The sequence below is a fragment of the Arthrobacter roseus genome, assembly GCF_016907875.1.
Lineage (GTDB): Bacteria > Actinomycetota > Actinomycetes > Actinomycetales > Micrococcaceae > Arthrobacter_J > Arthrobacter_J roseus.
On the sequence record NZ_JAFBCU010000001.1, the window covers coordinates 1 to 114763 of the forward strand.

Annotated in this window: 112 protein-coding genes and 2 pseudogenes (1 of these 114 cut by a window edge); 62 read left to right on the plus strand and 52 right to left on the minus strand. The window is 61.3% G+C overall.

Annotated features, from left to right (window positions below; all coding sequences use genetic code 11):
- The first annotated feature begins 3 nt into the window (after positions 1 to 3).
- Positions 4 to 123 (plus strand): excisionase family DNA-binding protein, encoded by a 120-nt coding sequence (locus tag JOE65_RS00005; protein ID WP_420827513.1) that lies wholly within the window; start codon positions 4 to 6, stop codon positions 121 to 123.
- 137 nt (positions 124 to 260) lie between these two features.
- Positions 261 to 1988, plus strand: a complete 1728-nt coding sequence (locus JOE65_RS00010; RefSeq protein WP_338021507.1) for an MFS transporter — start codon at positions 261 to 263, stop codon at positions 1986 to 1988.
- Here JOE65_RS00010 and JOE65_RS00015 read toward each other — a convergent pair.
- From JOE65_RS00015 to JOE65_RS00050, 8 genes are all read right to left on the minus strand, one after another.
- A complete protein-coding gene (locus JOE65_RS00015) occupies positions 1985 to 2482 on the minus strand; it encodes a hypothetical protein (RefSeq protein WP_205161318.1) in 498 nt (165 codons plus the stop codon). The genes JOE65_RS00010 and JOE65_RS00015 overlap by 4 nt on opposite strands.
- A 27-nt stretch (positions 2483 to 2509) precedes the next feature.
- Complete coding sequence (locus JOE65_RS00020; RefSeq protein WP_205161319.1) at positions 2510 to 3292, minus strand: DUF427 domain-containing protein; 783 nt, start codon at positions 3290 to 3292, stop codon at positions 2510 to 2512.
- A gap of 550 nt (positions 3293 to 3842) precedes the next feature.
- On the minus strand, positions 3843 to 4829 hold the full coding sequence (gene egtD / locus JOE65_RS00025; RefSeq protein ID WP_205161320.1) for an L-histidine N(alpha)-methyltransferase: 987 nt from the start codon (positions 4827 to 4829) through the stop codon (positions 3843 to 3845).
- Positions 4826 to 5605, minus strand: a complete 780-nt coding sequence (gene egtC, locus JOE65_RS00030; protein ID WP_205161321.1) for an ergothioneine biosynthesis protein EgtC — start codon at positions 5603 to 5605, stop codon at positions 4826 to 4828. Before egtC ends, egtD begins: the two co-directional genes overlap by 4 nt.
- A 3-nt stretch (positions 5606 to 5608) precedes the next feature.
- Complete coding sequence (gene egtB, locus JOE65_RS00035) at positions 5609 to 6964, minus strand: ergothioneine biosynthesis protein EgtB (RefSeq protein ID WP_205161322.1); 1356 nt, start codon at positions 6962 to 6964, stop codon at positions 5609 to 5611.
- Positions 6961 to 8244 (minus strand): glutamate-cysteine ligase family protein, encoded by a 1284-nt coding sequence (locus tag JOE65_RS00040; RefSeq protein WP_205161323.1) that lies wholly within the window; start codon positions 8242 to 8244, stop codon positions 6961 to 6963. Before JOE65_RS00040 ends, egtB begins: the two co-directional genes overlap by 4 nt.
- A gap of 249 nt (positions 8245 to 8493) precedes the next feature.
- On the minus strand, positions 8494 to 8670 hold the full coding sequence (locus JOE65_RS00045) for a YegP family protein (RefSeq protein ID WP_205161324.1): 177 nt from the start codon (positions 8668 to 8670) through the stop codon (positions 8494 to 8496).
- A gap of 228 nt (positions 8671 to 8898) precedes the next feature.
- Complete coding sequence (locus tag JOE65_RS00050; protein ID WP_205161325.1) at positions 8899 to 9498, minus strand: TetR/AcrR family transcriptional regulator; 600 nt, start codon at positions 9496 to 9498, stop codon at positions 8899 to 8901.
- A 142-nt stretch (positions 9499 to 9640) separates the two neighbouring features.
- Between JOE65_RS00050 and JOE65_RS00055 the strand changes: the two genes are divergently transcribed.
- From JOE65_RS00055 to JOE65_RS00070, 4 genes are all read left to right on the plus strand, one after another.
- Positions 9641 to 10441: an SDR family NAD(P)-dependent oxidoreductase gene (locus tag JOE65_RS00055; protein WP_205161326.1), complete on the plus strand. Its 801-nt coding sequence runs from the start codon at positions 9641 to 9643 to the stop codon at positions 10439 to 10441.
- A 79-nt stretch (positions 10442 to 10520) separates the two neighbouring features.
- Positions 10521 to 11084: a carboxymuconolactone decarboxylase family protein gene (locus tag JOE65_RS00060; RefSeq protein ID WP_205161327.1), complete on the plus strand. Its 564-nt coding sequence runs from the start codon at positions 10521 to 10523 to the stop codon at positions 11082 to 11084.
- A gap of 138 nt (positions 11085 to 11222) precedes the next feature.
- Positions 11223 to 11567, plus strand: a complete 345-nt coding sequence (locus tag JOE65_RS00065) for a hypothetical protein (RefSeq protein WP_205161328.1) — start codon at positions 11223 to 11225, stop codon at positions 11565 to 11567.
- Positions 11568 to 11631: 64 nt separating this feature from the next.
- Positions 11632 to 11802 carry an integrase core domain-containing protein gene (locus JOE65_RS00070; protein ID WP_205161329.1) on the plus strand — a complete coding sequence of 57 codons (171 nt, stop codon included), beginning with the start codon at positions 11632 to 11634 and terminating at the stop codon, positions 11800 to 11802.
- 251 nt (positions 11803 to 12053) lie between these two features.
- Here the strand turns inward: JOE65_RS00070 and JOE65_RS00075 are convergent, their stop codons facing one another.
- A complete protein-coding gene (locus JOE65_RS00075) occupies positions 12054 to 12788 on the minus strand; it encodes a GIY-YIG nuclease family protein (protein WP_239536558.1) in 735 nt (244 codons plus the stop codon).
- Between the two features lie 56 nt (positions 12789 to 12844).
- Here JOE65_RS00075 and JOE65_RS00080 point away from each other — a divergent pair, with 56 nt between their 5' ends.
- A complete protein-coding gene (locus tag JOE65_RS00080) occupies positions 12845 to 13291 on the plus strand; it encodes a recombinase family protein (RefSeq protein ID WP_476693094.1) in 447 nt (148 codons plus the stop codon).
- Between the two features lie 31 nt (positions 13292 to 13322).
- Here the strand turns inward: JOE65_RS00080 and JOE65_RS00085 are convergent, their stop codons facing one another.
- Positions 13323 to 14534, minus strand: coding sequence for an MFS transporter (locus tag JOE65_RS00085; RefSeq protein ID WP_205161330.1), 1212 nt, complete (start codon positions 14532 to 14534; stop codon positions 13323 to 13325).
- Positions 14535 to 14555: 21 nt separating this feature from the next.
- Positions 14556 to 15944, minus strand: coding sequence for a mercury(II) reductase (merA, locus tag JOE65_RS00090; protein WP_205161331.1), 1389 nt, complete (start codon positions 15942 to 15944; stop codon positions 14556 to 14558).
- A 102-nt stretch (positions 15945 to 16046) separates the two neighbouring features.
- On the opposite strand from merA, the gene JOE65_RS00095 reads away from it, so the two are divergent.
- The gene (locus JOE65_RS00095; protein WP_205161332.1) at positions 16047 to 16436 is read left to right on the plus strand and encodes a heavy metal-responsive transcriptional regulator; all 390 of its coding nucleotides are present in this window, start codon (positions 16047 to 16049) and stop codon (positions 16434 to 16436) included.
- 591 nt (positions 16437 to 17027) lie between these two features.
- On the opposite strand, the gene JOE65_RS00100 is transcribed toward JOE65_RS00095, so the two are convergent.
- Positions 17028 to 18026, minus strand: coding sequence for an alpha/beta fold hydrolase (locus JOE65_RS00100; RefSeq protein ID WP_205161334.1), 999 nt, complete (start codon positions 18024 to 18026; stop codon positions 17028 to 17030).
- 110 nt (positions 18027 to 18136) lie between these two features.
- Between JOE65_RS00100 and JOE65_RS00105 the strand changes: the two genes are divergently transcribed.
- The 5 genes from JOE65_RS00105 to JOE65_RS00125 all read left to right on the plus strand — a co-directional run bounded on the left by JOE65_RS00105 (position 18137) and on the right by JOE65_RS00125 (position 22007).
- Positions 18137 to 18475: a hypothetical protein gene (locus tag JOE65_RS00105; RefSeq protein ID WP_205161335.1), complete on the plus strand. Its 339-nt coding sequence runs from the start codon at positions 18137 to 18139 to the stop codon at positions 18473 to 18475.
- Entirely contained in the window at positions 18472 to 18708 is a 237-nt protein-coding gene (locus tag JOE65_RS00110; RefSeq protein ID WP_205161336.1) for a hypothetical protein, read from the plus strand. Before JOE65_RS00105 ends, JOE65_RS00110 begins: the two co-directional genes overlap by 4 nt.
- The gene (locus JOE65_RS00115) at positions 18705 to 18926 is read left to right on the plus strand and encodes a hypothetical protein (RefSeq protein WP_205161338.1); all 222 of its coding nucleotides are present in this window, start codon (positions 18705 to 18707) and stop codon (positions 18924 to 18926) included. Before JOE65_RS00110 ends, JOE65_RS00115 begins: the two co-directional genes overlap by 4 nt.
- A gap of 194 nt (positions 18927 to 19120) precedes the next feature.
- Positions 19121 to 20062 (plus strand): WD40/YVTN/BNR-like repeat-containing protein, encoded by a 942-nt coding sequence (locus tag JOE65_RS00120; protein ID WP_205161340.1) that lies wholly within the window; start codon positions 19121 to 19123, stop codon positions 20060 to 20062.
- 64 nt (positions 20063 to 20126) lie between these two features.
- Positions 20127 to 22007: a bifunctional copper resistance protein CopD/cytochrome c oxidase assembly protein gene (locus JOE65_RS00125; RefSeq protein ID WP_205161341.1), complete on the plus strand. Its 1881-nt coding sequence runs from the start codon at positions 20127 to 20129 to the stop codon at positions 22005 to 22007.
- Here JOE65_RS00125 and JOE65_RS00130 read toward each other — a convergent pair.
- From JOE65_RS00130 to JOE65_RS00140, 3 genes and pseudogenes are all read right to left on the minus strand, one after another.
- A complete protein-coding gene (locus JOE65_RS00130; protein WP_205161346.1) occupies positions 21991 to 23022 on the minus strand; it encodes a M56 family metallopeptidase in 1032 nt (343 codons plus the stop codon). The genes JOE65_RS00125 and JOE65_RS00130 overlap by 17 nt on opposite strands.
- Positions 23019 to 23396, minus strand: a complete 378-nt coding sequence (locus tag JOE65_RS00135; RefSeq protein WP_205161347.1) for a BlaI/MecI/CopY family transcriptional regulator — start codon at positions 23394 to 23396, stop codon at positions 23019 to 23021. The genes JOE65_RS00130 and JOE65_RS00135 overlap by 4 nt, the downstream gene beginning before the upstream one ends.
- A 187-nt stretch (positions 23397 to 23583) precedes the next feature.
- Positions 23584 to 23968, minus strand: a pseudogene (locus tag JOE65_RS00140) (heavy metal translocating P-type ATPase); the annotation flags it as partial.
- A 91-nt stretch (positions 23969 to 24059) separates the two neighbouring features.
- Here JOE65_RS00140 and JOE65_RS00145 point away from each other — a divergent pair.
- From JOE65_RS00145 to JOE65_RS00155, 3 genes are read left to right on the plus strand one after another with little or no spacing between them, the layout of a single operon-like run.
- Complete coding sequence (locus JOE65_RS00145) at positions 24060 to 24950, plus strand: F510_1955 family glycosylhydrolase (protein ID WP_239536559.1); 891 nt, start codon at positions 24060 to 24062, stop codon at positions 24948 to 24950.
- Entirely contained in the window at positions 24947 to 25855 is a 909-nt protein-coding gene (gene lgt / locus JOE65_RS00150; protein WP_205161348.1) for a prolipoprotein diacylglyceryl transferase, read from the plus strand. The genes JOE65_RS00145 and lgt overlap by 4 nt, the downstream gene beginning before the upstream one ends.
- Positions 25856 to 25895: 40 nt before the next feature.
- On the plus strand, positions 25896 to 26534 hold the full coding sequence (locus tag JOE65_RS00155) for a DUF3105 domain-containing protein (protein ID WP_338021508.1): 639 nt from the start codon (positions 25896 to 25898) through the stop codon (positions 26532 to 26534).
- Between the two features lie 28 nt (positions 26535 to 26562).
- Here the strand turns inward: JOE65_RS00155 and JOE65_RS00160 are convergent, their stop codons facing one another.
- Positions 26563 to 26805, minus strand: a complete 243-nt coding sequence (locus JOE65_RS00160) for an SHOCT domain-containing protein (RefSeq protein WP_239536754.1) — start codon at positions 26803 to 26805, stop codon at positions 26563 to 26565.
- Positions 26806 to 27163: 358 nt separating this feature from the next.
- Between JOE65_RS00160 and JOE65_RS00165 the strand changes: the two genes are divergently transcribed.
- From JOE65_RS00165 to ccsB, 4 genes are read left to right on the plus strand one after another with little or no spacing between them, the layout of a single operon-like run.
- Positions 27164 to 27751, plus strand: a complete 588-nt coding sequence (locus JOE65_RS00165; RefSeq protein ID WP_420827514.1) for a TlpA family protein disulfide reductase — start codon at positions 27164 to 27166, stop codon at positions 27749 to 27751.
- A gap of 2 nt (positions 27752 to 27753) precedes the next feature.
- Positions 27754 to 28560, plus strand: a complete 807-nt coding sequence (locus tag JOE65_RS00170) for a cytochrome c biogenesis CcdA family protein (protein ID WP_239536560.1) — start codon at positions 27754 to 27756, stop codon at positions 28558 to 28560.
- Complete coding sequence (gene resB / locus JOE65_RS00175; RefSeq protein WP_205161351.1) at positions 28560 to 30206, plus strand: cytochrome c biogenesis protein ResB; 1647 nt, start codon at positions 28560 to 28562, stop codon at positions 30204 to 30206. Before JOE65_RS00170 ends, resB begins: the two co-directional genes overlap by 1 nt.
- Positions 30206 to 31336 (plus strand): c-type cytochrome biogenesis protein CcsB, encoded by a 1131-nt coding sequence (gene ccsB, locus JOE65_RS00180; RefSeq protein ID WP_205161352.1) that lies wholly within the window; start codon positions 30206 to 30208, stop codon positions 31334 to 31336. Before resB ends, ccsB begins: the two co-directional genes overlap by 1 nt.
- Positions 31337 to 31579: 243 nt before the next feature.
- Here the strand turns inward: ccsB and JOE65_RS00185 are convergent, their stop codons facing one another.
- The 11 genes from JOE65_RS00185 to JOE65_RS00235 form a co-directional block, all read right to left on the minus strand.
- Positions 31580 to 31855, minus strand: coding sequence for a hypothetical protein (locus tag JOE65_RS00185; protein ID WP_205161353.1), 276 nt, complete (start codon positions 31853 to 31855; stop codon positions 31580 to 31582).
- Positions 31856 to 31914: 59 nt separating this feature from the next.
- Complete coding sequence (locus tag JOE65_RS00190; RefSeq protein WP_205161354.1) at positions 31915 to 32481, minus strand: helix-turn-helix domain-containing protein; 567 nt, start codon at positions 32479 to 32481, stop codon at positions 31915 to 31917.
- 184 nt (positions 32482 to 32665) lie between these two features.
- Positions 32666 to 32923 carry a DUF6318 family protein gene (locus tag JOE65_RS00195; RefSeq protein ID WP_205161355.1) on the minus strand — a complete coding sequence of 86 codons (258 nt, stop codon included), beginning with the start codon at positions 32921 to 32923 and terminating at the stop codon, positions 32666 to 32668.
- 114 nt (positions 32924 to 33037) lie between these two features.
- Entirely contained in the window at positions 33038 to 34288 is a 1251-nt protein-coding gene (locus JOE65_RS00200; protein WP_205161356.1) for a Zn-dependent hydrolase, read from the minus strand.
- A gap of 46 nt (positions 34289 to 34334) precedes the next feature.
- The gene (locus JOE65_RS00205) at positions 34335 to 35813 is read right to left on the minus strand and encodes an aldehyde dehydrogenase family protein (protein ID WP_205161357.1); all 1479 of its coding nucleotides are present in this window, start codon (positions 35811 to 35813) and stop codon (positions 34335 to 34337) included.
- Positions 35810 to 36679 (minus strand): NAD(P)-dependent oxidoreductase, encoded by an 870-nt coding sequence (locus tag JOE65_RS00210; protein WP_205161358.1) that lies wholly within the window; start codon positions 36677 to 36679, stop codon positions 35810 to 35812. Before JOE65_RS00210 ends, JOE65_RS00205 begins: the two co-directional genes overlap by 4 nt.
- Complete coding sequence (locus JOE65_RS00215) at positions 36679 to 37176, minus strand: hypothetical protein (protein WP_205161359.1); 498 nt, start codon at positions 37174 to 37176, stop codon at positions 36679 to 36681. The genes JOE65_RS00210 and JOE65_RS00215 overlap by 1 nt, the downstream gene beginning before the upstream one ends.
- Positions 37173 to 38015: a DUF3100 domain-containing protein gene (locus JOE65_RS00220; RefSeq protein ID WP_205161360.1), complete on the minus strand. Its 843-nt coding sequence runs from the start codon at positions 38013 to 38015 to the stop codon at positions 37173 to 37175. The genes JOE65_RS00215 and JOE65_RS00220 overlap by 4 nt, the downstream gene beginning before the upstream one ends.
- 98 nt (positions 38016 to 38113) lie before the next feature.
- Complete coding sequence (locus JOE65_RS00225) at positions 38114 to 39007, minus strand: LysR substrate-binding domain-containing protein (protein ID WP_205161361.1); 894 nt, start codon at positions 39005 to 39007, stop codon at positions 38114 to 38116.
- Positions 39008 to 39136: 129 nt separating this feature from the next.
- Positions 39137 to 40363, minus strand: coding sequence for an amidohydrolase (locus JOE65_RS00230; RefSeq protein WP_205161362.1), 1227 nt, complete (start codon positions 40361 to 40363; stop codon positions 39137 to 39139).
- Between the two features lie 110 nt (positions 40364 to 40473).
- Complete coding sequence (locus tag JOE65_RS00235; RefSeq protein WP_205161363.1) at positions 40474 to 41121, minus strand: class I SAM-dependent methyltransferase; 648 nt, start codon at positions 41119 to 41121, stop codon at positions 40474 to 40476.
- Between the two features lie 118 nt (positions 41122 to 41239).
- Between JOE65_RS00235 and JOE65_RS00240 the strand changes: the two genes are divergently transcribed.
- The gene (locus JOE65_RS00240; protein ID WP_205161364.1) at positions 41240 to 42691 is read left to right on the plus strand and encodes a dihydrolipoyl dehydrogenase family protein; all 1452 of its coding nucleotides are present in this window, start codon (positions 41240 to 41242) and stop codon (positions 42689 to 42691) included.
- On the opposite strand, the gene JOE65_RS00245 is transcribed toward JOE65_RS00240, so the two are convergent.
- Entirely contained in the window at positions 42663 to 43304 is a 642-nt protein-coding gene (locus JOE65_RS00245) for a CDP-alcohol phosphatidyltransferase family protein (RefSeq protein ID WP_205161365.1), read from the minus strand. The two genes, JOE65_RS00240 and JOE65_RS00245, sit on opposite strands and share 29 nt — an antisense overlap.
- Complete coding sequence (locus JOE65_RS00250) at positions 43297 to 43962, minus strand: TVP38/TMEM64 family protein (protein WP_205161366.1); 666 nt, start codon at positions 43960 to 43962, stop codon at positions 43297 to 43299. Before JOE65_RS00250 ends, JOE65_RS00245 begins: the two co-directional genes overlap by 8 nt.
- A 146-nt stretch (positions 43963 to 44108) precedes the next feature.
- Here JOE65_RS00250 and JOE65_RS00255 point away from each other — a divergent pair, with 146 nt between their 5' ends.
- Genes JOE65_RS00255 through JOE65_RS00275 form a run of 5 tightly spaced genes read left to right on the plus strand, consistent with a single transcriptional unit; the run spans position 44109 to position 48736 of the window.
- Positions 44109 to 45314, plus strand: coding sequence for an ABC transporter substrate-binding protein (locus JOE65_RS00255; RefSeq protein WP_205161367.1), 1206 nt, complete (start codon positions 44109 to 44111; stop codon positions 45312 to 45314).
- On the plus strand, positions 45311 to 46159 hold the full coding sequence (locus JOE65_RS00260) for an ABC transporter permease subunit (protein WP_205161368.1): 849 nt from the start codon (positions 45311 to 45313) through the stop codon (positions 46157 to 46159). The genes JOE65_RS00255 and JOE65_RS00260 overlap by 4 nt, the downstream gene beginning before the upstream one ends.
- An 11-nt stretch (positions 46160 to 46170) precedes the next feature.
- The gene (locus tag JOE65_RS00265) at positions 46171 to 46977 is read left to right on the plus strand and encodes an ABC transporter permease subunit (protein ID WP_205161369.1); all 807 of its coding nucleotides are present in this window, start codon (positions 46171 to 46173) and stop codon (positions 46975 to 46977) included.
- A complete protein-coding gene (locus tag JOE65_RS00270; protein ID WP_205161370.1) occupies positions 46974 to 48023 on the plus strand; it encodes an ABC transporter ATP-binding protein in 1050 nt (349 codons plus the stop codon). The genes JOE65_RS00265 and JOE65_RS00270 overlap by 4 nt, the downstream gene beginning before the upstream one ends.
- A 20-nt stretch (positions 48024 to 48043) precedes the next feature.
- The gene (locus JOE65_RS00275; protein WP_205161371.1) at positions 48044 to 48736 is read left to right on the plus strand and encodes a haloacid dehalogenase type II; all 693 of its coding nucleotides are present in this window, start codon (positions 48044 to 48046) and stop codon (positions 48734 to 48736) included.
- Here the strand turns inward: JOE65_RS00275 and JOE65_RS00280 are convergent.
- Positions 48733 to 49569 (minus strand): formate/nitrite transporter family protein, encoded by an 837-nt coding sequence (locus JOE65_RS00280; protein WP_205161372.1) that lies wholly within the window; start codon positions 49567 to 49569, stop codon positions 48733 to 48735. The genes JOE65_RS00275 and JOE65_RS00280 overlap by 4 nt on opposite strands.
- 79 nt (positions 49570 to 49648) lie before the next feature.
- Entirely contained in the window at positions 49649 to 51730 is a 2082-nt protein-coding gene (gene malQ / locus JOE65_RS00285; protein WP_205161373.1) for a 4-alpha-glucanotransferase, read from the minus strand.
- A gap of 30 nt (positions 51731 to 51760) precedes the next feature.
- Between malQ and JOE65_RS00290 the strand changes: the two genes are divergently transcribed.
- On the plus strand, positions 51761 to 52540 hold the full coding sequence (locus tag JOE65_RS00290; protein ID WP_205161374.1) for a phosphatase PAP2 family protein: 780 nt from the start codon (positions 51761 to 51763) through the stop codon (positions 52538 to 52540).
- 72 nt (positions 52541 to 52612) lie between these two features.
- On the opposite strand, the gene JOE65_RS00295 is transcribed toward JOE65_RS00290, so the two are convergent.
- Positions 52613 to 53311 carry a PIN domain-containing protein gene (locus JOE65_RS00295; protein WP_205161375.1) on the minus strand — a complete coding sequence of 233 codons (699 nt, stop codon included), beginning with the start codon at positions 53309 to 53311 and terminating at the stop codon, positions 52613 to 52615.
- A gap of 301 nt (positions 53312 to 53612) precedes the next feature.
- Between JOE65_RS00295 and JOE65_RS00300 the strand changes: the two genes are divergently transcribed.
- Complete coding sequence (locus JOE65_RS00300; RefSeq protein ID WP_205161376.1) at positions 53613 to 54236, plus strand: hypothetical protein; 624 nt, start codon at positions 53613 to 53615, stop codon at positions 54234 to 54236.
- Between the two features lie 41 nt (positions 54237 to 54277).
- Here the strand turns inward: JOE65_RS00300 and JOE65_RS00305 are convergent, their stop codons facing one another.
- From JOE65_RS00305 to JOE65_RS00315, 3 genes are all read right to left on the minus strand, one after another.
- A complete protein-coding gene (locus JOE65_RS00305; RefSeq protein ID WP_205161377.1) occupies positions 54278 to 54910 on the minus strand; it encodes a hypothetical protein in 633 nt (210 codons plus the stop codon).
- Between the two features lie 18 nt (positions 54911 to 54928).
- On the minus strand, positions 54929 to 55459 hold the full coding sequence (locus JOE65_RS00310; RefSeq protein ID WP_205161378.1) for a hypothetical protein: 531 nt from the start codon (positions 55457 to 55459) through the stop codon (positions 54929 to 54931).
- A 72-nt stretch (positions 55460 to 55531) separates the two neighbouring features.
- Positions 55532 to 56134 carry a hypothetical protein gene (locus JOE65_RS00315; RefSeq protein ID WP_205161379.1) on the minus strand — a complete coding sequence of 201 codons (603 nt, stop codon included), beginning with the start codon at positions 56132 to 56134 and terminating at the stop codon, positions 55532 to 55534.
- A gap of 223 nt (positions 56135 to 56357) precedes the next feature.
- On the opposite strand from JOE65_RS00315, the gene JOE65_RS00320 reads away from it, so the two are divergent.
- From JOE65_RS00320 to JOE65_RS00355, 8 genes are all read left to right on the plus strand, one after another.
- On the plus strand, positions 56358 to 58415 hold the full coding sequence (locus JOE65_RS00320; RefSeq protein WP_205161380.1) for a hypothetical protein: 2058 nt from the start codon (positions 56358 to 56360) through the stop codon (positions 58413 to 58415).
- Positions 58416 to 58453: 38 nt separating this feature from the next.
- Complete coding sequence (locus JOE65_RS00325) at positions 58454 to 60031, plus strand: class I SAM-dependent DNA methyltransferase (RefSeq protein WP_205163937.1); 1578 nt, start codon at positions 58454 to 58456, stop codon at positions 60029 to 60031.
- On the plus strand, positions 60028 to 61200 hold the full coding sequence (locus tag JOE65_RS00330; RefSeq protein WP_205161381.1) for a restriction endonuclease subunit S: 1173 nt from the start codon (positions 60028 to 60030) through the stop codon (positions 61198 to 61200). Before JOE65_RS00325 ends, JOE65_RS00330 begins: the two co-directional genes overlap by 4 nt.
- 114 nt (positions 61201 to 61314) lie before the next feature.
- Positions 61315 to 62043, plus strand: a complete 729-nt coding sequence (locus JOE65_RS00335) for an EcsC family protein (RefSeq protein WP_338021509.1) — start codon at positions 61315 to 61317, stop codon at positions 62041 to 62043.
- A gap of 357 nt (positions 62044 to 62400) precedes the next feature.
- Positions 62401 to 63801 carry an SNIPE associated domain-containing protein gene (locus tag JOE65_RS00340; protein WP_205163939.1) on the plus strand — a complete coding sequence of 467 codons (1401 nt, stop codon included), beginning with the start codon at positions 62401 to 62403 and terminating at the stop codon, positions 63799 to 63801.
- Positions 63802 to 63931: 130 nt separating this feature from the next.
- Positions 63932 to 65158, plus strand: coding sequence for an ATP-binding protein (locus JOE65_RS00345; RefSeq protein WP_205161382.1), 1227 nt, complete (start codon positions 63932 to 63934; stop codon positions 65156 to 65158).
- Between the two features lie 300 nt (positions 65159 to 65458).
- A complete protein-coding gene (locus tag JOE65_RS00350) occupies positions 65459 to 68653 on the plus strand; it encodes a type I restriction endonuclease subunit R (protein ID WP_205161383.1) in 3195 nt (1064 codons plus the stop codon).
- Between the two features lie 104 nt (positions 68654 to 68757).
- The gene (locus JOE65_RS00355) at positions 68758 to 69804 is read left to right on the plus strand and encodes an NAD(P)-dependent alcohol dehydrogenase (protein ID WP_205161384.1); all 1047 of its coding nucleotides are present in this window, start codon (positions 68758 to 68760) and stop codon (positions 69802 to 69804) included.
- Positions 69805 to 69817: 13 nt separating this feature from the next.
- On the opposite strand, the gene JOE65_RS00360 is transcribed toward JOE65_RS00355, so the two are convergent.
- On the minus strand, positions 69818 to 70951 hold the full coding sequence (locus JOE65_RS00360; RefSeq protein ID WP_205161385.1) for an FUSC family protein: 1134 nt from the start codon (positions 70949 to 70951) through the stop codon (positions 69818 to 69820).
- 76 nt (positions 70952 to 71027) lie between these two features.
- On the opposite strand from JOE65_RS00360, the gene JOE65_RS00365 reads away from it, so the two are divergent.
- Together JOE65_RS00365 and JOE65_RS00370 are read left to right on the plus strand one after the other, a co-directional pair.
- The gene (locus JOE65_RS00365) at positions 71028 to 72269 is read left to right on the plus strand and encodes an alpha-hydroxy acid oxidase (protein WP_205161386.1); all 1242 of its coding nucleotides are present in this window, start codon (positions 71028 to 71030) and stop codon (positions 72267 to 72269) included.
- A gap of 121 nt (positions 72270 to 72390) precedes the next feature.
- A complete protein-coding gene (locus JOE65_RS00370) occupies positions 72391 to 72639 on the plus strand; it encodes a hypothetical protein (RefSeq protein ID WP_205161387.1) in 249 nt (82 codons plus the stop codon).
- Between the two features lie 6 nt (positions 72640 to 72645).
- Here the strand turns inward: JOE65_RS00370 and JOE65_RS00375 are convergent, their stop codons facing one another.
- From JOE65_RS00375 to JOE65_RS00385, 3 genes are read right to left on the minus strand one after another with little or no spacing between them, the layout of a single operon-like run.
- The gene (locus JOE65_RS00375; protein ID WP_205161388.1) at positions 72646 to 73239 is read right to left on the minus strand and encodes a cysteine hydrolase family protein; all 594 of its coding nucleotides are present in this window, start codon (positions 73237 to 73239) and stop codon (positions 72646 to 72648) included.
- A gap of 17 nt (positions 73240 to 73256) precedes the next feature.
- Complete coding sequence (locus JOE65_RS00380) at positions 73257 to 74405, minus strand: aminotransferase class V-fold PLP-dependent enzyme (protein WP_205161389.1); 1149 nt, start codon at positions 74403 to 74405, stop codon at positions 73257 to 73259.
- Positions 74406 to 74438: 33 nt separating this feature from the next.
- Complete coding sequence (locus tag JOE65_RS00385; RefSeq protein WP_205161390.1) at positions 74439 to 75308, minus strand: endonuclease/exonuclease/phosphatase family protein; 870 nt, start codon at positions 75306 to 75308, stop codon at positions 74439 to 74441.
- A gap of 48 nt (positions 75309 to 75356) precedes the next feature.
- Between JOE65_RS00385 and JOE65_RS00390 the strand changes: the two genes are divergently transcribed.
- A complete protein-coding gene (locus tag JOE65_RS00390) occupies positions 75357 to 76430 on the plus strand; it encodes a DUF2891 family protein (protein WP_205161391.1) in 1074 nt (357 codons plus the stop codon).
- Here JOE65_RS00390 and JOE65_RS00395 read toward each other — a convergent pair.
- Positions 76427 to 76978, minus strand: coding sequence for a flavin reductase family protein (locus JOE65_RS00395; protein WP_205161392.1), 552 nt, complete (start codon positions 76976 to 76978; stop codon positions 76427 to 76429). The genes JOE65_RS00390 and JOE65_RS00395 overlap by 4 nt on opposite strands.
- 36 nt (positions 76979 to 77014) lie before the next feature.
- Positions 77015 to 77968, minus strand: coding sequence for an ATP-grasp domain-containing protein (locus tag JOE65_RS00400; RefSeq protein WP_338021510.1), 954 nt, complete (start codon positions 77966 to 77968; stop codon positions 77015 to 77017).
- A 314-nt stretch (positions 77969 to 78282) separates the two neighbouring features.
- On the opposite strand from JOE65_RS00400, the gene JOE65_RS00405 reads away from it, so the two are divergent.
- From JOE65_RS00405 to JOE65_RS00425, 5 genes are all read left to right on the plus strand, one after another.
- Complete coding sequence (locus JOE65_RS00405; RefSeq protein ID WP_205161394.1) at positions 78283 to 79035, plus strand: GntR family transcriptional regulator; 753 nt, start codon at positions 78283 to 78285, stop codon at positions 79033 to 79035.
- 161 nt (positions 79036 to 79196) lie between these two features.
- Positions 79197 to 80393 carry an NAD(P)/FAD-dependent oxidoreductase gene (locus tag JOE65_RS00410; RefSeq protein ID WP_205161395.1) on the plus strand — a complete coding sequence of 399 codons (1197 nt, stop codon included), beginning with the start codon at positions 79197 to 79199 and terminating at the stop codon, positions 80391 to 80393.
- 23 nt (positions 80394 to 80416) lie between these two features.
- Entirely contained in the window at positions 80417 to 81805 is a 1389-nt protein-coding gene (locus tag JOE65_RS00415) for an MBL fold metallo-hydrolase (protein WP_205161396.1), read from the plus strand.
- A gap of 6 nt (positions 81806 to 81811) precedes the next feature.
- Positions 81812 to 82579, plus strand: a complete 768-nt coding sequence (locus tag JOE65_RS00420) for a TSUP family transporter (RefSeq protein WP_205161397.1) — start codon at positions 81812 to 81814, stop codon at positions 82577 to 82579.
- A gap of 74 nt (positions 82580 to 82653) precedes the next feature.
- The gene (locus JOE65_RS00425) at positions 82654 to 83097 is read left to right on the plus strand and encodes a flavin-dependent monooxygenase (RefSeq protein WP_205161398.1); all 444 of its coding nucleotides are present in this window, start codon (positions 82654 to 82656) and stop codon (positions 83095 to 83097) included.
- A gap of 439 nt (positions 83098 to 83536) precedes the next feature.
- Here JOE65_RS00425 and JOE65_RS00430 read toward each other — a convergent pair whose 3' ends face one another.
- Genes JOE65_RS00430 through JOE65_RS00440 form a run of 3 tightly spaced genes read right to left on the minus strand, consistent with a single transcriptional unit; the run spans position 83537 to position 84314 of the window.
- Positions 83537 to 83953, minus strand: a complete 417-nt coding sequence (locus JOE65_RS00430) for a YkvA family protein (RefSeq protein ID WP_205161399.1) — start codon at positions 83951 to 83953, stop codon at positions 83537 to 83539.
- 2 nt (positions 83954 to 83955) lie between these two features.
- Positions 83956 to 84111 carry a hypothetical protein gene (locus JOE65_RS00435; protein WP_205161400.1) on the minus strand — a complete coding sequence of 52 codons (156 nt, stop codon included), beginning with the start codon at positions 84109 to 84111 and terminating at the stop codon, positions 83956 to 83958.
- The gene (locus JOE65_RS00440) at positions 84108 to 84314 is read right to left on the minus strand and encodes a ribbon-helix-helix domain-containing protein (protein ID WP_239536563.1); all 207 of its coding nucleotides are present in this window, start codon (positions 84312 to 84314) and stop codon (positions 84108 to 84110) included. Before JOE65_RS00440 ends, JOE65_RS00435 begins: the two co-directional genes overlap by 4 nt.
- Before the next feature lie 269 nt (positions 84315 to 84583).
- Here JOE65_RS00440 and JOE65_RS00445 point away from each other — a divergent pair, with 269 nt between their 5' ends.
- Complete coding sequence (locus tag JOE65_RS00445; protein ID WP_205161401.1) at positions 84584 to 86317, plus strand: ABC transporter ATP-binding protein; 1734 nt, start codon at positions 84584 to 84586, stop codon at positions 86315 to 86317.
- On the plus strand, positions 86318 to 88417 hold the full coding sequence (locus JOE65_RS00450; RefSeq protein WP_420827477.1) for an ABC transporter ATP-binding protein: 2100 nt from the start codon (positions 86318 to 86320) through the stop codon (positions 88415 to 88417).
- Between the two features lie 119 nt (positions 88418 to 88536).
- Here JOE65_RS00450 and betT read toward each other — a convergent pair whose 3' ends face one another.
- Positions 88537 to 90564, minus strand: a complete 2028-nt coding sequence (betT, locus tag JOE65_RS00455; RefSeq protein WP_205161402.1) for a choline BCCT transporter BetT — start codon at positions 90562 to 90564, stop codon at positions 88537 to 88539.
- Positions 90565 to 90746: 182 nt separating this feature from the next.
- Here betT and JOE65_RS00460 point away from each other — a divergent pair, with 182 nt between their 5' ends.
- Complete coding sequence (locus tag JOE65_RS00460; RefSeq protein ID WP_205161403.1) at positions 90747 to 92222, plus strand: aldehyde dehydrogenase family protein; 1476 nt, start codon at positions 90747 to 90749, stop codon at positions 92220 to 92222.
- A 60-nt stretch (positions 92223 to 92282) separates the two neighbouring features.
- A complete protein-coding gene (locus tag JOE65_RS00465; RefSeq protein WP_205161404.1) occupies positions 92283 to 93836 on the plus strand; it encodes a GMC family oxidoreductase in 1554 nt (517 codons plus the stop codon).
- Here JOE65_RS00465 and JOE65_RS00470 read toward each other — a convergent pair.
- Genes JOE65_RS00470 through JOE65_RS00480 form a run of 3 tightly spaced genes read right to left on the minus strand, consistent with a single transcriptional unit; the run spans position 93817 to position 95992 of the window.
- Complete coding sequence (locus JOE65_RS00470; protein WP_205161405.1) at positions 93817 to 94521, minus strand: HAD family hydrolase; 705 nt, start codon at positions 94519 to 94521, stop codon at positions 93817 to 93819. The two genes, JOE65_RS00465 and JOE65_RS00470, sit on opposite strands and share 20 nt — an antisense overlap.
- A gap of 35 nt (positions 94522 to 94556) precedes the next feature.
- Positions 94557 to 95288 carry a response regulator gene (locus JOE65_RS00475; protein ID WP_338021511.1) on the minus strand — a complete coding sequence of 244 codons (732 nt, stop codon included), beginning with the start codon at positions 95286 to 95288 and terminating at the stop codon, positions 94557 to 94559.
- A complete protein-coding gene (locus tag JOE65_RS00480) occupies positions 95285 to 95992 on the minus strand; it encodes a sensor histidine kinase (RefSeq protein ID WP_205161406.1) in 708 nt (235 codons plus the stop codon). The genes JOE65_RS00475 and JOE65_RS00480 overlap by 4 nt, the downstream gene beginning before the upstream one ends.
- 130 nt (positions 95993 to 96122) lie before the next feature.
- Here JOE65_RS00480 and JOE65_RS00485 point away from each other — a divergent pair.
- The 9 genes and pseudogenes from JOE65_RS00485 to JOE65_RS00525 form a co-directional block, all read left to right on the plus strand.
- Positions 96123 to 96377, plus strand: a pseudogene (locus tag JOE65_RS00485) (metal-sensitive transcriptional regulator); the annotation flags it as partial.
- A gap of 168 nt (positions 96378 to 96545) precedes the next feature.
- On the plus strand, positions 96546 to 96842 hold the full coding sequence (locus JOE65_RS00490; RefSeq protein ID WP_239536564.1) for an SHOCT domain-containing protein: 297 nt from the start codon (positions 96546 to 96548) through the stop codon (positions 96840 to 96842).
- The gene (locus tag JOE65_RS00495; protein WP_205161408.1) at positions 96842 to 98338 is read left to right on the plus strand and encodes a multicopper oxidase family protein; all 1497 of its coding nucleotides are present in this window, start codon (positions 96842 to 96844) and stop codon (positions 98336 to 98338) included. The genes JOE65_RS00490 and JOE65_RS00495 overlap by 1 nt, the downstream gene beginning before the upstream one ends.
- A 40-nt stretch (positions 98339 to 98378) precedes the next feature.
- Positions 98379 to 98624, plus strand: a complete 246-nt coding sequence (locus JOE65_RS15380) for a hypothetical protein (protein ID WP_205161409.1) — start codon at positions 98379 to 98381, stop codon at positions 98622 to 98624.
- A 319-nt stretch (positions 98625 to 98943) separates the two neighbouring features.
- Complete coding sequence (locus JOE65_RS00505; protein WP_205161410.1) at positions 98944 to 99906, plus strand: matrixin family metalloprotease; 963 nt, start codon at positions 98944 to 98946, stop codon at positions 99904 to 99906.
- A gap of 287 nt (positions 99907 to 100193) precedes the next feature.
- Complete coding sequence (locus JOE65_RS00510) at positions 100194 to 100703, plus strand: hypothetical protein (protein WP_205161411.1); 510 nt, start codon at positions 100194 to 100196, stop codon at positions 100701 to 100703.
- Positions 100704 to 100784: 81 nt separating this feature from the next.
- On the plus strand, positions 100785 to 101363 hold the full coding sequence (locus JOE65_RS00515) for a DUF2238 domain-containing protein (RefSeq protein WP_205161412.1): 579 nt from the start codon (positions 100785 to 100787) through the stop codon (positions 101361 to 101363).
- A 178-nt stretch (positions 101364 to 101541) separates the two neighbouring features.
- Positions 101542 to 101892 (plus strand): hypothetical protein, encoded by a 351-nt coding sequence (locus tag JOE65_RS00520; protein ID WP_205161413.1) that lies wholly within the window; start codon positions 101542 to 101544, stop codon positions 101890 to 101892.
- Positions 101893 to 101901: 9 nt separating this feature from the next.
- Positions 101902 to 102534: a hypothetical protein gene (locus tag JOE65_RS00525; RefSeq protein WP_205161414.1), complete on the plus strand. Its 633-nt coding sequence runs from the start codon at positions 101902 to 101904 to the stop codon at positions 102532 to 102534.
- Positions 102535 to 102600: 66 nt separating this feature from the next.
- Here JOE65_RS00525 and JOE65_RS00530 read toward each other — a convergent pair whose 3' ends face one another.
- The 4 genes from JOE65_RS00530 to JOE65_RS00545 form a co-directional block, all read right to left on the minus strand.
- Positions 102601 to 103314 carry an ABC transporter ATP-binding protein gene (locus JOE65_RS00530; RefSeq protein ID WP_205161415.1) on the minus strand — a complete coding sequence of 238 codons (714 nt, stop codon included), beginning with the start codon at positions 103312 to 103314 and terminating at the stop codon, positions 102601 to 102603.
- Positions 103311 to 105098: a branched-chain amino acid ABC transporter ATP-binding protein/permease gene (locus JOE65_RS00535; RefSeq protein WP_205161416.1), complete on the minus strand. Its 1788-nt coding sequence runs from the start codon at positions 105096 to 105098 to the stop codon at positions 103311 to 103313. The genes JOE65_RS00530 and JOE65_RS00535 overlap by 4 nt, the downstream gene beginning before the upstream one ends.
- A gap of 4 nt (positions 105099 to 105102) precedes the next feature.
- Positions 105103 to 105978, minus strand: a complete 876-nt coding sequence (locus tag JOE65_RS00540; RefSeq protein ID WP_205161417.1) for a branched-chain amino acid ABC transporter permease — start codon at positions 105976 to 105978, stop codon at positions 105103 to 105105.
- 87 nt (positions 105979 to 106065) lie between these two features.
- Positions 106066 to 107241, minus strand: a complete 1176-nt coding sequence (locus JOE65_RS00545; protein ID WP_239536565.1) for an ABC transporter substrate-binding protein — start codon at positions 107239 to 107241, stop codon at positions 106066 to 106068.
- 247 nt (positions 107242 to 107488) lie between these two features.
- Between JOE65_RS00545 and JOE65_RS00550 the strand changes: the two genes are divergently transcribed.
- The 5 genes from JOE65_RS00550 to JOE65_RS00570 form a co-directional block, all read left to right on the plus strand.
- On the plus strand, positions 107489 to 109891 hold the full coding sequence (locus JOE65_RS00550; protein ID WP_205161419.1) for an McrB family protein: 2403 nt from the start codon (positions 107489 to 107491) through the stop codon (positions 109889 to 109891).
- Positions 109875 to 111062 carry an McrC family protein gene (locus tag JOE65_RS00555; protein ID WP_205161420.1) on the plus strand — a complete coding sequence of 396 codons (1188 nt, stop codon included), beginning with the start codon at positions 109875 to 109877 and terminating at the stop codon, positions 111060 to 111062. Before JOE65_RS00550 ends, JOE65_RS00555 begins: the two co-directional genes overlap by 17 nt.
- A 152-nt stretch (positions 111063 to 111214) precedes the next feature.
- Positions 111215 to 112657 carry a DUF3375 domain-containing protein gene (locus JOE65_RS00560; protein WP_205161421.1) on the plus strand — a complete coding sequence of 481 codons (1443 nt, stop codon included), beginning with the start codon at positions 111215 to 111217 and terminating at the stop codon, positions 112655 to 112657.
- Positions 112654 to 113313: a DUF4194 domain-containing protein gene (locus JOE65_RS00565; RefSeq protein WP_205161422.1), complete on the plus strand. Its 660-nt coding sequence runs from the start codon at positions 112654 to 112656 to the stop codon at positions 113311 to 113313. The genes JOE65_RS00560 and JOE65_RS00565 overlap by 4 nt, the downstream gene beginning before the upstream one ends.
- Positions 113310 to 114763: the start of an ATP-binding protein gene (locus JOE65_RS00570; RefSeq protein ID WP_205161423.1), read on the plus strand. 1939 nt of this gene lie beyond the right edge of the window; only the first 1454 of its 3393 coding nucleotides appear in the window; it begins with the start codon at positions 113310 to 113312; the stop codon falls past the right edge of the window. The genes JOE65_RS00565 and JOE65_RS00570 overlap by 4 nt, the downstream gene beginning before the upstream one ends.

Sequence of the window (114763 nt, forward strand, 5' to 3'; positions counted from 1 at the left end):
AAGATGACGGTATATCGTCTGGTGCAGTCGGGAGTGCTGCAGGGTATTCGGTTTGGCCGCTCCTACCGAGTGCCCAAGGCGGCCGTAGACCACTACCTCAAGTCCATCAATCCCGACTACTGACCTGCCGACGTGACACGTAGGCGGCCCAACGGATTAGGCGGTACGCCACTGACGGAGTTCCGGACGTAAACTGTGTATGAGCCCACGGCCCGGAAGGACTTGCAGACAGCCTCCACGTGTGAAAGGGCACCACACTAGTGACTAACTCAATGGCCAGAGCCCAATCCGCTGCTCCCACTGTTCCCACATCGGCATGGAAAGCGCTCGTCGTCCTCCTGATCGGGATGTCCATCGCGCTTCTGGACACCACCATCGTCAACGTTGCCCTGCCGACCATCCGCACCTCCATCGACGCGAGTGAGGCCACGCTCTCCTGGATCATCTCCGGTTACGCCCTGGCTTTCGGACTCTCGCTGATTCCCGCCGGCCGTATCGGCGACCGGGTGGGCCACAAGTGGGTTTTCTTCACTGGTATCGCCCTCTTCACAGTGGCGTCCTTCGCCTGCGGAGTGGCGCAGTCCGACATGGAGCTCGTCATTTTTCGCGTCATTCAGGGTCTCGCGGGCGGCATTTTTGTGCCCGCCGTGACCGCCTACATCCAGCTGCTCTTCCCTCCGCGGCAGCGAGGCAAGGCCTTCGCGATCATGGGCAGCGTCATTGGTGTCTCGTCAGCGCTCGGCCCGATCATCGGCGGCCTCCTGATCCAAGCTTTCGGTGAAACCAACGGCTGGCGCTTCGTCTTCTTTGTGAACCTGCCCATCGGCCTAGCTGCACTCGTTCTCGCGTTCTTCTGGCTTCCGAAGCGCGACCCGGACGCGCCGCGTCCTCCCGCCGGTCTGGATTGGTTCGGCGTCTTCCTCGTATCCGCTGCCCTGGTCTGCTTGCTCGTCCCCCTCATCCAGGGCCAGGATGAGGGCTGGCCGCTCTGGACCTACCTCACAATCGCGGGCGGCGTCGTCCTGCTGGCACTGTTCGCTCTCTGGGAGGTCTTTTACACTCGCCGAGGCCGAAGCGCCCTTGTGCCGCCACCTCTGTTCAAGCACCCCCAGTTCACCGGCGGCGTGATCCTCGCCCTCGTCTATTTCGCCGCGTTCACGAGCATCTTCTTCACGATCGCGCTGCTGTGGCAAGCCGGTCTCGCCCACAGCGCTCTCGCATCAGGCGTGGTGACCATTCCGTTCGCTGTGGGCAGCATCGTCGGCTCGTCGCAGAGCAATCGACTATCTATGCGACTTGGTCGAAACGTTCTGGTGCTCGGAACCGCATGTGTAGCCATCGGCCTGATCTGGCTGTGGCTACTCTTCGAGAACGTCAAAGGCACCGACCTCACCAACTGGACTCTGCTTGCGCCGCTCCTCATCGCCGGTGTTGGCAACGGATTGTTCATTGCACCGAATGCCCAATTCATTGTGGCGACCGTTGATCATCGGGATGCAGGATCTGGCTCTTCCGTCATCGCTGCCATCCAGCGTGTTGGTGCTGCCATCGGCATCGCCGTGATCGGTTCGGTCCTCTTCGGCACCCTGTCGATAAACAAACAGCCAGGGCCGACGTCGAATACGGCCGCTGCCATTGCGGAAGTCAAGAGACAGGCCGCAGCGGAAGTTGCCGCTGGCTTCACCAACGCCTCCGCCCACGCCATGCTCGTCAGTGCGATCTTCGCCGTGGCCGCCTTCGTCTTGGTGTTCGCGCTGCCGAAGCAGGTTAACCAGTACGGCGGTGGTGGTGCTCCGGACGATGGCAGTGGCTCGGCCAGGACCGGGGCTGCCGGGACTGCTGCTACCGGCGCCTCCGCCGGGTCCCGCCAATCGGCCACGAGCCAACGCTTGCCGAAGCCAGCAGGCAAGCCGTGCCATCAGCACTTGCTGAAGAGAGGTGGGGCCGCGATGCGCGGACGACGCCTGCTACTTTGCGCCGGGCGCTAGCGCGGGACCTTGACCTCGAGAGTCGCACCGCCGAACCCGTTCTCGGTATCCCTGCCCTGGACAGTAATGACATCGACGCCCTCGGGGATCTCAAGATCGCTCTGGGTGCGTGTCACGGGCTGCTCATCGGCGTGGTCGTGGCCCAGCGTGTGCTCACCGAGCACATTCCCATCCGCATCCAGCACCCGCCAGCCGTCGGCGTACCGCTTAGGGCTGTCGTACTCCGAGCTGAGCGTCACCTCCAGCGACCAGCCTGCGTTGCTGTCGCCCTCAAGCACGGCGCCGAGGACGTCGGGGTGCTCAGCATCCTTCGTGTCCGGCTCGATGTCCGCAGACACACTGGCGTAGGCACCGGATGGCACCGCATCCTCGGACTCGGACTCGGACGAACCCGCACCACAGCCGCCCAGTACCAAAGCCAACCCCAGAACAGGACCCACAGCTAACGCGGCTCGATACGGATTCTTCCGGCGGGCGTTCGCTGCGTGAGTCATGTCTTTATTGTGCCAGCTGATCGGTGACTAGACCCGTAGCCGGGACCGTGCTGGCCACCGTTTGGGCACAGGGCGTGTTTGCGGTAAGCCGTCGATGGAAATGTCCAGTTCCTCTTGCAGGAAGGCGACTGCCCCGGCGATGTTGCGGTACGGGAAGAACGGTTCGGGGTAGGACCATGCAATGTCAGTGAGAGAAGATTTGCTGGTAACGCTCCAGTAGTCGGTGGCGAAGCCCTTGTAGGGACAGATACTCTTCGTGGTCGTCGGCGTGAGAAGGTCAAAGTCGATGTCTCGCCTCGGCAGGTAGTAGCGCGGTGGCAGCCCTGTTTCCCAAAGGAAGATCGCCTCTCGCGACTCGCCGATCACGACGTTGTCGTGGCGCACCGTCACTAATCGAGAGCTAGGCAGGGCATCAATATGGACGAAGGGGTCGTGGGGATGCTCGAACACTTCCTGATTTTCTTCATACCAGTGGTCAAACTCACCGCGTTCCCACGTCACTCCCGTATAACCGGCAAGACCCTTTATCCGCCACGCCCCGTGGCGAATGATGTGGTTATCAACAACTACATCGAACCAGGACGTGACTTCGGTATTCGGGTGGTGGTAGTGCAAGTCGTCCGGAGGTCCGGTAGGTATCAGATGCTCTGAGCGGACATCTTCGTCCCGGAACACGTACCGCGGTACAGGGATTTCTTCTTCCCATACAAGGAGCTGATCGCGGCTGTCGACCACAAGAGCGTCACCCACGATTCCGCGCACCCACCGCGTACTGGGCAGTGGTTCTCTCGGGTTCTGTTTCATTGACATGACCTCCACAGTAACGGTCATAATAGTTGCGGCTACTGCTCGGGGAGACAACAATTGGCAGTATGTTTGCTCAAGAGAAGCCTTCCATCATTGGGTCGATTGTCCGGGGCATGGCTGCAGGTGTTGCTGGGACCGTGGTGATGACGGCGTTCCAGACGTTCGTTGAGATGCCCTTGACCCGGCGTGAGGCCAGTTACGGTCCCGCGGATTTGGCCGAACGGATCCTGCCCATCCATCCGACGACCGATCGGGGCCGCAAACAGTTGAACTGGGTCACGCACTTTGCATTGGGAACCATGTGGGGTTCGGCCTATGGCCTCACAGCCCACACTGGCCTGCGTGGGGCGAAAGCAATCGCGGTCGTGTTTCCCACACCGTCTATTCGGGCGATGTCCTACTCACCACCGCTCTTGGACTGTATAAGCCCACCACCTGGACCGCCGAGGATTGGACCGTGGATCTGGTCAACAAATTCGTCCAGGCCGTATCGACCGGCGTGCTCTACGACCACGTTTTCAAACCAACTCACGCACCCTAGACCAGCTGCGGTTCAGAACGGTTCGGCCAGGGTCATCGCATAGCGTTTATCGGGATCCGTCCACTGCCCTGCGATGGTTAGCTGCGCCGCCGCCAGCTCAGCTTCAATCCGCTCCGGGCGGAACTTTGCGGACACCTCGGTCCTGAGGTCCTCACTCTGGTCAAAGTGGATTTCAAGACCGGCGCCGGGCAGTTGCACGTACATGGCCCGCGTGGCGCGGAGCCTCATCTCGATCCACTCCTCAGCCTCGTTCCACACCGCGACATGCTCGAATGCCTCGACGTCGAAATCCGCCCCCAACTCGGCGTTGAGGACACGCAGCACATTCCGGTTGAAGTCGGCTGTCACACCGCTGGGGTCGTCGTAGGCGGGAATCAGTATCTCCGGCGGCTGCACCAAGCCCGTGCCCAGTAGCAATGATCCACCCGCCTGCCCCAACAGTTCCCGCACCTGGATCAGGAACTGTGCACGGGCATCCGGCTCGAGGTTCCCGATCGTACCGCCCAGGAACGCCACCATCCTTCGTCCGTCCTTCGGAAGCAGCTGCAGCTGTGATTCGAAATCAGCGGCCACCGCCTGCAGGGTGAGATCGGAATAGTTCCGAGACAATTCGCTGTTGGCCCCCGTCAGCGCGCTGTCACTGACGTCCACGGCAACATAGCTCCGGAGATCTCCGGCGTCCATCAATGCATCGAGCAGCAGGGGTGTTTTCCTCGATGAGCCGGAGCCAAGTTCAATGAGCGTCTCTGCCGGGCTTGTCCCCGCCATCTCCCGCGCATGGTCCTCGAGGATGCGCCGTTCGGCGCGTGTGGGGAAATATTCTGGCAGCTGGGTGATCTGCTCGAACAGTTCGCTGCCCCGCTGATCGTAGAACCACTTGGGTGGCAGCGTTTTTGCCGGTTTTCCCAGCCCTGCGCGCACGTCCTCGCGCAGGGTGCGCTCGAGGTAGTGCGGCGGTAGGTGATGGACTATCTCAAGTGCTGTTTTTGAGGGGTTCATCTGAGCGCGGGCTCCATCTCTACGTGGGATATCGGGCTTATATCGACGCCGTGCGAGGTGGCGACCAACAGGGACTGATCCGGGACCTCATGCCATCCGGCATCGTCGTCGGAGGGCTCACTGGCAACGACGGTGCCTCTGTTGTCTGAGCGCCAAAAAAGGGTATCGCCGGCCGCCGTGGCCGCGATGGTCGTTCCGTCGGTCAAAAGGAAGTTGTACCTGCCCGGGCTCGCGGCGGCGGCGTCGATCGCAACGCGTGCCAGCACGTCGGCGGCGGAGTGCTGGACACCGTAGTCAGGCGATTGGAGCCGCTCAAGGACGAGCGCCCACAGCAGGGCTGAATCCACCCGGGCCTCCAGGGCAAGAAGCCGGGCCGGAGGCAGCGTCGCCGCAAGTGTCTCCGCGGACCTGGGCCAGTTGTCGATCCGCCCGTTGTGGCTGAACATCCATTTCCCCGAGGTGTAGGGAGCAGCAGCAGCCTCGTCCGGCGTCGTACCGGGTGTCGCTGAACGGACGGCGGCAAGCACCGCTGTGCTGGTGGTGACCCGCGCCAGGTCAGCGAAGGACTGGTCCGTCCACATGGGCACAGCGCGCCGGTAGCGGGCCGGGACGGGATCTTCGGCGGCATACCAGCCGACGCCGAACCCGTCCGCGTTCATCGTACCGTTGCGTTGGCGCCGCGGTGCCCAGGACTGCCGGAGCAGGCCGTGCTCGGGCGCCGAAATCAGTGTGGCCAGCGGCGTCGGCGGGCCAAGGAACGCCAGATGACGACACACCCTCTACATCCCGCCAGCTGGAGCGGCGTCCCGGGCGGTCCGGAAGCCGGTGAAGATCTGGCGCCGGATAGGGTAATCCCAGTTCCGGAACGTTCCTCGGCTCGCTGCTTTGTCGGCAGCCCAGGAACCACCGCGCAGCACCTTGTAACCTCCGCCGAAGAAGGCTTTGCTGTACTCGGCGTAGGGAAACACCTGGAACCCGGGATATGGACCGAAGTCGCTGGACGTCCATTCCCAGACATCGCCGATCAGTTGATGGACGCCCAGCGCGGACGCGCCCTCGGGGTAGGACCCGACAGGGGAAGGCCGCAGCGCTGCTCCGCCCAGGTTCGCGTGCAGGGCCGTCGGGTCCTCGTCGCCCCACGGGTAGCGCCGGGACCGGCCGCTGACCGGGTCGTGGCGAGCAGCCTTCTCCCACTCTGCCTCGGTGGGCAGGCGCCTCCCCGCCCAGCGGGCATATGCCTCGGCCTCAAAGAAGGACACATGCTGTACGGGTTCATCCACGGGAACCGGCTCAAGAACGCCGAAACGGGTCCTCCACCACTGGTAACCGTCCCGCCTCCAGTACTTGGGTGCCCTTAGGTCATCATCGTTGCGGTGGCTCCAGCCCTCGGCGGTCCACCAAACCGGGTTCGAGTATCCGCCGTCGTTCACGAAATCAGTGAACGCACCGTTGCTAACCGGAACCGTGTCGATCCAGTAGCCGGGAACGTGCACCTCATGGGCAGGCCGTTCGTTATCCAGTGCCCAGGGTTCCACGGAGGTGCCCATCGTGAAGGAGCCGGCTGGCACATGCACTTCCCGCGGAAGCCTGGTGACACCGCGGGCCAGCACGCCGGGATCCGGATTCACCGGGTGCAGCACGGGGTCGCCGACCCGAAGCTGATGGGTCGCGAGCATGGTCTCGGCGTGCTGTTGTTCATGCTGGATCATCATGCCGAAGGCAAACCCACCCTCCAGCAGCGGCGAACCCTCAAGGGGAACCCGTTCTAGGATGCCCAGCGTCTTGGAACGCACATCGGCGAGGTAGCCCCGCGATTCCGACGGTGCCAGCAGCGGCAGCGAGGGGCGGCTGCTGCGCGAATGTTCAAAGGCGTCGTAGAGTTTGTCGATTTCCGGGCGGAGCGGCTCCATCCTACCGACGTCGCGGACCAGCCATAGTTCTTCCTGGCTGCCGACATGCGCAAGGTCCCATACCAGTGGCGACATCAGGGGTGAATGCTGTTTGAGCAGTTCCTCCTCGTCACACGCGGTGAGAGCATGGGTACGACGACGCGCGCACTCCAGGCCCTCCGCGATGGAGGCGCGAAGTTTCTCGGGGGCACCGCTGGTGTCCGGTGAGATTTGCGGATTCGTCATTGGCCTTTTTCCTTTCGCTGTGCGGAATCTGAGAACCGACCCGTGCGGCGCCAATCGTCGATCCGCTGGTCTGCGGGAGAGCGCCCACGCGCTGCGTATTGCTCAACAAACGATTCCACCCGGAACCGTGTGGCCGCATCGGCGCCCAGCCGTTCCATCGCGCCCAGTGCTGCCTCAGCGCAAACCTGCCCCGCTGTAGCAAGGACAGGGTCGGCCAACCCATCCCGGGCCGCAGTAGTCATTGGGTCGGGCAGCGCAGTCACTGGTGAACAGGCTTCCGCAGCGCTGTCCGCTGCCCACTCATCATCCACCAATGCGGTCGTTATGGCTGCGACCGCTTCCCAGTCGGAGCCAGCCTGGGCATCGATCACCCGGATCTCAAGGAATCCCCGGGGGCGGATGAAGGGAAAGAGAGTGCTGAGATGGTAGTCGAGGTCCGCACCGGTGACTGGCCGGGGCCCCTGTCCGCGGAGCCATTCCCGCATGGTCAGTGCTCGCGGTGCTTCCCACGAACCCTGCGACGTTGGGATGCACAGTATCGACGCATCGAGGGCATAGTGGGCCCACGCGGCCGGAGGATCCTCGGAATCCGGAACGGGGGCTGTACGGGACGGGTCGGTTTTCAGCCACACGGCCTCGCGTGTGCTCTGCCAGCCGCTGGGCGCGCCGCTGCGGAAGGGGGAATTGCCAAAAAGTGCGACGAGCACCGGGGCGAGACGGTGGAGTCGCTGCCAGCGCTGCACGGCGCTGCCGGTGCCGTTTCCGGGCAGACCGGCGTCCAGACATACCTGCAGGGATGAAGTGGAGCACATCATGGTCCGTCCGGCGGGCCCAGAACGATCAAAATGGGTTTCCATGGCTGCGTACCGGGGATGATCCAGCGTCCGCACAGGCGGACGGACTGGATCCAGGGCGACGCTACTGAAGGAAAGACCCGTGTCCCCGAAAGCATCATCAATGCCGGCGAGGTCTCTTCTTGTAGCTTGGATGACTGCGGGAAGGTCAGCACCGCACGCCGAGCTCAGTTCAAGCTGCCCACCCGGCTCATAGGTAATGACACCACCACCGGGAAGATCTATTTCCGCCTCCGCAACAACAGACCGGACTTCAGCTACCGGCACCGGCCGCCGCGGGTTGAACGCATCGTGCACAATCCGTTCGATTTCCACGCCCACGGCCCCCGGAGGACCGGTCTTGAAACACACCGACGCGACATAGACTTCCGCTTCGGACTCTGAGAGCGGCCTTGAATCCCGATCCAACCCTGACGTCAACGCCATAAACCATCCCTTGATCGCGATGCAATCACATCAACAGCTAAACAGTCCTTAAACCAGCAACGAAGCCCGTGTAGTTCTTATTCCTATCCGTCGGCAACAACACGTTCTTTCCAGTGCGGTTGGTCATTTCTTTGAGGGCAACTGTACCGATTGTTCCCGGCGCCTCCCCAGCCCGCGTTCACTCATGGAAATCCAAGGCCACCGTTTTTACCGTCGACCTACGGAATCGTCCTTCTCTCGCCGTTCGCGTCAACTGACGTCAGCGATGAGCGCCGTCGACGCGCAGTCCCGGATTCCCTTGATTCCTACAATGGTTGCTTCCTTTTCACTGTAAGTTTCACTCGTCACTAGGGTCGCTCCGTCGTCTCCGGTCAATCGGAACCTGAACTGCTCCTCGTCCCGGTAGATCTCAAACCGTCCTGCCATATCGAGCCTCTTTCACCTTTTATACCTGGATATCAACGCTCGTGGATACGACCCCCGAACCTGGCCGCTCACCCTTCCCTGTGAGTAGCGGATGGCGGAAGCTCTACCCGCGGTGGTGCTGTCATTGCAGCCCGTAACGCCACTGACGTATCGGCGGTCCTGGTACCTGACGGCACCGACACCCGATGGAACACTTCGAGGCCAGGTCCGCGCTGTACGCCGCAAACTTCACCAGGAGTCGGCAGCGAGGTGCACGGCATGAAGGTATCGGTGGATCTCCTCAGCACCGGCACCGGAACGCATGATCACCTGTAGCCCCAGCAGGGAGGTTGTCAGCAAATCAGAGCGGGCCTGGATGAGAGCAGACCCGTCGTCGGGTAGCGCCTGGGCGACGAGGGTTTCGATCTGCCCGCCCATTTGCCGCCGGTAGTCAGCCGAGAAGTCGTAGCCCGGCAGGGTGCCGCGTAGTTCGTTCGAGGCCATCACCATCAGGCAACCGTCCCGACCGCGTTCAGAGACCGCGTCAGCCTCAAACAGGTTCAGGAAGGTATGGACACCCTCGATGCCAGGTCCGGCCTGCTCGACCATACCGGCGAACATCCCAATCCGCTCTGCGAGGTATCGGCGCAGCACCCTCGCGAACAGTTCTTCCTTGGTGCCAAAGGTCCTGTACAGGCTGGGCTTGTGAACGCCGCTGGCTTTCACGATGTCCCCCACCGACGTCTGGCTGTATCCCTGCCGCCAGAAGAGGGCCGTCAAACGGGAGAGCACCGCCTCCTCATCGAAGAGCCGGGGGCGACCGATCGTGGCATTTACACTAGCGCTCATATCCTGATACTACGTCTCCCGAAGAGGTTTGTAACCTTTCGGTACCAAAGCCTGTGACCCTTATGGTACCGTTCGGTACAGAACAACACGTTCTGCGGGCCGCCACTGCGGGCCGCTACCTCAACTCGGAAGGATCTTCATCGTGGATCTCAGAAACCGCCGAGGCATCATCACCGGTGCAGGCCAGGGAATCGGCCAGGCACTGGCCCTCGAGTTCGGCGCTAAGGGTGGCCACCTGCTGCTCGTGGGCCGCAAAGAAGGAACACTGAAGGAAACTGCGCTTTTGGTGCAGACCGCCGGGGGCAGCGCAGAAATCCTAGTGCAGGACTTGAGCAAGCCGGATTCGGTGGACCGGGTGGCCTCATCCGTGCAGTCCTGGGACACTGTGGATCTGCTCGTCAATAACGCCGGTAATGTCCGTGCTGGCCGGCTGGAGCAGTCCAGTGAAGCCGATATCCGGTCGATGATCGATGTGAACCTCACGGCACCGCTGTTGCTGACCCGGGCCCTCCTGCCGCAGCTGCGTAACAGCGCAGCCGGCACCGGAAGTCTTGTGCTGAACATTTCCAGCGAGATCGCACTGGTAGGCATGCCGTTCTACGCCATCTATGCAGCCACAAAATCCGGCCTGGCCAGCTTCGGTGAATCTTTGCGGCGCGAACTGCACGGCACGGGCGTGCACATCGCCACCGTCTACCCGGGCGCCACTGACACCGCAATGATGGGCACTCAGAACGCCGACTGGGAGCGCCGATCAGTCGCCGACGTCGTAGCCGATGTGATGTCCGGACTCGCCGCAGGCGAGCACGAGATCAACGCCACCGCCCAGGACGGCCGTGAGATGCAGCAGCTCAACGCTACCGACCCGCTGGCAGTCGACGCCGCCATCGCCCCGGGACTTGAAGAGTTGGAAGCCGCGGTCCGGGACCACCGCAGCATCTGACCGGCACAAAGCCAAGAATCGTCCCACGTTTTGCTATCCCCGGCGGGCAACTGCCGCCACAACTGAACGGGAGCCACCAATGATCGAATTTCAGCTGCACAACGAAGAAACGGCGCCCGAAGACAGCAAAGCGCTACTCGCGCAGTCAAAAAAACAGCACGGCATGATCCCCGGCCTGCACGCCGTCATGGCCGAAGCGCCCGGACTGCTCGAGGGCTACCGGCTGACACACGAGCTTTTTATGAATTCCAGCTTTGACAAAGATGAACTCACGGTCGTCTGGCAGACGGCCAACGTTGAACACGCCTGCCACTACTGCGTGCCCGCTCACACCGGTATTGCCAAAGCCATGAAGGTGGACGACGCCATCACCAAGGCGCTGCGCAATGAAACGCCACTACCGAATGCCCGGCTGGAAGCCCTTCGCACCTTCACGTTGGCCATGTTGCGTGAACGAGGCAACGTCGACGAGAGCGCGGTGCAGACCTTCCTGGACGCCGGCTTCACCAAGCGCCAGGTTCTCGAGGTTGTCTTGGGCATCTCGCAGAAGGTGATGTCGAACTACACAAACCACCTGGCACAAACGCCGGTGGACGCGCCGTCACGCAAGTTTGAATGGCACGAAGCAGATACAACGATCTGAGGCAGGGGCGACGCGACTGCGCCTAACAGTCATCACCGCAGCCGAACTCCCGTCGGTTTGCCTGAGTCGAAACCCGGCACAGGGAAGATTCAAACTCCGCTTCGGCTCGATAATGACGGGAGCGCGCCGCTCTGTGCGATGATCCTCAACGACAAACTCATCAAGCCCATCATGGTCGAACACGAAATCGCCGGAGTTCGGCGGGCCAGCGCGTTCCGTAACCCGCTGGCAGACAAACGCACTGATACCGATCTAGTCAATCGGATCTTCACCGCTGACGGACCAAACAGGCTTTGGCTGACTGACGTTACTGAACACCCCACGAAGGAAAGTGAGGTCTACTACTGCTGTGTGGTGCTGGATTGCTTCGTTCGCACCGCGGTCAGCCGGACTCCCCCCGGCCCAACGAAACCGGAAGCGCGAAGGGCCGACAATCATGCATTCGGATCACGGCGCGAACTTCACTTCCTAAGGGTTCAGTGAGAACCTTCATACTTGGGACCTCCCCCCTCGCCGGGCAGCGTCGGGATTGCGCGATAACGCTGCCATGGAGTCCTTCTGGGGCCGCATGCAGACCGAACCCCTGAACAGCCGAAAGACCTGGCAGACCGTGATTGAACTCATCACAGCAATGAACGCCTGGCTGGCCTTCTACAACAGCAAACGCCAGCACAGCAACACTGGCTATATGAGCCCCGACCAATACGAAGTACTCTGAAACGATCTCAATAACCCGCTCCTACTCACATAAGACCGGCGGAAAAGCGGGGCCTCTATCAGTTGTGCAGCCGGCTCTGAACACGTGGCTGTTCGAACCCGCGTGCACTAGCTAGCGTTTTGCATCGGAGTCGTCTGCACCGAACGGTTGCGGCTACTGCGTTGACGCCTTCGCTCTATCCGCTTCGGGGATCCACCGGGTAGAGCGTGGGGTGCAGACGTCGAGGCTGCTGGGGACTTCCCGGGGTGGTGTTAGTTGCGGTTCAGTCCGAACTGCCTACTGAGGAGCGCACGCTTGTAGTGGGCCTCGGCTCCGTCGATTTCCACTGTTGAAGCGCCAGTGCTGAAGACGCGCAGGATGCTGAACTGGAAATGGTTTCGGTGGGACATGTCCAGATCGTCGAGGTTGCGGAGTGCGACGTTGCCGCCATGGCCGGTCTTCGCGTAAGCATTCCAGCGCCCCAGGATCCGTTCGCTGCCGTCAGCCTTCCCCACGTACAGCTGTCCGCTTTTCGTGTCGGCGATCAAGTAGATTCCCTGGACCACTTTGAGCACTTCGCGCCAGCTTTCATAGCGGGAGTCCTCCATGACCGATTGCAGCTCGCTAAACGAGAGGATCAAGTTATCGAATCCCGGGAAGGCCCGGGCCTGGGCATCGGCGATCTCATTGACCCGGAAGCCGGCACCCAATTCGCCTCGCTTCGCCCAATTGACTGTGTCACTGGACCAATCGATGACCAGCAGATTTTGGAAGGTGGAGAGGCATGAGGATGGCAACAGGTCGTAGAAGCGCAGCGTCTCCGTCCGTTCGGCCAGAGCTTCGCCTTGGTTCTCGTAAGCGTTTAGGAACCTGCAGCGGTTACCTCCGACGGCGATGAAGTTCAGCCAGATGAGAGGTGGAGTCCTGGGGAACTTATAGGCCGCGACCCCCTGTTTGCGAACGGATCCCATGATCTTCGCCGGTGTGAGATCGTCGGGCCCGGTCAAACCGGTCTTCGTATAGGTGTGGCGAAGCAGCAGAAAACGAAGACCGCCCCGAACTTATGTCCTGCCTGAAATCTCTGCGCGACGGCGACACCCTCATGGTCTGGAAACTGGACCGGCTCGGCCGAGACCTGCGGCACCTGGTCAACATCGTCCACGACCTCACCGAACGCGGCATCGGGCTCAAAGTCCTCACCGGGCAGGGCGCAGCCATCGACACCACCACTGCCTCCGGGAAACTGGTCTTCGGGATCTTCGCCGCCCTGGCCGAGTTCGAACGCGAGCTGATTTCCGAGCGCACCCTCGCCGGCCTGGCCTCCGCACGTGCGCGCGGGGGGACAGGTGGGCGACCCTACAAAATGACCCCGGCGAAAGTCCGCCTGGCCAGAGCTTCCATGGGACAGCCCGACACCAAAGTCGGCGACCTCTGCAAGGAGCTCGGCATCACCAGACGAGCCCTGTACCGGCATGTACCCCAACTGGTGAGCTGCGGTCCGACGGGGTAAAGCTGCTGAGCAGGACTTAGAAGTTCCAGTCTCAGAAAGGATTGGCGGAGGTGTCGGTTTTCAGTCCGCGCCAGCCGGTCCAGGCGGCGGTCAGTAGGAGGGTGCCGCCCAGGTAGAAGACCGCTCTGATGCCGAAGAGGTCAGCGGTGATGCCGCCGAGTAGTAGTGAGATGAGTCGGCCGGATTGCCAGAGCATGTCGAAGGTGGCGAAGATGCGCCCGCGTAGTTTCTCCGGTATCTCTGCCTGCAGGAGTGAGTTGAAGGTGACGGCTCCGGTGGAGGTTCCCAGCCCGTAGACGACCAGGGCGGCCATGGCGGAGAACAGTCCAGTGATCGTCGCGAGGACGGCGTCGACCAGTCCGCGGAGGACAAACGGTCCCAGCACAAACCCTGGCCGGCGCGGGTTGTCAGTAATCCGAGCGAGGATGAGAGGCCCAATTGCGGCGCCGGCGCCGATGGCTCCAATGAGCAGTCCGAAGCTGGCCTCGTCGAGGCGGAGGTGGTCTTCTGCCAAAACGACGAGCAGCGCGCCGGTTGCTCCGGCTGAGAGGGCGGCCAAAAACTGTGTGGCCGCTAGCGCGCGCAAGAGCCGGTGCCGTGCGAGTTCTGTGAGTCCTTCGCGGGCGTCCCGGTACCAGGAGGACCGGTGGGTGCGGGCGGGCTGGGTAGGTACTGTCAGGCGCAGCAGGGCGGCGGCTGAGGCGAGGTAGCTTGCGGCGTTGATCCAGAACGCCCAGTCATAGCCGAAGACTGCAACCACCACGCCGGCCAGGGGTGCCAGGACGACCTGGGAGATGACGGCGGCGGTCCAGAGCCCACTGTTCGCGGCGACCAGGTCCCGCTCCCTGATGATGGAGGGCAGGACCGATTGCGCCGCCGGGTTGAAGAACACGGCTGCGGCGGAGAGACCGACGGCGATCAGGTAGACGTTGATAACGTTGCCGTCCACGAAGGGCAGGGCAAAGGCGAGCCCGGCCCGGATCAGGTCCGCGGCGATCATGACCTTCACCCGCGGCAGCCGGTCCACGAGCGACCCCGCCAAGGGAGCCAAGAGCAGAACCGGGATGATTTCGGCGATGACCACCCCGGACACTCCGAGTCCGGAACCGGTCAGGGAGTAGACCAGTAGAACCAGGGCGACCGTGTTGAAGGCGTCCCCCCATTGGGAAATGGTCCGGGCGGTCCACAGACGCTGGTACTGCTGCTGCCGCATCAAAGTGGTGAAGGAAGTCCGCTTACCCATCAGAGCAGCCCGTATGCTTCGTCACGCGCAGCAAGAGGTGGGCATTTCGTTGTGGAACAGGCCGGCGACGAGACGGAAACTTTCCGACATGGTCAGATACGGCGCCCAAGTGTCGATGATGTGCCGGGTCGTCATCCCAGCCCGGATCGCGTAAGTAGCGGCCAGCATTATTTCTCCTACGCCGTCGCCGACCGCGCTGAGTCCGAGGATTTGGCCGGTGTGGGCATCAGCGACCATCTTGATCGCCCCGTTGGTGTCGTGGTTGACCAGTGCCCGGGGTAGATCCTCAAAGCCCAGCACGCGGCACTCACACTGGTATCCGCCGGCGACGGCTTCGGCTTCGGTGAGGCCCGCTATGGCCAGCTGGGGGCGGGTGAAGATGACCGCGGGCAGGCCGGTGTAATCCAATCGCGCCGATGCATCTGCTGGAGAGTTTTGGAGTGCGTTGTGTGCTGCAGCTTTGCCCGAAGCGGCGGCAACGTAGACGTATTGGGGTCCGCCGGTCACGTCGCCCGCGGCGAAAACGCGTGGGTTGCTGGTCCGCTGCCGGTCATCGACCGTGATGAAGCCCTGTTCATCAATGGCCACCCCCGCAGCGTCGAGGTTCAGTCCATCCGTTCGGGCAGTCCGCCCCGTGGCGATCAGCAATTTCTCCGCGTGCAACACCACGCGGGAACCAGTGCTGACGGTGACGCCTCCGCTCACAGCCGAGACGGACACCGCATGTTCCTCAACGACAATGATCCCCGCATCGATCAACGCTGTACGGAGGATGGACGCCAGCTCGGGCTCGGCGGCCGGGGCGATCCGCCCGATGATGGTCACCGTTGATCCCAGGTGCGCGAACAGCTGGGCCTGTTCCAAGCCCACATAACCGCCGCCGATGACAATCAGTGATTCGGGAAGGCTGGTTTGTTCCATAGCGCTGGTGGACGTGAGGTATTCCATCTCATCGAGGCCGGTCATCTCTGGTAGGGCAGGTCCGGCTCCGGTTGCGACGATGAACGATCGCGCGGACAGAGGCACACCATCAACCGCCAATGTCTCATTGTCGAGGAAGGAAGCCTCACCGGCGCGGATTTCGAATCCGTAGGAAGCAGCCACATCGGCGTATTTCGCACCACGTAAGTGCTCAATCAGCGCATCTTTCTGCGTTAGCAGGGATTGCAGATCAATGGTGCCCGCGGAGGTCGGCGCGCCAGGAAAGGGGTTGTTCAGAGCGGCATGGCGGTTACCGGCCGCAGCCAGCAAGGTTTTGGAAGGAACGCACCCCACATTCACGCATGTTCCTCCCAGCACCGCGCGCTCAATAAGCACCACTGTCTTACCGGACTGCCGCGCTGTGATGGCCGCAGCCATGGCCGCACCACCGGAACCCACCACAGCCAGATCGAATTCATACTCAGCCATCACCACTTACCTCCTCCTTCGCACACGGACATATCGAAACTCCATCATCAACGTTCCAGTAAAGTGGAAGGTCAAGTTACGGAAGACAGCGAAGGAACGATCATGCGGATAGGTGAACTGGCAAACGCCACGGGGACCACCACCAAAACCCTGCGGTTCTACGAGTCGGAGGGCCTGATGCCGCTACCGCCGCGAACCTCAAGCGGCTACCGCGATTATCCGAGTAATACCGTTCACCGGATTGCCTTCATCCGGCGAGGCCAAAGCGCTGGACTGAAGCTGGCCCAGATCGGCGAAATCCTCCACATCCGGGACGGAGGCAACGCGCCATGCGCCCACGTACAGTCACTGCTGTCCGGCCGGCTGAAGGAACTCGATGACCAGATAGCGGACCTGCTGGTTCTACGCGAAACAGTGGGAAGCCTGCATTCGGCCAGCCTCACAGTCGAGCCCGCCGCCTGCGCACCGAACCAAGTCTGCCAATACATCTGAACCGGCACTCATCCATCAGGATCCTTCTCTAACGAACAGACCACAGCGTCCAGCAGTCAGTGCAGGCGACTTCAAACATTCGGTGCAGAAGTCTTCGAAAAATGACACCGACCTCCCGCCGCAGCGGCTCCTTCCATGTCTTGCTACCCCGTCTCCTAAGCAGGAGCACTAATTCGTGATGGCAACACCGGTTGCGAGACACTGTCATTTTTCGAAGTTGTCTGCTTGGGCATCATCAAGAGGACTAGGGTCAGCACATCTGTCTTAGGGATAAACGGCGGTTATTTTGCAGCTTCGATTGGCGGTTCCTGCCATCCCGCAAGCAATGCCTTCATCTTCCGCGCAGAGCGGACCCGGCCGTCTTGGACAGCGGTTTACAACCCTCAGGTTGGGAGTGCAGACGACTTCAATACGGAACGCATGTTGTGCAGCCGGGTTCAAACACCCGACTGTTCACACCCGTCCCCACAAACTCCTGTACTTCCGCGGATGCCCGTGCAGACGACTTCGAAAAATGACAGTTATCGTTTTAGAGGACTACATCGGCCTGCCGGGAACAGGCCGCCATTCAGCTCTCAATTGCTGAACCGCTCAGATGGGCAGCTTCCGGGCTGACAAGTCGGTCTCCAGTACCCGCCGGTAGATGTACTCGGTGCACCAGCCAGGAGATGTCAGAGGCAGATCATGGCCACCTGGATGTGTACGCGCTGTGACGTTGTCATAGCGGTCGGCGAGCATGTCTGCACGTCCCGGCATGGGCACAGGATCGGATGCGCCATCCACGAGGTCTACGGACACTTGCCGCATCAAGAGGCTCGAGAGCGCCGGAACCCAGGTATCGCCGCTGACCAGTGCACGGAAACTGCCGATGTAGGAAAACCAGGTGTGCTTCACCCCGTCTCGTACAATCGCGATCGGGATGGCCGGATTTATCAATACAGCGATTGCGGATGCCGTGGTGCGGTGGCGACACATCCACCAACACACCTCACGAGCGAGGGGCCCGCTCGCAAGGAGCGCCTCGAACCACCCTATCTGGCGCACCCGATCCGTCGCTTCCTCAGGTGAGTAGTAGAGCGGTGCGTTGAAGGCGATGACCGCCCGCACGTCGCTGTCAACGGCCGCCGCCCACTGGAGCGCGAGCGAGGCACCCATCGAGTGGCCCACCACAATCAGCGGGCGTTGACTAAGACCGAGTTCTCGTAGGGCGATAGAGAGCGCCTCGGTGTGTTGGCTGAGCGCAAACCCTTCAGGATTCGTCCCGGGGTCCATAGATGAGCCGAACCCCAAAGGGTCCATGACGAGCACAGTCGCGATGTCGCCCAACCGGTCATACGCGGCCCCATAGAAAGCCTGACTTGCTCCGATCCCGGGCAGCAGCACGAGAACCGGCTCACCCCGCCCAAAAACCCGCACACCGAGTGCACCACTGCGTTGCACCGTGCCGCCCCCCGGCTGCCACCGCTGCACTCTTTTAGACGTCCGGTGTCGCAAAACCCAGGCCGAGACCAGAGACAAGGCGATACCGGCAGCGGCCGAAGCGAAACCGGCTCTACTACCCGAAACGCTCGCTCGATGTTCAATGTCCACGAACCTCAGCCTATTACGCTCCTCTCGCTGTCGGCGCCCACCCTGCCCGCGTTGCACTCCAATCCATTCCTGTACTACTATGGAGAATAGTAGATAAAGAGGAGGCGCTCATGCGCATACGTACATGGATATCAGCCGTCGCCGCCACCGGGCTCCTTGCCGCCGGTGCGGCCGTACCCGCCAGTGCCGCCGCTGGGCATCCCGCACCTGGCAATAGCTCGTCCTCTCCGGCCGAGCAGCATCGGATGGATGGCCAGGACGGTATGCGCAATATGGCCGGGATGCACGAGCAGATGATGCAGCAGATGTCGGAGATGGCCAGCATGCACGAGGACATGATGCAAAGAGCCCCGGGCATGGCCCGGATGCACGAGCAGATGATGGGCGGCCACCCACAGGATGGCATGCCATCAGCGCCCACTGGCGAAGAGCAGGGGGAAACCCGATGAGCGAAGCCCTACTCGCCCTTGCCGTACTGGCATGCCCGGTCGGTATGGGAGTCATGATGTGGCTCATGATGCGCGGCAGTAAGAACAGTTCGCCGTCGGCTCCGGATCCCTCCCCTGCCACTGAAACGGAGTTAACGAAGTTGCGCGCCGAGGTGGACCAGCTCCGCGCAAGTGAGCGGGACTCCGGGCAGAACCCGCCGACCCTGCCTTCGAAGAGTACTGGCTCGCGATGAGCGAGCTCGGCTTCGCCGCAGTGGTTCTTCTGTTGTCGCTGGCAGTGACTTACTTCTTCTGCTTACGTCCGATGCGTCAGGACCGGTGTGCGATGGCGGGCAAAGCCAGTACCGGTGAACAGTCCCACTCCACACGCAATGACGAGGCGGAAATCTCGCGTTTGCGCGAAGAAGTCGCAGCGCTGCGCGGTGAGTCACTCACTCATAAATCTGATTGATCACCGTAATCCGCCCGGATTATGGTTCGCGAGAAAACAGTTGCTAACTTTAACGGACTCCCTGGCCACGGCGCGCCCATGCCCATGGCCGTGCAGATCTAAGATCCCTGACATATCAGCTGACGCTGCCACCTAGGACACCGCTGACCGGGTCCGCCTCCCAGCCGCACTAACTCAATACCAAGGATTTCACCGTGAACGACATATCCCGAGTGCCACCAGCGTCAAAACCCGCGACACTGGCTAAACCTTCGAAATCGCGCCGCACCGTTGTCGGCCGCCGCCGATGGGTTGGCGCAGCGGTGGCAGCTGTCATTGCCGTCGGCGGTGGGATCGGTGTTCTTGCTGCCACTGGCGGTAACGACGCCGACGCCGAAGCGTCCGGGGCCACGGCCGGTCCGTATGTAGGCGGTGACCTGCACGTGTTGACCGCCCTCCAGGGCAAGCTCTATGTGGGCGGGCACGATGGCGGGGCTGTTTCGACCGACGGCGGCAACACTTGGGCCCAGCTCCCCTCGCTGAAAGGAACCGACCCGATGGGTGTGGCCGCAACGGAGGAAACGACGCTCATTGGCGGCCACCCGGGCCTTTACCAGTCTGACGACGGTTCATCCTTCACTAAGGTCACCGGCGAAGGGGCCCTCGATGATGTCCATGCCCTCGGCGGTTCAGACGAAATTCTCTACGCCGGCACGACGCAGGGCGGGCTGCAGGTGAGCGAGGACGGCGGGAAGAGTTGGACGACCCGAAACGGTGAGGTGGGCCGATCCTTTATGGGGGTCATTTTGGTTGACCCTGCCGACCCTAAGCGGCTAATCGTACCGGATATGGCTAATGGTCTGGTATCCAGTAACGATGGTGGCCGCACCTGGACCGCTCTGGGTGGCCCCGGCGCGGCGATGGCCGCCGCCTGGGACCCAACCAATACCGAACGGGTCGTGGCGGTGGGCATGGCCGAAAGTGCTATCAGCAGTGACGGCGGTGAAACCTGGACCGCTTTGACGGTACCTGAAGGCACGACCGCCGCGGCCTTCTCGCCCGACGGGCAAACGCTTTACGCCGCAGCCCTCAGCGGCACCAACGCCACCGTTTACGCCAGCTCTGACGAGGGCCAGTCATGGACAAACCTGACTTAGGACTCATGCGCGGGCTCTCGGCGACGATAATTCGGGCATTGGTAGAGGTGGGTGAAGGCCGCACTTGTCGTTAGCTTCCACGGTTCTCTTGAATCCCACCATCAGCTCCTTTGCGATAATGCCGCTGCATGGCGGCTCGGCCCCACTGGTTGATTTCGGTCAGTTCCTCTTGTGGGCGCTGCCGGTTGCCAAGTTCCTATTCAACGTCTCAGCAGCTGCGACTATCGGTGCCCTCGTCCTGGCATGCATTGCTTTGACCCCTAACCATCGGGAGTATGCCAGAGCACTAAACTCCGCCGGTATCTCCGCTGCGGTGTGGACGGTGATCTCAGCCGTAACCATGATGTTGGCCTACCTGGATGCGGCAGACGGAGTCGCCTCCGATGATTTGTTCGGAGCGGAGTTCGCCCTGTTTGTGACCAGCGTGGGGCTGGGACAAACTTGGCTGGTGACCACCGTGATCGCTGCCATCGTCACGATGCTGTGCTTTGCGGTCAGGAACGCGGTGCCCGTCGGCGCCGTGACTCTCCTGGCGATCGGTGGGTTGGTGCCCCTGACGCTTAACGGGCACCCAAACTATGGTGAGGGCCACGAGGCCGGGATGGCCGCCTTCGGGCTTCACATTATCGCCGCAGCCCTCTGGTTAGGCGGTCTCATCACTCTCGTCGTGCTGCGTCCCGTACTCACTCCCGGCAGACTGACGGTCATTGTTAGACGCTATTCGGCTTTGGCCCTGTTCTCTTTCATCGTGCTCGCCGCCTCCGGTTACCTCAGAGCGCAGGTGACGATCGGAACGCTGGAAAACCTGTCCTCCGCCTTCGGGCTCCTTGTCCTGGTGAAGGCTTTTGCCTTGGTTGTCCTCGGCGTGCTTGGCTTCGCGCAGCGCCGCTGGATCATCTCCAGAATGGAACGGGACCCGGCAGACAGCATGAAACCCTTCTGGACATTCGTCACCGCCGAACTGCTCTTTATGGGCCTGGCCTCAGGCATAGCACCGATCTTGGCGCAGATCGAGTCGCCCATCCCTGATGTTCCCGTCGCCTACAGCACTCTCGCCGAGCGGATGGTCGACGCACCACTTCCCCCAGCTCCCGGACCTTGGAACTACTTCACCGAGTTCGGTTTCGATCCGATCTGGTTCCTGCTCTTCAGCTCCGGAGTCCTCTTTTACCTGGCCGGCGTCCGCCGTCTACACAGAGCGGGCGGCCGGTGGCCTGCCCGGCGGAGCGTTTACTGGCTGACCGGTCTGATGATGCTGCTCTACATCACCAATGGCGGTCTCAATGTCTACCGGGAGTTCCTCCTCAGTGCGCAGGTGCTCGCACAGGTGATCCTCACCACAATAATTCCGGTCCTGCTCGCCGCCGGGCACCCCGTTATCCTCGCATCACGGACGATAAGTGTCCGCGATGACGGGAGCTGGGGTCCCCGGGAATGGATCAAGGCCGCGAGCCGGTCACCGCTGGCAGGTGCACTTGCGCACCCCTATGCGGGCGCGGCTGTCCTGAGCGCATCACTTGTCATTTTCTATTACTCGCCGCTGCTGCAGTGGGCCGCTCGGGATCCCCTGGGCCATCAATGGATGATGGCGCACTTCCTGGCCGTCGGCGTCCTGTTCGTCAATTCGCTGAGGCGCTCGGCGTCCGGACCGGGGAGTCGACCTCCGAACGCCCTTTACGCGGTGCTGGCGGCAACGATGTTCTACATTGCCCTAGGTCTCTTTCTGCTGAGCAGCCCCAATCTCCTTCTACCCGAATGGTACGGGGCCATGGAAAGCCCCTGGGCCATGAGCGCGATGACTGACCAACGGCTGGCCGGCGCCTATATGTTGAGCATCGACGTCATCCAGGGTTCCTTGTTGACTCTCGTGCTGCTCAGACGCGGCGGATTAGAAAGTAGACCGCCGGAAACACCGACGATAGCCGTGACTAGCAGAAATCGCTGACATGGGCAGGAAGGCCCATGTTCTCCGCTGAGCAATTTCCCTGAAGATTGGAGCTGCTGCTGGGCATATCGGTAGGGCAGAGCATATCCTGACCGGCAGTGGCGGCCGGCGCTGCCAAAATCACCAAGGGCAGTACTATCACAGCAGCGGCGGCCATGCCCGTCACCATGGTTCGTACCGGGCCCAGTGGATTGGCCGGCGCGACAAGACGCCGGACCCGAACCAGTGCAGTATCGCCGCCGGCAGCCAATGCGGCGGCAGGGGCAGCGCCGCGTTCGGCCAGCCGTACCAGGGCGGTAGCAACGGTGAGCCGGGGGCTGCTACGAACTGCGGTGTCGTCGGCGAGCATCTCCACCAGGGCGATCATTTCGGTATGAGCGATACGGAAAGCAGCCAGCCGCGGAAACGCCCGGCGCAGGGCATCGGCCGCTGCCAGAATCAGGTGATGATTGCCCTGCAAGTGAGCCCGCTCGTGCGCCAGCACGGCGGCAAACTGGTCCTCATCCAAAGCCTCAAGGGCGGCGGTGGTGAACACCACCGTCCGATGCCGACCCGGTAGACAATAAGCGGCGGCGCAGGGGTGATCAACCACCAGAGCCTCGGAGCCTTGATGGTGCTGTGCGACCATGACCAGCGCGTCTAACTGAACTTTCTTCGTCCGTCGGCCGCTGAGAAGGCCACGGAAAAGGCAGAATCCGACCCGGCCGATCACCGCAAAGGCGAGCACCGCACCGGTGGCGCTCACGGCCACCCCGCCGGGAGTTGAATACTGGGCCTGCAGGGCCATGGCACATGATTCAATCAGGGCCGCCAAATCCGTGGTCCACGGAATAGCGGGAACGGCCAGCGACAGGCCGGCGAACACAACCGCGAGCAGTACCGACGCACTCAGCGCCTGCCAGGCCAGGATGCCCAGCCGTGGCGCTCGGCTCGGCCAGTCCAGACGACGCAGGAGCCGTGGGCCAAGCACAGCTGTAACGAGAGCAAAGACGAACAGGGTGATGGGTGCTGTCATGACCGGCGCTCATCGTCATGCGGATCGTGTTCGCCCAGTGCTTCACGGAGCAGCGCGATGTTATCTGAGGGTATGGTCTCCAGAAAGTGCAGCAGGGCCGCTGAGGGGTTAGTGCTTGATGCCAATGCCTGCCCCATGATGGTCGCCGTGTATTCATCGCGGGGCTGCGCAGCCCGGTATCGGTAGGCTCTGCCATCTTTCTCGCGCACCAGCATTCCCTTGCGGTGCAAGTTATCCATCACCGTCATCACTGTGGTGTAGGCAAGGGGGCGATCACCGTGTAGCTCTTCGAGCACGTCCCGGACGGCAACCGGGCGGTTTAAAGACCACAACCGTTCCATCACAACCGCTTCCAACTCTCCGAGCCGTTGCACTGCCCACCTCTTTCACCGTTGTCCCAGCCCGTGTACGAGCATTTCCTACGTTCTATAGTAGATGATCAGGAGATACACCGCTCCAGCGCAGGAGACTACCAGGACCGATTTGCGGGTCCTTGCAGCTCAACTGGTGCCGCACAACGCCAGGCTGTTGACTCCCCAAAAGCATGGCAGCGGCGTGCAGCTATTTATCGACGTTCCGGAGCCGCAGTGAGTTCAGAACCACCAGCACGGAGCTGGCAGCCATGGCCCCGCCGGCGATAATCGGACTAAGCAGGCCAAGCGCCGCAATCGAAATTCCCAGAGTGTTGTAGGCAAAGGGCCCAGAACACGTGCATCGTGATCGTGCTGAGCGTCCTGCAAGATAGCTCAATGGCTTGAGCCACTTGGGCCAGATCGTTGCCCATTACTGTGAGGTCAGCGGCCTCGATCGCCACGTCGGTTCCCGAGCCCATCGCGATTCCCGGATCTTCCTGAGCGAGGGCTGCAGCGTCGTTCACGCCGTCGCCAGCCATGGCACCCGTGAGACCCTGTGCCTGCAGGCCCTTGACGGCGTCGACCTTTCCTTCCACGCGGCCGCCTGGACGTATTCAGAACGTTTTCTACTATGCAGTATAGTAGGTGGGTCTGTACGAGTCCCCACAGTTTCGAAAGTAAGTTATGCCTTCACTTCCAACGCCCCGGCGGCGCGCAGCAAAGTCACTCTCCCTCATGCTCGGCGCAACAGTGCTCCTGTCCGCTTGTTCTGGCTCCTCCGCCGGCGAGAATGACCCCGCCGAAAGTCACTCCGACTCCGCGACGGGCGGTTATCCGACCGGCCATATTCACGGCATGACCGTAGCCCCGGAAACCGAGGACGTGCTTCTGGCCACGCACGATGGCCTATTCAACGTATCGAACCATCCTGTGACGAAGATTGGGCCGCCGATCGACCTGATGGGATTCACGGCCAGAGGATCGGGAGAGTTTTATGCCTCCGGCCACCCCGGTCTGGGAAACGATATGCCGAACCCGGTCGGGTTGATCGAATCAACCGACGGCGGGCAGACCTGGAAGATCCTCTCCAGGGAAGGTGAGTCGGACTTCCACACGCTCACGACCTCAGATGGAAACGTGGTCGCCTTCGACGGGACAGTGAGAACCAGTGAAGACGGCCAAACCTGGGAGTCATCCCCCACAAATATCCAGCCCTTCGACCTGGCCGGCAGCCCCCGCTCGGACGTTGTTCTGGCAACGACTGAGGAGGGGCTGCAGCGCTCCACCGATTCGGGATCAAGTTGGGCCAGCGTGCCGGGGGCTCCGGTCTTAATGTTCACCACGTTCGCTGGTGCCGAAATAGCCGTTGGTATTACCCCCGGCGGTCAGGTGCATGTAAGCAACGACGCGGGGCTCAGCTGGGCCAACACCGGTTCGATCCAGGGTCAACCGGCCGCGATCGCCGCCACGGCAAGCACAGACGAGGATCTGAAGGTGTGGGTGGCGTCTGCAGAGAACGTCCAGGTCTCTGAGGACGGCGGGAAGACTTTCGCCGCAATGGTGGCGGGCAAATGAAAACTGCAGCAGCCGTTCTCACCGAGACCCAGACCTATATTCCTTCCCCGACTGTGAGTGCTTTCGATCTGGGTCCGGTCACGATCCACTTCTATGCACTCTCCATTCTCGCCGGTATCGTCGTGGCCGCGTATCTTACCGAGCGCAGGTTCGTAGCCAGGGGAGCCGAACGTGGGACAGCGTTCGACATCGTGGTGTGGGCTGTGCCCTTTGGGGTTGTGGGCGGGCGGATCTATCACGTCATCACTGACCCACAGCTCTACTTTGCCCCCGGGAGGAACCCGTGGGATGCGTTGAAGATTTGGGAGGGCGGCCTCGGTATTTGGGGCGCCGTTGCTCTAGGAGCACTGGGGGCGTGGATAGGATGCCGTCGGCACAACGTGTCATTTCTCGCCTTCGCCGATTCAGCAGCCCCCGGCGTACTGTTTGCTCAGGCACTGGGGCGTTGGGGGAACTGGTTTAACAACGAGCTCTACGGTGAATCAACGACCGTTCCATGGAAATTGGAGATCCACGAGATGTCCGCCGGCCGCGCCGTCTTGGACGCCGCCGGAAACCCCGTCGTACTGGGTTACTTCCACCCCACCTTCCTCTACGAGTCGCTGTGGGCTCTGGCCGCGGGCCTCATTTTGCTGCTGGTTGATCGAAAGCGAAATATCGGGGCCGGCGGGATCTCGGCGCTGTACATCGTTTTGTACACGGCCGGGCGGTTCTTCATTGAACTCATGAGATCAGACACCGCGAACCTTATCCTCGGCCTCCGTGTTAACACTTGGGTCTCCGGCTTGCTCTTTGTGATTGCTCTGCTGGTGTTTATCCAACGCAAAAACTATGGCCGATCCCGCGCGCACCCCAATGAGGGACAGATCGAGCCGGCCGACGGTTCTCCGGCAGAGAGCCGATAAGCAAGATAAAAGGACTACATCCAGGAGAGGAACTATCTACGTGGTAAAGAAGAAACAGCAGGAAACCAATGACCGGCGAGCCAAAGCCGCTGCCATTCGGGCCAAGCATCAGAGCGCCGAACGGCGACACAAGATTCTCGTCTACGGGATATCATCCCTGGTCATTGTGGCGCTGATCGGCGTCGTTGCCTTTGTCCTGGTGGGCGAGGCCCAGCGCCAGGCTGCCACTGAGGAAGCGGCGAGCAGACCCATTGCGGGCGTGGAAAAGTTTGAGGATTTATCACGCAATCACGTCCAGGAGCCCATCGACTATGAGCAGTCGCCCGGCGTCGGCGGCGACCATGCGCCGGTATGGGTCAACTGCGGCGTCTACACCTCCCCGGTGGACGAAAAGCCGGCCGTGCATTCCCTCGAGCATGGGGCCGTGTGGCTCACGTACAACTCAGACCTGCCCGATGACCAGGTACAGGAACTCACCGACCTGGTGGACTCCAGAAGCTATGTCTTATTGAGCCCGAACCCGGATCAGGAGGCTCCTCTTGTCGCGCCTGCCTGGGGCACCCAACTCACACTCGATGGTGCTGCTGATGAGCGGCTGGAACCCTTCCTGGCCGCCTACGTTCAGGGCCCCCAGACACCTGAACCAGGAGCATCCTGCTCGGGTGGGGTGGACGGTTAGTCAGACTTGCCTGGGAAGCGGTTGGCCATCAGTCGTTGCCCAGGGCAGTGCGGCGGCGCTGGTACTCTTCGTCATCAATCTCCCCGGCCGCGAAGCGCTTGCGCAGAACACTATGGGCTTCACCAGAATCTGCTGCAGGTTCGCTCCGCGTGGACGCTCCCTGCCTGCCGGCACGGACGGCCAGAACAATGACCGCGGCCACCGCAGCGGCCAGCAACAGCAACAGCAGAATCCCCCAAATCATGACTCCGCCCATCATTCCACCCATCATTGCGCCCACACCCATCACTCCTGACCTACCTGTTATTCGGACTATTGATAAAATACTATCGTCAATAGTAGATGAGAGCCTTGTGGTGCCGCCTCACTCCGACAGCACTGAAGTGCAAGTCACCCGAACTAGACGAAAACTCACCGCGCGAACAACCAACGGCAAGCCGTACAACCATCTACTATGACACATAGTACTATTGCCATACGACCTTTTCCCGCCGCAGACAAGTTGCTTGCCGCCCGGGTTTGCCTCTGTCTCTAAGGGGGCGTAAGGGTTGTACTACACGCTGTAGAAAATTGGTAATGGTCCCAGAAGTTTCGGAGAGTAAGTGAAAGCCGCCGTCGTGAACCAAACCCTGCAACGTCCAATCGGGAGACTGCTCGCCGTCGTCATTGTCTTAGTCTTCGCCCTGACCGCTTGCGCGTCCGCTGATCCACTGGCTGACCAAGTTGCGGCGGGAGATGGCAAAAACTACATTGCCGGTGACGGCTCGATCTCCGAGTACATTCCTGAAGCTCGGGGGGCTTCGGTGGAGCTTTCGGCTGAACTCTACGACGGCACCATGGTGGATTCGGCTGACTGGCAGGGACAGGTGACGGTGCTGAACTTTTGGTATGCAGCGTGTCCGCCGTGCCGACTTGAAGCCCGGGACCTTGAGTCGCTGCATCAGAAGCATAAGGACAACGGCGTGTTGTTCTACGGGGTTAACGTTCGTGACCCCGAGGCTACCGCGGCGGCGTTCGAGCGCAATTTCGGTGTGACGTATCCCAGTATTGATGACCAGGACGGCGGAGTACTCTTCTCGATGACCGATTATGTTCCGCCGCAGGCTGTACCGACGACACTTGTATTGGACAAGCAGGGACGCGTGGCCGCGAGAATTCTTGGCTTGGTGGATAAGAACACTCTGGACGCCCTGATATCCGAGGCCGTGGCAGAGTAACGATGAACCCGGCCGATATCACAACGCCTGCAACCGTCATCGTGCAGACCGCAGCAAACAACCCGTTTGCCGAGACGGTGCTGAGCGGTTCGATGCTATTGGCCATTCCGGTCGCTATCTTGGCCGGCCTAGTCTCGTTCGCCTCGCCCTGCGTGCTGCCGCTGGTGCCGGGGTATCTGGGCTATGTGACCGGGTTGACCGGGGCGGATCTGGAGCAGCAGAGGCGCGGACGCATGTTCGTCGGTGTCGGCTTATTCGTGCTGGGATTCTCCGCGGTGTTCATGCTCATTGGGGCCGTGTTCGGCGGCCTCGGTGCCTGGCTGCAGCGAGACGAACAGGCATGGATCACTCAAGTTTCAGGTGGCCTGGTGCTTCTCATGGGCGTCATCTTTCTCGGCGGATTCTCCTGGTTCCAGCGGGAGGCGAAGATCCACGCGAAGCCACCGACCGGCCTTTGGGGGGCGCCGCTGCTGGGAATCACCTTTGGCCTGGGCTGGGCACCCTGTATCGGTCCGACGCTATCGGCCATCCAACTCCTGGCATTCTCCAGCGGCGCCGGAGCGATCAATGGTGCGTTTCTGACACTCTTTTACAGTCTAGGACTGGGGGTACCGTTCCTGCTGATCGCCCTCGGCGCACGACGCGGGCTGGGAGCCCTGAAGTTTTTCCGCCGCCACCGCCTGTCGCTGCAGCGTTTCGGCGGCGCCGTGCTGATCCTACTTGGCCTGCTGATGGTTTCAGGTCTCTGGGGATTCTGGGTAGGACAGCTGCAGGACTGGTTTACCAATGAAGTGAGATTACCGATTTGATGCGCAATACCGTACACGATCAGAAAGTAACAAAGCCGGCGCCGACAGCGGAATCCACCGACAACGTCGCGCTGCCAGCTCTTGGCTTCATCGGGACCTTACGCTGGGCGTGGCGTCAGCTGACGAGTATGCGCACAGCACTATTTTTACTGCTGTTGCTGGCTGTAGCCGCGGTCCCCGGCTCGCTGTTTCCGCAGCGGCCGGCGAACCCCGCCGTCGTGGCCCAGTACATCCAGAACAATCCGAGCGCTGGTCCGTGGCTGGACCGCTTCCAGCTCTTTGATGTCTATTCCTCAGTCTGGTTCTCAGCGATCTATCTGCTGCTGTTCATCTCCCTGATCGGCTGCGTGTTCCCGCGGGCCAGCCAGCACGCCAAGGCTATCCGCTCACAGCCGCCGCGCACCCCGCAGCGACTATCCCGGCTGCGACACTACGGAGCCCTAGCCATACCCGCTGAGCGACAGGTCCCGGCATCGCAGGCGGTGGCGGACGCTGCGGCTATCCTCAAGCGCCGCGGCTACCGAGTCGATGTCCGTGATGCGGACGGGCCGCACCCCTCGGTGGGCGCCGAGCGCGGCTTCATCAAAGAAGTGGGCAATCTGGTATTTCACGCCGCGCTGATCGGTGTGCTGATCTCCGTCGCCGTCGGCGGGCTGTTTGGTTACCGAGGCCAAAAAATCCTGGTCGAAGACGGCACCTTCATCAACAACCTGGTCAGCTACGACTCGTTCACCCCCGGCACGAACTTCAGTGACGGGACGCTCGATCCGTTCTCGATCCGTCTGGACAACTTTGATGTGACCTTCGAGCGTGAAACGACAAGTAACTACGGTCAACCCATCGACTTCACCGCCAAGGTCACCACCAAGACCACCCCGGACGCAGAACCGCGGGAACAGGTACTGGAGGTCAACGAACCGCTCTCCTTCAATGGGACCAACGTCTACCTGGTCGGAAACGGATATGCACCGGTCATCACCATCCGCGACGGTGAGGGCAACATCACGCTGAGCGAACCGGTGGTCGCCCGCGTCAACGACGCCGCCTACACCTCCACCATCGTCATTAAGGCCCCCGACGCCCAGCCGTTCCAGCTAGGCTTCGTCGGGCTGTTCATCCCCACCGCGATGAAAGGCGAAAACGGGCAGACTGTAGCCGGGGACCCCGACCCGTTCAATCCGCAGCTGCTGCTCGACTCCTACTATGGCGATCTCGGACTCGATGAGGGCGTGCCGACTTCCGTCTACACGCTCGATACCTCGGAGCTGACGCAGCTCAACGGTCGTAAACTGGACACCGGCGGCATCGTCCTGGGCGCGTATCAAACGTATGACCTTCCCGAGGGCAAAGGCTCAATCACCTTTGACGGCCTCAAGCGCTACATCGGTGTCGATATCACCTATGACCCCGGCAAAATCGGGGCGCTCATATTCTCATCCCTGGCAGTACTGGGTCTGATGACCTCCCTCTTCATCGGCCGCCGCAGGGCGTGGGTGCGCGCCGGCACCCACGAGGACGGGCGCACCATGATCGAATACGGCCTGCTCGCCCGCGGAGAGGACTACCGGCTCATCGGCGAAGAAAAAGCGCTCCGCACCTTGTTCGAAAACAAATGGTCGACGAGAAACAACAGTGAAGAGAAGTAATGGGAATCAATGAAGACCTCGGCCAATACAGCGAACTTTTCATGCTCCTGGCCGCCCTGACCTATCTGGTGGCCTTTGGCGCATTCGCCTGGGACATGGCCGCCAGCAGCAAGAAACTGGCTGCCATTAACCACCGGGTAGTAACACAGTCAAACGCCGCCGCGGACGGCACAGCACACCCCAACGCCGCAACCACGTCTACTGCAGAGACTGCAGAGACTGCCCAAGCCAAGCTTCCCGCCATGGCCGGAACAAGCAGCCACGAAGGACTGACCGGCCCCGAGGACCGGGTCGCCCGTAGCACCAGCGATTCAACCGGCAACCGTTCATCTGACTCGGTGGCCGATGAGTCCATGCACTACACCAAAGAACGACGTACCGCCGCCCGCATCGGAGTGGCAGTAACAACATTGGCGTTCGTCGTGCATCTGGCTGCAGTCCTCAGCCGGGGCATCGCCGCTAACAGGGTCCCCTGGGGCAACATGTATGAATTCGCCACTACCGGGGCGCTGGTAGTGGCCGGTGTCTTCCTCCTGGTTCTCACCCGGAGGGACCTGAGGTTTCTGGGTACCTTCGTCATCGGCCTGGTACTGATCATGCTGACTGCCGCGACCATCGGCATCCCCACCCCAGTAGGGAACCTGGTCCCGGCGCTGCAAAGCTACTGGTTGATCATCCACGTCTCCATCGCCGTCACCGCCTCAGCACTGTTCACTCTGACCTTCGCGATGTCCGTCCTGCAACTGCTCCAAACCCGCCGCGAGGCTGCCCTCACCAACGGAGGGTCTCCGGGCATGAGTTTCATGCGCCGCATCCCGGATGCGCTAAGCCTTGAAAATCTCGCCTACCGCATTAACGCCGTCGCCTTCATCCTATGGACCTTCACCCTCATGGCCGGAGCAATCTGGGCCGAAGAGGCCTGGGGCCGCTACTGGGGGTGGGACACCAAAGAAGTCTGGACCTTCGTCATCTGGGTCATCTTCGCCGCATACATGCACGCCCGCGCCACCCGCGGCTGGACCGGCACCCGAGCAGCATGGCTCTGCATCGTCGGCTACCTGTGCATCATCTTCAACTTCGCCATCGTCAACGTCTACTTCTCCGGCCTCCACTCCTACTCCGGCCTCTAACCAGACCGGCTGACTTGGCTGGGTCCCTCCGATAAGGGCTTGTCGTTTTCGACGCGACTGCGCGATACTCGCCAGGCTTGGGACGGGAATCCTCCATGTCGCCTATAGAATCCGAGTCAGACTGGGGCATACCCCAACCAGATGTCGGGCATTCCATCCAATTTCCTCAGGGTGGATTCGACTTAGTGTTTCCCGGACACTGACGGGTGGCGAGTCAAGGTTCCAACCTGACACTTGACGCCTCTACCCGAAGTTGGTTTCCAGGGTTTGACGTGGCGCACCGGTCTGCGCGTCTAAGTCAAACCGGCGCAGCTTCCCGTGACCGAGCTCGTTGGCGGCGCGTTCAGCGAGAATCAGAGCGTTTGCTGCGCACTTTGATTCAGTTGACTGGGCGTCGTCGTAGCACCGCGTGACAGCCTCATCGGGCACAAAGCGACCGCCGAAGTGCGAATCGTTCTGCCGTCCGGCCCACCACCGCTCCCTGGCGCGGGCCACAGCAATTTCAAGAGAAGTCTCCACGTCAATAACCTCAAGGCCCCCGTATCCTGCGCTGAAGAGCTCGTCGATGTAAAGACCGGTTAGCGGCCGCCAGGACAGCGTACCGTCGATAACGACGTTCTCCCCCGCTGCCAAACCAAAGCCAACCGGCGAACAACGTCGCTCACCCTCGTCGACAGGATGTGCACATGAGCTGAGAGTTCACGCAGCCCTACCGGTCCGCCATCAGGTAAAACGTGCTCATATCGATAGTCCAGCAGGTCATACCGGTCCGCTTCATCAAGGAGCATATCCTTGGCCGCATCGGGGTCGATAACCCGGTAACCACCTAGAGACAGAGAGTCCAACACATCAGTCTTACCTGCCCCGGGTGGCCCCGCACTGACGACAACTGCCCGCCCTCCAGCTGACACATTCTGCTGGAGTTCCATGCACGCTTTCGCCACTCTTACGACTGCTACATCATCGAAAACTCGGAGAATAATCTCCTCAGGGTCCTGCTCGACTGTCCCGCCGCGGCGTTCGAGAGCCTGAAGCATACGGTGCACCTGGGTTTGACTGGTCGCGAGGAGCTCGGCGATCTCGCGCTGCGTTAGGTTCCGGTCCGCCGCGTTCTTGGCCGCGCGGAGCTCGTCGAGCCGGTCCACACGCTGCCTGTATCTCTGTGATTCACTTTGAATCAAGTGGTTGTACACCTCTTCCTGACTTCACAACCCAGCACCCTATAACCGTTAATCTCGCTTGGCAGTTAAGCCACAGCCTGAATGGCGGCTTTGCGGTTCCGTTTGCGAAACCCCTGCCAGACCGACCTGGAACCGGCACATGAACCCCTCACACCAGTTCATCACTTCCCATATTCAGATAGCGGTACACCGTCGCCCGGCTAGCCTCCTCTAGACCCGCCTTCGTTTCCTTCTTGGCTTCCTCCGGCAACTCGAGCAAAGGTACGTTCTCCGCCTGGCCTTCCGCCGATGCCGGCTTGTACGTAGCAGTTGGCGTGGGTGACGGGGTGGGCGTCGTCGTCGGGCTGGCTGACGTGGTGGCGGCTACGTTCCGACTTACCGCAAGGTCTCCCCCTGCCCCCTCCACAGGCGGTGAGCGCCGTCACGAGAGCGATAGCTACTTCTTCTTCGCTTCGCGCGACGTGCACTTTGTGGACGAGCTCCCCAGACGCGGCTTGCAAGCGGCGTTCAGCCTGCGGTGTCAACTACCCGCAAGCTGAATGAGCGTGTCCAGCAGCACGTTCGCACCATTTTCCACGTCAATCCATGACGTGTTCTCTTGCGGGCAATGACTGCGACCGTCGATGCTCGGCACGAAGATCATTCCGGTCGGGGCGAGCGTTGCCATGTTCTGCGAGTCGTGTCCGGCGCCAGATGGCAGGCAACTCGATGAGAGACCCCGCGCTGCGGCTGCGGCCGCGATGAGATCTTGGATGCCCTGGTTGAGTGGTGCAGGCGGAATGCTCGGTTCGAGATCGATGCTGACATCCACCCCATATTGATCTGCGATAGCACGGGCGGCCCCCCGTATTTCTGCCTCCAATGCCGCAAGCTGGTTCGCGTCAGGATGCCGGAAGTCAACGGTCACGTGGACTAGTTCCGGAATGACGTTGGCACTTCCTGGTTCAACGCTGATCACACCGCTGGTAATCACGGCACCATCGCCGATACGCGCAGCCAGATCCGGAAAGGCGACAACGAGGGCTCCTGCAGCAACGAGGGCGTCCTTGCGCCCCAGCATCGGCGTCGTCCCGGCATGATCAGCGCGGCCGCGAAAAGTTACGGAGCCGCCACCGAGGCCGACGATGCCGGTCACTACGCCGATCTCGTGTCCGAGGTTCTCGAGTGTGGGCCCTTGCTCGATGTGTAGTTCGACCGTGGCATGCAACGTGGCCGGATCGATTTTGGTGCGCGTCGCGGCATCGAGGTTGCCACCCGCAGCGGTGAAGGCGTCGACGAAACGGTCGCCGTCCCGGCCGTTCATAGCTTCGAGTTCAGCCAGCGAATACCCGCGCGCCAGAGCGCTTGAGCCGAGCAGATGCGCGTAGCTGCCCTCTTCGTCGGTGTAGACAATGCTGCGCACCGGTCGCTCCAGAACGATGCCCTCTTCGTGGATGCGACGCAGGCACTCCAAGGCGGCGATCGCACCGAGCGCACCGTCGAACTGGCCTCCGTTCGGCACCGTATCGATATGCGAGCCGGACCAGACCGCTGGACGATCGGTGGTCTCAGGGACAACGTCCGGCGATGAAACGATCAGGTTTCCGAGACCGTCGACGACAACCGTGAGACCTGCCTCCGCGCAACGTTCGAAGTACCAGTTGCGTGCCTCGGTGTCGGTCGCCGAAAATGACGTGCGACTCAGCCCACCTGCGGCCACTCGACCGATCTGTCCGAGCGCCTCGAGATCAGCAACCAGCCGTTGAGCGTTCACTGAAAGAACGGAACCCATACTTACTCCTTCACGTTGATCCTAGGGCCGCGGCGCAGAGCAAGGATTAGTAGCCGAAGGCCAGTGGGGCCTCGGGGTCGGTCTCTACCCAGACGGCCTTGGACTGGGTGTAGTCCAGCAGGCCGTCTCGCCCGCTTGAGCGGCCGAATCCGCTGGCGCCGAATCCACCGAAGGGCGCCATCACGTTGATGGTCTTGTAGGAGTTAACCCACACGGTCCCGGCACGGATCTGTCCCGCCACGCGATGGGCCCTGTCCACTGCGTTGGTCCAGACGGAGCCCGCCAAGCCGAAGCTGCTGTCGTTGGCAAGCCGGACGGCCTCGTCCTCGTCCTCGAACGGAATCGCCACCACGACGGGGCCGAAGACTTCCTCGCGGGCGATCGGATCATCGTTCGTGACACCGCTCAGGATGGTCGGGGGGTAGAAGAAGCCGGTTCGGTCTGTTCGAGAACCCCCGACGATGGCGTGGGCCGACCCTTCCAGGGCGGCGTCGACCATGGACGTGATCTGGCTCAGCTGCCCAGCGTTCTGGACCGGGCCGACCTGGGTCTGTTCCTCGAGCGGGTGTCCCTGGCGGATTCGTCCGGCCAGATCGCCTAGTCGTTCGACGACCTCGTCGTGCACGCTCTTGTGGACGAGTAGCCGGGACCCGGCAACACAGCTCTGACCCGCTCCGGAGAAGATCGCCGCGGCGGCTCCACCGATGGCACGCGACAGGTCGGCGTCCTCGAAGACGATGTTGGCGGATTTGCCCCCCAGCTCGAGCACGCACGGGATCAACTGTTCCCCAGCCGCGGCTGCGATGCGTCGGCCGGTCTTTGGTGAACCGACGAAAACCACCTTGCCGACGCCGGGATGTGTCACCAGTGCCTGCCCTGCGGTCGGTCCTAGTCCTGCGATTACGTTGACCGAGCCCCGCGGCAGACCAGCGTCCTCGGCCAGCCGGGCAAGCAGCACCGAGGTCAGCGGGGTGAGCTCGGACGGCTTGAGCACAACCGTGTTGCCAGCCGCCAGCGCGGGAGCCATCTGCCAGCCGGCGGTAAAGATGGGAGCGTTCCAGGGTGTCATCTGGGCGACCACCCCGTATGGTTCACGCACGGTGTAGGTCAGGTGAGAGGACGGGACGGGGATCACCTCGCCGTGCTGCTTGTCGGCCCAGCCAGCGTAGTACTCAAACATCTCGGCGACCTTGGTTGTCTCTCCGATGGCGTCCTTCAACGGTTTACCGACCGTCTGAGCCTCGAGTTTGGCCAGTTCCTGGATATTGGCCCTGACGGCTTGGCCGACCGACCAGAGGATACGTCCGCGCTCCGAAGCGGTGAGCCCACGCCACTGTGCGCCGGCTCGGTGCGCGGCCTCCACGGCGCGGTGCACCACTTCGGGGCCTCCATCGCGGTACGCCGTGTAGGTCACCTCGGTCGACGGGTCCACGAGCTCCATCCGCTCGCCCGCACCCTCGATGACCTCCCCACTCACGTACGAGCCGAGAACGTCGGTGCCGAGCACGTCCTGCCACAGTTTCATGGCTTCACCATCCTGTTGAAGTCCTGCTGAGGACCCACTTGGTCCAGCAGCTGCGCCCACATTTCTTTGGCCGCCGCAGCCACCGGAGAGGACACGCCCAGGGCGTCGGCGACCGACACCGCCAGCTCGACGTCGCGCGCCATCAGACCGACTGGGAAACCGGAGTCGAAGGTGTCGCTGAGGACCCACCGAGGGACGTTGACCTCGGTGACGCCACTGCGTCCGGAGGCCGCATTTACCGCCTCGACCAATCTCTCGGGGGCGATCCGTGCACCTTCACTCACCTCCAGCAGCACCTTAGCCGCACACATGTGGATTCCGCAGAGTAGGTTGTTGACCAGCTTGGCCGTGTGGCCGGCGCCGACTTCTCCTACGTGCGTCACCGTTCCCACCAGGGGCGCCAGCATCGCCTGGACGAATGCCAGGTGCTGGTCTGGGCACCCCAGGAAGACAGTCAGCTCTCCGGCTAAGGCGCCGGACGGACCCCCACTCACAGGCGCGTCGACGAGCAAGTGCTCACCAGACGCGAGCTGTTCGGCCCGACGCCGGGTATCCAGCGGGTCGCAGGTGCTGGTGTCGATGACTACACGGGGCGTCTCAACCGTCTCAACCGCGTCAATCACCTCCTGCACTTGTTCCCCGCCCGGCAGGGACAGCACGATAACTTCCGCCTCGTCCAGCGCGGTCGCGAGCGGGACACGACGCACACCGTCCAGGTGTTGACCAACCACAGGATCGACCCCGAGAACCTGCCGACCGGCACGAACCAACGATGCCGCCATACCGCTGCCCATCTGCCCCAGTCCCACGACGGCGATGCTCACCGTTCCCCCCGAGCGGGCCCGGGGGTCCTGCTGATCTGCCATCACGAGGTCACCCACAGCATGAACTCGGCGATGGCGGCAGAGCCGACGTAAGTGCCTGTGAAGACCAAGATCGCGACAATCAAGATCTTCCACCCGGACCGCCGCATGACGTCAATCTCGAGCTTGCTGATAGCCAGACCCGCGTACGCCAAAGGGGGAACCGCCAAGGCTAGGAAGTCGATCCCGGACACTAGCCCGTTGAACCAGTCGAACCAGGGCATGTAAGGCAGTGTCAGCACAATCCCCACCAGGGAGATCCACGCAACGGACGGCAGGTAGAAGGGCGCATACTTGGTCACCAGCAGGCCTAGGACGCACAGGACGTAAAGGGCCGCCAGCCCTGCCACAACACCGCCCAAGGTCAGGTCGGTCGCGATGAGCTGCAGTGGGATGCTAATCACGGTCACCACGGCGAGATCTAGCAGCGTGGGACCCAGTGGCAACTTCCGGTCGTTGCTGGTGGGGACGAAATCTTCCACGGACTCGTTCGTGGTCATCGCACGGGCTCCTCACGGGTTTCGACGCGGGGGTTGTCGGGATCGTTGGGACGGATCCGGAGGTACATGCGCTCCACCAGTGGAAGCGCGATGAAGAGACTGACGTACATTCCGGTTGCGTAGGTGAGCAGGTTGCTGGCACCAGCCAGGGCCGTGATGCTGTCCGTGGCCTCCGGTACGGCTGCCGCGAGGGCTCCTGAGCACGCGGCCATCATGGACCCACTGCCGACGCCGCAGGCCATCGCCAACGCCTCGATACTGAAGACGCCGGTCGTCGCAAAAAGTGAGGCGATGATGGCGAAGACGAAGGTACCGAAGAGGGTGCCCATGACGTAAACCCCCATCACGCCAGTGCCCTCGGGGCTGCGAAGCCCGTAACGGTCAGCGATGATCGCGATGTTGGGCTCCCGTGCGATGGAGTGGACTGCTCCGATAGATTCGCGCCCCATCCGGAAGACCCAGATCGCGACCGGGAACGCGAGCAGGATCGTTCCCAGATTGCCCAGCTCCTGCAGCAATAGCGCCGGTCCCGCTTGGATCACTTCTTCGATTGACGGACCGATCGTGGTTCCGAACTTGGCGATAAAGGGCATGATCGCGATTATGATGAGCGGGCTTGCTGCGGCTACACGTCTGGTCGAGACGATTTTGCCAATCGGCTTAATGATGTGCGGGTTCAAGAGCAGTGTGAACACGAAGACGAACAACAGCGGCAGGAGCAGGATCGTTCCGATGCCGATCGGGATGGCGCGCACACCAATGAGTTGTGCGACGATGCTGGTAACCAGCACGATGAGGTGAATGGGCCAGAGTCTGACCAGGGCTTTCACGGCTTTCACAGGTCCTCCTAGAGCGAGATGTGATGAGTCTAGGAGGACTCATAATGTTGCACCAGACAGCAAGGACGTAGCCAGGGTGTTGTCTTTTAGGCAACGCCTCAGTCTTCGAACCATCCACTGCACGCTTCGAGGAGCGCCGCCGCGGCCGGAGTGAGGCGTCGCCCGGTGCGTGTGAGCAGAGCAGCAGACACACGGGCTAGATAGGCATCGTCTACTGGGATGAGTACCACCGCACCGGTAGCGACAGCTCGCGTGACTGTCACCGGGGGAAGTAGTGCCACCACACGCCCGGTCGCCACTGCGGCCACGATCGCCCGCTGGGAGTCGCTTTGCACGGCAACCGTGGTCTCCACGCCGTGCGCACGGACGAAACCGTCGTGCAGAGCCCGGAGCCCGAATCCTTCGGGCAGCACCGCCATCCGTTCATGGCTGAGCTGAGCCGGCCGGATCAGCGATTCAGCGGCAAGCCGGTGATCGACGGCGCACGCCAATCCAACGGGCTGAGGAACGCTGTTCACGACGCGGACTCCTCGATCAACAGTAGGATGCAGCGCCACCGTCACATCGACTTCGTCCCGCTGCAGGCGAGCGACAAGCTCACTCGTTCCTCCGGTGATGATGTCGACCTGGACGTTCGGATGGTCGTGCATGAACGGTGATAGCACCCGACTCGCAAACTGGTCGATGAAGCCCGGGCCCACCCCGATAGTGACCTCGCCAACTGCAGCCGACGTCACCAATGAGAGCTGTACGGAGAATTGTGCATCGAGATCGCAGCGCTCCTGAGCATGCTGAATGACGAGGCGACCGGCAGCCGTCGAGCGGGCTCCTGTGGTGCCTCGTTCAAAGAGTAAACACCCGACTCGTCGTTCCGCCCCGGCCAAGGCCCTCTGCACGGCAGATGGAGCCACCCCCAACAGCTTCGCTGCCCCGCGTAGAGATCCAGTTCTTGCTACCGCAACGATGTATCCAAGCGTGCGGTCGTCAAGCACAGCCGCTCAATCTATGCGCGCATAGCGCCGACAACGTCTGCCGTGGATGGCCTTCAATTTCGCCCCTACTGAAGGCTTCTGCGCGGTTCTGTGATTGGCGTAGGCCAGGCAGAAGCGCTATGAACTTACTCATGGTCGTAACGCGGAAGTGTCCGAACGCAACGCAGCAGCCTGCGCAAGGACGCGTTCCACGTCAGCCGGCGACGACACCAGGCTCGCCACCGCCCAAGCCATCGCCAGACCACCATGGAACATGACCTCGTAGGCCGGCTCACTGTCGGCTGCCTGGGTGTAGGCGTGCGAATGGATCCCCATGGTAGCGCCGGGGATCGACATCCACGGGTGAAGACTGGGCACGCGTCGGGACACGTTGCCCATGTCCGTCGAGCCGCCGCTCAGCGCAGTCTTCCTTTCCATGTCGTAACCAAGGCTAGCGATAGCGTCCGTCCAGTGCTGTCCTAGGGTCTCGTCCTGGATCAAAGGTTCGTAGAGCGGCTCTGTGTTCTCGAACTCCACCGTGCAACCGGTCGCCAGTGCGCCTGCCTCGAAACACTTCTTGACCTTGTCATGGAGCACCTCGAACTCCTCCATGGAGAAGGCTCGACATTCCCACTCCACCACGGCTGTCTCAGGGATGATGTTCGTCACATGCCCTGCTTCCGCAACATACAGTGCTACTCGATGGTCACTGGGGAGTTGCTGGCGAAGCAGTCCGACGGCCACCTGAGTAACGACGACGGCGTCTGCAGCATTAACTCCGAGGTGTGGCGTAGCGGCCGCATGTGCAGCCCGGCCGCGGAACGTGGTTCGATAGCGACCCACTGCCTGGCTGCTTGTACCCCTGGGGTCGTACGACAGTCCGTCTTGGACGGTGTGAATCATCAACGACATATCAACCTCGTCAAAGACGCCGCTCTCAATCATCGCGACCTTGCCACCCCCGTGCTCCTCCGCAGGGGTGCCGATGACCCGCAGCGTGATCCCCAACTTGTCGACCAACGGTCCAAGCCCGATTCCAGCCGCTACGCCAGCACCTGCGATGAGGTTGTGGCCGCAGGCATGGCCCAGCCCGGGCAGTGCGTCGTACTCGCAAATGATGGCGACCACTATCGGACCTGAACCGCGCTGGGCGACCAAGGAAGTCGGGAGATCGGCCACTCCCTTGGTCACTTCGAAATCGTGCTGCTGGAGGAGATCGTTGAGCCGATCGGCGGCACGGTGCTCCTCGAAAGAAAGCTCAGGATCAGCGTGGATAGCCTTGGCCGTGTCGAGGATGGCCGGTGCAGCGTCGGCGACGGCTTGGGCGATCTGCGCCTTCAGGCCCCCCGTCGAGGCGATGAGTGCTTCGAAGTCCATGAGCAGTCCTTCCGCCACCTGCCCATGCGGGCAGCTTCATTTGCCAACCCTATCCAACACGACGTCGGGATCCAACAAGATATCGGGACTGTCGGAATGGTAGTCGACGCTTATTCGCCCGGCAGCCGCCCGGACCTGATCTGCAGGTGGCCGCCGCGGGCGGAGGCCGCCACGACGTCGACGCAGTCGCGTTCGACAGCGGTCCACGGATGGGCATGGATGTCGGATCCCCCCAGCCAGCACGCAAGCCGTGCCAACGGAGTAAACACTGAGGCGAGCCCTTCGGGATCCTGCATATCCACCACACTCGCTGTGGAACCTGGCCGGCACAGAGCCACCATGTTTTCCCATACCTGTTGTCTCGACGGTATCAGGGACAGAGCGTAAGTGGCCAGCACAGCGTCGGAAAGGGGACGTCCCCCGAGAGCTTCAATACGGTGCGAAGTTTGCTCCGGCGAGAGATGCACTGCGTCCGCCTCGAGGAGAATCACGTTTTTCCACCCATGACGGACGGCGCGCACCCGTGCCTGGCGAAGCATCTCCTGACTTCTGTCAATGCCAACGATTATGCCCGTGCTCCCGATGTTCTTCTGGAGCAGTGGGAAGTTCAGCCCAGTACCACACCCGATATCCAATACCTGGCTACCTTCTGATAATGCCAGCCCGTCGATACCGAGCACGCGCCCGCGACGGTAGACAGGATATTCTCCGGAAAGCGCGTCATAGAACGGGGCGAACGCGCTGTATTTCTCAAACATCTATGCCAACTCTCCCTTGCGTGCCCCAAATCGTAGTCCATCTCTAGCCTTCGGTTTACTCCCCAACCCATCTCTCGGGCTTGCCGAAACGAACTACCCTAAGGATTCGACGATAACGATGGAGGCTTCCGTGGAGCTGGGCAAATATGAGATTGACCTTTTGGTGATCGGCGGTGGAACCGCCGGAATTGTCGGCGCGAAAACGGCGACGCAGCTCGGTGCGCGAACCATTCTGGTGGAAAGCTCCAGAACCGGTGGCGACTGTCTGTGGACTGGCTGCGTGCCATCGAAAACACTTCTTGCGGCCGCAGCACGTGCCGCTACGGAACACGTCCTGACCGGCAACAGAACTGACTTCTCCGCCGTCCGGACAAGAATTGCGAGCGCCATAGCAGCCATAGAACCGGATGATTCGCCTCAGGCGTTGGAATCGGCTGGCGCGACTGTCGTGGCTGGAACGGCACGCTTTACCGGGCCGGGGACAGCAGAAATCGATGGCAGACCAATAAGCTTCCGTCAGGCTCTTATTGCCACCGGCAGCGCACCATCCATCCCACCGATCCCCGGACTTGAAGCCGCGAGGGTGGTCACGTCCGAGACCATCTGGGACCTCGAAGAACAGCCTCGCCGCCTGGTGGTCGTGGGCGGCGGGCCGATTGGCTGTGAGCTGGGTCAAGCCTTCGCCCGACTCGGCACATCAGTGACCCTGATCAGCAGATCACGGATCCTTCCCCGGGAAATCCCTGATGCGGCTGACCTCATCAGAGGTAGCCTCACATCTGATGGCGTCACGGTGATCGAAGACGACGGCGTCGAGAAAGTCACCGTCGACGCTGACGACACCAGCACTGTGCATACCACCGGAGGGCTGGGTTTTGAGGCCGACGTCGTTCTGTTGGCGACGGGCAGACAGCCACGGACCAAGGGCCTTGGCCTGGACACCGTTGACGTCCAGTGCGGCGCATCCGGGCACGTCTTGGTGGATAACGGTATGCGGAGCTCCAACCCGAATATCTGGGCTGCCGGAGACGTTACCGAATCCCCAGACTTCACCCACCTGGCAGCAGTGCACGCGAGCGTGGCCTCGTCCAACGCCGTGCTCGGACTACGCAGAACGGTCAGCACAACCATTCCTCGCGTCACTTACACCTCTCCTGAGGTGGGGGCCGTTGGAATCACTGACTCCACCTCGCCGGAATACACCACCTCGACCATCCACCACAGCGATGGGGACCGCGCCATCACGGAGAACGAGATCGAAGGCATGACTCAGCTCGTCATCGATAAGCGGGGCAGGATTGTGGGCGGCACCATTGTTGGTCCCCGAGCGGGAGAATCTCTCGGAGAACTGACCCTCGCAGTTCAGCAACGCCTCCGTACCCGGGACCTGGCAGGAGTCACTCACCCCTATCCCACCTACAACGACGCACTGTGGAATGCGGCCACCGCCCACGCCCGCTCATCTCTGGAAGGCCCGCTGGTCAAGGCGGGGGTGGGCGTACTGGTGCGCTTCAACCGGTGGAGGAAAGCTCACAAACCACTCAACGCAGTATTCGGTAGCCGGAAATAATTCGTTGAGTGGCGCTCGCTAACACCAGGATCGCCCAGATAGTAGCGATCTGCCACGCGAACGCAGGGAAGATCAACCAGAGGCTGTGGATCAGGACGGTTTCGGCTCCCTCGGCGAGACCTTCCAGAAAAGACAGTGAACGGCCGTCATCCTTCTGCCGCCCGGTTTTCTCTGCGATGGAAGAAAACGCGAGAAATACACTTCCGTTGATGTAGTAAGCAAACATCACTGCTAGAAACGGTAGCCACGGCGCGTTGAACGCAGCTGTGGCTCCCACTGCTACCCCTGCCACGGTGGCCCCATAAACGACGAAGTCTGCTGAAATGTCCCAGAATCCGCCCCGACCTGAATCCTGGCGAGCCTGACCCGACAGACTGCTGCGCCGTCGTCGTCGTCGTGCCAGTGGTCCGTCCACGCCGTCGGCCATCCGGCATAGGAGCCAGGCTGCCAGTGCTGGAAGCCACTGCTGGGTGGCCGCGAGTACAGCACTGACCAAGCCCAACACCAGGTTGAGTCCGGTCAGGCGATCGGGCGTAATCCACGGCCTGTCCAACCACCCGGCCACCCGGTTCAGGGCTGGCGCTAACAGGGGCCGTAGCCGAGCATCAAACATCGTGGGTCTTCTCTCCACGCCGTCGACGAACAGCATAAATCAGGCCCACAAGAGTGAGGGCTCCAAGCACACCGGCGGCGAGGCTGGTCTGCCAACCAAAGTCCAGTCCGAAAGCACCAAGGGCCACGAAGCTGATGGCCCCGGGCAAGATTCCCAGGCCGGTCCCGAGCATGTACGAACGCCATCCCAACGATGTCAGGCCAGCCGAATAATTAATGGCGGTGAACGGCAATACCGGCACCAACCGGACGCCTATAACAGCCACAAACCCTCGCCGGCGAAGGACCTCGTCCACCTTCTCAACCCGCGTTCCCGTGAGCTTCTCGACGGCGTCCCTGCCCAGCACTCGTCCCAGCCAAAAGGCGGCCGCGGCACCGAGCATAGCGCCGATATAGACGACGGCGAGGGCTGCGCTGAAACCGAACAGAACCCCCGCCCCAATAGAGAGGACGTTCTTGGGCACTGGTGCGAGCGTGAGCGCCGCGTAGCCCAGAACAAAAGCTGCGGGGGCCCACCAGCCGGCGCGCTCTGTCATGCCACGCAGCTGCTCAACTTCAGGTATAGGCACAAGCAACACAACCACGGCAGCCGCGGCAACGAATAACAACAGAAGGATCAAACGACGGACGGGATGGGACACTGATATTTGCCCGGCCATTGACCTCACCACCCATCAGTTGTTCAGCACTAAACCAAAACTAGAGAATACTTGACACCGCACGTTCATTTCATGGAAAGGGTCCGCAGTTGTCTCATGTGACAGTACCTGCTGAGAGACCACGCACACTTCTTTCGCGGATAGCGATGGGTACTTTTGCTGCGCTGCTCTTGGCCGGATGTTCAGGCCCCACCCCCGCAGAGCCATCAGAGACTTTTGCTTCTTTCGAGGATGTGCAGACTGAAGCCGACGGCCAGACCGTTGATTTGTGGATGTACGGCGGCGACCAGCAAGCCAACTCATACGCGGATGAGGTGCTCATCCCAGCAGCAGCGGAGCAGGGCGTGGAGCTGCGGCGCGTACCGGTTGCGGATACTGCGGACGCGGTGAACCGGGTGCTGACCGAGATCCAGGCTGGCCGTGACGATGGCACCGTGGATCTGGTCTGGGTCAATGGCGCCAATTTTGGTACCGGCCAACAAGCCGACGCCTGGCACTGCGAATGGACCGATCTGCTGCCGAACATGAAGTACACCGATCCAGCGGACCCGCTGATTACCGACGACTTTGGTGTTCCGGTCAATGGCTGTGAAGCCCCGTGGCATAAGGCCCAGTTCACCTACGCCTATAACTCCGATGCCATTTTCGATCCGCCCACGAGTTTGGACGGCATCGTGGAATGGGCCGAAGCTCATCCGGGTCGTTTCACCTACCCGGCACCGCCGGACTTCACGGGCAGCGTCTTCCTGCGTGAAGTCATGCTCAGCATGGCCGACGGCGCGGAACAAGTGCCGCAAACCTTCTCTGCCGAAGCATTCGAGCAATTTGCGCCCGCCGCCATCCAGAGGTTGGAGGAACTGGAGCGTTCATTGTGGCGCGAGGGCAGCACGTACCCTCGAGACGAACAGGCGCTGAACCAGTTATTCGCCAACGGGGACGTGGACATGACCATGACCTACGGGCCGGCGCGGTTGACCGATCTGGTTGAATCGGGGGCACTGCCTGAGGCCACCAAAGTACTGACTCTGGATGAGGGAACAGTGGGCAATGCCAGCTTTTTGGCCATCCCCGCAAATGCGGCAGACACGGCAGGAGCCATGGTTGTCGCCAACCTCGCCTTGTCGCCGGAACAGCAGGCGGCTAAAGCAGATCCTAAGGTGTGGGGACAATTCACCGTCCTCGAGATGGACAAACTCTCGCCACAACAACGGGAACTATTTGAGTCCCTCCCCTCGTCCGACGTCGTACCTCCCTATGAGGTGATGTCCCGCAACGCCCACGCAGAGCTCTCCGCCGAGTGGGTCACAGCACTGGATGACGCGTGGAGAGAACGGGTGGCCGGCACGCCATGAGTGGGCGGTTCACCACCACCCGCAGTCTGTTGCTCGCGGTTCCAGCCATGCTGCCCGTCGTCGTCGTTCTGCTGGGCAGCCTCACTGCAACACTGCTGCAGAGCGTAGGGCTCATGCCCTTCATCGGTCCTGCCTCCTTCACCCTCGAATACTGGACTGGGAACGCCACGGAGCTGGCACGAACGACGGCGGTTTCGCTGTACATCGCCGGTGCGTCAACGCTTCTGGCCTGCATCGTGGGTTTCATCGCGGCTTCCTACATTCTGATGACGGAGCGAGCCGGACGTCTGGTTGCGGCGATCGGCGCTGCAACCATCCCGATTCCGCACCTAATTGGAGCAGGTGCAGTGGGATTGCTGCTGGCGGATTCCGGTTTCCTCTCCCGCCTGTTGGGACTGTCCGATGGCGGGTTCCCGGCCCTGGTGGGCGGACCATACTCGTTGGCGGTCATTTTCGAATACGCCTGGAAGGAGTCGGCGTTCGTAGCGCTGGTGATCGTTGGCAGTCTGGCACGCTCAGCTGGCGGTTTATGCGAGACTGCGGCCACCCTTGGCGCTACACCACGGCAGCGGATCACGCATGTGGTTTTCCCGCTGGCGCTGCCTGCACTGGCGGTCTCGGCAGTGATCGTTTTCGTTTACACCCTGGGTTCATATGAGGTGCCCTGGCTACTGGGGGCGATCAGTCCCGAAGTGCTACCCGTGCGGGGGGTGCGCCTCTTCGGCTCCATTGACCTGGCGTCCCGGCCGGAAGCAATGGTCACAGCCTTGCTGTCAATCCTACTCGGCGCGGTGGCCATTTTGATGGGCCTTGTCCTGTTGCGGCGGATACGGAGCCTGCGGTGATCCTGGAACAAGTGCCTCCAGTCTCCATAGGTTCCAGAATGCCGGGCGGGACGACGGCGAGGGTGATGGTAGGTGCCTTGCTGGTCCTCTGGTTCGCGCTGCCGATGGTACCGGTGGCGCTCTGGGCCGTGGCTGGCGAATGGCGGGCACCCGCTGTTTTACCGCAGAGCTATAGTTGGCGCGGCTGGTCGCAGGCAGCTTCCTCGGGCCTCATGCCTGCCTTGCTGGCTTCCACCTTGCTCGGTGGGGCGGTTGCGGTGATCGCTACTCCACTGGGTTTCATGGCGGCTTCATCACTGCGACGTCTTCCTCCGCGATCCCAAAGAATTGTTGAAGCGGTATTGCTCTCACCGCTGGCCATACCGCCGTTTGCTCTGGTGATGGGCATGAATGTGGTGTTACTGCGTGCGTACATCCCGGCGGCGGCTGGAGTTCTGCTACTTTTGGTGGTCACAGCGTTGCCCTACACAGTATTCATGTTCCGTAGCGCTCTGGCCGGATACGACGATCGGTTTGAAGAAGCCGCCCGGACGCTGGGAGCCTCCAGAGCCCAGACCGTGCGTCATGTTCGAATTCCCCTCTTGGCCAAAGCAAGTGCACGGGCTGCCTTTCTGGCCTTTCTGGTGGGCTGGGGCGATTACCTGGTGACCCTGATCGTTGGCGGTGGCCAGCTCAGAACCTTGCCCCTGATATTGGCATCCGCAGCCTCGGGCAGTGGAAATCAGCAGCTCACGGCTATTCTGTCGTTGGCCGTAGTACTGCCGCCGCTTGTGCTGCTGGTACTGCTGCTCAGTGGCCGCCCCGGAAGGACCCGATGAGCTCTCGACTTGAACTGAAAAATATCTCCCATCTGTATCACGGGACATCGGAACCTGTTCTCAAAGACCTGGGACTCACAGTTGAAGCGTCCCAAACCGTTGCCCTACTGGGCGCTTCGGGCAGCGGCAAGTCCACCCTGTTGCGCGTCGTCGCAGGTTTAGAGGAGCCATCGGCCGGGCAAGTGATCGTTGACGGGCAGGACCTGACCGAAATTCCACCGGAGCACCGGGGCATAGCACTGGTATTTCAGAGCCCACTGTTGTTCCCACATCTGAACGTTGTGGACAACGTGGCCTTCTCCTCCCGGATGGCAGGGGTATCTGCTCGGATAGCCAGAGCAGAGGCACTCGAATTCTTGGATCTGGTGCAATTGAAGGACTTTGCACACCGTCGCACCTCGCAACTTTCCGGTGGTCAGGAACAACGCGTATCCCTGGCCAGAGCTCTGGCCCGGCATCCTCGTCTCTTGCTGCTGGACGAACCGTTCAGCTCCCTTGATTCGAGGCTGCGCGAAGATATGTACACGCTGCTTTCTGATATCCGCGAGCAGCTCCACCCCACGGTTGTGCTGGTCACCCATGACCGCCGAGAAGCAGCTGTGCTGGCCGATTCAATCGCCGTTCTGGACTCCGGACGCATCCTCCAGCACGGTCCGGTCTCCCAGTTGCACTACCGCCCTGCCTCCCTGGAAGTGAGCAGGATCTTAGGAGGGCTCAACGAGATCCCCGGCGTAGTCAGCGGCGGGATCCACCACTCCGTGCTCGGCTCCATCAACGTTCCGGAGGCCAGAGACGGCCACGGATCGCTGGTGATTCGGCAAGAAACAGTTGACCTGGTGCCCCCGGGAAACGGTGTCGTTGACGCGATGGTGTCATCGATCAAACCTCTCGGTGCACATTCCCTGGCCAACGTGGTCATCGCTGGCGGACCCGTTGGTGAACCAGCACAGTGCCTTTGGGCAGAGGTCAGTGGTAACCCGCATTTCTCCCTTGGTGATCGCGTCGGTGTCAGCTTTGAGCCATCGTCAACCTGGGTGGTGGACTAGCCGAGGGGGATACTGGGAACATGAAAACTCCGGAAGTCATTGTTTTTGATGTCAACGAAACCCTCTCAGACACCGCCCCTTTGGGAGCTGCATTTCAGGACGCTGGTCTCCCGGCCCACGCCGCCCAGACGTGGTTCACGGGTATCCTTCGGGACGGGTTCGCACTAGCGGCCGCTGGAGGCAACGTTCCCTTCGCCGAGATCGCAAAAGACAGCCTCGAGCGCCTGATGGCTCAGGCTGCGGCGGGGGCTGCGGCAGTGAGCGAGCGCAGCCAGAGAGTAGACCAAATCATGACCAGCATGAAGGACCTGTCCCTCCACCCCGACGTCGTGCTTGGAATCCCAGCTCTGGCCCGCACTGCGGACCTGGTAACACTGAGTAATGGCGCCACCACAGTGGCAGATAAGCTCCTCAGCGAAGGACACATCCGTGAATACTTTTCCCACTTACTGAGCGTTGACGACGCCGCCGCGTGGAAACCAGCCGCAGCCGCTTATTCGACAGCCATGGCCGCGTGTGGCAAAGCAGCCGAAGAGATGCTGCTGGTAGCCGTACACCCCTGGGATATTCACGGCGCCAACGCTGCTGGCATGCAGACCGCGTGGATCAACCGCGATGGCAACACGTACCCCAGCTATTTCACGCCGCCCACCTACGAAGCAGTGGACCTGCCGTCGTTGGCCGAACAGTTAGCACTGCGCCCAACGCATTAATCTCCGTGCAGCGCATCCGGGTCTGCCGGTGATTCCCGCCGTCGTTTTTGGATCAGATCCTTGGTACGCAGAAGCCGCAGTGACGTCACCAGCAGCAGACCACCCAAAATGTTGAACAGCAGCGTGTAACCAAACCAGCCAAGCCACTGCACATATGTGATCTCAGCGCCAGCGTGGATGGCGCCGAAGATCAGTAGCGAGTCCAGAATCGAGTGGAACAGTTGCAGGCCCGCCAGCAGGAAGCCTCCAACAATAGCGGCGGCGATTTTGGCCGGATCGGAATCTGTTCCGTGCTGCATCCGCGTCATCAAAGTGATGGTGCTGCCGCCCAGAACCGCCAGACAGATTGCCTGCAGATTGAAGGGCGCGTTTACGAAGTGTTCGGCTGATGTGGTGACTGTTTCCTGCCACTGTGGGAAAGCTTTCATCACAATCCACATGAAGATCCAGCCGCCCAGTAGATTAGCTACGAGTGTCCCGCCCCATAGCTTTCCCAACTGTTTTATGCTCCCCGCACGGGACGCGACGGCGGCGATGGGCACCAGGAAGTCTTCAGTGAACAATTCGCTTTTCGCCAGCAACAGCGCAATGAAGCCAACGCTGAACGCCAGGCCGGCGAGCAGCTGATTATCTGTCTCATACAAGACGGCCAGATAAGCAGTAACACCTATCCCGACCTCGATCCCACCCAGAAGTCCTGTTGTCAGCATGGCAACTAAGGTGCGCTGGATGCGTTCCGCACCCTCTTCGACGAGCCGATTGAACGAGCTGATCAGCTCGTCCTCCACAGGTAAGTCAGTTTTACCGAGTTCACGGCGGCGTTCGTCACTCACGCAGATAGGCTCCAACCGGTTGGCACTGATGCAGAGACACTAATTCTATGCACGCGCATAGTGTTTAGGACGTCAAGCCTCAAAGTTTTCCGGCGACTGCTTGTGCCAACCGATCGAAGATCTCACTCGATGCCAGGTCCTCCACCAGCACAGCGCGGCCTTCGGTGTCAGCCAAGGGAACGCGCCAGTTAGGATACTCATCGCTGGTGCCGGGTTGATTCTGGGTTCGCCGCTCCCCCACCGCGTCCGCGAGTGAAATACCCAAAAGAACCGACGGCGTGTGCGCAATGAATGAGTGCAGCTGCTCCACGGTTCCCTGCTCGGCAGAACCCTTTGTGACAGAGCGAACCAGGGACAACACTGCGTCCTGCGCCTCCCGGTCCGCGCGACGCTCTTCCTCCACCGGACGGCTCAACAAACCCAATGACTCGCGCAGGTCCACATGCTCGCCCGCCAGGTAGCCGGCGCTGGGCGGTAGGTCGTGCGTGGTGACCGTGGTGAGGCACGCCTGTCGATACTGATCGGCCGGGCGCGGGCGCTCGCCGTCGTACTCAAACCACAGAATGGACGTACCCAGCATGCCCCGCCCGGCCAGAGTTTTCTGCACTACCGGCTCGAACAATCCCAGGTCTTCGCCGATCACGACGGCGCCGGCCTTCTCGGCCTCCAGTGCGAGGATCCCGATCAGCGCGTCGTGATCGTAGTAGACGTACGCGCCGTCAGCTGGTCCGGCGCCGTCGGGAATCCACCAGAGCCGGAACAACCCCAGAATGTGATCCACGCGGATGCCGCCGGCATGGCGCAGAATGGTGCGCAGCATATCCCGGTACGCGGCATAGCCGAACTCGGCGAGACGTTGCGGGTGCCATGGCGGCTGGCCCCAGTCCTGCCCCTGCTGGTTGAACATGTCCGGCGGCGCCCCCACCTGCACCCCCGCGGTCAGCACATCCTGCAGCATCCAGGCATCGGCTCCGTTGCGGGAGACTCCCACCGCGAGATCGTGCACCACACCAATGTCCATACCCGCATTTCGGGCGGTGTGCTGGGCCGCAGCGAGTTGTTCGTCGCAGAGCCACTGCAGCCAGATGTGAAACTCAATTCTGGACGCGAGCTCCTGCCGGCGCCCTGCAGGAACGTCCGACGGCGATCCCGGCCACTGCTGCCCACCATCCTCTGACTTCTCTGCGAGCGCGCACCAAAGGGCGAAGTCCTGCAGCCCCTGCCCCTGTTCCTCACAGAAGCGCCGGAAGCTTTCCTCACGGGAGCGGCTGCGCTCCACGTGATTCAGCTCCTTCAGGACGCTCAGTTTTGCAGCGTAACTGGTATCCCGATCGATGAACTCCGGATCTCGGTTTGCGTCCTGGAAATTTCGCGCGGCTTCAGTGGCCTGGTTTTGAGCCGTCGTCGGAAGCTGCTGGAACTCCGGCACGTCCTCCACGCGCAAGTAGAGGGGGTTGAAGAACCGCCGGGAGGACGGCAAATATGGTGAAGGCTCCACTGGTGGCGCTGGCTCGGCCGCGTGCAACGGGTTGATCAGCACAAAATCGGCGCCTTTGCCCGCGGATATCGTCGCGAGCGAGGCCAGATCCGTCAGGTCCCCGACACCCCACGATTCAGCTGAACGCACCGAATACAGCTGGGCCATCAGCCCCCACCGCTGAGACCCGGAGAGCCGGTCCCCCGTGGTGAGCCGCTGAGGCGTGACGATGAGCGCGCACTCAGCGTGGCCGCCGTCGTGCGTGGCCTCCAACCGGTGCCACCCCAACGGAAGCTGCGGCAGAGAGAACGTCAGCCGGTCCACGGCGGCGCCGTCAACCTCGTGCGTCTGGGGCGTTCCCTGCGATATCAGCGCATGCCGTGTTCCATCCTCCGCGATAGCGGTTAGCTCTGGGCTGGTTCCGCTGGGCACATGTACCGGCACCGTGGCCTCATCATCCACAAGGACGACGACGGCGGACGGCAGCAACCTGCGCCACGCGGCGTTGGCGGCATATTGCAGAGAATCCTGGATCTGTTCTTCTGTTGAACAAGGGACACCCAGCGCGGTCAGGATCTTCGTGAGGGTGTCTGCGCTGGCATCGCGCGTTTCTCCGTCCGACCCAGTGACACTCGTGCCAATCCGGTGGGCTTCGGCAAGCTGCTTCAGGATTCCATCTGACATGGCTCAAGCGTAGTGCCGTAGGGTCAATCCATGAGCAGCCCCTGGGAACGCGGCCCCGAACCGGATGGCTGGACGCCCACAGCGCTGCGACCACTGATCCGGTTCGTGCAGGTACTGGCTCGCTGGATGGGCCCGCATCTCGCGCTGGTGCTCATCCTGGTGATCGGCGGCGGATTCGCGATCGCCTTCACCGCAGTTTCAGGTGAGATCTACGAGAGCGTCGTCGAAAAGGACGGTCTCTCCGCACTGGATGAACCCGCCCTGAAAGCCGCCGTTGCCCTCCGCTCCCCCGGCCTCAATACAGCAGTCACCGTCTTCACCAACGTGGGCGGACCCATTGGTATGCCGATACTGGCCGGAGCTGCCGCCGTCGTGCTGTCGCTCAAACGCAAGTCGGTGGCTCCGCTCCTACTCATGATTGTGGCGGCCGCCGGATCGCTGCTGATGACTCTTGGCGGGAAGCAGGCCATCGGTCGTCTGCGCCCGCCGATGGAGTTCGCCATCCCACCGTTCGAATATTCGCCGTCATTTCCCAGCGGTCACACGCTCAACGCCACCGTCCTGGCGGGGGTCTTCGCGTACCTACTCATCCTCAGGCAGCGGCACAAACGGACGCGCGTCCTTACTGTCATCGTCGCCGTTCTGTTCGTTGTGGCCATGGGGCTGAGCCGGGTGTATCTGGGTCACCACTGGCTGACCGACGTCATCGTGGCCTGGACGCTGGGAGTGGCTTGGCTCGCCGTCGTGGTGTCCGTGCACCGACTGGTCATCACATTTCTGGGGCGACGGCGGACACGCGGCGATCCGTGACATACTGTATATACACCCCCGGATACTTCGGTTACCGGTTAGAGAGCCTCAGGAAACTGGGGCTCTCGGAATTTAAGACCATTTTGGAGGCCGGTGAAATTTACCGACCGCGTCACGAAGTGTATGAGGAAACTGAGAGGCCTCAAGCGCCTCCGGAGTGACATGCCCGATGAAATCGGGCCGAGTCTTCACAAGGTCCTTCGAGGACCTATGCGATGGCATGGGAAAGATGATTCCCGTCTGAACACTTAGTTCTGTCTTCATCGTTGTTAGTGGTCCTACCTGATCTGAATCGTTGGTCAGAACCACATAGATATCGGCGTCTTCCTGGAACGCATCGGCCAGCAACCGTGTCGCCAGATTAACATCGGATCCTTTTTCCTCGAGTTTGCGCACATTGACCGTGATGAATTTGCCGGTTTCTGGGTCGATCTTTTGAGGATGCACAGGCATGGGCCGCTTGTCGTTACGAAACTTACCTAAATGGATCGTCACGCGTGGATCCGTTGTGAGCGCGCGCAAGTACATCTGCTGTCGTACCGGGGTTCCTGGGTCAGCTATCAAGCCCAAACGAAGGTGGGCGGTGAAGTAGTGGACCTTGTTGATTCTGTAATCAGGCATGATGAAGGAAGCAAGGGCTGTCAGATCCAACCATTTCAAAGTCGGGTGACGCTGCAAGCAGCGCCGATACAGATTGAACCCGTCCACATAGATGTTGGCCGTCGGCCTCCCATCACTTCGTACGGTTTGCCCGGGTTCAGTAGTATCCACTGAAGCAGCCTATCTGTCAGCCCCGACGAGTCGTCGCTCGGTACGCGTTGGACCTTCATCCGCAACAATTTTGCTTCCACCGCTCGACGCCAAGGTTGGCTGATGCGTCGAAAGAGATCTACAATCATGAACGGTTTCACGGATCCCTCGCCGGAATGGCACCGCATCAATACTGGGAACGCTGGACCGCGGAGATCCAATTAGCTATCAACATAGTCACTGAGCTGCTAACGGGCGCCCAACACCGTTGCTCCGATGCGACGGGCAGATCGGACCAAAATAGAGTGGGGAAACCTCGATAATGCCGTTCTTCTCAAAAAAAGTGCTCCTGTGGCCGATTCTGCTCATAGTTATTGGCCTCGTTGCGGTTAGCGCATTGTGGGCGATGCAGTCCCGGTTCAACATATTTGCCTTTGATGCCAAGTCTGACACCCGCAATACACAAGTCATCGATTCGATAACCCGCGAGGAGCAGGTGGTACTCCTGAGCTTGGGTATTCAGGGCATAAAGGAGCAAAATGAACCCGCAAAGCGGTTCCTCGGGTTGGATGTGCCGGGAAGCGAGAGGGCATCATTAATCCAATACTCCTTCAGCGGGAAGCTGGGTATCGACGGCAAAGATGTGAAAATCGAGCAAACTGGCGAAGACAAATACCTAGTGTCCATCCCAGATTTCATTTTCATCGGACACAACGACGAGTTCTTCAAACTAGCCTTCGAAAACAACGGCGCCCTGAGCTGGATGACTCCCAAAATCGATGCTGTCGAGATGATCAACGACATTCTCAACGATGAGGCAAAAGATCAGTACATCGATTCCAATGAAGCGATCTTGAAAGATCAAGCAATGGCCTTCTACGAGGGCATCATCACGAGTATCGATTCAACCATTGACGTTGAGTTCGAGTTCGCGGACGGCCCCTAGGGCTTTCTCAGTCCGGTGGATCAGTCAGTCTGATAGCTGGTCTACTGCTTTTGCCAGGTACCGCAACGAAGTGTTGAGAAGTCTTGCCCAACGGCAAGGGTGACCGTGGGACGTCCACCCCCGGGAAGATCGTTAGCAATGATGTCGTCGCCGTTGGATCCGGACGTGTATATCCCCCAGTAGCAGGTTGAGTTCACGTCACTGGTGGTGCGGTAAGCGCCAGGCTCAATGTCTGTCCCCACGGTCCACTGACCCTCGGAAACTGTGTTCTCGGCCTTCTTCTTCTCGGCACCGGTCACGGCCTCTTCGCGCTTCTTGACATCTGCAGCGGCGAGCTTGGCTTTCTCTTCGGCATCCTTGAGAGCCCCGTCGCGCTGGTCCAAAGCTGCGGTCCGGTCATCGAGCTCGGAGGTGAGGGTGTCGTGCTCGCCTTCGAGCTCGGTGTAGTCGCTTTCAACGGCTGCCTTCTCTGATTCGAGATCAGCTCTTTCCGCCTCGAGGTCCGCCATGTCGGCGGATAGCGCCGAGTATTGTTCGCTAGCGGTCGGGTCGGGAAGCGTTGTCCCGAGCGCTATGCCCGATCCAAGCAGGACCATCCCTGCCACCCCACCGGCAATCCAATTGGTGCGGCCGATGCGAAGGAACCTGGGCTTGTTCTGTGTTGTCTTGTCCATGATGTGTCCCGTTCTCGCCTAATCCTGATTCATTTCGATGACGACGTTCAGCCCGTCGTCGGGGTGATAGCCCCATGAAGCGCTCAACCCGTCCCATTCGCCTGTTTGGCGTCCGTCGAGCGCCCGCGTGCTGCTCATCCGGGAGCTCACGCTGTCTGGCGTCTCGATCGCGGAGAGGACACAGACGACGTCGGCATAGTCAGCTCCGCTGGATTCGTCTCCGGCCGTGTTCATGGTGATGCTCTGGCCGGCGTCGCCAAGGCTTATACCAGGACTTTCTTCGACGCCGCAGGTTTCCACGGCGTCCGTGATGACCGCGGATGTCGATCCTCCGGATATAGCGGCGCTGAGCCCCAAACCCAGCAGCACGCCAATCACCAGCCCAGCTCCGCCGAACAGCCACGGCTTCCGTTTATCGACTTGTTCTGCAGTTTCACCGTATTTAGCCGCGCCGTTCTCATCGATTGCGGATGTCTCAGCGACGCGCGGGGAGCCCGTCGGCGGCCCTGCTGGTGGCGGCGGTGTGCGTGGATAGTTCGGTTCAGTCATTGGTTTTCCCCTCGATTGGCCCTTCATTGCCCTATCGGCACGAAGGTCGGTGCGGTAAGTGCGAGGGCCTGGTTATGCACCAGCCTTTGGAGTGATGCTGCCGAAGAACAATGCCTCTTCATGCTCGAAGTCAGGGGTAAGCATGTACAGAACGTCAGTCGCCTTGGTGTTGGGGATCGCGAAGGCCTGAGTCTCGGTCAGTGAGGCGCCGGGCAGGATCTTTCCTTCAAAGACAACCGTGTCGCCGTCGAACACTCGCTCGGCGGATGTCGAGTCGTAGTTGACCGTGCTGGATGCCATCGTCGGGTCGAAAATCGCCGTCCCATTGTTGGTGATCGTGACCTCGAAGAGCAGCACCTGATCTCCGGGATTCGCCCCGAAGGCATACTCACCGGCTACCGTCTGGCCCTTGGTAGAAACCGTCACGGCGATTCCGTCGTCGTACTCCCAGGTCTCACCGTAGGCGGAGAGTTGGTCCTGCGCGGACTCTTCCACCTCTTCGGCTTCTTCTTCCTCCACTACTGCGTCGGCGGCGGGAGCTTCCATGGTCATCTGCGGTGTTGCCGGCCCATCAGCGGAGGGCGGCCCTCCGTCGACTGAACAGGCGGTGAGTCCTCCCGTGAGGGCGAGTGCGGCAAGTGTCAGGACGGCTGTGGTTGTGATCGGCTTACGCATTGGTGTCTCCTGTTTTGAATAACGGTTCTTGGACGAAGTGCGGCGAGAGTGAGGGCCATCCCCCCAAAGCCCCGAAGGGCCCTCACTCTCACCCGGATTCAGCGGTGCTGGTCCGTGATTCACAACTTATTCGTGCAGAGTATGTCTCGGTCAGGATCTCTTGATAATGCGGGTTATCAGCTATAGCTCCTAGAAACACGTCTAGACAGGTAAGCTCCTTCTCATGAGCGTCAGAGGCGGGCAACAGGTGAGCAGCATGCAGATCGCACTTGCCGACGTCGCACTCCTGGCGCGCGTACAGCGTCCTGTGGTGTCCATGTGGCGGCAGCGCAACGCTCATTCGACGATGCCTTTCCCCTCCCCGATTGCCATGGATGCCGGCAGTGAGCTTTTCGACGCCGACGCCGTAGTGACCTGGCTCGGCGAGACTGGCCGGGGGAAAAATCCGGACGCGGGGAACGACGTCGGCGCTTTCGTTTATGCAGGTGAGTTGAGGTCCGCTGACGCGGCGGCGCATTTCCAGGGGCTGACCGCGTTGTTGGCGTTGCGTCAGTTGATGGGCCACCCGCTGAGCGAACACTCCGGGGAGGAGTTGCTGGATTGTGCAGATGAGCACGACCCCGATGACGTCTTTCTCTTCACAGAAGTTGAGGCTCTTGGTTCGCGGCTGGGGAATGCCGCTGCCTATGCGGATCTGCTGACTGAGGGCGCGTACGGCCCGGTTGCAGCCTTTGAAAAGCTCGTGGGTCAACGGCTGCGTTCGGGCGCGCGGGAGCAGTCCGTCAGTGCGTTGATTCCGGTTGCCATCTCGCTGGTCGCTTCGGCCGCCGTCGAGCTCGCTGGTCACCAGGAGGCACCGGTATTTGCGGACGCGACCACCGGCAGCAGCGACCTGTTGCTCGGCATTATTGCGGAGGCGGGCGAGTTCGCCGCTCCCACCATGCTGACGTCGGCAGCGGACGACGGCGATGCCCGGCTGGTACGCCGACGCTTGCAAATTCATGGGGTTCACTACCGGGCGATGACGGAGGATTCTGATCTGTTTGGTGAGGCCGTTGTCGTCGGGCATTATCCGCCGCCACGTTCCGGGCCGATGTCGGATGAGCAGATCCTTCAGGAAATCGAGGACGTTGTCCTGCAGTTGGGTCCGACGCAGCGCGGGGTCCTCATTGGCCCGGCGAGCGCACTGGCGGATCCGGCCGCTTCGGCGCAGGCGGAGTTGCTGCGTTCGGGTGTCCTGAGGTCGGGCCGGCTGCGTGCGGTGGTGCGGTTGCCGCGTGGTCTGGTGAAGGGCAAGCCGCGGCAGTCGCAGGCACTGTGGGTTCTGGGACCGGCGCCGGAGGGTGTGCCGATTGCGGAGCGGTGGACCATGTCCGCTGATCTGTCCGGTGGAGTGCTGACCCCTGATGTGGTGCAGGATGTGGTAGGCGATCTCGGTGCTTCGCTGGCTGGGCATTCTGCCATTCGGGCGCATGCGTTCCGGTTCGCCCGGCTAGTCCTGACGCGGGCGTTGTTGGCCTCGCGCGGTTCCCTGGTTGCTCCTGCAATGAGTGGGCGGCAGGCAGTTGCTGCGGGTGAGGTTGCCTCGGGTGATGCTGTCGTTGAGGCGGACTCTCTGGTGGCCGCACTGAATGAGCCGCCACCCGCGCTGACGTTGCCGGTCCTCGCCGGTCCGGGTTCTGGCTCGGGCACACTGACACAACAGACCGTGGACAGCGTCATAGCGGCTGGCTACTTGAAGTATGTGCCGGGAAATCGTCTGCTGCCTGAGGATGTCAGGGCGCGCGTTTCGGGTGCCCGTCTGATCGGAGTTGCTGAGCTTGTTGACGACGCCGATCCCGGGTCACGGCGCATTGACCGACTGGACCTGACCGCCAAATATCCGGGCAGCCGGTTGACCGAACCCGGCGATGTGGTTTTCTGCACCAGCCCGCAGACTGCCGCGTTGGTGGATGCGGAGGGCGGCGCCGTCGTTGTTTATCCGGCCCGAATCCTGCGGATCAGCGAGGCCGATCCAGGCGGACTGCTGCCTGCGGTTCTCGCGGCGGATGTGGAGGCAGCGCCCCATGGCGTTCACTGGCGTCGCTGGCGGGTCCGCGCGGTGGTGGAGGAACAACGGGGAAAGCTCGACGGCGTTCTGGCCGGCCTTCGCGATGAGACAGCGCGGACCCGGGAGCGGCTGCGGCAGCTTGAACGGCTTGAAGATGTGATGATCGACGGCGTTTCCTCGGGATCGTTGATGTTGGAAGATAGGCTCGACCAGACGAAAGGACGCCGCTAGTGGCTGCTGTGAAGAAGGTGGATGGTGCGCCGTCCACGATGAAGGAACTGAAGGACACCCTGTGGAAGGCGGCGGACAAGCTGCGGGGGTCCATGGATGCGTCTCAGTACAAGGACGTCATTCTGGGGTTGGTGTTCCTGAAGTATGTTTCGGATGCCTTCGAGGAGCGTCGGGAGCAGATCCAGGCGGAGCTGGCGGCGGATGGTCTGAGCGAGGATCAGATTGGCCAGCTCATTGACGATGTTGATGAGTACACGGGCCGCGGTGTTTTCTGGGTTCCGGCGCAGGCACGTTGGGAGTATCTGGCCCAGAACGCCAAGGGCACGGCCAGCGCGTCCAACGAGCCGGCGAAATCGATCGGGCAACTGATCGATGAGGCGATGGACGCGATCATGGGTGCCAACCCCTCGCTGTCGGCAACATTGCCGAAGCTGTATAACCGCGACAATGTGGATCAGCGCAGGCTCGGCGAGCTGCTGGACCTGTTCAACTCGGCGAAGTTCACCGGCAGCGGCGCTACGCGGGCCCGTGATCTATTGGGCGAGGTATACGAGTATTTCCTAGAGAAGTTTGCCCGCGCTGAGGGCAAGCGCGGCGGCGAGTTCTATACGCCGGCCGGGGTGGTGCGCGTGCTGGTGGAGGTCCTGGAGCCAACGCACGGGCGAGTGTATGACCCGTGCTGTGGTTCGGGCGGCATGTTTGTGCAGACGGAGAAGTTCCTGGAGCACCATGAGAAAGAAGGCTCGGACATTTCGGTGTTCGGGCAGGAGTTGAACGAGCGCACGTGGCGGATGGCGAAGATGAACCTTGCCATTCATGGGTTGAACGCGAATCTGGCGTCCCGCTGGGGGGATACGTTTGCCCGCGATCAGCACCCGGATATGCAGGCTGATTTTGTTCTGGCGAACCCGCCGTTCAACATCAAGGACTGGGCGCGGTCCGAGTCCGACCCGCGCTGGCGCTTCGGTGTTCCCCCTGCTGGCAACGCGAATTATGCGTGGATTCAGCACATCATTTCCAAGCTCGCGCCCGGTGGTTCTGCAGGTGTGGTGATGGCGAACGGCTCCATGTCTTCGAATTCGGGCGGCGAGGGCCAGATCCGGGCTGAGTTGGTGGAGGCCGATCTGGTGTCCTGCATGATCGCGCTGCCCACTCAGTTGTTCCGGTCTACCGGGATTCCGGTGTGTACGTGGTTCTTTGCGAAGGACAAGACGGCCAGTGCTGCCGGATCGGTGGATCGTGCCGGGCAGGTGTTGTTCATTGATGCGCGGAATCTGGGGCACATGGTGGACCGTGCCGAGCGGGCTCTCTCTGATGAGGACATCGCGAAGATCGCGGGGACGTTCCATGCCTGGCGTGGGTCAGCTTCCGCTGTGGAGGCGGGGTTGGAGTACGACGACGAACCCGGCTTCTGCAAGTCTGTTCCGTTGGCGGAGATCAAGGCTGCGGACTACGCGCTGACACCGGGCCGGTATGTTGGTGCGGCTGAGGTGGAGGACGACGGCGAGCCGATCGAGGAAAAGATCGCGCGGCTAAAGAAGGAACTGTTCGAGCAGTTCGACGAATCCGAGCGGCTAGCCGGCGTTGTGCGGGAGCAGTTGGGGAGGGTCTCGTGAGTGGCATCGTCGAACGGTCCTTCACAGATTTGCTGGACTACATTATCGATAATCGAGGTCGCAGCTGTCCGACAGCTCCAAGCGGGCTTCCTCTCATCGCGACAAATTGCATTAAGGACGACCACCTCTACCCTGTCTTCGAGAACGTTCGCTACGTTGGGCCAGAGACGGTAGAAACTTGGTTTCGAGGGCATCCGAAACCAAACGACATTATCTTCGTTTGCAAAGGCTCACCGGGCAGGGTTGCAATGGTTCCCGATCCCGTCTCTTTCTGCATCGCACAAGATATGGTTGCTCTCCGCGTGGACGAGAACCACACCAGTGCTCTGTACCTGTACTACGTTCTCTCCTCCCCAGAAGTAAAGACGAAGATATCGAATATGCACGTCGGATCGATGATTCCTCATTTCAAGAAAGGTGATTTCGGGAAGCTCCGGCTCAAGGTGCATGCTGACGTGTCCGAGCAGCAGGCGATCGCGGAAGTGCTGGGCGCCCTCGACGACAAGATCGCTGCCAACACCAACCTGATCGACGGTGTGGACCAACTGCAGCAAGCTACTTTTCGGTCGATGCTGAGCGATTCGGAGGCTGTCCCGCTTTCATCAACGGCTCGCTTCATTAATGGACGCGCGTTCACGAAGAATGCCAGCGGAACCGGCCGAGTAGTCATCAGGATCGCTGAGCTGAACTCAGGCATAGGTGCCTCAACCGTTTACAGTGACGCCGAGGTTGCGCCCGAACACCTTGCTAATCCTGGAGATATTCTCTTTGCATGGTCAGGCTCCTTGACGCTACATCGCTGGTTCCGTCGTTCCGGAATCGTCAATCAGCACATCTTCAAGGTGATTCCGTCGGACCCCTATCCGAATTGGTTGGTACACGAACTTATTCGGGAGAAGCTGAGTGACTTTAAGGCAATCGCCGCCGACAAGGCTACGACGATGGGACACATTCAACGCCGGCATCTGGATGAGCTAGTGCGGGTACCAACGGTGGCAATGTGGAGGAAGCACGCCAGTCAGATGGAGAATCTATGGTCGCTCGTGCTCAGTGCCGAGATGGAAAATCTTGATCTCGCCACCACCCGCGACGCGCTCCTCCCCCAGCTGATGTCCGGCAAGCTGAAGGTGAAGGATGCCGAAGCTATCCTCGAGGACGCAAATGTTTGACTGACGTTTTCCTGAGAACAATGTTGCAACAGCCTGTTGCACAATTTAGCCTGCGGACGGGCGGCAAATTTCCCGTCTCCGCTACACCACACAAGAACTTAGAGAGGAATCCCGGTGGCCAACGCAACACCCGTCGAACCCGAACAGACGCCGACGGCTAGGTCCGAGAAGGCGTCCGAGCAGCTTCTGAAGCTGACTGGCAAGGTGATCGACTCGGGTGTCGGTCCACTGACAGGGTCGATCACGTGGGCAGAGGCTCGGCTGGCTAGCGTCCAAGGCACCCGCTATGAACCCAACGCCGAACCAACACGGAAAGTGAGGCCTGACGAGCGCGACGATATTGAAAAGGCGATCAAGAGACTGATCGTCGAGTCGGTCGAAGCGGCCGGTGTCAACGGTTTCTTGACCGGACTCGGTGGGTTCATCGCGATGCCAGTAACGGTTCCCGCAAACATGGCGGGCGCACTCGTGATTAATGCGCGTCTCGCGGCTGCAATCGCTTACTTGCGGGGGTACGACGCCAAGGATCCACACGTCCGCACTGTAGCCACCCTCATCGCGGTGGGTTCGAACGCACAACAGATCGCGAGAACAATCGGCATTAGGGTTGGCGAGAAGGTGTTGATTCAGGCAATCAAGAAGCTCCCGATCGCGCTGATTCGCCAGACCAACAAGAAGGTCGGTTTCATGCTCTTGGCCAAGTACGGCTCGAAGCGTTCGCTTATTACGTTGGCGAAGGGTGTACCGCTCGTCGGCGGAGTGGTAGGCGGCGCGGTGGACGCGACCATGACCAACGTTATCGGCCGCACCGCCAGAGCGATGTTCCCTGTCGACTTCGACTGATCGATTCCCGTTCTGGCAACCGCTGCACAATTCAACGAGCCAATGGTGAAAGCGCCGCTTTCACCATTGGGATTCGCCGCCTGGCGCTGCTCAGCCCACCCGTTGCAGTGACGAAGATCCGGAACTATCCGCCGACGAGGAGCAACGTGACAGGTTCGACTGCGAGCCAGACTTTTTGCGATGAACTGCTGCGCTTGACCGTCACTGATCCGACAAGCGGAGGGCAGATACTGCCCGTTACTTGGGCGGAGGCCTAGTTGATCCTGACACAGCAGTGCGTTGGTTGGGAGAACCGAAACTATAGACTGTGCACCAATCGTGCAGCAGCGCGAAGCAATAGCGAAAATGGGGGAGAACATGAGTGCACCTGCCGGGTGGTATCCAGACAGTCAAAATCCAGAGATCGTCAGGTGGTGGGATGGCATCACCTGGACGGAGCATTCACAACCCGCACACGGACTCTCCTCTCCGACTACGTCAGCACCGACAAAAGGTCAAGGGAACGCAACTGTGTCACGGCCGAAGAGGATTGGCTTCTTCAACGGGCGCCGAATTGCAGAAGACCAAATCGCAGAAAATCAGCGGTTACGAACACTTTTGGATGAGTACGGACTGGGAAACCTCGATCGCATTCAGCAAGACAGCCAACGAGCAGCCGCCGAGCTCACAGAACTGCGCCAGCACTTGACGAACCTCCAGTCCGACCTTGGAGCCGTGCAAAACCAATTAGTGGCCGCTCGATTACAAGTGGAGCTACAAGACGCAGGCCTATTTGACTACTCCAACCCAGCAGAGTCGTCCGCGGAGTTGAGCGCAAAGCTTGAAGGTCTTCGGGTGGAGATTAAGGACATGATTCGCTCCAAATCTGCGATTGTCGCGACCAAAAACTTCACGTTCAACAACTCAGCCAAGCAGGGACAGCGGTTCGTGTCGCAGATGTCCCAGATCATGCTCCGTGCCTACAACGCCGAAGCCGAGAACTGCGTGAAAACAGTGAAGGCTGGAAACCTGCAGACTGCCCAATCGCGACTGTCGAAAGCCCGTGAACAGATAGTCAAACAGGGAACGATGATCGACCTCGAAGTCACCCATCGCTACCATCAGCTGCGACTGGTCGAAATGTCACTGGCTGCACAGCACCTACAAGCGCTCCAGGCAGAGAAGGAAGCAGAAAGGGCGCGCCGGGAAGAGCTCCGTGAACAGCGCAAAGTCGAGCAAGAACTTGCACGGGCCAAGGAAAAACTCGAAAAGGAGCTGAGTCACTATCAGGCGACGCTCAGAGCGCTAGAAGCGAAGGGCGATACAGAAGGCGCCGCACGAATGCGCAGTCAAGTTGAAGACGCAGAACGCGCGATCAGCGATGTCGACTACAGGGCTGCAAACATTCGGGCTGGTTACGTTTACGTGATTTCCAACGTAGGCGCCTTCGGTCCGAATGTGGTGAAAATCGGCATGACCCGAAGGTTGGAGCCCATGGACCGAGTTCGGGAGCTTGGAGATGCTTCGGTTCCGTTTATCTTCGATGTGCACGCGCTGTTCTTCACCTCAGACGCAGTTGGCGTGGAGGCGATGCTTCACCGGACGTTCACTGAAGAACGGGTCAACAAGGTGAACACCCGACGAGAGTTCTTCCGCGTCACACCACAGCAAGTACTCGATGCGCTGAGGCAACATGAGGTCGAAGTTCTTGAGTTCACTGCAGACTACAAGGCTGAGCAGTATCGCCTTAGCATCGGAGAGGCGGTTACTACCCTGTAGTCATTGGTCTTTGATTGCAGTTCCGCCCGGACGAGCTTCAGTACCTCTATCCGCTGCAGGATGGTTTATTGATGTATCCAAACTTTACTAGAAATCAATAAAGTGAGATAACTCTTGTAAGATCGTACGTATGGACCCCGTCAACAATCCCTACACGCCGAATGCTGGTGCCACCCCGGAGATTGTCATTGGGCGTGATGAGCTCCTGGAGGACTTCCTCGTGCTCCTGCGCAGACTTGACCGAGGCCGCACCAATCAGTCCATGATCGTGACCGGACTTCGGGGTGTTGGAAAGACCGTCCTGCTAGGCGAATTCCGTCAGATTGCCGAAGAGCTCAGGTGGAAGGTCCTCGAACTGGAGGCCAGCAAACATGATGACGACCATTTTCGCCAGACCATATACTCACAGCTTCGGGCGGCTCTCTACCAGATCTCTCCGAAAGCCAAATGGGGAGATAAAGCCAGGAACGCCGCCCAGGTCCTGCAATCCTTCAGCCTTTCCATCGACCCTTCGTCCGGGGCCCCCACCTTGTCGTTAGGTGTTGATGCTGCGGAGGGTCTCGCGGACCACGGTAATCTCACCCTGGACTTGACTGACGTACTCGTCTCTATAGGGGAGGCCGCCCAGGAACACGGTACCGGTTTGGTCCTGCTGTTCGACGAAGTGCAGTTCCTGAGTCAAACCCAACTGGAAGCCGTGATCCAGGCGATCCACAAGTCGGTGCAACGCAAGCTCCCAGTAACATTCGTAGGTGCAGGATTGCCCCAGATCGCCGAGCTGGCCGGGGACGCGAAGTCCTACGCGGAGCGACTCTTCAAGTTTCCAAAGATCGGATCCCTGGACTTCGACGACGCCAAGAAGGCACTGGCGGAGCCAGCACACGTTGAGAACGTAAAGTTCAACGACGACGCACTGATCCGGGCATTCGAACTGACGGAAGGCTACCCGTACTTCGTGCAAGAACTGGGATATCAAGTATGGGCGGTGGCTGCTGGCGACGTCATCACGCTCGAAGATGTTGAGGACGCGAAAGACGCATACGAGGCAAAGCTGGACTCCTCATTCTTCCGGGTCCGCCTGGACAGAGCTACACAACTTCAAACGGCCTACATGCGTGCCATGGCACAGCTCGGACCCGAATCCCAGAAGGCCGCGGATGTGGCCTCAGTCATGGGGCGTGAATCCACCCAGCTGGCTCCCACCCGGTCAGAGCTCATCAATATGGGATTGTTGTACACTCCCTCGCACGGATACGCTGGATTTACGGTGCCTCACTTCGACCGTTTCATGCTCCGAGCTGTGCCGGAGCTGGACGTCCCCTCGGTGCAAAAGCGACGCACGAAGCCGAAGAAGTAAGCGCCTATTCAAAGGCCTGCTCGCGCTCCCCCGGAACACACCGCTATCATGACGGCCCTGCATTATGAAACGTGGACGGGGGTGCGATCTGATCCCAAGTGACCAAAACGCTTCCTGATGGCCAGCGGGACGATGATCACGAGAAAGACGAACACGAGGTATGGGAACGCGTGCCAGCAGGAGGCAAATTGCGCGTTCCCGCCCTGATAACAGCCCTTATCGCCGCGTTCCCCCGCCGATCAGGGCATACCGCTGATAGCGTCAGGATTGACATTGACGGTGCCAGGGGAGCAAACAGTGATGACGACCGCGACAACCAGTTTTTCCGAAGCCGATTGGGAAGGGCTCACGCTCGAGCTCCTCGCCGAACCACTCGGCTGGGAACCCAAAACAGGGCAGGAGATAGCTCCCGGCCAGGGCGAACGAGCCAGCTGGGACGAACTACTCATCCGGCCGCGCCTTCTCAATGCCCTTCGGCGGCTCAATCCCACCATCCCCGCCGAGTACCTCCAGCAGGCGTTGGCTGATATCACGTCCGCGAAGTCCCAGGACGCCATCACCGAAAACCACCGCATCCACGAATACTTTGTGGACGGCTTCCGCATGAGCTACATCGACTCTGACGGACAAGAAGCCAACCCCACCCTCCGCCTCATCAGCGCAGAACCGTCCCAGAACGAATGGCTCGCCGTCAACCAGGTCACCCTCATAGCCGGAGACCATAAGCGACGCTTCGACCTGGTCCTCTACTGCAACGGCCTGCCCGTGAGCATCATCGAACTCAAACGAGCCGGCAGCACCTCCGCCACAGTCGCCGGAGCCCACGCTCAACTGCAGACGTACCTCCGCGAATTTCCCCTCGCGTTCCGCTTCTGCGTCTTCACCCTCGCCTCGGACGGACTCGAAGCAAAATACGGCACACCCTTCACCCCGCTCAACCACTTCTCCCCCTGGAACGTCGACGAACACGGCAAAGTAATCAGCCGGGACACCATGGTCGACGGCGAACTCGTCACCGAACTTGAAACAGCGCTCCTCGGCCTCTACGAGCACCACCGTTTCCTGCAACTGCTGGGCAGCTTCACCGCGTTCGACGAAAACGCCTCTGGCCTGGCCAAACGAATCGCCAAACCACATCAGTTCTTCGCTGTCACCAAAGCCGTGGAAAGCACTGTCCAAGCCGTCGAATCAAACGGCAAGGCCGGCGTCGTCTGGCATACCCAGGGTTCTGGAAAATCCATGGAGATGGAGCTCTACGCCAACCGAGTCATCCGCCACCCACGGTTGAAGAATCCCACCATTGTGGTCATCACGGATCGCAACGAACTCGACGGGCAGCTCTTCGCGACGTTCAACCAATCCCGCCTTCTCGCCGAAACGCCCCGCCAGATCCGTAGACGCTCCGAACTCCGTGAAGAACTGAGCAACCGCGTTACCGGAGGTATCTACTTCACCACCCTGCAGAAATTCGGCCTATCCCCAGATGAAAAACACGCAGGGACCGAACACCCGCTGCTGAGCGATCGGCGCAACATCGTGGTCATCGTCGACGAAGCCCACCGAAGCCACTACGACAACCTCGACGGCTACGCCCGCCACCTGCGCGATGCCCTCCCCCACGCAACACTCATTGCGTTCACCGGCACACCGATCTCCTTCGATGACAGGGACACCCGCGCGGTCTTCGGCGAATATATCGACATCTACGACCTCTCCCGTGCCGTGGAAGACGGCGCCACCGTCCCCATCTACTTTGAACCGCGCCTGATCAAAGTGGGCCTAGCGGATGAGGTCACCGATGAAACGCTCGACCTCGCCGCCGACGAAGCAACACTGGACCTCGACGTCACTGAGCGGGCGCGCCTCGAGTCCTCCGTCGCCGTCGTTAATGCCATCTATGGCGCACCGGAGCGCATCAAGGCCCTCGCCGAAGACCTCGTTGCGCACTGGGAGAACCGCCGCGACCGGATGCGGAAGTTCATCGACGCTCCCGGCAAGGCCATGATTGTTGGTGGCACCCGCGAGATCTGCGCCAACCTCTACACAGCCATCACCGAGCTGCGGCCCGACTGGCACTCCACCGACCTGAAATCAGGGAAAATCAAGGTGGTCTACTCCGGTAACGCCACCGACGTCGAGCCCGTCTCACAGCATGTGCGCCGGGATTCGGAGAATGCGTCCATCAAGGAACGGCTCAAGAACGCCGACGACGAGCTCGAACTCGTGATCGTCAAAGACATGATGCTCACCGGCTTCGACGCCCCTCCCCTCCATACGCTTTACCTGGACCGGCCGCTCAAGGGCGCCCTGCTCATGCAGACCCTGGCCCGCGTCAACCGCACCTTCCGCGGCAAGGAGGACGGCCTGCTGGTGGCCTATGCGCCGCTGGCCGACAACCTGTCCAAGGCCCTCGCCGAATACACGCAGTCAGACCAGGCCAACAAGCCGGTGGGCAAAGACATCAACGCCGCGGTGCTCGCCACGACGGCCCTCGTCGAGCAGCTACGGGGCCTGCTTTCCAGCTTCGACTGGCGCGCAGTCCTGAACAAGGGCGGCCGCAAGCCCCTCTACAACGCGGCAACTCAGGCGGCGAATTACCTCCGCGATCCGGCCACGCCCGGAAATCAAGCGAACGACGACGGCGCTGAACTCACCGCAGCCCGGTACCGTCGGCTCTCCGGCCAGCTCTCACGGGCATGGGCACTGTGCTCCGGACACGAGAACCTGGCACAGCTACGGCCCGAAGTGCAGTTCTACGAAGAGACCCGCGTCTACATGGCGAAGTTCGACGCCATGGACCGGCAGTTGCGTGGTGAGCCAGTGCCCGAGGACATCCAGCGGTTACTGCGAAATCTCATTGCCACCGCCACGTCCTCCGGCGATGTTCTGGACATCTATGAAGCAGCGGGAATGCCCCGGCCATCACTCAGTGATCTGACTCCTGAGTTCGTCAGCAAAACGCAGCAGGCACGTAACCCGCATCTGGCCATCGAGGCACTGCGCGAACTGGTGTCTGAGGAATCGCAGCGGACCACCCGCAACAACGTTATCCGGCAGCGCGCTTTCTCTGAGCGCATCAACGAGCTGATGAACAAGTACACCAATCAGCAGCTCACCGCCGCTCAGGTCATTGCGGAAATGGTGAAGCTGGCGCGCGAAGTAGCTCAGGAATCCAACCGCGGAGCCCAGTTTGATCCACCGCTGACGGAGGACGAACTGGCGTTCTACGACGCCGTCGCCCAGAACGAATCCGCTGTCCAAGTCCAGGGGAGCGGTGTCCTCGCAAACATTGCCCGCGACCTCGTTGGCATCATGCAGCGCGACATCCGAACAGACTGGACCGTCCGCGACGACGTCCGGGCAAAACTCCGCGCAAACATCAAGCGGCTACTGGTCAAATACGACTACCCGCCGGATAAGCAGCCCACCGCCATCAAACTGGTCATGGAGCAGATGGAAACCATGGCGCCCCGATTCGCGGACGCGCGGCGCTAGCAGCCTGGTTTCAGACAGCGGGCGTCCGGAATACCTAGCCCGCAGCTGATGTTGGGGAAACAGAACGAAGAATTTAGCGCACCAACAACTCGCAGGAGTTACCCATGCCAACAACTGTTAACGCCTACGCAGCGCATTCCGCCACGGAGGGCCTCATTCCCACCACCATCGAACGCCGGGACGTCGGCGCCGATGATGTGCTGATCGACATCAAGTTCGCTGGTATCTGCCACTCCGATATCCACACGGTCCGTGGCGAGTGGGGACCGCCTTCCTTCCCGCTGGTGCCCGGACATGAGATTGCTGGCATCGTCACCGAAGTCGGCTCCAACGTCACCAAACACGCTGTCGGCGATCGCGTTGGCGTGGGCTGCATGGTGAACTCCTGCGGCGAATGCAAGAACTGCGTGGCTGGCGAAGAGCAGTACTGCCTCAAAGGCAACATGGGCACCTACGGCGCCGAAGACCGCGACGGCTCAATGACCCAGGGCGGCTACTCCACCCACGTGGTGGTGACCGAGGACTTTGTGGTCCGGATCCCTGAAGGAATCGACCTCGACGTCGCTGCACCGCTACTCTGCGCTGGCATCACCACGTACTCGCCGTTGCGCCGCTGGGGTGCGGGACCAGGCAAGAAGGTGGCCGTCGTCGGGCTTGGCGGACTCGGTCACATGGCCGTGAAGCTGGCCGCAGCCATGGGCGCCGAGGTGAGCGTGCTTTCCCAGTCTTTGAAGAAGCAGGAAGACGGGTTGCGCCTGGGTGCGGAGCACTACTACGCCACCAGCGACGAAAACACGTTCACGGATCTTGCCGGTTCATTTGATCTGATCATCAACACGGTCAGTGCCTCGATCCCCATCAGTGACTACCTGGGCCTACTGTCCCTTGACGGCACTCTGGTCAGCGTTGGCGCACCACCTGAGCCACTGCCGGTCAACGCGTTCGCGCTCATTGGCGGCCGCAGGTCTTTTGCCGGTTCCATGATTGGTGGCATTCGTGAAACCCAGGAGATGCTCGATTTCTGCGCCGAGCACCACCTGGGATCCGAGGTGGAGGTTATCCCCGCCGATAAGATCAACGAAGCCTACGAGCGCGTGCTCGCCTCGGACGTCCGCTACCGGTTTGTCATCGACACGGCAACGCTCGCCTAGCCCTTCCTGAACTTCAGTCTGCGGTGTCCGAAGCACGGTCCGGCTGCGTCTCACTAACAAGACGCGGCCGGATCGCTGCCACGATACGCCGAAGGGCCATGGTAATTGTCGCGGCACCGCTCAACGGGACGTTATCCTCGGTGCGCTGTTCCGTAAGCCTCTGCTGCAGTGTCTCCAGTGCGGACTCAGCCTCCTGCAGTGCTCCGCCCGGATCTTCGTCGTCATTCCAGGCCTTCAACACGGCTGCGACTGCGCACATCGCCTCGCTGAGGGGCGGGCATAGGCGAACAGGCAGATCAACGGGAAACGGTTTACCCCACACTGCACCGGCCAGCACCTCGCTGAGGTCGCGAATGTGGAAGGTGACGTTCTCCAGCACCACGAGGTCGGCATAATAGCCGGGCACATCTCGCCGATACAGGCGAGCCCGCGGGTTTCCCTGGCGGCTGATGTCCGCGGTGTGGACCGTCTCGCGTACTTTTATAGCAGTAGCTGACAGCACGTCGTTTTGACTCGCCCAGTCCTTCCGCTCCGGTGGCCAGTTTTCGGTCAGCGCCCCGCCGACGGCCTCCATGTGCTGCGCCAAAGCGAGCCGGAGCTGGGAGAGCTGAAGGACCGCAGAATTAAAGCTGAGTGGCGGCAGGATCAGCAGGTTAACCGAGAGCCCGACGCCGACGCCAACACTCATCTGCACGAGGTACCCAATCGAATAGGCATCGGCGTTCGGACCGCCGACAATGAGCACAAAGAGAGCCGCAATCGGAAGATATTCCTGCCCGGGAGCACCGAGCCATCGGTTCTTCCCCAGCAAGACGCCGACAGCCACCACGAGGGATATAGTCCACAAATTAGGATCACCCACCAGCAGCACACCAGCCGCGAGCGCGATGCCGGCGGCCAGTCCGCCAAGGACCTGCAATCCGTACTTGGCTGAACTGGATAGCGTGGACTGCATGCTGAGCAATGCCCCCAGCGGTGCGTAATAAGGATACTCATCGGCAACACCGGGCATGTATGGAGCGATCACCCAGGCCAGGCCCACGGCGAGCGCGGCCTTGACGGCGAGCAGGAGATGCGGCGACTCCGCTCCTAGCCGAGCCATCACTGCACGAAATCGATGACCGGCCTGGGGTGCTTGGGAAGTCACCCTTTAATCGTCACAGGGGACCGCCCGGTTGGCAAGTCACAATGTACCGGCCAGCAGCGCGGCGTTAGCATGAAGCATGAGCCAGCAGCCTTCCCGCAGACCGGACGCCTTGCGTCGTCGCATACCAAAGATCGCGGACCTGACTCCGCTGCTGAAGTTCAAAGCTCCTACTCTGCCCAGCGCACACAACCGTCTGCAGAGCGCGAACACCATCGCGGACCTGCGCGCCATCGCGAAGCGACGGACCCCCAAAGCCCCCTTTGACTACACCGATGGAGCGGCCGAAGAGGAGATCACCCTGAACCGGGCGCGGGCGTCCTTCCGCGATCTCGAATTTCGGCCGGGCGTGCTGCGGGATGTGTCGACGGTCGACCTGACGACGCCGATTCTTGGCGCGACGTCGGCCCTTCCGTTTGGCATAGCGCCCACCGGCTTCACCCGGATGATGCAGTCCGAGGGCGAGTACGCAGGCTCGCAGGCAGCCGAGCGCGCTGGCATTCCGTACACACTGTCCACGATGGGAACGGCGTCGATCGAGGACGTGGCCAAGGCTGCACCGAACGGGCGGAACTGGTTCCAGCTCTACTTGTGGACAGACCGGGACCGCTCCCTGGATCTGATTGAGCGCGCTGCCCGAGCAGGTTATGACACGCTCATGGTCACCGTGGACACCGCCGTCGCCGGAGCCCGCCTACGCGATGTCCGCAACGGAATGACCATCCCGCCAGCACTGACCGCGAAGACCGTGCTCGATGCCTCCTACCGCCCCGCATGGTGGTTCAACTTCCTCACCCATGAGCCGCTGAACTTCGCGTCGCTCTCCAACTTCGCTGGCACGCCAAGCGAGCTCATCAACTCCATGTTTGACCCCACCCTCACCTACGACGACCTCGACTGGCTGCGCAAAGTATGGAAAGGGAAGCTGGTGGTGAAGGGCATCCAGACAGTCGACGACGCGAAGAAAGCCGTGGACCACGGCGCGGACGGCATCGTGATCTCCAACCACGGTGGTCGACAGCTGGACCGAGCGCCCATCCCCCTTCACCTACTGCCCGACGTCGCCGCCCAGCTGAAGGGGCGAGCGGCCATCATTTTCGATACCGGGATCATGAGCGGAGGTGACGTCATTGCGGCGATGGCCCTCGGTGCAGACTTCACGCTCATTGGCCGGGCCTACCTGTACGGCCTGATGGCGGGCGGTCGCGCCGGCGTGGACCGGACCATCGAGATCCTCTCCACCCAGGCATCCCGGACTATGCAGTTACTCGGCGTCTCCCGGATAACTGATCTGGGGCCGGAGCACGTGAGGCTCCTCTAAGCTTCCGGATGCGTGCGTCTTCACCTCTGTCCGGTCCAATGATAAATTGGAAGCTTACTTACCTATCTTGGTTGAGCAGATTATCGGATGCTCCGGCGTCGGATGACGGAAGGGAAAGATCATGGCGGAACGCGGAAGTACCACTAACGGGCCAGCTCTCGACGACGAGCTGAAACACGAATCCCAGGGCCTGATACAGGGTAATCACCCCACGCGCGCGGAAGACTGGCGGGAAGCCGAAACCGTGGAGGACGACCTCGAGAACACCCCCGATCCTGTGAGCGAAGGCATCGGGTCTGTTACGGATACCAGCGACAAGAAGGACGTCGAGGCCTCAGACATCACCTCTCAAGGCGGCCCGACGCCGTAACAACAACTACTCCTCGTCGGCCACCTGCGTCAGCACCTCAGCAGTGGTGACGACGTCGGCGAAGCCACCACCGTGCAGGTTCACGGCCGTAGCGTGCATCAGTTCGTCCGCCGTCGCGGTGAGAGTTTCGCCGTCGGCCCTTATTGGACCCACCATATCGAAAGTGCGGGTTGCATCCAGCGGGAAAATGACCTCATAGCCCAGGTTCCCGCCCATACGCGACGTGGTCTCCACGCACATGTTGGTCTGGATCCCGCAGACCACGATCTGCCGGATGCCCTCTTCCGTGAGCCAAGAATCCAGATCCGGTGAGCCGATGAAGGCCGAGTTCACGTGCTTCGTGACCAGCAGGTCCGGATACGCTTCGGCGACAAAGGGTTTGAGCGCATTCCCGTCGGCGCTCGGATGCAACGGCGACCCGGCGTCCTTGCTGTCATGGCGAACGACGACGATCGGACGCCGTTCCGATTCCCACGCCATGATGAGGCTGGCAATGTTTTCCTCGCACGCCGGGTTGTTGGACTTACCCCAATACGGGTCATCGAACGCCCGCTGGACGTCAATAACTACAAGGGCCGCGTTCGCGTGGAGTGTCTTCATGGGATCAACTTAATCAGTCAGCGGCCACAAAACAAAGCAGCCACCGGGAACATCTCATGGGACGTTGTTGCGTGGACGGAGAGCCTGATGCGGTCCTCGCCGTGAAGCGTGGCGGAGATACCTTCGGCTTCCAGTGCCGCATGCGCTTGAGCGGCCCTACCTCCGGGAACACGGGCGACGACGATGCCGCCACGGTCTGCCCGCTCCCGCGGCGACAACACCCCTACCCCGGCCTCGTCGAGGCAACCAATCAGCGCATCGACACCAGACGCGATCCGCGCCTCTATACGAGCAACGGAAGCACTCTCTATGAGTTCAAGAGCCGAAGCAAAAGCCCCCGCAGCGAAGGGAGAGAGCGCCGATATTGAGAAGCGTGTGGCGTCCGGGCGAGTTTCGTGTTCGGTGCCGTCGTGAACATGCTCGTCCACCACGCCCGTCCAGCCGCCAAGCACTGGTTGGATTCGCTCAAGCCCGGCATCCGAGAACGCCATGCCTCCCGCACCCCAGCCGGCCCGGACCCATTTCTGGCCTCCCGTCACCAGCACATCTGCCGGTGACCAGTCGACGTCGACCGCTCCAAACGCCTGAATCCCGTCCACAGCGAGTAGTCTGTCTGACCCAATAACGTCCCGGATCCCCGCGAGGTCGGCCCGGAAACCAGTGCGGAAGTCGACGGCACTGACGGCCACCGCGACGGTTTCGGCGCTCATAGCCCCCGCCACAAGATCGGGTGTCACGTGCACACCCGGTCCACCCATGACGTGTACGCCCGCCCGCCCAATTCTGTTGTTGCGCAACCAGGGGTAGAGATTCGCGGGGAACTCCCCGGAGCTGATCAGGACGGAACCGCTTTCAAGGCCGAACGCAGCCTGGAACAGCCCGAGTGATGTGTTCGGGACCAGAGCGACGCGGTCGAGTGGAAATCCGCTGACCCTCGCGAACGCTTCACGGGCTCGGAGCGTCTGTACGTCCAACGCCTTGCCCACTCCGACTTCCCCGGCCATCGCGGTCTCCATGAGCCTCGCGCTGGTGTCAACGACAGCGCGCGACGGCGGACCGAACCTCGCAAAGTTGAGGTACCCCCGGTCTTCGCTGAAGGCCTCAAGGTACGACGCCAGCAACGCCCCGGCGTCGGGCGCTGGCACGTGGATAGGTGCGGTGGTCATTGGAATATCCTCACGACAGGCACGCTACACCCTTCACTTCTCGGCTCCAGCGGTTCCAGCGGTTTCGTCCAAGCCGGCCGGGCTGTCGAACCGCAGCACAGCCTGAACCGGCGCATGGTCGGATGGCCAACCGCCGTCGTACGTTGTTGTATTGATGCCCGTGCGCAACACGGAAACACTCGGCGTGGCGAGCACCCAATCGATCCGTTTTCGGCCCAGCTCCGGTTCGCGGTAGCGCGGAAAAGTCCCCCATCTAGGGCTGAGACGATCCTCAGCAGTCTCCCACGCATCCAGAAGTACCCCTCCCCTGGTGAGTGCCTCATACGGTTTAGTGCCGGCATCGGTATTGAAGTCACCGAGCACGACGACGGGAAGACTGTCAGTGCCGGCAAGGTTGCGGACCATGTTGGCGGACAGGAGGCGAGATGTGCGGGACATGTGGTCCCAGTGGGTGTTGATGGCAACGAATCTCGTGCCGGTCACGATGTCGCGGAAGTTGGCGCTGATCAGGATGCGCGGAACCATGTTGCCCCAGGACGAGGATCCGGGTGTATGCGGAGTCTCTGAGAGCGCAAACTGTTCCGAGTCCAACAATTTCAGGCGTTCGGTGTCGTAGAAAAGGGGGCAGCTCTCCCCGGTGCCGTCGGCCTTGCGTCCTCTGCCGACATAATCGTAGCCGGGCCCGAGGCCGACTCGGACGGCGTCGTACTGTTCCGGCATTGCTTCCTGAATACCGACGATCGTGGGCCGTTCGGCTGCGAGCAAACGCCGGACCAGCGGTTCCCGGTAGGCCCAGCGGTCAGGGCTGCGGGGCTTGAGGTTTCGGACCGGCCGGCGAATGTTGAACGTCATCACGTGAAGTTCAGGAGCTGCAACTGGGCCGACCAACGGCGAAACTGTCATACCAACAGCCTATGGTCGTTAGACACCTTCCACGAGAGGCATTCTTCGATGCACAACGCTCTGCAACCCTTCACCGCAGCGGACGGCGCCTCCGTAGTGCTGGATAATCTAGGCCGCGCCTACCCCTATGCGGCTCACCATGTTCAGTTTTCTGCTGATGACAATCCATCGCCGCAGGCTCTGCATCCCGCGTTTTTCACCTCGTTCGACTGGCATTCGTGCGTCCACATGCACTGGTTGGGCGTGAGCGTGCTGGGGGCAGCGGACGACGGCCTGGGCGCAGCTGCCTCCGCGGCTTTGCGGGAAGGGCTGGCTGCAAACCTGACTGCGGACAAGCTCGACGTCGAAGCGGCCTATCTGCTGAGCAACCCCTCATGGGAGCGGCCGTATGGTTGGGCCTGGTTGATGCGGTTGGCTGCTACGTGTTCGGTGTCCCAGGATGAGCAGATCCGTGGTTGGTCGCAGGCATTGGAGAGCTGTGTCGATGCAGTAGCCGAGTTGACCGTGACGTGGTTGGAGAAAACAGAGTATCCAGTGCGTCACGGCGTGCATACCAATTCGGCGTTCGGCGTCGCGTACCTGTTGGACGCATTCCGTGTCCTGGGACGTGTTGAGGCTGCTTCGGCTTGTGAGCAAGCGGCGCGCCGGTGGTTCGGAACGGACGCTGGCTGGCCCGGTGAGTGGGAACTCAGTGGGCAGGACTTCCTCTCCGCTGGGCTGACGGAAGCGGATTTGATGCGCACGGTTCTGGATCCGGAGGAGTTTGCGTCATGGTTCACGGCGTTCCTGCCGGGACTCAACGAGGACTCCCGCATTCTTCGGCCTGTCAGGGTCAGCGATGAAACAGATGGACACATGACGCACCTGCATGGGTTGAATCTGACGCGCTCGGGGCAGATCGCCCGAATTCTGGGGACGCTACGGGATGGTGGGGCGCCGTCGTCGGCTGTGCTCGAGTCAGCCATGGACCGCCTGGCGCGTGCTGGGCTCAAGGGGCTGCAGAGCGAGGACTTCATGTCATCGCACTGGCTGGCCAGCTTCGCGTGGGACGCTCGGGCTTCGATTTCGGCGCTGACGGGACCAGCGGGGGCTCCGGCGTCGTCGGCTCCATCGTCGAGCTAGCGCCGAAGCTGCTCGTACTCACCGGCAAAGTGAATCATTGGATCATTGGCTGCTGAGCCCGGCACATCACGGCCCATCGCCATCACCTCGCCGACGATCAACAGATGTGTTGCTGCCTCATGCACAGCAACCGTTTTCAGTTCAAACCAGGCGAGCGCACCGGACATCACGGCAGCACCGGTGGTAGGCGCCCGACAGAACGGCACTTGACTCAATAGCCCTTCCACGGGATTGCCCGGACTCGCTAGCCAGTTCGCCGTGCCCTGCTGTTCCGTCGTCAGCAGACTCAGCGCCCACGTCCCTGAGCCAGTCACAGCCTCACAGATGCGCGACTGCTCATACAGGCTGATCACGATGGTCGGCGGATCGTAGGACACGGAGAGGAACCCGCTGACCGTCGCCGCATTGTCACGCCGGCGATGCACCGTTGAGACAATGCCGACGCCGGAGGCCATGTCCGCACCCAGCGTCCGGAAGGCGTTGATGTCAGCTTGAGTGGGTGCGTCGTGATTCACGGTGTGCGCATGCAGGGGCCCCTCGAGTTCCATGCCTCCATCATGGCACCGGCATGCGGTTCCGCGTAGCTACCCTGCTAGCCCTTTGAGGTACTTAGCCAATTCGCCCGGGCCAGAGCGCGGAGCCTCGGCCTCCACTACCGCGTTGTAGTTGGTATTGGTGTTCACGTCATACGTCAGCAGTCGCCCGTCGACGTCTTCAATGAACTCGATTCCGCACACTTCCAGGCTGTTGCGCCGAGCAAATTCCTCGTACTTGGCAAGGATCGGATGATCAAAATCCCGGCGCAGGCTGAAGAGTTGCTGATCCGGTTCAGGTTCAATCGTGGCTCCAGGAGGCATGACCGGTTTGCCGGATTCTGGGTCAATGGCGCAGGAGTCCGCGGGGCACAACTGGAACCCTCCCCGCGCCGTATCTGCCTGGATGGCGTAGACGAACTCGCCGCCAATAAACTCGGCCCGGGTGATGAAAGGTTCTTTTGCCTGGATGTACTCCTGAACCAGAGTGATGCCGTCCTGTGAATCCTCGAACTCATCAGAGAACACATAGTCTTTGAGCTCGGCCAGAGAATCGATCTTCCGCACCCCCACTCCCTTGCCGCCCTGGTTGTGCTTGATGATAAAGGGCGTGGCAAATCCCTGAGCTGCCTCTACGATGTGGGTCTTACCGATAGCCGCGACTGTCCGAGGGGTGTCTATCCCGGCAGCACGCAGGGCGGTGAGCTGATCCACTTTGCTCATCTCGAGTTCCAGGACCCTGCGGCCGTTGACGGTTCGCCGACCGTGCGCTTCCAGCCAGGACAAGACAGCCCGCGCGTAATCCTTGGAGAGCCCGTGCTCGCGGGTATGCGACGACGCGCTGATGCGGGACCAGAAAATGCCTTCCGGCGGTACTGTCTCCAGGTCAAGGACGCCGTCAGTGAGTATCCACTCCTCGACGTCGAGCCCTTCCCGTTCAAAAGCCCGGGTAAACGGTGGAAACCATTCCGAATTCTCGTGCAGAGCATAGATTTTCTGGCTCACAGCTGTCACCTTTCCATCGCCGATTCCCCCAGGTGATTCGTTAACCTGCTCAGTGATCGCTCCTATTCCGTATCCACCCTTCGGTGCTCCGCACAGAAACGTGGCGCAGGTGCAACTGCGTGGTGCCGCAACCACGTTCCTGCACCTCCGCCACGTTTCTGCGGGGAAGGCGGGGCGCGGGCGGGGAAGGCGACGGCGGGCTGACGGGCGTCGGACGCGCGGTAGCATCGATCATGAGAGCCGGTGCTCCGCGGCCTCCGCTCCGGGGACCCTCGCTGCCGGCCGGACACCACGGCGAGCGATGTGAGGACACGATGGTCACCGGGCACTCGGAATCCCAGCAGCAAGGAAATAAGGTTCCCTTGTGGCGATCGGTCCAGGACCAGGTCATGGAACGGATCGACGCCGATGAATTCGCGGCGGGCTTCCCCGGGGAAATGGCGCTGGCACAGGAATACGACGTCAGCCGGGCAACCATCCGCGCGGCCTTGGCACCTCTGCGGCGCGCGGGACTGCTTTCCGCCCAGCGGGGTAGGCAATCTTCAGTGGTGAACGTGGTGGACGAACAGCGCTTCGGCCCTGTCTACAGCCTCTTCGCCGCCGTCGAGAATGCAGGGATGATCCAGCGCAGCGTGGTGAATGCCGCTGAACTGCGTCGGTCGCCGGAAGCCGCCGCCCACCTGGGGTTGGAGGCCGACGCCGATCTGGTGTTCATCTCCCGGACCCGCTATGCCGATCAGGATGTCATCGCGGTGGATGACGTTTGGCTCCCCGCCGGGGTCGCTTCGCCGGTGCTGGATGCAGACCTGAGCCATACCGCGCTCTATGAAGTGCTACGGAGCCGTTGCGGAATCACGCTCAGCGCCGGACGCGAAACGGTGCACGCCCTGGCCACCGACGCAAAGCAGTCGAATCGTCTTGGCTGCACACCCGGAACAGCCGTCTTCTTCATCGAACGCCTCGGGCTGGCTGGAGATAGCGCGGTGGAATGGCGCGAAACCCTTATCCGCGGCGACCGATTCACCGTCACCACGTCCTACCCATCCGCGCCGGGACCTGGCCGCTGACGCCGTAACGTCTCATCCGTAGAATTTTTCCCCTTCGCACTTCCCCTGATCCGTAAATGTACGTACATTAGGTCAGGTGGTGCTTTCCCGCTGATACCCGGCACCTCCCCGCCACGCATCACCCTCGGCGGGCAGCGCCGAACGAAGTGGAGACGTTTCACATGGGCCTGCACCATCGCATCCTGATCATCGGCGGAGGCAATGCCGGACTGAGCGTGGCAGCGCGGTTACGCAACGCCGGCCAGGACGACATCGCCGTCGTCGAACCAAGTGACAAGCACTACTACCAACCGTTGTGGACACTGGTGGGGGGCGGACGTGCCCAAGCGCGGGAATCAGAGCGGTCCCAGGCCTCGGTGATGCCTCAGGGCGTCGCGTGGATCAAGGACGCGGCCACAGCGACTGACCCTGATGCGAAAACCGTCACCCTGGCTTCCGGGGCAGTCGTGGGATACGACTACCTCGTGGTCTGCCCGGGCATCCAGCTCGACTGGGACAAGCTGCCCGGCCTGCCCGAAGCCCTGAAGACGCCTTCGGTTTCCAGTAACTACCGCTTCGATCTGGCACCCAAAACCTGGAACATGATCCGCAGCCTACGCTCCGGCACCGCAGTGTTCACCATGCCTGCGGGGCCGATAAAATGCGCGGGAGCACCGCAAAAGATCGCCTACCTGGCTGCCGACTACTGGCGCGAGCAGGGAGTCCTCAAGGACATTCGCATGGTGCTGGTGCTCCCGACTCCGGGAATGTTCGGGGTCAAAGAATTCTCCGACGAACTCGATCGGGTGGTCGCCGACTACGGCATCGAGGTCCGATTCAGCAGCGAAGTCACCGCCATCGATTCCGCAGCCAAGACCGTGTCAATGCGCGACAACACCACCGAGGCGAGCGAAGAAATCAGCTACGACTTCCTCCACGCCGTCCCGCCGCAGTCCGCGCCAGATTGGCTCAAGAACAGCGCACTGGCGGACCCGGACAATCCTGCAGGGTACGTCCAGATCGACAAGAACACCCTGCGTCACACCCGCTACCCGGAGGTCTTCGCTCTAGGTGACGCAGGATCGAGCCCTAACTCCAAGACCGGTGCGGCCATCCGCAAACAAGCTCCCGTGTTAGTGGAGAACTTGCTCGCGGCGATGAACGGCACGACGCCGCCGGCCAGCTACGGCGGCTACGCGTCCTGCCCGTTGACCACCTCGCGGCACAAGATGCTGCTGGCCGAATTCGACTACAGCATGCGCCCGGCACCGAGCATCCCGTTCATCGACACTACCCATGAGCGCCGCGACATGTGGTATCTCAAGCGCCACGGGCTGCCGTTCATGTACTGGAATCTCATCCTCAAGGGCCGGGCCTAACTCACCACGTCAGGAGCATCACCATGTTTTTTGAACGCATCTACGATACCGATTTGGCCCAGGCCAGCTACGTCATTGGCTGTCAGGCCAACGGGGAGGCCGTGGTCATCGACGCCCGCCGCGATATCGCGGTCTACCAGAAGATCGCCACAGCCAACCAGCTGAAGATCACCGCCGTGACCGAGACCCACGTCCACGCCGATTACCTCTCCGGAACCCGCGAATTGGCTGCTGCTACCGGGGCCACCATGTACGTCTCCGGCGAGGGCGGCCCGGACTGGCTGTACAACTATGACGCCAACCAACTGCACGACGGCGAAGCCATCACGCTGGGCAACATCACCCTCACCGCCGTACACACCCCGGGACACACGCCTGAACACCTAACTTTTCTGGTTACCGACGGCGCGTTCGCGGACGAGCCGGGGTACGCACTGACCGGCGACTTTGTCTTCTGCGGCGATTTGGGCCGCCCCGACCTGCTCGACGAGGCAGCCGGCGGCGTCGACACCCGCTTTGCCGGGGCAAAGCAGATGTTCGCCAGCCTGCGGGACAAATTCCTCACCCTGCCCGACTACGTCCAGGTCCACCCGGCCCACGGCGCTGGCAGCGCCTGCGGCAAGGCACTCGGTGCTGTGCCTTCGAGCACCGTCGGCTACGAACGGCTCCACGCCTGGTGGGGCCCCTATCTGACAGCCGACGACGAAGAGGGCTTTGTTGCCAAACTGCTCGACGGTCAGCCCGATGCCCCGGCATACTTCGGGCGCATGAAACGTCAGAACGTGGCAGGTCCGGCCATCATCGGTCAACGCGAACCACTGCGCGAACTCGACGTGCACGACGTCGCCGCCTCGCTGGTCGCCAAAGAATCAACCTTCGTGGATGCCCGGGGCCAGGACGAAGTCCATCGCGGCACGGTCACCGGAGCGCTGAACATCCCAGCCATCAAGTCCATGGCCACTTACGGGGCTTGGGCCATCGATCCGGAACGCGACACTCGCCCCCTGGTTCTACTCGCCGACGGCCTCGAACCTGCAACCGAAATGTGGGACCACCTGATCCGGGTAGGCATCGACGACGTCGCCGGCTACGTCACCACGATCGAGGGGCTGCCGCAGGAAACGCCGCGGCTGATTCAGCCGGGGGAAGTAGACAACTTCGAGAAGTCCCTGCTGCTGGACGTCCGAGCCAAGAGCGAGCACACCGACGGACACGTTCCCGACTCAAAGCAACTGCACGGCGGCCGGGTGCTGTGGAACCTGGATCAGCTCCCAAATAGTGGCACCATCGTGACGTACTGCCAGAGCGGGATGCGTAGCTCGGTGGTCGCCAGCGCGCTGCGCCACGCAGGCTACGACGTCGTCGAACTTGAGGGCAGCTACGCCGCCTGGGCCGAGCAGCATGCCAAGTAGCCGTCCGTGATCATCACCGCACTGGCCTTTGGCCTGCTGGTCGGCGGGTTACTCGGGCTCGTCGGTGGGGGCGGATCCATTCTGGCTGTCCCAGCACTGGTTTACGGCGTCGGGATGCCGCTGTCCGCGGCGATTCCCAGCTCATTGGTCGTCGTCGGCGCGTCCTCCACCATGGCGGTACTTCCACGCCTACGCCGCGACGTCGACTGGAAGCTAGCACTGATCATCGGGGTAGTCGGCGGAGCAACCGCCTTCGCCGGGACTGCAGTGAACGCCCTGCTCGATGAGCAGCTGCTGCTGATTGTCTTCGCGGCGATCATGGTGCTCGCTGGTGTGCGGATGCTGCTGCCCGTCGGTTCCGGGGCCGGTCGCGATATCACCGAGGACGGCACGGTTCTCTGGCGCCGCCGCTTGCCCAAGGCGGTGGCCACCGGCGTCGTCGTCGGCTTCCTCACCGGGCTGCTCGGCGTCGGGGGTGGATTTCTTATTGTCCCTGCGCTGGCGCTGATCCTCGGTTTGCCGATGACGACGGCGGTGGGAACGTCGCTGGTCATAGTGGTGATCAATTCAGTGGGTGGGCTCGTCTCGCACCTGGGGAACCTCGAGGTGGACTGGGCTCTCACCGGGTCTTTCGCTGGTGCTGCCATGGTCGCGGCGTACATCGCCGGACGGATCGGGCGGTCGCTGCCGGAGCAGGTGCTCAAGCGTGGATTCGCTGGACTCGTCTTCGTGGTCGCCGTCTACGTGGTGATCAGGGTGTTCCTCGACATCTAATGTGTAAGTACGCGCTGAACCCACTGCGGTAGGTGTCGGTTTGACGCTGCTCGGCAACGCTTTCGCCGCTCTTGATGCCATTGGTCTGGGTGACGACGTCGCTCCAATTGGGTAGTACGGCCACCGTTTCATCCGACGGTGGGCCAAGTCTCCGCATTGATGGTGGCATTGAAAACTTCGATCTCGTTGTCGACCGAGGGGTCCTCAGGGAAGTATTTAGTTCCTGGCATCGTCCAATCGCTGACCTCATTGAGGCCACACCGTGCAGCGCTATTCTCCGCCATGACATCTATGACCTCGCGGACCTGCCCCCAACATTTGCGACCCGCTGCGGTGTCCTCCTCGGTGACGCTGCCCGCGCTATGGCTCCCGACCTCGGGCAAGGCGCGGGCCAAGCCATCGAGGATGCGACGACCCTAATCCTGCTGCTCCGTCAGACTCGCGACCATCCCTCGGACCTGGGCGCCGCCCTTAGCCGCTATGACCAGCTACGCCGAGCTCGCATCGAAGCGCTATAGCGCCGTTCACGCATCGTCGGAATGGTGGGGCAGATCGCCAACCCACTCGCTGCTGGCTTATGTGACTCCGCACTCCGTGCCATGCCCGCCCCTCTGATGACCCACGCGATGAAAAGCGTGCAGCACTGGACCACACCGTAGGGCGCGGCGAATCTAACCTTTTGGGTCCGGTGTTCTTCGACGAGACGATGACACTGGCCAAGGCTTTCTGGTTGGCCGTCATTATCGGCGGAGTCGTCTGGCTCAAACTAGCGGACAGCCCAAAAATCCAGAGTAGGAGCGGCCAGTAGCGGCCACGGTAGTTGCGGCTACTGGTGCGGACTTCGCCGACGGTCAATAGCTGCGTTGCCGCCTGGTGTCTTTGCCGCCCGGCACAGAAACGTGGCGCAGGTCCAACTGCGTGGTGCCGAAACCACGTCCCTGCACCTCCGCCACGTTTCTATTGGGCAGCGGTGGTTCCCGCCAACTTTTTAATGAGGTCCAGCCCCTGCGCGGTGCCGGGCCAGTGCCGCTCAAGCGCGCTGGCGCCTGCGTGTCGGACGACGGAGCGCAGCACTAAGGCGACTATGACGACGTCGTCGGCATAACCGATGACGGGCAGGAAGTCTGGCACCAGATCAATAGGAGATGCCAGGTACACGAGCAGGAGTACCAGGCGGATCCGCACTCCTGCGGGAATCGATGAGTCACCAGCCAACCGTTTGATGAGTCGCAGCAGGTCAGGCAGCAGCCGGAGCGCGTCCTTCATACTGACTGTTTCCGGATGCTTCCGCGCATACGCCCAGAGCAGGATCAGGAGGATCGCGTACAGAAGCACGAGCCCGCCAAGGACCGCGAGGAGCATGTCCCACCACATGCTTATCGGGATCCCGCGGCAAGGTAGTGGGCAATGGATCGTGCGCTCTGTTCCCAAGGAATCCGTGCGCCGGATTCCAAGAGGACCGCAGCTTTTTCTTCTAGCGCGGGATATGCGATGACGCGAAGCGCATCATCGAGTGTCAGATATTGAGTCACGCGTCTTCGAGTCGAGTCAGAAGCTCAGCATCATGGGACAAAACAAAATTCAGGCCTTCGCTGATCTCCTGTCTCCTGCCATGAAGCTCAATGATGAGACGCGCGCCCTGAAGCAACAGGGAATGCTTGGAGGTGTGCTCCGCTGCGGCCACCTTATCCAGTTGACGGTCGAGGTCCAGAGGGAGCCTTACATTGATCGCCATGCCCCATGGTACCAATTCAGTACGATGCCGTTACGGGCTTACGCCACACTAGTTGCGGTCGTCGGCTCCCGCACAGAAACGTGGCGCAGGTGGCGTTCGACGTCCCCGGGCGTCGCACGAGCACCGATCACAAGTCATCCTCCAGAGCGATTGAATTGTCCGAGCCCCCGCGTAATGTGGCCTGTGGCCCGATCCGCCGCAGCCGATCGAGCCACTTCCCTCCGGCGCGACCCAGCGTCCGGTGCGGACCGTGAAAAGGACATTACTGCATGCTTTTGCGCCTCATCGTCACCTATTCGAAGCCTTACCGCCCGTGGATCATCGGGGTGCTGATCTTTCAGCTCGCTACCACTATCGCCACCCTGTTCTTACCGAGCTTGAACGCCCGCATCATCGACGAGGGCGTGACCCAGGGAGACACTGGCCTCATCTGGGACATCGGCGTCCTGATGCTCGGTGTTGCGTTCGCGCAGGTCCTCACGGCGCTGGCCGCCGTCTACTTCGGCGCCCGCACCGCGATGGCTGTGGGCCGGGATATCCGCCGCGGCGTCTTCCATTCCGTTGCTGGCTTTTCCTCGCGTGAAGTCAATCAGTTCGGCGCCCCTACCCTGATCACCCGCGGCACCAACGACGTCCAGCAGGTCCAGATGCTGCTGTTGATGGGGCTGAACTTCATGGTGTCGGCACCGATCATGTGCGTGGGCGGCATCATCATGGCGCTGCGCGAGGACGCCGGGCTCTCGTGGCTCGTGTGGGTCTCGGTCCCCGTGCTGGTTGTCATCGTTGGCATCCTCATCCGCTTCCTCATACCGCTGTTCCGTCTCATGCAGGACCGCATCGATGCCATCAACGGCGTGCTGCGCGAGCAGATCATCGGCATCCGTGTCGTGCGGGCCTTCGTCCGTGAACCTTACGAGACCGAGCGATTTGATACCGCGAATCAGCGCCTGACCGAAGTCGGCGTGAAGGTTGGCCAGCTCTTTGTTCTGATGTTCCCGCTGATCGGCATGATCCTGCACCTGGCCACCGCCGCTGTGCTGTGGTTCGGCGGCCACCGCGTTGCTGACGGCGAAATGCAGGTTGGATCCTTGACCGCCTTCCTGCAGTACCTGCTGCAGATATTGACGGCCGTCATGATGGGCACGTTCATGGCCATGATGATCCCCCGTGCGGCGGTCTGCGCAGAGCGCATCGACGAGGTCCTGCAGGTCAAGCCCTCACTCGGAGATCCAGAAACCCCCACTGTCGACGCACCTCTGCACGGCACCGTGGAATTCCGAAACGTGACTTTCGGGTACCCCGGTGCTGAGGAGCCGGTGCTGAAGAACGTGAGCTTCACAGCCGAGCCGGGCAGGACCACGGCCATCATTGGGTCCACCGGCTCCGGCAAGACGTCGCTGCTGAACCTCATACCGCGTCTGTACGACGCCGGTTCAGGCCAGGTACTCATCGACGGGATCCCTGTGTCTGGCCTCACCCGGGAGCAACTTTCCGAACGCGTCGCCACCGTGCCGCAACGACCTTACCTTTTCTCCGGGACCGTGGCCTCCAACCTGCGTTTCGGCGCAGAGAAGGCCACCGACGAAGAGCTCTGGGACGCCCTGCGCGTTGCTCAGGCTGAAAATTTTGTCCGGGCAAAGGAGCAAGGCCTCGAGGCCACCATCTCCCAGGGTGGTACCAACGTTTCGGGCGGTCAGCGCCAGCGACTCTGCATTGCCCGCGCCCTGGCCGCCAAAACCAAGGTGTATCTCTTCGACGACTCGTTTTCCGCCTTGGATGTCACCACTGATTCGCGGCTCCGCGCAGCCCTGCACGGCAGAACCCGGGACGCCACCGTGATCATCGTTGCCCAGCGCGTTTCCACCATCACTGATGCAGACCAGATCCTGGTGCTCGACGACGGCGCGATTGTGGCCCGTGGCACCCACCAGGAGTTACTGGAGTCCTCGCAGACATACCAAGAAATCGTAGAATCCCAGATCAGTGCGGCGGAGGTGGTCTAGATGGAAGAGAACAAGAAGGCACGGCGCACCTGGCGTAAGCCGGGCGAAGCACCGGACGCGACACCGGAGGAAGCAATCGCGCAAGCAGCCGCCACCGTGGCGCTGGCCACCGCCGTCGAACCGGATGAAGATTTTGCGGATATGTCGATGGATGACGGTTTCGGCGGCCAGCAGTCCATTCGGAAGCCAAGACAGTTCTGGCCCTCGGCCAAGCGCCTCGTTGGCCTTCTCGCGCCCGAGAAGGCGGGCATCGCCGCCGTACTATTATTCGTTGGCGCCGGAGTGATACTCACGGTCATCGCTCCGAAAATTCTTGGCCAGGCCATGGACGTCATCTTTTCCGGCGTGGTTGGATCGCAAATGCCAGCCGGGGCCACTAAGGAGCAAGTAGTTCAGGGGCTGGAGGCTCAGGGACAGGAGAACCTTGCGGATATGGTGGGCCGAATGAACCTGATCCCGGGCCAGGGAATCGATTTCCAGGAACTCGGCGTCATTATCCTGATCGTGGTGGCGATGTATTTTGTTGCCAACGTCTTCCTCTGGGCTCAGGGGTTCTTGCTGAACAAGCTGGTCATGCGCGTGGTCTACAAGCTGCGCAAGGACGTTGAGGACAAGCTCAATCGGCTGCCACTGAACTACTTTGATACCCGGCAGCGCGGCGATCTGCTCTCCCGAGTGACCAATGATGTGGACAACATTCAGACGGCTCTCCAGCAGGCGTTTTCGCAGCTGATCCAGTCGGTGCTGACCGTCGTCGGGATCATCATCATGATGTTCATCGTGTCCTGGCAGCTGGCGCTGATCGCCCTCATTGCGCTGCCGCTCTCGGCCGTCGCCGCGGGGGTAATCGGCAGCAGGGCGCAGGGCCTGTTTGCCGCGCAGTGGAAAGCAACCGGCTCGCTGAACGGACAGATCGAGGAGTCGTTCTCCGGCCACGACCTGATGAAAGTTTTTGGCCGCGAGGACGAATCAGTGGAGCGTTTCGATGAGCGGAACGAGGAACTATACAAGGCTTCCTTCGGGGCACAGTTTGTTTCCGGCACGATCTTCCCGGTCATGCAGTTCGTCTCCTACCTCGCGTACGTTGGGATCGCGGTCATGGGTGGTCTGCGGGTTGCGTCTGGGCAGATGAGCCTGGGCGATGCCACCGCATTCATTCAGTACTCGCGTGAGTTCACGCAGCCGCTGGGGCAGATTGCCGGTATGGCCAACCAGGTTCAGTCCGGCGTCGCCTCGGCTGAGCGTACGTTTGAGTTGCTCGATGCTGAAGAGCAGGATCCCGAGACACCTACCTCGCATCTGGCGGCGCGCACTGAGGGCCACGTTGAGTTCAAAGATGTCTCGTTCTCCTACGACGCCGCGAAGCCGCTGATCGAGGACCTCTCCTTTGAGGCACACCCCGGTCACACGGTCGCGATTGTTGGGCCTACGGGTGCCGGCAAAACCACGCTGGTGAACCTGGTGATGCGCTTCTACGAGCTCGACGGCGGTTCCATCACCCTGGACGGGGTGGACATCACGGCGCTATCGCGTGCCGAGCTACGGTCCAAGGTGGGAATGGTGCTGCAGGACGCATGGTTGTTCAACGGTTCGATCATGGACAACATCCGTTACGGCCGGCTTGATGCCACGGACGAGGAAGTGTTCGAGGCGGCACAGGCCACCTTCGTGGACCGCTTTGTGAAGGCGTTGCCGGAGGGCTACGACACCGTGATCGACGACGAAGGCACCAACGTCTCAACCGGCGAGAAGCAGCTGATCACGATTGCGCGCGCCTTCCTGGCCAACCCGTCACTGCTCATTCTCGACGAAGCCACGTCTTCAGTGGACACGCGCACGGAGGCCCTGGTCCAGCACGCCATGGCGGCGTTGCGCACGGAGCGGACCAGCTTTGTGATCGCCCACCGGCTCTCCACGATCCGCGACGCCGACACCATCTTGGTCATGGAGGCTGGCCGAATCGTAGAGCAAGGTAACCACGACGTCCTGTTAGAGGCCCGCGGCGCGTACTACCGGTTGTACATGTCCCAGTTCGCGGGGCCTGCGGAGGACCCTGATGCCAAGGCGGACGCCGACGCTGAGGCTGTGCCGGCGTCCTGATCGGTTCCCGATAACTACACCCGCAGAAACGTGGCGGACCTGCAGACGCGTGGTGGCGCAACCGCGTATCTGCAGGTCCGCCACGTTTCTGCAGTCCAGCGCGACAGCGGCCCGGGTTCCTAGTCAGCTGTCCGCAGGAATTCCACGTGCCGTTCGTAGTGATCCAGGCAGTCGTGGATCAGCTGGGTGCTGGAGAAGCCCATCACGTCGTAGCCCTGACCACCATCTGACAGATGGACCTCGAGGCGTGCGTATTGGTCTCGGCTTCCGACCATCCGGCCGCCGTAAGCTGGCACGGGAACGACTTCGAGCTTTACCAGATAAACAAACGGGAACGTCACGGCATCAGTGCTCAAACGGGCCCCAGATCTCTCGCCGTCTTCTGCCACGAGTTGGGCTGGCACACCCCGCTCGTTGAGCTCATCGGCGACTTCCTGCAGGGCCGGGAACACGACCTCATCGAGATGGCGCTTGGCGTCCGTGGCGGTAACGAAATTGGTCATCCTGGACAACCTCGTTCTCCAGGTTTCGCGGCCTTCGACCCGTGCCGCGAGAACATGGGCCCTCGTTCCGGTAGTAGTACTGACACGCTGGCCTTCAACCTGCAAAGCCTTCCAAAGGCTGATCATCACCAAGATCAAGATAATTGAGAACGGTAGGCCCATGATGATCGTGGCGTACTGAAGCGTGGTGATCCCACCCACGAGGAGCATGCCGATTGTCAGCAGGCCCGTGGTGGCAGCCCAGATGATGCGTAGCCACGGCGCTGAATCCTCTTGGACGCTGCGTAGGCGCGAAGTCAGATTGCCCATGACCAGGGCTCCGGAGTCCGCCGACGTGACGTAAAAGAGCAGACCGACGAAGACGGCGACAGCAATGACCACCCCGGACAACGGGTACTGCTGCAACAGGTTGAAGAACCCCAGTCCGCTTCCGGAAGCTACCGTGTCGGCGAACTCCTCATCACCGCCGCGAACACGTGCCAGGGCAGCATTTCCGAAGATTGACACCCACATCACGATGTAGCTGAAGGGAATGATCAAGGTTCCGAGCACGAACTGACGAATCGTCCGTCCACGAGAGATGCGAGCCAAGAACATGCCCACAAAGGACGCCCAGGCAACCCACCAGGCCCAGAAGAACAGGGTCCACAGTGACATCCACTCATCGACGTCGCTGAACGCGAAGGTCTGCATTGTCATGCCGGGGAACATGCTGATGAAATCGCCAACGTTCATGACGATTGCATCCAACAGGAAACGTGTCTGGCCGGTGATCAGTACCCAAGCGGCCAACAGCATGGCCAGGATCACGTTGAGTTGGGAAAGGAAACGAATGCCCTTGTCCACGCCAGTGGTGGCCGAGATGGAGGCCATGACCACTGCGAGCGCCACCAACCCGATTTGCGCAGCCGTACCGATGGCAATGCCGAAGATGATGTTCAATCCGGCGTTGAGTAGCACCACGCCGATTCCCAGGCTGGTGGCGACCCCGAAGATCGTGCCGAGCACGGTTGCCGTGTCCACTGTGTGACCGAGTAGGCCGTTGATGCGCCGACCGAACAGCGGGTAGAGGGCAGACCGCACAGCGAGGGGCAGGTTCATCCGATAGGCAAAATACGCGAGTGCCATACCCATCAGCGCGTACATGCCCCAGCCGGTAATTCCGTAGTGGAACAGTGTCCAGACGGTTCCTTCCCGCGCAGCATCAACGGTTTCGCCTTGGCCAACAGGTGGGTTCAGGTATTGGGAGACCGGTTCGGATACGGAAAAGAACATCAGGTCGGTGCCGATGCCAGCCGCAAAAAGCATCGAGGCCCAGGCGAACGTGGAGTACTCTGGTCGCGAGTGATCTGGACCAAGCCGCACGTGCCCAAACCGGGACAGCCCCAGGTAAATGACGAAGACCAAGATCACGGTGGCCAGCAGAATATAGAACCACCCGAAACTGGTGGAGACAAAAGCGACGAGCTCGCCAATGACCGCCTCCGCTTGTTCCCGCGCGGTCAGCGTCCAGATGGCTATGGCAAGCACACCGACAATCGATGCGATGAAAACCGGCCAACGGACCGGTGCTGACCCCTTGAGCGGCTCATCACCTGATGCGTTGTCCGCTTGATCAACGGGTCCCGGATGAAGATCACTCATCAGTTTGTGTGCTCCTGACTGTGGACTATTTTATTAGAGCTCGTGCACAATCGCTCAGAGATAGTCTCTGGCTCATGCTTTGCCGAGCTTAACACGAGGTCCGAGACTAATCCACGACGTGAAAATAGGCACCTAACCTGAGAAGATGAAGGTACTCGACGTTGCTTCCCAGGAGGATGAGCATGACGAACCCGGAAACTCTTTTCATCGACGGCGTCTGGACAGCGGCAGAAGCGGGCGGCACCCGCGAGATCCGTTGTCCAGCTGATAACGTCCTGGTCAATACGGTCAGCGAGGCTGGTACCAAAGATACAGTTCGTGCTATCGCCGCTGCCCGGCGCGCCTTTGATACAGGGCCCTGGCCCCGCACACCGATGCCCGAACGTGGTGCGATTTTGCTGCAGGTGGCTGCCGGTCTGCGTAGCCGGCAGGAAGAGTTCGCCCACGCCGAGTCAATGGATACCGGTAAGCGAATAGTCGAGAGCCGCATCGACATGGACGATATAGCCAATTGCTTCGATTATTTCGGCAAGCTCGCGGGACTGGATGCCGGGCGGATGGTCGACGCGGGCAGCGAGGATGTCGTCAGCCGGATCGTCTACGAACCGGTGGGCGTATGCGGGCTGATCTCACCGTGGAATTACCCGTTGCTGCAGGCGGCGTGGAAGGTGGCCCCGGCCCTGGCTGCCGGCAATACGTTTATTCTCAAGCCGAGTGAATTGACCCCTCACACGGCGATGCTCCTGATGGATCTCCTCACTGACTGCGGTGTTCCGGCGGGCGTCGCTAACTTGGTGCTCGGTGCCGGAGCCGTTGCTGGCGCGCCATTATCGGAGAGCCCCGATGTGGATATGGTCTCGTTCACGGGCGGGTTGTCCACCGGCAAGATCATCGCCGCATCCGCCGCAGCGACCGTCAAAACAGTTGCGTTGGAGCTGGGTGGCAAGAACCCGAACGTGGTCTTTGCGGACGCCGATTTCGACGCCGCCGTCGACAATGCGCTCAATGCCGCTTTTGTGCACTCCGGACAGGTCTGCTCAGCCGGTGCACGTCTGGTGGTTGAGGAATCGATCCATGACCGTTTCGTCGATGAACTGGTCCGTCGGGCCAAGAACATTCGCCTTGGCGGGCCGTTCGATGACGCGGCTGAAACTGGACCGCTGATCTCGGCTGACCATCGACAGAAAGTCACCGACTACGTGCAGGCCGGAATCGACGAAGGCGCGGTGCTTCGATGCGGCGGTGAATGGGGAACCGGCGAACTCGAATCAGGCTATTACTACCTGCCCACCGTCTTAGATGGTGCCCGCAGTGGGATGTCCGTGGTCGTGGAAGAAGGCTTCGGTCCGGTGGTCACGGTGGAGACTTTCACCACCGAAGATGAAGCGGTCTCCATTGCCAACGACACCTCCTACGGCTTGGCCTCCGGGGTATGGACCCAGGACGCTGGAAAATCTCAACGGGTAGCTGGCAGGCTCCGCCACGGCACCGTCTGGATCAACGATTTCCACCCGTATCTGCCGCAGGCTGAGTGGGGCGGCATGGGTATGTCCGGAGTTGGCCGCGAACTCGGGCCCACGGGCTTGAGCGAGTATCAGGAGTCCAAGCACATTTACCAGAATTTGCGTCCGGCAGTGACCGGTTGGTTCAGCGCGTAGCGCGACTCAGCACATCGACCGGACATTACGCGGAGCAGAGGGAAAGAGCAGGATAGCGACATGAATCAGGACGAATTTGACTACGTTGTCATCGGCGGCGGATCCGCTGGCGCGGCTACTGCAGCGAGATTGAGCGAGGACAAAAATGTCAGCGTCGCCCTGATCGAAGCGGGACCCTCCGACGTCGGTGATGACGCCATCCTGCGGGTGGACCGGTGGATGGAACTACTGGAGTCCGGTTACGACTGGGACTACCCGATCGAAGACCAGGCGCAGGGCAACTCCTTCATGCGTCACTCACGGGCCAAAGTGCTTGGCGGATGTTCGTCCCACAACTCGTGTATCGCCTTCTGGCCGCCGCGTGAGGACCTCGATTCTTGGGCCGCTGACGGGGCCGAAGGCTGGGACGCGGGATCAACGTATCCGCTGCTCCAACGCCTGGAGACCAATGCGGTCGCCGGTGACCACCACGGCCAGGACGGGCCCGTGTATATCCGCAACATTCCGCCGTCGGACCCGTGCGGTGTGGCCTTGCTGGATGCCTGCGAAGAAGCAGGGATACCCCGGGTGCAGTTCAACGACAATACGACGGTGGTCAACGGCGCAAATTTCTTCCAGATCAATGTGCGCGAAGACGGCGTTCGATCCTCGTCGTCGGTCAGCTACCTACATCCAATCCTGGACCGGCAGAACCTGCAGCTGCTGACTGGGCTGCGCGCAAAGAAGCTGAATTTTAATGCCGACAACCGTTGCTCCGGCGTTGACGTCCTCAACGAAGATCTCCTGCGCACCCGCACCATAACGGCACGCCGCGAGGTTGTGCTCTCAGCCGGGGCGATCGACTCGCCGAAGTTGCTGATGCTTTCGGGAATCGGGCCTGCCGAGCATCTGCGTGAGATAGGGGTCGACGTGCGAGTGGACTCCCCCGGCGTCGGCTCCAACCTGCAGGACCATCCCGAAGGGATTATCCAGTGGGAGGCCAAGCAGCCCATGGTCACCGAATCCACGCAATGGTTCGAGATCGGCATCTTCGCGCCGACCGAGGACGGGCTGGACCGGTCGGATCTGATGTTCCACTACGGGTCAGTGCCGTTCGATATGCATACGATGCGTCAGGGATACCCCACCACGGAGAACGGCTTTTGCTTGACGCCGAATGTCACGCAGGCTCGCTCGCGAGGGACTGTGCGTCTGCGCAGCATTGATTTCAGGGACAAACCGAAGGTCGATCCGCAGTACTTTACCGATCCGCATGACATGCGGGTGATGGTCGCCGGAATCCGTAAGGCACGCGAGATCGTCTCGCAACCGGCGATGGCGGACTGGGCCGGTGAGGAGCTAGCCCCAGGTGCTCACGCGCAGTCGGATGAGGAGTTGGCGCAGTACATCTCCAAGACGCACAACACCGTGTATCACCCGGCCGGAACGGTGCGGATGGGTGCTGTGGGCGACGCTTCGTCCCCGCTGGATCCTGAGCTGCGCGTCAAGGGCGTTACCGGGCTTCGAGTTGCCGATGCCTCTGTGATGCCCACCTTGACCAGTGTTAATCCGAACATCACCACCATGATGATCGGTGAACGCTGTTCGGATCTGATCAAGCAGGCTTGGGCTTAGCTTCCCACCGGAAAGACTCGACGAGGGAGACCACTTCGCTGAAGGTTGTTGCGACGGCGGCCGGCTTGCACGCCCTGAGCTTCTCCTCGGTAGCTACACCGTAGGTCACGGCAATGCTCCGCATGGGTACAGCCCGGGCCATGTTCATGTCCGTTGGCGTATCGCCGACCATGACTGCCGACGAGGCAACCGTCCTCATGCGGTTCAGCGCCAACAATGCGGGATCGGGGTGCGGCTTCGCTCTTTCTGTCTCGTCCACGCCGACGACGGTGGTGAAGTACCTGCTGATCCCGGCGGCGTCCAGGATGAGCTTGGCGCTGTCGCTCTGTTTGTTGGTGACCACTGCCATGTCGATCCCACTGTCGGCAAGCCGGGAAAGACCAGATTCGACGCCCGGAAACAGTAGCCCAGCGGCGGCCGGAACAATGTTGGCGCGATAGAGCTCCAGGTATCGCGCGACGATCGCCTGGACGGCGGGATCATTCGCAAGACCTGACAGGGTTGCGCAGATTTCGGGCAATGGCAGCCCGATGAGGCTGTGTGCCGTCTCAAACGTTGGCCGATTGCCGGTGACGTGCTCAACCGCAGCTACCAGCTGGCCGGCAATCGCGCGGGGAGTGTCCAGCAATGTACCATCCAGATCGAACAGAGCCACTGTACTTTTCAGACTCGCTTCGTGGCCCATGCTTCGATCCTATCGATGCTGGTTGGCCGTTTTATCTATACGAGCCCCTCCTGCCGGGCAACGATGGCGGCCTGAGTGCGAGAGGCGCAGCCTAACTTGGCCAGCACGCGCGAGACGTGGGTCTTGGTAGTCGCCGCAGATATCTGCAACCGACCGGAGATCTGTCGGTTGGACAGCCCTTCGGCGATCAGTACCAACACCTCTGTTTCACGTGCGGTTAATTCTTCGCGCAAGACGGAAGCGCCCGACGACGGCGGTCCCCCACGTGCGGCACCAGAGTCCACGCCTGCCACACCGGAACCGTCGCCCGACGGCCCGGCGACACGACGATCCAATGCAACGTAAGCATCCAACACGCGCCGCATGGCTTCCGGCGCCATCACCGCGTCACCGGCCGCGACGCTACGCACGGCGGCGACCAGCACTCCGGGCTCGGCGGTCTTCAACAGGAATCCGGCGGCCCCAGCGCGAAGGGCACCGAAGATATAGTCGTCCACATCGAACGTGGTGAGAATCAGAACCTGCGCGAGCCCGTCGGCCACCACCGAGCGAGTCGCCGCGATCCCATCCATGCCCGGCATCCGCACATCCATGAGGACGACGTCGGGGCGTAGCGCGGCCGCCTGTCGCACCGCCGTCGCGCCGTCGTTCGCTTCCCCGACGACGTCGATCCCGCCGGAGGATTCCAGGATGTACCGAAGTCCGGTGCGGATAGCCGCGTGATCGTCGGCGATCAGCACCCGCAGGGCAGCACCTGCTTCCGTCACTTCCCCACCGCCGCACGCTGCGGTACTGGCAGCGCAGCGGTCACTGTCCACGCATCATCGTCGGCTGAAACGTGCACGGTTCCGCCGATCGCCTGCGCCCGTTCCTGCATCGTGTCCATCCCCATGCCCAGGCCCGGTGTCGCGGCAACACTGCCGCGCTCGCCTAGCGTGCCGCGCTCCGTCAACGTAGTGCGCACGGCGAGCGTATTGCGCACGGTAACGGTGAGCTCGCCGTCGTCGTCCGCGAGCGCCACCACCACAGTGCTGCCCCCGGCATGTTTGGCGGCGTTGGTCAGCGCTTCCTGCACAATGCGGTAGCCCACGAGTTCGACGGCGGCGCCGGCCTCATCTCCCCGCCGCCGATCCTGCAGACTGACCTCCAGCCCGTTTGCGCGGGCGGTGCTGAGTAAGGGTTCCAGGTGTGAGAGTCGTGGCAGCAGGGCGTCGTCGTCGGGCTCCCTCTCCTCGTCAGTCGAGCGCAGCAGCGCGATCATCGTCTGCATTTCCGTCATCGATTCCAGGGCGGACCGGCGCACCTGTTCCAGTGCCGCACGGTCTTTACCCGTGTCCGGTGCGGTGGCGAGCGCGCCTCCGGGGTGAAGGGCGATGGCAGAGAGGTGGGAGGCGACGACGTCGTGCAGGTCCCGGGCCATCGCGTCGCGTTCGGCCTCAAACCAGTACTGCAAGTCCGTTTCTCTATTCATAACGCATATACCCCAGGGGGGTATATTGCAAACGGTCCGTGTCCGGCTGGACGCAGGCGGCCCACCACTAACTGTCTTACCCTCCAAGGTATAGAATTCGTAAGGCACCCACCCAGCTTTGGAGCCCGCCATGGAACTCGATTCGACAGAACTCACGCCGGTCGTCAACCGTCTCAAACGGGCCCAGGGGCAGCTTGCCGCTGTCACCCGCATACTCGAGGAGGGCCGGGGCTGCAAGGACATCGTCACCCAGCTCGCAGCGGTCTCCAAGGCACTGGACCGAGCAGGATTTTCTATCATCGTCAGCGGACTCGTGCAGTGCGTCACCAAAGAAGATGCCAGCATGAATACGAAAGACCTCGAGAAACTCTTCCTGTCCCTCGCCTGGGCCGCAACCAACCGAAAACCAAACACAGGAGGGCGTCACTGTGCCGCATACCGGTTCCGACCGGCCGTTTAGGGTCCAATACGGCAGGGTCATTATTGACAATCATTACGCTGGTCGCGCCACGAACTGCCACGACTCCCGAGGCGGCCGGCAGGACAACGATTCATGTCACAGAAACGGAGAAGGAAAATGATGGGTGGATACGGTTCGATGATGGGCTGGACGTGGCTGTTCGGGGCGCTCTTGATTGTCGGTATCGTGCTACTGGTGATCCTTGCCGCGCGGTTTTTCTCCGGCGGGATGAACCGTGGCGGAACTGGCAGTGGGGAGGGCCCTGGCACGGACGGCCCCGCCCGGGGCGCCAGTGCCGCCCGACGAATTCTGGACGAACGGTACGCCAAGGGAGAATTGAGCACAGAAGAATACCGTGAGCGGCTCAAGGTCCTCGGAGACGACTCCTGATGCAACCTCTCAGCCGCCGCAGTGCCCTGATCCTGGGTGGTGCGGGTGCTGCGGCCGCCGCGACGGGCGCAGCAGGCCTGTTGTGGGGGCCAGGGCGCACAAGCTTCCAAACCGCCGGTGGCCAGGACCTGAGTGAACCCCAGGCCCTGCACAGTGCAGATGGCCGGCTTCAGGTGAAACTTTCAGCGGCCTCGGGGCGTGTGTCGATCGCGGGCTGGGATGCCACTGCGCTGTCCTATAACGAGTCCCTGCCCGGGCCCACCCTGTTCCTGCGGCCCGGGGACCGGGTGAATGTGACGCTGGAGAACAGGCTGGCAGATCCGACCAATCTGCACGTCCACGGGCTGCACGTCTCCCCGCGGGGCAACAGCGACAACGTGCTGGTTTCAGTCGAACCGGGTACGTCCTTTGACTATGAGTATCGGCTGCCGGCGAACCATCCGCCTGGCGTGTACTGGTACCACCCGCACCGCCACGGAAGCGTTGCCGACCAGCTCTTCGGCGGCCTGTACGGCGCGATCATCGTCCAGGACTCCCAGCCCGTGCCGGTGACCCGGGAACGGGTCCTGGTCATCTCGGACATCTCCCTCACCGAGGGGGGCTCCATCGCGGCCGTGTCGGCGATGGAGAAAATGATGGGCCGGGAAGGTGCCCTGGTCCTGGTCAACGGGCAGCTGAACCCGGCCCTGGCCGCCCGGCCGGGCGAGCGTGAGCGGTGGAGGATCATCAATGCCTGCACATCCCGGTACCTGAAACTGTGCCTGGACGGCCAGCACCTGCAGCTGCTGGGCCTGGATTCCGGCCGCTACCAGAGTCCCAGGGACGTTGACGAGGTGCTGCTGGCCCCGGGCAACCGGGCCGACCTGCTCGTCACCACCGCGGCCGGGACCGCCGTACTTCGCACCTTGCCAGTGGACAGGGGCGGCATGGGATCCATGATGGGCCGCCATAACGGAGGCGGACAATCCCAGCCTGGCCCGGACGGGACGGTCCTGGCCACCCTGGCCGTTGCCGGCGCACCGCCAGCTGCGCTGGGACCGGTCCCAGCGCAGCTGGCACCGCGGGACCTGCGGGCCGCCCCTGTGACTGCACACCGGGAACTGGTCTTCGCCATGGGCATGGATATGGGAATGAATAGCGGCGGCATGGGCGGTCGGACCGGGTCGGGGATGATGAACTTCACCATCAACGGCAGGCCTTTCGACCCAGCCCGGGTCGACACCACGGTCCCCGCCGGTGCCATCGAGGAATGGACCCTGAGGAACACCAGCCCGATGGACCACCCCGTGCACCTGCACGTATGGCCGATGCAGATCATCGAACAAGCCGGTCGGCCCGTGGACAGCCCCGCATGGCAGGACGTGGTCAACGTCCCGGCCCGCAGCAGCGTCCGGGTCCGGATCGCCTTCGATGACTTCACCGGCAAAACCGTCTACCACTGCCACATCCTCGACCACGAGGACAGCGGGATGATGGGCCTGATCGAAGCCCGGTAGCACAGCGGCCCCACAGTCCTTTGCATCAATGAGAAAACCGATGAAGGAGCACAACAATGAGCTACGCACACACCTTCACCGTCGCTCTGCCTACGGGGAAGCAGTAACCCGGACCCGCGAAGTCCTCTCGGATCAGGGCTTTGGCGTGCTGCCCGAAATCGATGTCCGAGCCACCTTCGAGGCCAAACTCGGGTCCGACGCCGGGCAGGTATTCCATGGCGGGATCTCCCTTCCCATTCGGGTCGTGGAAGCCCGTGTGGAAGCATCACGGCCGCAACAGCGCTAACCCGGGACGGCCTGTTACCTACGACAAACTGGTACCTACGACAAACTGGCCCCTCACCTACCGCACAGTGGCCGTCCTGCACGCCGTCATCATCTGGAGCACAGCATTAGGAGGCACACCCCAGCACCAGCACACATATACCTGGCAGGTGCAGGCCACTACGACGATCCGCAAAACCTTAGCCTCGGATATTTCACTAATTCACAAGCCACCCGAATGGGGGCGGCGTCTCCTGGCCCGCTCGGCGAACTGATCCAGCGCCTATGCTGTTCTACGACGACGAGACGGGGATTCGTCGGAACGGCCACCTGGGGGATGAATGACGCACGGCGATAATGATGTGACTGATGGCCCTCGGCGTACACGCAGCGGCCGGGTACCACAGTGGGCCCTCGACGAGTATCTTGAACGCCACCAGGCCCAACTCCGGCCGCCCGCTCTTCATATCGGAGCGCCCAACCACCGGTTGCGGAAGCGGCCAAAAGCCAAGACAGTACGACGGCGGCTTCCGCTCGGGATTGCCACCGGCGTTGGCCTTGCGCTCATTACGGTGTTATATGTCGCCCCAGGAGCACTCGACCGGCTACTGCCACCAGCGGCTTCGGCGCGCGCAGACGGTCCACCAGCAGGCGTCGAAGCATCTGATTCGCCGCTGGGGATGCCGCCCGAAGGGTTGGGCTCAGACCAGTACCGGTTACAGGCATCTCCGGACCCTGAGCAGTCACTCATTGCCTTCGACCCGTGCCGTCCGATTCATTACGTGGTGAGCGGGCAGTCCCGTTTGCCGGGCGGCGACTCGGTTATCCGGGAGGCCGTCGCTGAGATCTCTGCCGCGACGGGCCTTCGCTTCATTGATGACGGCGAAACAGACGAGAAGTCGAGCGACGAACGATCACCGTACCAACCAGACAGATACGGTGATCGGTGGGCTCCGGTGTTGATAGCTTGGTCCAGTCCGGAGGAGATCCCTGACCTCACGGGTTCAGTTGCTGGTCTTGGTGGCGGCCAGCCGCATAAAGCGGTCGACAGTCCGTGGGTGTTTGTGTCGGGCCAGATCGATCTCGACACTGCGCAGTTGGCGGAGGTAATGCTGCGCCCCGGCGGCGCCAGTGCGGTTCGCAGTGTGGTCACGCATGAACTGGGCCATGTGCTCGGGCTCGGTCACGTGAACGATCCAACGCAGCTCATGTATGGGGGCGCCAACTCAACAATCAGTCTTGGCGACGGCGACCGTGCTGGCCTCGCCCGCATTGGCAGGGGTCCGTGCGTTCCTGAGTTGTAGGACAAGTCACTGGGCCAACGAGGATCTGGAAGCCGAGTCGTTTAGTGCAAGCCCGACACGGGATACTTCCGCGCTTCCGCCAATGATCAGAATCGGCAAGATATCAGCGCAGTGAAGATTTGGTTACAGAAAAACTAAGGCCCCCGTGATCCGATAACGCTTCCATCACACGCTTTGAAACACGAAACCAAGCGTGCTTACGGTTATGTCGAGGCGCAGCACAATCCAATTGATAGAAGGTCCGGATACGCCGCCGGGCTCAAACCCAAGAAGGAGTCGTGAACGCAATGAGTAAAACCACATGGATGAAGAAGGCCGCCGCGATGTCGATCGTACCGATCGCCGCATTTGGCATTGTGGGCTGTGACAGCACCTCGGGTACCGAGGAAGGCACGGATGTCGAGGACGTCGTCGAGGAGGACGACGCAGCAGCTGCTGCTGGAGCGTATGACGGGGTCTATGACCAGACGTTCTACGACGAGATGGATACCTACGTCGGGGAGGAAGTCACCGTCTCGGCGGACGTCAATGAGATCCTCACGCCTATGTCGTTCACGATCGCTGGCACCGACGACACCACGGTCGAAGCCCTGCTGGTAGTCCACGACACGGAGCTGCCCGAGGTGACCTCCGGGCTTACCGTCGGGGTGACCGGAACCGTTCAGGAAGCTTTCGACCTTCCCACCGTGGAGGAGGAGATGGGCGTCGATCTAGACGATGAGGCTTACGAGGACTGGGACGGGGAGCCCTACATCGAAGCCACGAACGTGGACACGTCACTGGACGCCGACAGCTAGAACACATCTAATATAAGAAGCGGCAGGCCCTGCCATGGGCCGGCCGCTTCTGTCCGCACCCACGCACGAGAGCGATCCTCAATGTCAGCAGAAACCACCACCGAGGCCCACGCTGGCCATAACCGCAGCCGCCCCATCGGGGACGCGGTTAGAGTCCTGGCCGCGGCAAGTATCGTGTTCAGCGCCTTCCGGTTGGGGCTACCCGAAACGCTGGGCTTGACCGTTATGCTCCTCGGTTTGTTGATCCCCCGCATTGCCCGACTGGCAGGACCTTTCGACACCGCGTTCTGCATCACCATCTTCGTAGCCACCTGGAGCGGAATCGCGGGGTTATACGGAGCAATTTCATGGTGGGACCTCTTGGTCCATTTCATTACAGTAGGATCCTCAGCCGCGGTGCTGTACTTGATCCTCGCCAAAACGGACGTCACTCCGGGCAGCAACACCGGAAAGTCGCTTCCAGCCCGTTCGATTGTGGTCCTGATTTTCGCTTTGGGCATCACGGTGGCAGTTCTCTGGGAATTCATCGAATGGGCAGGCAACGCTTACATCACGAAGGCAATACACGTGGGGTACGACGACACAATCGGTGACCTCGCAGTCGGCGGACTGGGTGCAATATTGGCGGGCGTGGCACTGGCCCGGTGGAAAGCCCGCTGAGAACTAACCGAGCATCGTGGCAGCGGCGAGCGTGCGTCTAGAACGGATCAAAAGTGATGCAGAAACTCGAAACCACGAGGTTTGGTGGGCCTACGGAGCTCCTGATCATGGGAAGCTCTATCATTGTGGGGCAGCCATAGTCATCTCCACATTCGCTTCAAAATCGGAGACTGGTGAAATGGTCTTATTGATCGCGGTTGGTGCGGGAACAATCGTTCTTGCCGCGCTCATCGTCTACGTTCCGCGGTTGGATGTTTCGTTCGATGGATCGATCGTATTGCTGAACATGGTGCCATTTCGAAAGTATGAGATCCCGATAGCCGAAGTTCAGAACATACGACCAGTTGATGTAAACGCTGCTTCGTTCGGCGGCGTAGGGCTGAGGTCCAGACCGGGGATGACCGGGCTCATCATGCAATCTGGTCGTGGTGTCCAGTTCCAGCACGGCGAGAGGGACATGGTCTTTTCGTCCAGTGATCCGGAACGTGTCGTCGAATTCCTGTCGCTACCGCGAACGCAGAAGCAGTAGCCTCTTCCCATGACCGCTGCCGCACCCGACGCCAATGACAAGAAGATCGCCGTAGGATCTGGGGCCTCTACCGAGGTTCCCCGTCGCTACGCTGGTGTCGTTGCGCCAGCGGCGGCGTGGGGATTCATGTTCCTGGTTCTGCGGATCATGGCCGTGTCCGGGTATGACTGGAACACGGCGTTCTTGGTGAGTACCACGCTGAGCGTGAGCGACAGTCTGGCCCTCCTTGTCGGAACGCTAATGGCCGGGTACCTGCTGGTGGCGATACTACTGATTGGCGTTCTCCCCCTTCTGGTCGCCACGTATCTGTGGTCGGTCCGCAAACATCAGGCGGTGATGTTGCTGTCCATTATCCTGAGCATCGTCACGCTGATCGCCCTGACAACCAGTTTTCACCTGTGGTGGTTGCCGTTAGCGACAGCGGCCGTTTTTGGGACGTTCGCACTGATCCGCATTCTCCCAAAGGAAAGTCCCGTGCGCCGCGCGTTTTCCCGGGCCATGGCCAGTGTTGGCTGGGTGGCCGGCATAGCCGTCTTGCTCATCGCGGCCCTCGTCCAGACACCGTGGGTACCCCAGGAAGAGATCAAAACCACGAACGGCACCACGTTGGATACGTTCTCAGTGTCGACTCGGGATTTTTGAACGTGCTGACCGAGGATCACAACTTCGTGATCCTCAACAGCGACGACGTGATTACCCGCAAGTGAGCTAGTTCAAGCCGAGGTACGCCTCAATGACCTTCTCATCCGCGAGCAGCTCCTGTGCCGGCCCAGAGTGCGAAATCTCGCCGGTCTCCATGACGTAGCCGAAGTCCGCTGCGGCCAGAGCCCGACGGGCGTTCTGCTCCACGAGCACCACCGTGGTCCCGTTACTGCGGATCTCCTCAATCACGGCAAAGATGTCATCGACGATCTTCGGCGCCAGGCCCATCGACGGCTCATCGAGCAGCAGCACCTCAGGCTCGGCAATCAACGCCCGGGCAATGGCTAGCATCTGTTGCTCGCCGCCAGAAAGAGCACCAGCCTGCAACTTTTGCCGCTCGCTCAGAACCGGGAAGCGTTCATACATTCGGTCGATATTGCGGTTCAGCGTGCTGCCTCGGTGCCACCCACCAAGGCTGAGGTTTTCCGCAACGGTCAGAGTACCCAGGATCTCGCGGCCCTCGGGCACCTGAACCAGGCCGGCTTTCACCAGACGGTGCGAGGGCCAGCGGGTGACGTCCTCGCCCTTGAACCGGATCACGCCCTTGCGCGGGCGAAGCATGCCGGAGACCGCGTTCAGCACGGAGGTTTTACCCGCGCCGTTAGCGCCGACCATGGTGACCAGAGATCCGGCCTGGACCTCAAAGGAGACGTTGCGAACGGCGTCGACCCGGCCGTAACTGATCTGCAGCCCTTCGGCGCTGAGAATTGGCGTACTCATCGAGTGCCCTCCGGTCCAGCCGTATCGGCTCGTTGATTAGTACTCTCCGGATGCTCCGCGGCGTCGGCTAGTTCCTCCACCACGCGAGAGCTGAGCCCGTCGTCGCCGTCGCCGTCGTCATCCGCAGCGGAACCAAGGTACGCCTCCAACACCTGTGGATTACGGGCGATCTCCGCCGGTTCACCAACCGCGATCACCTCGCCAAAGTTCAATACAGTGATCCGGTCGCAGGTCTGAAGCATCATCCGCACATTGTGTTCAATCACCAGCACGGCAATTCCGTCCGCCGCGAGGGAGCGGATGAGCTCCGAAAGCCCGGCCGCCTCCACATGGTTCATGCCAGCAGCTGGCTCATCGAGGATGAGCACCGTGGGATGCGATGCGAGCGCACGAGCGATTTCTAGGCGCCGCTGATCTCCATAGGAGAGGTCGCCGGCAGCCGCTGCCGCTTTCTCGCCAAGTCCCACCCGGACCAGCTGAGCAGAGGCCATGGCCAGTGCTGCTTGCTCATCCCGACGCGCCGACGGCAGGAAAATCAGCCGTCGCAGGAGCGTGTCCTTGCCAATTCGGTAGCCGCCCACCAGAACGTTTTCCAGGGCTGAAAGCCGATTGAAGAGCTTGATCTGCTGGAAGGTGCGCGCAATGCCGGCCTTGGCTAGGCTGTGCGGTTTGGTGCGGCTGGTCAGCTCGATACCGAGCACGGTGCCAGTACCGTTGGACGGCTGGGTCAGTCCCGTCACCATGTTAACCAGGGTGGTTTTGCCAGCACCATTGGGACCGATCAGCCCGAGGACTTCGCCCGTTTTGAGCTCTAGGTCCACTCCACGAACAGCATGAACGCCACCGTAGGACTTGCCCAGCGCGTTCAGCCGAACAACCTCGGTGCCTGTGTCCGGCAGCGCAGCCAGTTTCGGAAGTAGCTCCGAAACGGTGAGAAGCTTTCGGGCCGACTTGCGCCTTGGGACCAGGCTGGAAAGCCCGCCGGGCAGAAAGAGGATCACCAGTAGTAGCAGCACGCCAGAGATCATTGGACGGATCCAACCGGCGTCGACACCAAGGGTGCGCTGCAGTTCCGGCAGCACGGACAGGAACACCGCGCCGAGCGCCGGACCAATGAACAAGGTCACGCCGCCGACTACGGCGGTCACCAGGCCATCGACGGCGGCGGTGAAGGAGAAATCGTTGGGGTCGGCGAACCGGGTGAAGTGCACAAACAGCACGCCATACAGACCCGAGATAGCGCCCGCAATAACAAAAGAGGCCATCCGGTACCGGGCAACATTGATCCCCATGGAACCGGCGGCGAGTTCGTCTTCGCGGATGGCATCAAAAGCGCGGCCCAGCCTGGATCCGGCCAAACGCCAGAACCAGTAGGCAACCACCACCACTGCGGTCCACGCGATCACGGGCCCAACGAGCTTCGGAAAAGACATTCCCTGTGCGCCGTTGGTCCAGGTCTGATTGATCAGGAAGATTCGAGCCATTTCCGCGAAGGCCAGCGTGGCAATGGCCAGGAAGACTCCGCGCAGCCGGATCACTGGCAGCCCAAGGATGAAGGCGGCGATCATGCCAATACACATGCCGAAGACGATGCCGACGAGCAGCGGTGGGATGAAGCCAAACAGGGGCTCTTCTGGAATTACCAGTGCGGCGGTGAAAACTGCCAAAGAGGCCAGTCCTACCTGGGCCAGGCTCAATTGCCCGGCGAGCAGGACGGCGTAGAAGCTGTAGGCCAAAATCGCCGTGAGGGCGATGATGGTGATCAGAGCGGAGTATTCAGACATGGCCTTAGACCTCCCGAGTCTTACGGGCGCCGAAGAGTCCCTGAGGTCGCAGAATCAAAATCAGAAACAGCAAGCCGAACGCCACCATGTCCCGCCAGGACGAACCGACGTAGTTGACGGCATAAACTTCCGCCAGGCCCAGTATCAAACCGCCTACCAGCGCACCGGGCAGCGAACCCATGCCGCCAACAATAATGACCGCCAGCGCCTTGAGCTCCACCGAGTGGCCCAAGCCCAACGAGGCGGCGTTGACATTGAGGGTGAACAGCACACCGGCGACTGCGCCGAGGGCAGACGAGATGGCAAAAGTGGCCGTGGTAATCCGGTTGACATTCAATCCCAGCACCGAGGCCGCATGTGGGTTCTCCGCGATAGTTCGCATGCCCCGGCCGAGCTTGGACTTCGCCACCATCCAGGTCAGGATCAGCATGAGCGAGATGCTGATAGCAAGGATCACTACCTGAAGCAGGGAAACAGTTGCTCCCAGGAACTCAAACCGGGTGTCGGGGAACGAGTCCGGCGGAAACCTCCGCGTATCTGGGCCGTACCGTGCTTGGAGCAGGGCCAGGATAATCGCACCAAAGGCTATCGAGGAGATGAGCCCGGCAAAATGAGCGTCATGGCGCTTGGCCAACGGCCGAAAGGCTATGCGCTCAATGAGTACACCCAGGATCGCTCCGGCCACCATCACCACGGGAATGGCCAGCCAGATGGAAAGCCCTAGGTTGGTCACCACTTCAATACCGATGAGAGCCCCGGCTGAGAACACTGCAGCGTGGGCCAGGTTCAGCCGGTCCAATACGCCGAATACCAAGGTGAAACCAATGGCGAAAAGGGCATAGATCGAGCCGAGAAATATGCCGTCCATTAACTGCTGCATGATGGGTCCTTAACCTCGACCGGGCGCCGGCCGTTATCGGCGCGGCGCACGGCCTATTTCCGGATGCTGAGCCTCCGGATGCGGGATTTACTTCAGAATGGTGAACTTGCCGTCTTCTACGACCTGCACGAGCGCCTCGTGCTCCGCGTCGCGGTTTTCGTCGATGCTGACTTCACCCAGGACTGTCGGAACATTCTCGATCTCGCCGAGATTGGTCTTGATATCATCACGCTCACCGGAGCAACCAGCGCGGACGGCCTGGTCGATAACCTGCATGCCTGCATAAGACTGTGCGGCAAACTGGTCCGGCTGGGTGTCGTATGCGGCCTCGTAGTCCTTTAGGAACGCAACGTTCTGATCGTTATCAGAAGCAGAGTTCCAGGCAGCGCCAACGATGACGCCTTCTGCGGCGTCGCCGGCGCCTTCGAGCAGGGCCGGTGAATTGAAGCCATTACCGCCGACGATGGGCAAGTCAATGCCAATCTCGCGCGCCTGAGTGACCAGCGGGATCGCGGCCTCGAGCAGCCCGGAGACCACAATGGCATCCGCATCGGTGCCCTTGACCTTGTCTAGCAGCGCGTGGAAGTCAGTGTCGCCCTTGGAGAAGGTCAGTGTTTCGACAACTTCGACGTCGTTCTCCTCCAGCGCGGCCGCGAAGGCCTGGTAGCCGGATTCGGTGAACGCATCGTCATTGCTGTACATCACAACGACCTTTTCCAGGTCAAGACTGTCCTTGGCTGCTGCGACGGTCTGCGGAATGACGGCTTCCTCGGTGAGTGAGACACGGAAGATGTAATCACCGATCTCGGTGATGCCGCCGGCGGTGTTGGAGACACCAAGTACTGGTACCCCACTCTCCTGCGCGACCGGGTTGGTCTGTTTGGCGGTATTGGACAGCGTTGGGCCAACGATAACGCTGGCGCCGTCGTTGACGAAGTTCTCGAAGACCTGGATAGCCTGCTGCGGATCGGTCTGGTCATCTTCAACGGTGAGCTCGTAGGTGACCCCGCCGGCCTCATTGAGGTTCTTCACGGCCAGCTCAAGGGCGTTTTTTTGTCCGGCGCCGTACTGCGCGGCAGCACCTGTGAGGCTGAACGCCGCGGCAACAGGGATGGGGCTCTCGATGGTGCATTCGGCTCCGGTTCCCGAGCCGGTCAGCGAGGCGCCGTCGGCTTTATCCGACGATGAGGAGCCGCCGCAACCGGTCAGAGCCAGCAACAGCACTGATCCACCGGCCGCCGCCGAAAGTAGTTTGTTTCCCAATTGAATTCTCCTCATATAAGCACAAGTGTGTCCGCGCTTCTGCTGCGCATATGGAGTTACCGGTGGGCAGGATGTATCCCCACGAAGGTAGGAAAAAGATTCCCTCCAGTTCCCCCACGAACTAGCGCAAATTTACCACAGTGTGGTCCACCTCACTCTGTTATGACGCGCATGTTGAGCGAGGCCGGCGCGCTCTCTAGACTGCGCAAACTCTTGAACTGTCACACTGTGATGTCAGAATGCAAGCATGACTAATCGCCATGGGGAAGTGAATGGACTCAGCCGGGCCGTCCAGCCGTCGGCCCAACCGATGTACGAAGCAGCGGCCCGCTGGAGGGACGAATGTCTCGTTGGTGACCGAAGCCTGTTCGGCGGAGTGGAAATGAACGGGGTTGCTTCGGCACGGCAACTCTCCGACGGCTTCATGGATCAGGTAGATACTGGCAGCGGGTCATTCATCACTAAGCTGCGATCTCAACTGTCCGACGTCGGGCCGGAGGCTGTGCAGATGGCGGCGGAACTGCTGTTCATGCATTTCTTGGTCATGAGCACAACGGCCATGTCGGGCGAGAAAAAACGCGAGCAAGTCAACCAGGTAGTCGCCATCCGCGATGAAGGTACATTTCGCATCCCAGATGAACTCGAACCGGCACTCTTTGGCGGCGCCGCTAATCCGGGCACTGCATACAGTGCCATGCGGTGGAAAATGTTCGGCTATCTCATCAGGGTGGTCATCCACTTCAAAAACATGCAACCGGATGAACGGAAGGGCGCCGTCGCCGGGCTTAGCTCGTTCAGGCGTGCCACAGCTGAAATTGACGTGCAGTCGGTATGGAGCCAACAACTCGCCCTCGAACATCTACTCTTCCCCGACGAGGCGCCGGCCGTCGTTAGCCGAGAAGACCGCGACGCGATCATGTCAGCTCTGGCCGCCGATCCGAGTGACCTAGATTTCGAGAAACTGGTTGCCACGCTCGAACCCAACGTGGAATACGGCGGTCGTCGCTCTGTGGAGCTGTACCGCACGCCGTATACACAGCGTTGGCAGGGAGCCAGCGAGAAGCTGCAGACTTATGCCGACTGGGCACGGCTCGTTTTCGAACATGACGACTTCGCCGCGTCGGAAATGGATTGGAAGTACGAACGAGCCGAAGAGATTGCGACGGCGTCGCGGGCAATTCTTGACGGCGAAGATCCGCAGCCGCACGTGAAGCACATCTTCCGAGTGGCTGATCTTGTCGACTATCGGGTGGCAATCAGGTTTATCGACTGGGTGATCGAGGCCCCACAACGTTTTCGAGAAGCGCTGTCCGCATTGCACGCCGCACCGGGACCGGCGGGAATTGATGCGTTCCTGCACCAGATACCGGCCACCGAATTTTCAGGCCCTGGTGCACGTTTGAGCGTCGCTTCCCTACTTCTCTTCGCCGTAGACCCTAAAAACCTTCCGCCGTGGCGGGAGGAACCGGCCAAAACAACGTCTCGCTTGACTGGCGGATACAGGTCACAGCAAAGTGCGACAAGCGGCGAGCAATACCTCGACTTCTTGGAACGGCTCGACGCCGTTATCGGCGTGCTGGCTCAAACTGGTGGCCCAGTCATCAACAGGCTCGAAGCCCAGGGAGTGGCCTGGATCATTGCCAAGACCAACGACATGCCCGGCCAATCTGAAGACGTAGTGCGGGCCTTCGTTCAGTGGCGTGACGGGAAGGGGACAACAGAGCCGAAATCCACGGACTCGATCTCAACGGCCACGCAGGAAGCCAGCGATGGCATTGCGCCAGCCGTCTCAGACACGAGGACAGTCGAGGACCTGGCCAGGGAACTATATTTCGATGACGCCGGTGCTAGCTGGCTGCAGGAAACCGTTGAACTACTGCAGCGCAAGGGGCAGATCATCCTCCAAGGGCCGCCCGGAACAGGAAAGACTCATATCGCGCGGGAACTCGCCCGGTTCATTGGCGGCGCCGACGACGTTGTGCTCACGCAGTTTCATCCCGGAACGACGTATGAGGACTTCATACAAGGGCTGCGGCCGGATCCAAATAACCCGACCGCTTTCACGTTAGTGGACGGCCCTTTCCTCAAGGCGGCTCGCGATGCAGAACAGCACCCGGAGAAAACCGTCGTCGTCATCATCGACGAGATCAATCGCGGCAACATCCCTGCTGTATTCGGCGAACTCTACTTCCTGCTCGAATACCGCGATCAGGACATCACGCTCAACTACGGCGGCACGTTCAGTCTGCCTAAAAATTTGCTGGTCATCGGAACCATGAATACGGCGGATCGATCCATTACGGCTCTTGACGCTGCCTTGCGGAGACGCTTCTTCATCCTGGATCTCCGCCCGGGGGAAGTTCCGGTCGACGGCATGTTGCGCATGTATCTTCACGCTGAGGGCGGACAAGCGTGGTTCGCAGATCTGCTCGATTCAGCAAACAGCCTGATCAAAGACCGGGATCAGCACATCGGTCCAACGCACCTCATGGTGGGGAACGAGACTGATGCCCGCCGCTCCTGGGCCCACTCAGTACTTCCCACCCTGCAGGAGCTCTATTACAACAATCCGGACAGGTGGGCCGCCTTCGACTTCGACGCATTGAAGAGCAGTGTTCGCGGGATTGCGTCCGATGCTGCAACTGACTGAATGGCGCCGCTCGGAGTCGCTGGCACTGACCCATTCGGAACGACGGGCCCTCGAGGGGCACTTTGATGCCCACGTCGAATCCACCGGTGATCCCACACTGATGTCTGTCACTCCTGGCAGCATTATCGGCTCGCTGTCGGTGGCTGGCAGAACGATTACGGTAGCGCCAAAGATCCCGATAGACCGGGTCCTATTCATGACCGCTTTTACTGCGGATCCATACCGGTGGCAGGAGGAAACTGCCTCTCTGGGGCACACCGATGACCTAGTACTGGGGCTGGCGCGGCTATTCATTCGCAGTTGCGACGGCGTCGTGGCACGCGGACTCCTCCGTGCTTACCGCCAGCAACATGCTGATCTCCCGTATGTGCGCGGTCGGATTGAGTGGCAACGTCAGATGAGACGGGTCCTGCCCGTGCCGCTCGCCCTGACGTTTCGGGTTCACGACGACAATGTTGTCGAGAATCAGATTGTGAGGACGTCCCTCGCAATACTGCGCCGGCTGATTCAAGTGTCACCGGAAGCGGAGGACGCGCTCATGGGCCTGAACCGGATGTGGAAACAGTTCAGAGAATTTGACGAACTCCGAGATCCGTTGGCGGCGCTGAACCGACTTTCGTGGACGCGGCACAACGAACATTACCGGCCCCTCCTGGACCTCTGTCGCGTGGTGCTCGAGAACGAAATGGCTGAGCTCGAGGCCGGGACCGTGCCAGTCACCGGATTCACCCTGAACATGCCGGACCTTTTCGAGCGGTTCGTCCGCAGCGCCTTGGAACACTTCTCGGGGTATTCGATGGCCACTCCCGACGGCCGTACTCTCACACTTGATCCGGTCGGTCGCATAGATCTTCATCCTGACTTGGCTACGCGGACGGAACGCGGCTGGATATTTGTCGGAGACGTGAAATACAAGCGGGACGGCGGCCGAGGCAAGAATGCTGACTTGTATCAACTACTCGCCTACGCAACTGCCGCCGAGCTCAGCGAGGCGACGCTCATCTACGCAGACGGTCCGCTGGACGCCACACAGCACCTCGTGAAGCACTCTGGTGTGACATTGCACGTACTCCGGTTGGACCTCCGAGAGCGGCCCAAACAAGTACTGTCACAGCTGGCCAATATCGCAAAGCTCGTTCAGGCAGAACCGGCTAGAGCAACGATCTCTTAACCGGATGTCCGCGCGCACCTCAGAGCAGGAAACTTATAGGAAGCTCCTGAAGATATAAGGCAACAGCGGTTGGATTTATAAGTTCGACCTGATTCAAAAGGGCGACGTACCATTGGCAAAAGCCCAAAACGCAACCCGGGAGAGGGGGCTGGATGGACTTCTACGCAATCAGCTCTCTGCGGGATAATCACGCAGCGTGGTCCCTCCTGCGCGCTCAGAATGCCCCGCTGGCCCTGTCCTTCTTCATGACGGCGTTCACGGGCCCCAACCAGCGCAACATCGCCCGCCAGCAGCTCATTGACACGCTCGACGACGTCCTGTTTGGCCTGCGCGAATCCGAGGGCGAGGACAGTTTCCCCAAAGCAGCCGCCGAGTATCTGGACGACTGGGCTGCACCCGAACGTGCTTGGCTGCGCAAGTACTACGTTCCGGACCAGGACGAACCACGCTACGATCTCACAGCCGCAGCGGAGGACGTCATCCGCTGGGTGGAGGGCCTCCAGGGCCGTGACTTCGTGGCCACGCAGTCACGGCTGACCAGCATTTTCGCGGTCCTGAAGCAGCTGGTCCAGCAATCGGAATCGGACCCAGAGGTTCGATTGGCCGAACTGCGGTACCAACGCGACGGGATCGACGCCGAGATGCAGCGCATCCGCGACGGCCACGTCCGGGTCATGAGCGCCCCGGAAGCCAGAGACCACTTCCAGCAACTGACGGCGCTGGCCAGCAACCTGCTCGGAGACTTCCGCGAGGTGGAGCAGAACTTTCGCAAACTGGACCGCGCGGTTCGAGAAAAGATCACCACGTGGGACGGCAGCCAGGGCGATCTCCTGGCAACCATCTTCGCCAACCAGCAGGACATCAGCAGCTCCACCCAGGGCCGCACGTTCCAGGGGTTCTGGGACTACCTCATGTCACCGCAGCTGCGAAGCGAGCTGCAGGACCTACTCACCCGGGCCACTCGCATTGAAGCGCTCTCGAAAGAGCCCAACCTCCACGCCGTCGCCACCCTCCACCAGGACTGGCTCCCCGCCGTCGAACAGACCCAGAACACCGTCCGCCAGCTCTCGCAGCAGATGCGCAGGCTGCTCGATGACAAGGTGTTCCTGGAGAACAAACGCGTGATGCAGTTAATCCGCAGCATCGAATCCGGCGCCCTCGGCACCCGTGGCCAGCCGCCGTCGGGCATGTTCATGAACATCGCCACGCCAAGTGTGGACGTCGCACTACCCTTTGAGCGTCCACTCTATGAACCGAGCAGGCGCGTGCTGGTGGACGATGACATCATGACCGCCGACGACGCCGACGTGGACGCGGATGCGCTGTTCAACCAGTTCCACGTGGATACGCAGCGGCTGAGGGCCAACATCGTGACCGTGCTGGAAAATACGGAACAGGCGTCGCTTGTCGACATCACCGATGCCTACCCGCTCTCACAGGGGTTGGCCGAAATTGTGGCCTACTACCAGCTAGCTACCGAGTCTGCCTGGGCTTCCATCGATCCGGACTCCAGCCAACAGTTATCGTGGACGTTGCCGGACGGCAGCATCCGGGAAGCGAGACTTGAGAAAATCATCTTTGTGAGGCCAGCATGAGCGCAGACACCGAAACGCCCCAAAGCACCGCCAACCGGACACCCGAGGAACTTCCCGGCGTCGTCACCCGACTGTTCAAGGGTGTGCTGTACGCCGAAGCGGACGAGAAGATCTGGCAGTCGCTGCTGGGCCTGACCTCGCAGGTTCGGGACTACGTTGCCGTGCTGGGGCTGGACCTCATCCTTGACGAGCCCGAAGGTTACGCGTTCCTGCGCTCGCGGGATGACCCGGATGCCACGCTGCCCCGGCTGATCCCCCGCCGCCAGCTGACCTTCAACGTCAGCCTGCTCCTGGCGCTGCTGCGCGGACGCATGCTGGAGTTCGATACCAACAGCGGCGAACTGCGTCTGATCATGACGGAGCAGGACATCGCGGATATGGTCTCGGTGTTCCTGCCCGAGTCCAGCAACGAGGCCCGGGTCCTGGACCGGCTCAACACTGATATCAAGAAGGTGGTGGACCTTGGCTTCCTGCGCAAGCTCCGCGGCCAGCCCGGCACCTACGAGGTCATGCGAATCCTCAAGGCCTTCGTGGACGCCCAGTGGCTGGAAGAGTTCGACGCGCGGCTGACGGACTATCGTGCGTCGCTTGAGGGCGTCGCCCCTTCAGCACCAGAGACGGAACCGGCACCGGAACCAAGGGAGAATTCAGCGTGAGCGCTGATCTGCAAGACAGCCTGTTCAGCCTGGAGCAGGAATCGGACGACGGCGGTATGCCGCCGGGATTCCGGCTGCGGCGCCTTGAATTGCTCAACTGGGGAACCTTCCATGAGGGCGTGCGCACCTTCCGGCTCGACGGCGACAACAGCCTGCTCACCGGCGACATCGGCTCCGGTAAATCCACGGTAGTGGATGCCATCACCACTCTGTTGCTGCCCGCACACCGGATTGACTACAACAAGGCCGCCGGCGCGCAGAAGAAGGAACGCACGCTGATGTCCTACGTGCGGGGCTTCCACAAGAGCACCCGCAGTACCGGCGGCGAACACTCCAAACCGGTGGCCCTACGCAAGACCGGCACGCTCACAGTGGTGCTCGGCGTCTTCCACAACGAGCAGCTGAACAAGTCCGTGACGCTGGCCATCACGCTCTGGGCCACCCAGGAGGCGGGTCAACCCAACCGTTTCTACTCGCTCGCAGAGACGGAGCAGTCCGTCGCGGAGGACTTCGCGAATTTCGGCCAGGAACCGGCGAAGCTGAAGAAGAAACTCCGCGCCGCCGGCGTGAGCGTCCACGACTCCTTCGACCCCTACGCGGCCGCCTTCAAGCGACAGTTCGGGATCAGCGGGAACCAGGCGATGGAGCTGTTTCACCGCACGGTGTCGATGAAGCAGGTGGAGAACATTACCTCCTTTGTCCGAACCAACATGCTGGAGGAGGACGACGCCGTCAAGCGGGTGGGCAACCTGATCCACCACTTCGAGAACCTGAAGAAGGCGCATGAGGCCGTGCTGCGCGCCAAGGACCAGATCAGCCTCCTGACGCCGATCCATGACGGCTCCGCCCAGCACGCAAAACTTGCCCGCGAGGACGAGGACGCTCGGGCACAGCGGGATGCGCTGCATCCGTGGTTCACAGACCGGCAGCTGACCTTGAGCCGCGAACATCAGACGGAGCTGGAACACACCGGCATCCGGTTGCAGGAGGACAGCCGCGCACTGTCGGCGGACATTTCCCACCGGCGCCATGAACTCTCCACCATTCGCGAGGACATCCGCACCAACGGCGGCGGCCGTCTCGCCGCCATCGACGCTGAAATCTCCACGCTCAACGGAACGTTGGAGCGGCAGCGGGCACGATTCGAGGCCTATGCCTCCGCCGCAACCGATCTGGGCCTGCAGGTTCCCCAGGACCGCGTGCTCTTCGACCGGAACCGTGCCCGGCTGGCGGAGGTGGACTCCGAACTGCAGACTCACTCCAGCGAGCTCCAGGACCGCCGAACAGCGCTGACCGTGGAACGGGCAGGCCTTGACGAGCGATTGAAGGAAATCCGAGCTGAGCTCACAAGCCTCTCCGCCCGCCCCACCCTCCTGCCGCGCCCGCAATTGGAGCTCCGCCGTCGACTGTGTGAAGGGACCGGCATTGCCGAATCCGCCCTCCCCTATGC

Bases quoted from the DNA above. Each gene is read 5' to 3' on its own strand.
- JOE65_RS00005 (WP_420827513.1), top strand. From the start codon at position 4: ATGACGGTATATCGTCTGGTGCAGTCGGGAGTGCTGCAGGGTATTCGG.
- JOE65_RS00015 (WP_205161318.1), bottom strand. From the start codon at position 2,482: ATGACTCACGCAGCGAACGCCCGCCGGAAGAATCCGTATCGAGCCGCG.
- JOE65_RS00020 (WP_205161319.1), bottom strand. From the start codon at position 3,292: ATGTCAATGAAACAGAACCCGAGAGAACCACTGCCCAGTACGCGGTGG.
- egtD (WP_205161320.1), bottom strand. From the start codon at position 4,829: ATGAACCCCTCAAAAACAGCACTTGAGATAGTCCATCACCTACCGCCG.
- egtB (WP_205161322.1), bottom strand. From the start codon at position 6,964: ATGACGAATCCGCAAATCTCACCGGACACCAGCGGTGCCCCCGAGAAA.
- JOE65_RS00040 (WP_205161323.1), bottom strand. From the start codon at position 8,244: ATGGCGTTGACGTCAGGGTTGGATCGGGATTCAAGGCCGCTCTCAGAG.
- JOE65_RS00045 (WP_205161324.1), bottom strand. From the start codon at position 8,670: ATGGCAGGACGGTTTGAGATCTACCGGGACGAGGAGCAGTTCAGGTTC.
- JOE65_RS00050 (WP_205161325.1), bottom strand. From the start codon at position 9,498: ATGAGCGCTAGTGTAAATGCCACGATCGGTCGCCCCCGGCTCTTCGAT.
- JOE65_RS00060 (WP_205161327.1), top strand. From the start codon at position 10,521: ATGATCGAATTTCAGCTGCACAACGAAGAAACGGCGCCCGAAGACAGC.
- JOE65_RS00065 (WP_205161328.1), top strand. From the start codon at position 11,223: ATGATCCTCAACGACAAACTCATCAAGCCCATCATGGTCGAACACGAA.
- JOE65_RS00070 (WP_205161329.1), top strand. From the start codon at position 11,632: ATGGAGTCCTTCTGGGGCCGCATGCAGACCGAACCCCTGAACAGCCGA.
- JOE65_RS00080 (WP_476693094.1), top strand. From the start codon at position 12,845: ATGTCCTGCCTGAAATCTCTGCGCGACGGCGACACCCTCATGGTCTGG.
- JOE65_RS00085 (WP_205161330.1), bottom strand. From the start codon at position 14,534: ATGGGTAAGCGGACTTCCTTCACCACTTTGATGCGGCAGCAGCAGTAC.
- merA (WP_205161331.1), bottom strand. From the start codon at position 15,944: ATGGCTGAGTATGAATTCGATCTGGCTGTGGTGGGTTCCGGTGGTGCG.
- JOE65_RS00095 (WP_205161332.1), top strand. From the start codon at position 16,047: ATGCGGATAGGTGAACTGGCAAACGCCACGGGGACCACCACCAAAACC.
- JOE65_RS00105 (WP_205161335.1), top strand. From the start codon at position 18,137: ATGCGCATACGTACATGGATATCAGCCGTCGCCGCCACCGGGCTCCTT.
- JOE65_RS00110 (WP_205161336.1), top strand. From the start codon at position 18,472: ATGAGCGAAGCCCTACTCGCCCTTGCCGTACTGGCATGCCCGGTCGGT.
- JOE65_RS00115 (WP_205161338.1), top strand. From the start codon at position 18,705: ATGAGCGAGCTCGGCTTCGCCGCAGTGGTTCTTCTGTTGTCGCTGGCA.
- JOE65_RS00130 (WP_205161346.1), bottom strand. From the start codon at position 23,022: ATGACAGCACCCATCACCCTGTTCGTCTTTGCTCTCGTTACAGCTGTG.
- JOE65_RS00145 (WP_239536559.1), top strand. From the start codon at position 24,060: ATGCCTTCACTTCCAACGCCCCGGCGGCGCGCAGCAAAGTCACTCTCC.
- lgt (WP_205161348.1), top strand. From the start codon at position 24,947: ATGAAAACTGCAGCAGCCGTTCTCACCGAGACCCAGACCTATATTCCT.
- JOE65_RS00160 (WP_239536754.1), bottom strand. From the start codon at position 26,805: ATGATGGGTGGAATGATGGGCGGAGTCATGATTTGGGGGATTCTGCTG.
- JOE65_RS00170 (WP_239536560.1), top strand. From the start codon at position 27,754: ATGAACCCGGCCGATATCACAACGCCTGCAACCGTCATCGTGCAGACC.
- resB (WP_205161351.1), top strand. From the start codon at position 28,560: ATGCGCAATACCGTACACGATCAGAAAGTAACAAAGCCGGCGCCGACA.
- ccsB (WP_205161352.1), top strand. From the start codon at position 30,206: ATGGGAATCAATGAAGACCTCGGCCAATACAGCGAACTTTTCATGCTC.
- JOE65_RS00200 (WP_205161356.1), bottom strand. From the start codon at position 34,288: ATGGGTTCCGTTCTTTCAGTGAACGCTCAACGGCTGGTTGCTGATCTC.
- JOE65_RS00205 (WP_205161357.1), bottom strand. From the start codon at position 35,813: ATGAAACTGTGGCAGGACGTGCTCGGCACCGACGTTCTCGGCTCGTAC.
- JOE65_RS00210 (WP_205161358.1), bottom strand. From the start codon at position 36,679: ATGGCAGATCAGCAGGACCCCCGGGCCCGCTCGGGGGGAACGGTGAGC.
- JOE65_RS00215 (WP_205161359.1), bottom strand. From the start codon at position 37,176: ATGACCACGAACGAGTCCGTGGAAGATTTCGTCCCCACCAGCAACGAC.
- JOE65_RS00230 (WP_205161362.1), bottom strand. From the start codon at position 40,363: ATGGACTTCGAAGCACTCATCGCCTCGACGGGGGGCCTGAAGGCGCAG.
- JOE65_RS00235 (WP_205161363.1), bottom strand. From the start codon at position 41,121: ATGTTTGAGAAATACAGCGCGTTCGCCCCGTTCTATGACGCGCTTTCC.
- JOE65_RS00240 (WP_205161364.1), top strand. From the start codon at position 41,240: ATGGAGGCTTCCGTGGAGCTGGGCAAATATGAGATTGACCTTTTGGTG.
- JOE65_RS00245 (WP_205161365.1), bottom strand. From the start codon at position 43,304: ATGTTTGATGCTCGGCTACGGCCCCTGTTAGCGCCAGCCCTGAACCGG.
- JOE65_RS00250 (WP_205161366.1), bottom strand. From the start codon at position 43,962: ATGGCCGGGCAAATATCAGTGTCCCATCCCGTCCGTCGTTTGATCCTT.
- JOE65_RS00255 (WP_205161367.1), top strand. From the start codon at position 44,109: ATGGGTACTTTTGCTGCGCTGCTCTTGGCCGGATGTTCAGGCCCCACC.
- JOE65_RS00260 (WP_205161368.1), top strand. From the start codon at position 45,311: ATGAGTGGGCGGTTCACCACCACCCGCAGTCTGTTGCTCGCGGTTCCA.
- JOE65_RS00270 (WP_205161370.1), top strand. From the start codon at position 46,974: ATGAGCTCTCGACTTGAACTGAAAAATATCTCCCATCTGTATCACGGG.
- JOE65_RS00275 (WP_205161371.1), top strand. From the start codon at position 48,044: ATGAAAACTCCGGAAGTCATTGTTTTTGATGTCAACGAAACCCTCTCA.
- malQ (WP_205161373.1), bottom strand. From the start codon at position 51,730: ATGTCAGATGGAATCCTGAAGCAGCTTGCCGAAGCCCACCGGATTGGC.
- JOE65_RS00290 (WP_205161374.1), top strand. From the start codon at position 51,761: ATGAGCAGCCCCTGGGAACGCGGCCCCGAACCGGATGGCTGGACGCCC.
- JOE65_RS00300 (WP_205161376.1), top strand. From the start codon at position 53,613: ATGCCGTTCTTCTCAAAAAAAGTGCTCCTGTGGCCGATTCTGCTCATA.
- JOE65_RS00305 (WP_205161377.1), bottom strand. From the start codon at position 54,910: ATGGACAAGACAACACAGAACAAGCCCAGGTTCCTTCGCATCGGCCGC.
- JOE65_RS00310 (WP_205161378.1), bottom strand. From the start codon at position 55,459: ATGACTGAACCGAACTATCCACGCACACCGCCGCCACCAGCAGGGCCG.
- JOE65_RS00315 (WP_205161379.1), bottom strand. From the start codon at position 56,134: ATGCGTAAGCCGATCACAACCACAGCCGTCCTGACACTTGCCGCACTC.
- JOE65_RS00320 (WP_205161380.1), top strand. From the start codon at position 56,358: ATGAGCGTCAGAGGCGGGCAACAGGTGAGCAGCATGCAGATCGCACTT.
- JOE65_RS00325 (WP_205163937.1), top strand. From the start codon at position 58,454: ATGAAGGAACTGAAGGACACCCTGTGGAAGGCGGCGGACAAGCTGCGG.
- JOE65_RS00340 (WP_205163939.1), top strand. From the start codon at position 62,401: ATGAGTGCACCTGCCGGGTGGTATCCAGACAGTCAAAATCCAGAGATC.
- JOE65_RS00345 (WP_205161382.1), top strand. From the start codon at position 63,932: ATGGACCCCGTCAACAATCCCTACACGCCGAATGCTGGTGCCACCCCG.
- JOE65_RS00350 (WP_205161383.1), top strand. From the start codon at position 65,459: ATGACGACCGCGACAACCAGTTTTTCCGAAGCCGATTGGGAAGGGCTC.
- JOE65_RS00355 (WP_205161384.1), top strand. From the start codon at position 68,758: ATGCCAACAACTGTTAACGCCTACGCAGCGCATTCCGCCACGGAGGGC.
- JOE65_RS00365 (WP_205161386.1), top strand. From the start codon at position 71,028: ATGAGCCAGCAGCCTTCCCGCAGACCGGACGCCTTGCGTCGTCGCATA.
- JOE65_RS00370 (WP_205161387.1), top strand. From the start codon at position 72,391: ATGGCGGAACGCGGAAGTACCACTAACGGGCCAGCTCTCGACGACGAG.
- JOE65_RS00375 (WP_205161388.1), bottom strand. From the start codon at position 73,239: ATGAAGACACTCCACGCGAACGCGGCCCTTGTAGTTATTGACGTCCAG.
- JOE65_RS00380 (WP_205161389.1), bottom strand. From the start codon at position 74,405: ATGACCACCGCACCTATCCACGTGCCAGCGCCCGACGCCGGGGCGTTG.
- JOE65_RS00385 (WP_205161390.1), bottom strand. From the start codon at position 75,308: ATGACAGTTTCGCCGTTGGTCGGCCCAGTTGCAGCTCCTGAACTTCAC.
- JOE65_RS00390 (WP_205161391.1), top strand. From the start codon at position 75,357: ATGCACAACGCTCTGCAACCCTTCACCGCAGCGGACGGCGCCTCCGTA.
- JOE65_RS00395 (WP_205161392.1), bottom strand. From the start codon at position 76,978: ATGGAACTCGAGGGGCCCCTGCATGCGCACACCGTGAATCACGACGCA.
- JOE65_RS00405 (WP_205161394.1), top strand. From the start codon at position 78,283: ATGGTCACCGGGCACTCGGAATCCCAGCAGCAAGGAAATAAGGTTCCC.
- JOE65_RS00410 (WP_205161395.1), top strand. From the start codon at position 79,197: ATGGGCCTGCACCATCGCATCCTGATCATCGGCGGAGGCAATGCCGGA.
- JOE65_RS00415 (WP_205161396.1), top strand. From the start codon at position 80,417: ATGTTTTTTGAACGCATCTACGATACCGATTTGGCCCAGGCCAGCTAC.
- JOE65_RS00425 (WP_205161398.1), top strand. From the start codon at position 82,654: ATGCCATTGGTCTGGGTGACGACGTCGCTCCAATTGGGTAGTACGGCC.
- JOE65_RS00430 (WP_205161399.1), bottom strand. From the start codon at position 83,953: ATGTGGTGGGACATGCTCCTCGCGGTCCTTGGCGGGCTCGTGCTTCTG.
- JOE65_RS00440 (WP_239536563.1), bottom strand. From the start codon at position 84,314: ATGGCGATCAATGTAAGGCTCCCTCTGGACCTCGACCGTCAACTGGAT.
- JOE65_RS00445 (WP_205161401.1), top strand. From the start codon at position 84,584: ATGCTTTTGCGCCTCATCGTCACCTATTCGAAGCCTTACCGCCCGTGG.
- JOE65_RS00450 (WP_420827477.1), top strand. From the start codon at position 86,318: ATGGAAGAGAACAAGAAGGCACGGCGCACCTGGCGTAAGCCGGGCGAA.
- betT (WP_205161402.1), bottom strand. From the start codon at position 90,564: ATGAGTGATCTTCATCCGGGACCCGTTGATCAAGCGGACAACGCATCA.
- JOE65_RS00460 (WP_205161403.1), top strand. From the start codon at position 90,747: ATGACGAACCCGGAAACTCTTTTCATCGACGGCGTCTGGACAGCGGCA.
- JOE65_RS00465 (WP_205161404.1), top strand. From the start codon at position 92,283: ATGAATCAGGACGAATTTGACTACGTTGTCATCGGCGGCGGATCCGCT.
- JOE65_RS00470 (WP_205161405.1), bottom strand. From the start codon at position 94,521: ATGGGCCACGAAGCGAGTCTGAAAAGTACAGTGGCTCTGTTCGATCTG.
- JOE65_RS00480 (WP_205161406.1), bottom strand. From the start codon at position 95,992: ATGAATAGAGAAACGGACTTGCAGTACTGGTTTGAGGCCGAACGCGAC.
- JOE65_RS00490 (WP_239536564.1), top strand. From the start codon at position 96,546: ATGTCACAGAAACGGAGAAGGAAAATGATGGGTGGATACGGTTCGATG.
- JOE65_RS00495 (WP_205161408.1), top strand. From the start codon at position 96,842: ATGCAACCTCTCAGCCGCCGCAGTGCCCTGATCCTGGGTGGTGCGGGT.
- JOE65_RS15380 (WP_205161409.1), top strand. From the start codon at position 98,379: ATGAAGGAGCACAACAATGAGCTACGCACACACCTTCACCGTCGCTCT.
- JOE65_RS00505 (WP_205161410.1), top strand. From the start codon at position 98,944: ATGACGCACGGCGATAATGATGTGACTGATGGCCCTCGGCGTACACGC.
- JOE65_RS00510 (WP_205161411.1), top strand. From the start codon at position 100,194: ATGAGTAAAACCACATGGATGAAGAAGGCCGCCGCGATGTCGATCGTA.
- JOE65_RS00515 (WP_205161412.1), top strand. From the start codon at position 100,785: ATGTCAGCAGAAACCACCACCGAGGCCCACGCTGGCCATAACCGCAGC.
- JOE65_RS00520 (WP_205161413.1), top strand. From the start codon at position 101,542: ATGGTCTTATTGATCGCGGTTGGTGCGGGAACAATCGTTCTTGCCGCG.
- JOE65_RS00525 (WP_205161414.1), top strand. From the start codon at position 101,902: ATGACCGCTGCCGCACCCGACGCCAATGACAAGAAGATCGCCGTAGGA.
- JOE65_RS00530 (WP_205161415.1), bottom strand. From the start codon at position 103,314: ATGAGTACGCCAATTCTCAGCGCCGAAGGGCTGCAGATCAGTTACGGC.
- JOE65_RS00535 (WP_205161416.1), bottom strand. From the start codon at position 105,098: ATGTCTGAATACTCCGCTCTGATCACCATCATCGCCCTCACGGCGATT.
- JOE65_RS00540 (WP_205161417.1), bottom strand. From the start codon at position 105,978: ATGCAGCAGTTAATGGACGGCATATTTCTCGGCTCGATCTATGCCCTT.
- JOE65_RS00550 (WP_205161419.1), top strand. From the start codon at position 107,489: ATGACTAATCGCCATGGGGAAGTGAATGGACTCAGCCGGGCCGTCCAG.
- JOE65_RS00555 (WP_205161420.1), top strand. From the start codon at position 109,875: ATGCTGCAACTGACTGAATGGCGCCGCTCGGAGTCGCTGGCACTGACC.
- JOE65_RS00560 (WP_205161421.1), top strand. From the start codon at position 111,215: ATGGACTTCTACGCAATCAGCTCTCTGCGGGATAATCACGCAGCGTGG.
- JOE65_RS00565 (WP_205161422.1), top strand. From the start codon at position 112,654: ATGAGCGCAGACACCGAAACGCCCCAAAGCACCGCCAACCGGACACCC.